99 protein-coding genes and 2 pseudogenes (1 of these 101 cut by a window edge) are annotated in these 114421 nt (G+C 60.1%); 41 read left to right on the forward strand and 60 right to left on the reverse strand.

The window, feature by feature from the left end:
• The 4 genes from APH42_RS00005 to APH42_RS00020 all read right to left on the reverse strand — a co-directional run.
• On the reverse strand, window positions 1-657 hold a 657-nt coding region (locus APH42_RS00005), incomplete at its 3' end, for an NtaA/DmoA family FMN-dependent monooxygenase (RefSeq protein ID WP_156352686.1).
• Between the two features lie 50 nt (window positions 658-707).
• Window positions 708-3143, reverse strand: coding sequence for a TonB-dependent siderophore receptor (locus APH42_RS00010; protein WP_060492358.1), 2436 nt, complete (start codon window positions 3141-3143; stop codon window positions 708-710).
• A 174-nt stretch (window positions 3144-3317) separates the two neighbouring features.
• The gene (locus APH42_RS00015) at window positions 3318-4286 is read right to left on the reverse strand and encodes an ABC transporter substrate-binding protein (RefSeq protein WP_012272293.1); all 969 of its coding nucleotides are present in this window, start codon (window positions 4284-4286) and stop codon (window positions 3318-3320) included.
• A 10-nt stretch (window positions 4287-4296) separates the two neighbouring features.
• Complete coding sequence (locus APH42_RS00020; protein WP_060492359.1) at window positions 4297-5121, reverse strand: class II aldolase/adducin family protein; 825 nt, start codon at window positions 5119-5121, stop codon at window positions 4297-4299.
• A 490-nt stretch (window positions 5122-5611) separates the two neighbouring features.
• On the opposite strand from APH42_RS00020, the gene codB reads away from it, so the two are divergent.
• From codB to APH42_RS00040, 4 genes are all read left to right on the forward strand, one after another.
• A complete protein-coding gene (gene codB / locus APH42_RS00025; RefSeq protein WP_060492360.1) occupies window positions 5612-6877 on the forward strand; it encodes a cytosine permease in 1266 nt (421 codons plus the stop codon).
• Window positions 6874-8091, forward strand: coding sequence for a PucR family transcriptional regulator (locus tag APH42_RS00030; protein WP_060492361.1), 1218 nt, complete (start codon window positions 6874-6876; stop codon window positions 8089-8091). Before codB ends, APH42_RS00030 begins: the two co-directional genes overlap by 4 nt.
• Window positions 8092-8095: 4 nt before the next feature.
• Window positions 8096-9337: a cytosine deaminase gene (codA, locus tag APH42_RS00035; protein ID WP_060492362.1), complete on the forward strand. Its 1242-nt coding sequence runs from the start codon at window positions 8096-8098 to the stop codon at window positions 9335-9337.
• A 225-nt stretch (window positions 9338-9562) separates the two neighbouring features.
• Entirely contained in the window at window positions 9563-10543 is a 981-nt protein-coding gene (locus APH42_RS00040; RefSeq protein WP_060492363.1) for a DNA-binding protein, read from the forward strand.
• A gap of 1 nt (window position 10544) precedes the next feature.
• On the opposite strand, the gene APH42_RS00045 is transcribed toward APH42_RS00040, so the two are convergent.
• Both APH42_RS00045 and APH42_RS00050 read right to left on the reverse strand, forming a co-directional pair.
• Window positions 10545-11054, reverse strand: a complete 510-nt coding sequence (locus APH42_RS00045; RefSeq protein ID WP_060492364.1) for a GNAT family N-acetyltransferase — start codon at window positions 11052-11054, stop codon at window positions 10545-10547.
• Between the two features lie 17 nt (window positions 11055-11071).
• Complete coding sequence (locus APH42_RS00050; RefSeq protein WP_012272287.1) at window positions 11072-11785, reverse strand: MgtC/SapB family protein; 714 nt, start codon at window positions 11783-11785, stop codon at window positions 11072-11074.
• A 396-nt stretch (window positions 11786-12181) separates the two neighbouring features.
• On the opposite strand from APH42_RS00050, the gene APH42_RS00055 reads away from it, so the two are divergent.
• A complete protein-coding gene (locus APH42_RS00055) occupies window positions 12182-12649 on the forward strand; it encodes a sterol desaturase family protein (RefSeq protein WP_041166491.1) in 468 nt (155 codons plus the stop codon).
• Window positions 12650-12664: 15 nt separating this feature from the next.
• On the opposite strand, the gene APH42_RS00060 is transcribed toward APH42_RS00055, so the two are convergent.
• Window positions 12665-13558, reverse strand: coding sequence for a bile acid:sodium symporter family protein (locus APH42_RS00060; RefSeq protein WP_012272285.1), 894 nt, complete (start codon window positions 13556-13558; stop codon window positions 12665-12667).
• Window positions 13559-13742: 184 nt separating this feature from the next.
• Here APH42_RS00060 and APH42_RS00065 point away from each other — a divergent pair, with 184 nt between their 5' ends.
• From APH42_RS00065 to APH42_RS00090, 6 genes and pseudogenes are all read left to right on the forward strand, one after another.
• Entirely contained in the window at window positions 13743-14606 is an 864-nt protein-coding gene (locus tag APH42_RS00065; RefSeq protein WP_060492365.1) for a Dyp-type peroxidase, read from the forward strand.
• A gap of 89 nt (window positions 14607-14695) precedes the next feature.
• Window positions 14696-15607, forward strand: a complete 912-nt coding sequence (locus APH42_RS00070; RefSeq protein ID WP_060492366.1) for an aldo/keto reductase — start codon at window positions 14696-14698, stop codon at window positions 15605-15607.
• Window positions 15608-15611: 4 nt separating this feature from the next.
• Complete coding sequence (locus tag APH42_RS00075) at window positions 15612-16895, forward strand: NTP/NDP exchange transporter (protein WP_060492367.1); 1284 nt, start codon at window positions 15612-15614, stop codon at window positions 16893-16895.
• Between the two features lie 204 nt (window positions 16896-17099).
• Window positions 17100-17225 (forward strand): annotated as a pseudogene (locus tag APH42_RS00080) (general stress protein); the annotation flags it as partial.
• A 137-nt stretch (window positions 17226-17362) separates the two neighbouring features.
• Window positions 17363-17950: a nucleosidase gene (locus tag APH42_RS00085; protein WP_012272280.1), complete on the forward strand. Its 588-nt coding sequence runs from the start codon at window positions 17363-17365 to the stop codon at window positions 17948-17950.
• Between the two features lie 88 nt (window positions 17951-18038).
• Complete coding sequence (locus APH42_RS00090; protein WP_060492368.1) at window positions 18039-18860, forward strand: Ku protein; 822 nt, start codon at window positions 18039-18041, stop codon at window positions 18858-18860.
• Here the strand turns inward: APH42_RS00090 and APH42_RS00095 are convergent.
• From APH42_RS00095 to ligD, 5 genes are read right to left on the reverse strand one after another with little or no spacing between them, the layout of a single operon-like run.
• Window positions 18855-19553: a glycosyltransferase family 2 protein gene (locus APH42_RS00095; protein WP_060492369.1), complete on the reverse strand. Its 699-nt coding sequence runs from the start codon at window positions 19551-19553 to the stop codon at window positions 18855-18857. The genes APH42_RS00090 and APH42_RS00095 overlap by 6 nt on opposite strands.
• Window positions 19550-20149, reverse strand: coding sequence for a bifunctional 2-polyprenyl-6-hydroxyphenol methylase/3-demethylubiquinol 3-O-methyltransferase UbiG (locus APH42_RS00100; protein WP_012272277.1), 600 nt, complete (start codon window positions 20147-20149; stop codon window positions 19550-19552). Before APH42_RS00100 ends, APH42_RS00095 begins: the two co-directional genes overlap by 4 nt.
• Window positions 20150-20159: 10 nt before the next feature.
• On the reverse strand, window positions 20160-20912 hold the full coding sequence (locus APH42_RS00105; RefSeq protein ID WP_012272276.1) for a PIG-L deacetylase family protein: 753 nt from the start codon (window positions 20910-20912) through the stop codon (window positions 20160-20162).
• The gene (locus APH42_RS00110) at window positions 20909-21952 is read right to left on the reverse strand and encodes an acyl-CoA dehydrogenase (protein ID WP_012272275.1); all 1044 of its coding nucleotides are present in this window, start codon (window positions 21950-21952) and stop codon (window positions 20909-20911) included. The genes APH42_RS00105 and APH42_RS00110 overlap by 4 nt, the downstream gene beginning before the upstream one ends.
• A gap of 40 nt (window positions 21953-21992) precedes the next feature.
• On the reverse strand, window positions 21993-24494 hold the full coding sequence (ligD, locus tag APH42_RS00115) for a DNA ligase D (RefSeq protein WP_060492370.1): 2502 nt from the start codon (window positions 24492-24494) through the stop codon (window positions 21993-21995).
• Between the two features lie 127 nt (window positions 24495-24621).
• Here ligD and APH42_RS00120 point away from each other — a divergent pair, with 127 nt between their 5' ends.
• Window positions 24622-25086, forward strand: a complete 465-nt coding sequence (locus APH42_RS00120; RefSeq protein WP_060492371.1) for a hypothetical protein — start codon at window positions 24622-24624, stop codon at window positions 25084-25086.
• Window positions 25087-25131: 45 nt separating this feature from the next.
• On the opposite strand, the gene APH42_RS00125 is transcribed toward APH42_RS00120, so the two are convergent.
• The 3 genes from APH42_RS00125 to APH42_RS00135 are packed head-to-tail and all read right to left on the reverse strand — an operon-like array spanning window position 25132 to window position 28057.
• Complete coding sequence (locus tag APH42_RS00125) at window positions 25132-26085, reverse strand: lysylphosphatidylglycerol synthase domain-containing protein (protein ID WP_060492372.1); 954 nt, start codon at window positions 26083-26085, stop codon at window positions 25132-25134.
• Complete coding sequence (clsB, locus tag APH42_RS00130) at window positions 26085-27287, reverse strand: cardiolipin synthase ClsB (protein ID WP_060492373.1); 1203 nt, start codon at window positions 27285-27287, stop codon at window positions 26085-26087. Before clsB ends, APH42_RS00125 begins: the two co-directional genes overlap by 1 nt.
• Window positions 27284-28057 carry an endonuclease/exonuclease/phosphatase family protein gene (locus tag APH42_RS00135; protein WP_012272270.1) on the reverse strand — a complete coding sequence of 258 codons (774 nt, stop codon included), beginning with the start codon at window positions 28055-28057 and terminating at the stop codon, window positions 27284-27286. Before APH42_RS00135 ends, clsB begins: the two co-directional genes overlap by 4 nt.
• Window positions 28058-28209: 152 nt before the next feature.
• Here APH42_RS00135 and APH42_RS00140 point away from each other — a divergent pair, with 152 nt between their 5' ends.
• The 4 genes from APH42_RS00140 to APH42_RS00155 all read left to right on the forward strand — a co-directional run bounded on the left by APH42_RS00140 (window position 28210) and on the right by APH42_RS00155 (window position 29864).
• The gene (locus APH42_RS00140; RefSeq protein WP_012272269.1) at window positions 28210-28584 is read left to right on the forward strand and encodes a low affinity iron permease family protein; all 375 of its coding nucleotides are present in this window, start codon (window positions 28210-28212) and stop codon (window positions 28582-28584) included.
• 22 nt (window positions 28585-28606) lie between these two features.
• Window positions 28607-29158 (forward strand): ATP-dependent Clp protease proteolytic subunit, encoded by a 552-nt coding sequence (locus APH42_RS00145; RefSeq protein WP_012272268.1) that lies wholly within the window; start codon window positions 28607-28609, stop codon window positions 29156-29158.
• A 120-nt stretch (window positions 29159-29278) separates the two neighbouring features.
• The gene (locus APH42_RS00150; protein ID WP_012272267.1) at window positions 29279-29488 is read left to right on the forward strand and encodes a general stress protein; all 210 of its coding nucleotides are present in this window, start codon (window positions 29279-29281) and stop codon (window positions 29486-29488) included.
• Window positions 29489-29594: 106 nt separating this feature from the next.
• Window positions 29595-29864: a DUF6555 family protein gene (locus tag APH42_RS00155; RefSeq protein ID WP_012272266.1), complete on the forward strand. Its 270-nt coding sequence runs from the start codon at window positions 29595-29597 to the stop codon at window positions 29862-29864.
• A 47-nt stretch (window positions 29865-29911) separates the two neighbouring features.
• Here APH42_RS00155 and paaZ read toward each other — a convergent pair whose 3' ends face one another.
• The 15 genes from paaZ to paaF form a co-directional block, all read right to left on the reverse strand.
• Complete coding sequence (gene paaZ / locus APH42_RS00160) at window positions 29912-31966, reverse strand: phenylacetic acid degradation bifunctional protein PaaZ (protein WP_060492374.1); 2055 nt, start codon at window positions 31964-31966, stop codon at window positions 29912-29914.
• Window positions 31967-32004: 38 nt separating this feature from the next.
• Window positions 32005-33237, reverse strand: coding sequence for an OprD family porin (locus tag APH42_RS00165; protein ID WP_012272264.1), 1233 nt, complete (start codon window positions 33235-33237; stop codon window positions 32005-32007).
• A gap of 39 nt (window positions 33238-33276) precedes the next feature.
• The gene (locus APH42_RS00170; RefSeq protein WP_060492375.1) at window positions 33277-34839 is read right to left on the reverse strand and encodes a cation acetate symporter; all 1563 of its coding nucleotides are present in this window, start codon (window positions 34837-34839) and stop codon (window positions 33277-33279) included.
• On the reverse strand, window positions 34836-35144 hold the full coding sequence (locus tag APH42_RS30290; protein ID WP_012272262.1) for a DUF485 domain-containing protein: 309 nt from the start codon (window positions 35142-35144) through the stop codon (window positions 34836-34838). The genes APH42_RS00170 and APH42_RS30290 overlap by 4 nt, the downstream gene beginning before the upstream one ends.
• A gap of 169 nt (window positions 35145-35313) precedes the next feature.
• A complete protein-coding gene (gene paaE, locus APH42_RS00180; RefSeq protein WP_060492376.1) occupies window positions 35314-36390 on the reverse strand; it encodes a 1,2-phenylacetyl-CoA epoxidase subunit PaaE in 1077 nt (358 codons plus the stop codon).
• A 15-nt stretch (window positions 36391-36405) separates the two neighbouring features.
• Window positions 36406-36939 (reverse strand): 1,2-phenylacetyl-CoA epoxidase subunit PaaD, encoded by a 534-nt coding sequence (gene paaD / locus APH42_RS00185; RefSeq protein WP_012272260.1) that lies wholly within the window; start codon window positions 36937-36939, stop codon window positions 36406-36408.
• Window positions 36926-37684, reverse strand: a complete 759-nt coding sequence (paaC, locus tag APH42_RS00190) for a 1,2-phenylacetyl-CoA epoxidase subunit PaaC (protein WP_060492377.1) — start codon at window positions 37682-37684, stop codon at window positions 36926-36928. The genes paaD and paaC overlap by 14 nt, the downstream gene beginning before the upstream one ends.
• A gap of 8 nt (window positions 37685-37692) precedes the next feature.
• Window positions 37693-37974 (reverse strand): 1,2-phenylacetyl-CoA epoxidase subunit PaaB, encoded by a 282-nt coding sequence (gene paaB, locus APH42_RS00195; RefSeq protein ID WP_004374528.1) that lies wholly within the window; start codon window positions 37972-37974, stop codon window positions 37693-37695.
• Between the two features lie 25 nt (window positions 37975-37999).
• Window positions 38000-38989 carry a 1,2-phenylacetyl-CoA epoxidase subunit PaaA gene (gene paaA / locus APH42_RS00200; RefSeq protein WP_060492378.1) on the reverse strand — a complete coding sequence of 330 codons (990 nt, stop codon included), beginning with the start codon at window positions 38987-38989 and terminating at the stop codon, window positions 38000-38002.
• 205 nt (window positions 38990-39194) lie between these two features.
• A complete protein-coding gene (gene paaK, locus APH42_RS00205; protein WP_012272257.1) occupies window positions 39195-40514 on the reverse strand; it encodes a phenylacetate--CoA ligase PaaK in 1320 nt (439 codons plus the stop codon).
• A gap of 121 nt (window positions 40515-40635) precedes the next feature.
• Window positions 40636-41856: a 3-oxoadipyl-CoA thiolase gene (gene pcaF / locus APH42_RS00210; protein ID WP_060492379.1), complete on the reverse strand. Its 1221-nt coding sequence runs from the start codon at window positions 41854-41856 to the stop codon at window positions 40636-40638.
• Window positions 41849-42289: a hydroxyphenylacetyl-CoA thioesterase PaaI gene (paaI, locus tag APH42_RS00215; RefSeq protein ID WP_012272255.1), complete on the reverse strand. Its 441-nt coding sequence runs from the start codon at window positions 42287-42289 to the stop codon at window positions 41849-41851. The genes pcaF and paaI overlap by 8 nt, the downstream gene beginning before the upstream one ends.
• A complete protein-coding gene (paaH, locus tag APH42_RS00220) occupies window positions 42282-43799 on the reverse strand; it encodes a 3-hydroxyacyl-CoA dehydrogenase PaaH (RefSeq protein ID WP_060492380.1) in 1518 nt (505 codons plus the stop codon). The genes paaI and paaH overlap by 8 nt, the downstream gene beginning before the upstream one ends.
• A gap of 2 nt (window positions 43800-43801) precedes the next feature.
• Window positions 43802-44593, reverse strand: coding sequence for a 2-(1,2-epoxy-1,2-dihydrophenyl)acetyl-CoA isomerase PaaG (paaG, locus tag APH42_RS00225; protein ID WP_012272253.1), 792 nt, complete (start codon window positions 44591-44593; stop codon window positions 43802-43804).
• 34 nt (window positions 44594-44627) lie between these two features.
• Window positions 44628-45401: a 2,3-dehydroadipyl-CoA hydratase PaaF gene (paaF, locus tag APH42_RS00230; RefSeq protein ID WP_012272252.1), complete on the reverse strand. Its 774-nt coding sequence runs from the start codon at window positions 45399-45401 to the stop codon at window positions 44628-44630.
• A 354-nt stretch (window positions 45402-45755) separates the two neighbouring features.
• Between paaF and paaY the strand changes: the two genes are divergently transcribed.
• Window positions 45756-46355: a phenylacetic acid degradation protein PaaY gene (gene paaY / locus APH42_RS00235; RefSeq protein WP_012272251.1), complete on the forward strand. Its 600-nt coding sequence runs from the start codon at window positions 45756-45758 to the stop codon at window positions 46353-46355.
• Between the two features lie 77 nt (window positions 46356-46432).
• Window positions 46433-47356: a phenylacetic acid degradation operon negative regulatory protein PaaX gene (gene paaX / locus APH42_RS00240; protein ID WP_176729444.1), complete on the forward strand. Its 924-nt coding sequence runs from the start codon at window positions 46433-46435 to the stop codon at window positions 47354-47356.
• A gap of 137 nt (window positions 47357-47493) precedes the next feature.
• On the opposite strand, the gene rfaD is transcribed toward paaX, so the two are convergent.
• The 3 genes from rfaD to APH42_RS00255 form a co-directional block, all read right to left on the reverse strand.
• Window positions 47494-48525: an ADP-glyceromanno-heptose 6-epimerase gene (gene rfaD, locus APH42_RS00245; protein ID WP_012272249.1), complete on the reverse strand. Its 1032-nt coding sequence runs from the start codon at window positions 48523-48525 to the stop codon at window positions 47494-47496.
• A 322-nt stretch (window positions 48526-48847) separates the two neighbouring features.
• Window positions 48848-49564, reverse strand: coding sequence for a DNA-binding protein (locus APH42_RS28910; protein WP_177336830.1), 717 nt, complete (start codon window positions 49562-49564; stop codon window positions 48848-48850).
• A gap of 434 nt (window positions 49565-49998) precedes the next feature.
• Window positions 49999-50298: a helix-turn-helix domain-containing protein gene (locus APH42_RS00255; protein ID WP_060492382.1), complete on the reverse strand. Its 300-nt coding sequence runs from the start codon at window positions 50296-50298 to the stop codon at window positions 49999-50001.
• Between the two features lie 85 nt (window positions 50299-50383).
• On the opposite strand from APH42_RS00255, the gene APH42_RS30360 reads away from it, so the two are divergent.
• On the forward strand, window positions 50384-50836 hold the full coding sequence (locus APH42_RS30360; RefSeq protein WP_060492383.1) for a hypothetical protein: 453 nt from the start codon (window positions 50384-50386) through the stop codon (window positions 50834-50836).
• A gap of 327 nt (window positions 50837-51163) precedes the next feature.
• Here the strand turns inward: APH42_RS30360 and APH42_RS00265 are convergent, their stop codons facing one another.
• The 3 genes from APH42_RS00265 to APH42_RS29775 form a co-directional block, all read right to left on the reverse strand.
• The gene (locus APH42_RS00265; protein WP_060492384.1) at window positions 51164-51757 is read right to left on the reverse strand and encodes a DUF6088 family protein; all 594 of its coding nucleotides are present in this window, start codon (window positions 51755-51757) and stop codon (window positions 51164-51166) included.
• 173 nt (window positions 51758-51930) lie between these two features.
• Window positions 51931-52371, reverse strand: a complete 441-nt coding sequence (locus APH42_RS00270) for a hypothetical protein (protein ID WP_060492385.1) — start codon at window positions 52369-52371, stop codon at window positions 51931-51933.
• Between the two features lie 56 nt (window positions 52372-52427).
• Window positions 52428-52910, reverse strand: coding sequence for a hypothetical protein (locus tag APH42_RS29775; protein ID WP_156352688.1), 483 nt, complete (start codon window positions 52908-52910; stop codon window positions 52428-52430).
• Between the two features lie 477 nt (window positions 52911-53387).
• Between APH42_RS29775 and APH42_RS00280 the strand changes: the two genes are divergently transcribed.
• From APH42_RS00280 to APH42_RS00300, 4 genes are all read left to right on the forward strand, one after another.
• The gene (locus tag APH42_RS00280; protein WP_060492387.1) at window positions 53388-58118 is read left to right on the forward strand and encodes a hypothetical protein; all 4731 of its coding nucleotides are present in this window, start codon (window positions 53388-53390) and stop codon (window positions 58116-58118) included.
• A 470-nt stretch (window positions 58119-58588) separates the two neighbouring features.
• Window positions 58589-62401 (forward strand): hypothetical protein, encoded by a 3813-nt coding sequence (locus APH42_RS00290; protein WP_060492389.1) that lies wholly within the window; start codon window positions 58589-58591, stop codon window positions 62399-62401.
• Window positions 62388-64688 (forward strand): AAA family ATPase, encoded by a 2301-nt coding sequence (locus tag APH42_RS00295; RefSeq protein WP_060492390.1) that lies wholly within the window; start codon window positions 62388-62390, stop codon window positions 64686-64688. Before APH42_RS00290 ends, APH42_RS00295 begins: the two co-directional genes overlap by 14 nt.
• 2 nt (window positions 64689-64690) lie before the next feature.
• Complete coding sequence (locus tag APH42_RS00300) at window positions 64691-65626, forward strand: HNH endonuclease (protein ID WP_060492391.1); 936 nt, start codon at window positions 64691-64693, stop codon at window positions 65624-65626.
• Window positions 65627-65788: 162 nt separating this feature from the next.
• Here the strand turns inward: APH42_RS00300 and APH42_RS00305 are convergent, their stop codons facing one another.
• Window positions 65789-66133 carry a hypothetical protein gene (locus APH42_RS00305; protein WP_156352690.1) on the reverse strand — a complete coding sequence of 115 codons (345 nt, stop codon included), beginning with the start codon at window positions 66131-66133 and terminating at the stop codon, window positions 65789-65791.
• A 231-nt stretch (window positions 66134-66364) separates the two neighbouring features.
• A complete protein-coding gene (locus APH42_RS00310; protein WP_060492393.1) occupies window positions 66365-67333 on the reverse strand; it encodes a DNA-binding protein in 969 nt (322 codons plus the stop codon).
• Between the two features lie 87 nt (window positions 67334-67420).
• Here APH42_RS00310 and APH42_RS00315 point away from each other — a divergent pair, with 87 nt between their 5' ends.
• Window positions 67421-68548, forward strand: coding sequence for a site-specific integrase (locus APH42_RS00315; protein ID WP_060492394.1), 1128 nt, complete (start codon window positions 67421-67423; stop codon window positions 68546-68548).
• A 709-nt stretch (window positions 68549-69257) separates the two neighbouring features.
• Here the strand turns inward: APH42_RS00315 and APH42_RS28920 are convergent.
• From APH42_RS28920 to APH42_RS00345, 7 genes are all read right to left on the reverse strand, one after another.
• Window positions 69258-69608, reverse strand: coding sequence for a helix-turn-helix transcriptional regulator (locus APH42_RS28920; RefSeq protein ID WP_177336831.1), 351 nt, complete (start codon window positions 69606-69608; stop codon window positions 69258-69260).
• 154 nt (window positions 69609-69762) lie between these two features.
• Window positions 69763-71088, reverse strand: coding sequence for a carbohydrate porin (locus APH42_RS00320; protein ID WP_060492395.1), 1326 nt, complete (start codon window positions 71086-71088; stop codon window positions 69763-69765).
• A gap of 112 nt (window positions 71089-71200) precedes the next feature.
• Window positions 71201-72520 carry a cytochrome c gene (locus APH42_RS00325; protein WP_060492396.1) on the reverse strand — a complete coding sequence of 440 codons (1320 nt, stop codon included), beginning with the start codon at window positions 72518-72520 and terminating at the stop codon, window positions 71201-71203.
• Between the two features lie 8 nt (window positions 72521-72528).
• Complete coding sequence (locus APH42_RS00330) at window positions 72529-74295, reverse strand: GMC family oxidoreductase (protein WP_060492397.1); 1767 nt, start codon at window positions 74293-74295, stop codon at window positions 72529-72531.
• Between the two features lie 15 nt (window positions 74296-74310).
• A complete protein-coding gene (locus APH42_RS00335; RefSeq protein ID WP_082421356.1) occupies window positions 74311-75033 on the reverse strand; it encodes a gluconate 2-dehydrogenase subunit 3 family protein in 723 nt (240 codons plus the stop codon).
• Between the two features lie 237 nt (window positions 75034-75270).
• Window positions 75271-76299 carry a LacI family DNA-binding transcriptional regulator gene (locus tag APH42_RS00340; protein ID WP_156352692.1) on the reverse strand — a complete coding sequence of 343 codons (1029 nt, stop codon included), beginning with the start codon at window positions 76297-76299 and terminating at the stop codon, window positions 75271-75273.
• A gap of 450 nt (window positions 76300-76749) precedes the next feature.
• Window positions 76750-78888, reverse strand: a complete 2139-nt coding sequence (locus APH42_RS00345) for a TonB-dependent siderophore receptor (RefSeq protein WP_060492400.1) — start codon at window positions 78886-78888, stop codon at window positions 76750-76752.
• A 434-nt stretch (window positions 78889-79322) separates the two neighbouring features.
• On the opposite strand from APH42_RS00345, the gene APH42_RS00350 reads away from it, so the two are divergent.
• The 7 genes from APH42_RS00350 to APH42_RS00380 all read left to right on the forward strand — a co-directional run bounded on the left by APH42_RS00350 (window position 79323) and on the right by APH42_RS00380 (window position 86498).
• Window positions 79323-80177: a MurR/RpiR family transcriptional regulator gene (locus APH42_RS00350; protein WP_060492401.1), complete on the forward strand. Its 855-nt coding sequence runs from the start codon at window positions 79323-79325 to the stop codon at window positions 80175-80177.
• Window positions 80178-80179: 2 nt separating this feature from the next.
• Window positions 80180-80824, forward strand: a complete 645-nt coding sequence (locus tag APH42_RS00355; protein ID WP_060492402.1) for an isochorismatase family cysteine hydrolase — start codon at window positions 80180-80182, stop codon at window positions 80822-80824.
• Entirely contained in the window at window positions 80821-82176 is a 1356-nt protein-coding gene (locus tag APH42_RS00360) for a glutamine synthetase family protein (protein ID WP_060492403.1), read from the forward strand. The genes APH42_RS00355 and APH42_RS00360 overlap by 4 nt, the downstream gene beginning before the upstream one ends.
• Window positions 82160-82912, forward strand: a complete 753-nt coding sequence (locus APH42_RS00365) for an N-formylglutamate amidohydrolase (protein ID WP_060492404.1) — start codon at window positions 82160-82162, stop codon at window positions 82910-82912. The genes APH42_RS00360 and APH42_RS00365 overlap by 17 nt, the downstream gene beginning before the upstream one ends.
• Before the next feature lie 145 nt (window positions 82913-83057).
• Window positions 83058-84401, forward strand: a complete 1344-nt coding sequence (locus APH42_RS00370) for an APC family permease (protein WP_060492405.1) — start codon at window positions 83058-83060, stop codon at window positions 84399-84401.
• Between the two features lie 129 nt (window positions 84402-84530).
• Window positions 84531-85577, forward strand: coding sequence for an ornithine cyclodeaminase (locus tag APH42_RS00375; protein ID WP_060492406.1), 1047 nt, complete (start codon window positions 84531-84533; stop codon window positions 85575-85577).
• 138 nt (window positions 85578-85715) lie between these two features.
• Window positions 85716-86498, forward strand: a complete 783-nt coding sequence (locus APH42_RS00380) for a GntR family transcriptional regulator (RefSeq protein WP_060492407.1) — start codon at window positions 85716-85718, stop codon at window positions 86496-86498.
• A 51-nt stretch (window positions 86499-86549) separates the two neighbouring features.
• On the opposite strand, the gene APH42_RS00385 is transcribed toward APH42_RS00380, so the two are convergent.
• From APH42_RS00385 to APH42_RS00400, 4 genes are all read right to left on the reverse strand, one after another.
• Entirely contained in the window at window positions 86550-86888 is a 339-nt protein-coding gene (locus tag APH42_RS00385) for a DUF202 domain-containing protein (RefSeq protein ID WP_060492408.1), read from the reverse strand.
• 6 nt (window positions 86889-86894) lie between these two features.
• Entirely contained in the window at window positions 86895-87293 is a 399-nt protein-coding gene (locus APH42_RS00390; RefSeq protein WP_046786255.1) for a YidH family protein, read from the reverse strand.
• An 86-nt stretch (window positions 87294-87379) separates the two neighbouring features.
• Complete coding sequence (locus APH42_RS00395) at window positions 87380-87793, reverse strand: aconitase X swivel domain-containing protein (RefSeq protein WP_046786256.1); 414 nt, start codon at window positions 87791-87793, stop codon at window positions 87380-87382.
• Window positions 87790-89031 (reverse strand): aconitase X catalytic domain-containing protein, encoded by a 1242-nt coding sequence (locus APH42_RS00400; protein ID WP_046786257.1) that lies wholly within the window; start codon window positions 89029-89031, stop codon window positions 87790-87792. The genes APH42_RS00395 and APH42_RS00400 overlap by 4 nt, the downstream gene beginning before the upstream one ends.
• 502 nt (window positions 89032-89533) lie before the next feature.
• On the opposite strand from APH42_RS00400, the gene APH42_RS00405 reads away from it, so the two are divergent.
• From APH42_RS00405 to APH42_RS30730, 3 genes and pseudogenes are all read left to right on the forward strand, one after another.
• On the forward strand, window positions 89534-90778 hold the full coding sequence (locus APH42_RS00405) for an SLC13 family permease (protein WP_046786258.1): 1245 nt from the start codon (window positions 89534-89536) through the stop codon (window positions 90776-90778).
• Window positions 90779-90971: 193 nt separating this feature from the next.
• Window positions 90972-91994, forward strand: a pseudogene (locus tag APH42_RS30725) (methyl-accepting chemotaxis protein); the annotation flags it as partial.
• Between the two features lie 141 nt (window positions 91995-92135).
• On the forward strand, window positions 92136-92849 hold the full coding sequence (locus tag APH42_RS30730) for a methyl-accepting chemotaxis protein (protein WP_374701028.1): 714 nt from the start codon (window positions 92136-92138) through the stop codon (window positions 92847-92849).
• Between the two features lie 81 nt (window positions 92850-92930).
• Here the strand turns inward: APH42_RS30730 and APH42_RS00415 are convergent, their stop codons facing one another.
• The 5 genes from APH42_RS00415 to glcD are packed head-to-tail and all read right to left on the reverse strand — an operon-like array spanning window position 92931 to window position 99350.
• Window positions 92931-95108, reverse strand: coding sequence for a malate synthase G (locus APH42_RS00415; protein WP_060492410.1), 2178 nt, complete (start codon window positions 95106-95108; stop codon window positions 92931-92933).
• A gap of 53 nt (window positions 95109-95161) precedes the next feature.
• Window positions 95162-95560, reverse strand: coding sequence for a heme-binding protein (locus APH42_RS00420; protein ID WP_060492411.1), 399 nt, complete (start codon window positions 95558-95560; stop codon window positions 95162-95164).
• Window positions 95512-96789 (reverse strand): glycolate oxidase subunit GlcF, encoded by a 1278-nt coding sequence (glcF, locus tag APH42_RS00425; RefSeq protein WP_060492412.1) that lies wholly within the window; start codon window positions 96787-96789, stop codon window positions 95512-95514. Before glcF ends, APH42_RS00420 begins: the two co-directional genes overlap by 49 nt.
• A gap of 9 nt (window positions 96790-96798) precedes the next feature.
• Window positions 96799-97851: a glycolate oxidase subunit GlcE gene (gene glcE, locus APH42_RS00430; protein ID WP_060492413.1), complete on the reverse strand. Its 1053-nt coding sequence runs from the start codon at window positions 97849-97851 to the stop codon at window positions 96799-96801.
• Window positions 97851-99350 carry a glycolate oxidase subunit GlcD gene (gene glcD / locus APH42_RS00435; protein WP_060492414.1) on the reverse strand — a complete coding sequence of 500 codons (1500 nt, stop codon included), beginning with the start codon at window positions 99348-99350 and terminating at the stop codon, window positions 97851-97853. Before glcD ends, glcE begins: the two co-directional genes overlap by 1 nt.
• A 247-nt stretch (window positions 99351-99597) precedes the next feature.
• Here glcD and glcC point away from each other — a divergent pair, with 247 nt between their 5' ends.
• Window positions 99598-100374, forward strand: coding sequence for a transcriptional regulator GlcC (gene glcC / locus APH42_RS00440; RefSeq protein ID WP_046786265.1), 777 nt, complete (start codon window positions 99598-99600; stop codon window positions 100372-100374).
• Between the two features lie 17 nt (window positions 100375-100391).
• Here the strand turns inward: glcC and pyk are convergent, their stop codons facing one another.
• The 5 genes from pyk to gcl form a co-directional block, all read right to left on the reverse strand.
• The gene (pyk, locus tag APH42_RS00445; protein WP_060492415.1) at window positions 100392-101807 is read right to left on the reverse strand and encodes a pyruvate kinase; all 1416 of its coding nucleotides are present in this window, start codon (window positions 101805-101807) and stop codon (window positions 100392-100394) included.
• Window positions 101804-103078, reverse strand: coding sequence for a glycerate kinase (locus APH42_RS00450; protein WP_060492466.1), 1275 nt, complete (start codon window positions 103076-103078; stop codon window positions 101804-101806). Before APH42_RS00450 ends, pyk begins: the two co-directional genes overlap by 4 nt.
• A 173-nt stretch (window positions 103079-103251) precedes the next feature.
• On the reverse strand, window positions 103252-104145 hold the full coding sequence (locus APH42_RS00455; protein ID WP_060492416.1) for a 2-hydroxy-3-oxopropionate reductase: 894 nt from the start codon (window positions 104143-104145) through the stop codon (window positions 103252-103254).
• A gap of 17 nt (window positions 104146-104162) precedes the next feature.
• On the reverse strand, window positions 104163-104945 hold the full coding sequence (gene hyi / locus APH42_RS00460) for a hydroxypyruvate isomerase (protein WP_046786268.1): 783 nt from the start codon (window positions 104943-104945) through the stop codon (window positions 104163-104165).
• Window positions 104946-104983: 38 nt separating this feature from the next.
• Complete coding sequence (gene gcl / locus APH42_RS00465) at window positions 104984-106759, reverse strand: glyoxylate carboligase (RefSeq protein ID WP_060492417.1); 1776 nt, start codon at window positions 106757-106759, stop codon at window positions 104984-104986.
• 115 nt (window positions 106760-106874) lie between these two features.
• Between gcl and APH42_RS00470 the strand changes: the two genes are divergently transcribed.
• From APH42_RS00470 to APH42_RS00490, 5 genes are all read left to right on the forward strand, one after another.
• Complete coding sequence (locus tag APH42_RS00470; RefSeq protein WP_060492418.1) at window positions 106875-107780, forward strand: LysR family transcriptional regulator; 906 nt, start codon at window positions 106875-106877, stop codon at window positions 107778-107780.
• A gap of 147 nt (window positions 107781-107927) precedes the next feature.
• Window positions 107928-109133 carry a MalY/PatB family protein gene (locus APH42_RS00475; RefSeq protein WP_060492419.1) on the forward strand — a complete coding sequence of 402 codons (1206 nt, stop codon included), beginning with the start codon at window positions 107928-107930 and terminating at the stop codon, window positions 109131-109133.
• Window positions 109126-110319, forward strand: a complete 1194-nt coding sequence (locus tag APH42_RS00480; protein WP_060492420.1) for an MFS transporter — start codon at window positions 109126-109128, stop codon at window positions 110317-110319. Before APH42_RS00475 ends, APH42_RS00480 begins: the two co-directional genes overlap by 8 nt.
• Before the next feature lie 158 nt (window positions 110320-110477).
• Entirely contained in the window at window positions 110478-111776 is a 1299-nt protein-coding gene (locus APH42_RS00485; RefSeq protein WP_060492421.1) for an amino acid permease, read from the forward strand.
• Window positions 111777-111813: 37 nt separating this feature from the next.
• Window positions 111814-112161, forward strand: a complete 348-nt coding sequence (locus APH42_RS00490) for a carboxymuconolactone decarboxylase family protein (RefSeq protein ID WP_060492422.1) — start codon at window positions 111814-111816, stop codon at window positions 112159-112161.
• Between the two features lie 6 nt (window positions 112162-112167).
• Here APH42_RS00490 and APH42_RS00495 read toward each other — a convergent pair whose 3' ends face one another.
• Window positions 112168-113112 carry a LysR family transcriptional regulator gene (locus APH42_RS00495; RefSeq protein ID WP_060492423.1) on the reverse strand — a complete coding sequence of 315 codons (945 nt, stop codon included), beginning with the start codon at window positions 113110-113112 and terminating at the stop codon, window positions 112168-112170.
• A 248-nt stretch (window positions 113113-113360) separates the two neighbouring features.
• Between APH42_RS00495 and APH42_RS00500 the strand changes: the two genes are divergently transcribed.
• Window positions 113361-114421 carry the 5' portion of an OprD family porin gene (locus APH42_RS00500; protein WP_060492424.1) on the forward strand. The gene runs 220 nt beyond the window's last position, so only the first 1061 of its 1281 coding nucleotides appear in the window; the start codon lies at window positions 113361-113363; its stop codon lies off the right edge, out of view.

The raw sequence follows: 114421 nt of genomic DNA on the forward strand, positions 1-114421 counted from the left end.
GGAGGCGCCCGCCTGGGCCACCACGGGATGGCCTTGCGGCGAGCGCGCGACGTTCAAGGGCCCGCGCACCTGAAAGTGCTCGCCCTGGTGGTTGAGCACGTGCAGCTTGTCGATGTCCAGCCAGGTACCGCTGGCCTTGTCCTGAACGAAGGCATCGTCGGCCCAGCTGTCCCACAGGCCGCTGACCACATCGTAGAACTCTTCGGCGCGGGCGTAGCGGTCATCGTGCTCGACATGCTCCTGGCGGTTGAAGTTTTCGCCGCCACCCAGCGAGGTCACCAGGTTCCAGCCAGCGCGGCCACCGCTGAGGTGGTCGAGCGCGGCAAACTTGCGGGCGATGTTGTAGGGCTCGTTGTAGGTGCTGCTGGCGGTGGCGATCAGGCCGATATGCCGGGTGCTGGCCGCCAGCGCCGGGGCAAGGATCAGCGGGTCCCAGCGCACGCTGTTGGGGCCGCGCTGCAAGGCCAGGTCGAGTTTGACATCGAGGGTGTCGTTGAAAAACAGCGAGTGGAAGCGCCCGGCCTCCAGCTTGCGGGCGATGTACTGGTAATGCTCGAGCTGCCTGAACGTGTCCAGCGGTGCTTCGGGCAGACGCCAGGCGCTGCCGCTGAGGGTACCGGGGATAAAGGCGCCGAGAACAAACTGGCCTTGGCTCATAAAGGTTCTCCTGGCGCCCGCCAAGCGCGGCGGGCGCACGGTCGGTGGGGTCAGAAGTTGTAGGCGATGCGCGTGTACCAGAAGCCGCCGTAAGGGTCGAACGGCGAGATCGAGCCAAATTTCGGGAAGCCGTTGATGTCGCCCGCGGGGTAGCCGTTGTTGTCGGCGCGTACGTCGAACAGGTTGTTGGCACCTACGGCGATGTCGAAGTTGTCGGTCAGGGCATAGGCCACTTCCAGGTCAGTGAGCCATTTCGCGCCGTAGGTCACGTCATAGTCAGGGTTGGCGTCACGGGCGATGACCTTGTCGTAGCGGGTCAGTGCAGCATTGATGGTGAAACGTTCGATCTGCCAGTTGGCGCTGAGGATCAATTTGGTCTTGGGGTTGGCAACGGTCAGGTAGCCCTGTGCCACGCGGTCGAACAGTTCCAGGTTATTGCCCGCAGCCCGCAACGATGCCGGCGTCTCCTTGATGTCGTCGATCTCGGTCTTGTTGTAGTTGAAACCCACGCCGTACTTGGCCCGGCCATAGCGGCCGTAGTCGACGCGGTAGTCGGCCACCAGGTCGACCCCGCGGGTGGTGGTGTCGGCGGCGTTGGTGAAGTACTTGACCCGGTATCCGGGCCTGTAGCCGTTGTCGAGCAGTACCTGGTCGACGCCGTTGCCATAGAGGAAGCCGGTGAGGGCAATGCGATCGCGGATTTCGATCTGGTAGGCATCCAGGGTCAGGCTGGCCTGGGGCAGAGGCTGCCAGGTAAAGCCGATGCTGATGTTGCGCGATTTCTCCGGGCTAAGGTCTTCAGCCCCCAGTGCCTGGGCCAGTGGCGAATCGACACGCACGGTCTTGGCCTCGACGAACTGCGCCACGCCATTGACGAGGGTGTACTGGTTGGACGTCTGGGCGTAGACCGACTGGGACAGCGATGGTGCGCGAAAGCCGTTGCTGAGGGTGCCGCGCACGGCGAAGGTGGAGGTGAAGTCGTAGCGTGCGGAAAGCTTGCCGCTGCGTGTGTTGCCGCTGCTGTCGTCGTACTTCTCGAAACGCGCGGCCACCCCCAGCCACAGTTTGTCGGTGGGGTTCAGGCCCAGGTCGAGGTAGCTGGCGTAGCTGTTGCGGCTGAGCTGGCCTTCGTCTTCGGGGGTCAGGGTGATTGCGCCCTGGGCGCCGACTGCACCCGGCTGGCCAGCCAGTGGGCCACTGGGGTAGATGTAACCGCCATTGATGTACGAAAGCGGGTCATCGGACTCGGTCTTGTAGCGCTCATGACGATGCTCCAGGCCCCACGACACCTGCAGCGGCTTGGCCAGGCCAACCTCGAAGGCGCGAGTCAGGTCGAGGTTGTTGGTCCACTGGTCGAAGTAGTTGGTGTAAGTGTCGAAGCGCGTCGGGCTGGTCGGGCCGAGCGAGGCGTTAAGGGTTTCGTCGGCACCGGCCTGGCCCTTGTCACGGCCAAAGGTAGAGCTCAGGTCCCAGTGCCATTCGCCCAGCTCGCCACGGCCGCCGGCGGCAGCCTGGTAGTCGGTTTCTTCCAGGGTATAGAAGGGCGCAGTACCGTCCGGGTAGATCTCGGGGATGATGTTGGTCGAGTTCGGGCGGCGGTAGTTTTGCCCGCCACGGGCATCGCGTTTGCTGAACGTGGAGAACGAGTAAAGAGTCAGGGCGTCATTGACGGGCAGCTCGGCGTTGTAGGACAGGTTGATGGCCTTGATCTTTGGCAGGCCATTCTTCTGCACATGGCGGTCGGCGCTGTCGTTGCGTGGGTCGCCGGCGAAGTACAGGTTGCCGGTGGCCTCGCGCGAGCGGGTGGCAGTCTGTACCGACTTGGCGTCCAGGGCGTAGTTGAAGAAGCCGCCGTTGTCGCCCAGGGCCAGGCCCTGGTTGAGGGTTTGCCGCAGGTTATCGCCATCGCCCTTGTAGTACTGGCCGTACTGGGTGCTGACCGAACCACCGTTGTCGCGCTGCTTGAGGATGATGTTGATCACCCCGGCGATGGCATCGGAGCCATACTGCGCCGAGGCACCATCACGCAATATCTCGACATGGTCGATGGCGCTGATGGGGATCATGTCGAGGTCGACGGGGTTGGTGCCGTAGGCGGCGGTGGAGTCGAGGTTGATCACGGCACTGTTGTGGCGGCGCTTGCCGTTGACCAGCACCAGCACGTTGGAACCGTTCAGACCGCGCAGGCTGTAGGGGCGGGCGACGCTGTCATTGGACGTACCGGAAGGGCGTTGGGAGAACGATGGCAAGGTTTTCTGCAGCGCACCGCGCAGGCTGGATTCGCCAGTCTGTTCCAACTGCTTGCTGTCGATCACGTCGATCGGTGCCGGGCTGCTGGTGACGGTACGCACATCGCTGCCCCGCGAGCCGGTGACGATCACCGTGTCGAGTGCAGCGTCAGCCTCGGCCGCCATGGCCAGCGGGGTGAGCAGGTAGCCGGCGAGCAAGGCGGGGGCCAGCGTTAAAGGGGTAAACACAGACTTCATGACTGTTCCTTGGGTTCGATTGGCAGATCAGGCCCTGGATGTGCGATCGAACGGGCTCTCATGGGTGTTGCACGCGGTGCAGGCGCAGCCCGGTCCGCGGGAGGTGCGTTGCTCCCGGGGTCGATGTGCCTTGGAGTCGTCCGGCGCGCGCCGGTGCGTTTGCCGCAGCGGGGCCTAGCCGCTGAGCAGAAGGTTGAAGCGATCGTCCCAAAAGCGACGTACCTGCAGTGGCTGGCGCAGCAGGCCGCTGTCATGGAACAGGTCGGCGATACGCTGCTGGGCCGCGATAGCGTCTTCGCTGACCGGCAGCAGGCGGCTAGGCAAGCGGCGTTGCTCGTATTGCTGCAAGTAGAGTGCGCGGGGGATACCGGTCAGGCGCTCGTTACGTTCCGCCCAGGCCTGAGGGTGCTGCTCGACCCAGGCCCACGTGGCTTTTTCGCGTTGCAGAAAATCGCGAATGGCCGCTTGCTTGCCCGGCTGCTGCAGCACCTGGGCGCTGGTAGCGATCAGGTAGTTGCTGCACGGGTAGCGGTTGGCCTCGGCCAGCACCACGCCGTTCATGCTGACCTGGGCCTGCAGTGCGCCGATGCCGCCGGCGACGAGGGCGTCGAGATGGCCGTTCTGGAATGCCACCAGGGCATCGCGGGCTGGCATTGGCCGGGCCTGGATGTCAGCGAGGGTCAGTTGCTGATCGCGCAAAAGGTTCAGCAGCAGGTAATGGGTGTCGGTGGCACGTACAAAACTCACCCGCTTGCCCTTGAGGTCGGCCAGGGTATCGATCCCCCTGCCACGCTTGACGATCACGCTGCTACGGTTCTGCTCGCCTTGATAGCTGGCAATCAATACCAGCGGGTTACCGGCAGCGCTTGCAAACAGCGGCAATACCGGGCTCATGAAGGCGTAGTCCAGGCTGTTGCCGGCGAAGGCCTCCAGTACCATGGCCCCACCAGGCACATCCACCCACTGCAGTGGATAAGGTGTAGCGGCTTGCCCGGCATCGGCGAGGAAGCTCGCCGCCTGGCCTTTGTAGCGCCACACCCGCAGGGCCTCGCTGGCGTTGGCCAGCTGTGGGCCGAGCCCCACGGCCAGGGCTGCAGCGGCGCTGCGTTGCAGCAAGGTGCGGCGGCTGATGGAGTAAGCCATGCACTGCACCTCAGTCCAGGAGGTCGGGCTGCTGCTGGACGATACGGTCCCACAGCGGCACAAAGTTCAACCAGGCGAACAGTTCGCGTTGGGCCGGGTTGCTGGCCCCTTCGAGCTGTTCCGGTACGCGCGGCTGCCCGGCAGCATAAGCGAGCAAGTGCGCGCGAGCGGTGTCGTCGGCGAGGATGAAACGCCAGGCTGCGCTTTCGACCGACTGGCCGGTGACCCACAGCCCATGGTTCTGCCAGACCAGCAGGTTATGCCCGGCGAAGGCTTCGACGAAGGCCCGGGCAACCAGGTCGCGGTCTTGCAGCAGGCCACCGCCGGCATCACGCAGGGCGTTGCGGTCGAACAACACCTGCTCGCCACGGAAGGCCGAGGCTTCGGCCGTGATCGGCTGGAACAGCTGGCCCAGCGATGACCAGACCCGGCCATGAAAGCTGTGCAGGTGGGCGATACCGATCACTTCGGGGCGTGCCTGCTGCAATTGGTAATGCAGCTCGAGCGCGCTGGTGTTGAGCAGGCCGTTGCCTTCGACGACCTGGCCTTGGCCATCCACGCGTAGCAAGTCTGAGGTACGGATTTGCGTAAATGGCACGCCCAGCGGGTTGATCCAGTAGTGGTCAGTCTCGATCGGGTCGCGGGCGGTGAAATGGCCCGCCAGGCCCACTTCGAAGCCCAGCTCGGCAAACAACCTGTACGAGGCGGCCAGGCGTTGCTTGCGGTGCAGGCGTTCGGCAGACAGGTCGCTGAAGGTAGGCGGGGCACTTAGCTGCAAGCGATGGTTCTGGTGTGGCAGGTTGGTGATGCTGTGGCGTGGGGCTACTTGGGACATGGCGCTAACTCACGGAGGAAATGATCGTTAATCCGGTCATCCGCACTGCCACTGGTGCCCCGTTTCGGGCAGCTCGCAGGTGGATGAATCGGGGCCTCCACCGTGCGAGGGGTCGGGTCTGGAAGGACTGTAACAAGGGGGTGAGTAAGGCAGAAATACTGTTTTGATCTATTTTTATTATTATTTTTCAGAATATAAAAATATGCTTGATATTTGATTGGTGCATTTTGATTGCACCGCTTGCGTGCTCATGCATGCGCGACGCCCGGTTGGCTGGGTGATTAGTTCCCAGCCCAGACCCGCTTTGGTGCATGAATGCCTCAAAATAAGTCGTCAAGCACACTTTAATATCCTCATATAGGCGCTTTAATGTTCATGTTGCACATGAATATCTAGGCTTCCCGCCCGCTTTTTCCTGGGTTGCGGCCCTGGAAAAAGCGGCCCGCATATTGCTCTTTCTGCTCCCAACTACAATCCGGAGCCCCGTGCAATGAGCTCACCCAGTGAATTCCCCCTAAGCGAAGCCCCGCAGTCCGCCCGCAAGGGCCTGCTACCGATCGCGATGGTCCTGTTCAGCTTCACCTTTTTTACCGGCACGATGTTCGCTGGCGGCAAGCTGGGCATGGCCTTCGGCTTTGTCGACATGTTGTGGGTGGCAACCCTTGGCAACAGCCTGTTGGCCTTGTATGCCGCAGCGCTGGCGTTCATCGCCTCGCGCAGCGGGCTTAACACGGTGTTGATGGGGCGCTTCTGTTTCGGTGAGGCGGGCAGCCGGCTTTCGGATTTTCTGTTGGGTTTCGCTGAACTGGGCTGGTATGCCTGGGGCACGGCCACGGTAGCCATCGTGCTGGTCAAGCTGCTGGGGTTGGCAGAGGGCTTCAGCGTACCGCTGATGGTGCTGTTCGGACTGGGCTTCAGTGTCACTGCCATCATCGGCTTCAAGGGGCTGGACGTGCTGTCGCGGGTGTCAGTGCCATTGATGTTCGTGCTGCTGTTGGTGTCCATGTACATCGCCACCCGCGATGCCGGTGGCTTTGCCGGCCTGGCCGCCGTGATACCCCACGAAACCATGACCTTTTCAGCGGCGGTGACCATGGTCTTCGGCACGTTCGCCAGTGGTGCCACCCAGGCCACCAACTGGACGCGGCTGTCACGCAGCGGCCGGGTAGCGGTGATCGCCAGCGTGGTGGCATTCCTGCTTGGCAACGGCCTGATGGTGGTGGCCGGTGCCTGGTGCGCGATGGTTTACCAGCAGGCCGATATCGTCGAGGTGATGATGCTGCAGGGCCTGTCGTTCGCGGCGGTGGTGATGCTGTGCTTGAACCTGTGGACCATCCAGGGGCCGACTATCTATAACGTGTCGGCCGCCGCCTGCCACCTGCTACGCAGCGAGCGCCGCCGCACGGCAACACTGGTGGCAGCCGGGGTTGGCATCGTGCTGGCGATTGGCGGCATGTATGAAATGCTGATCCCGTTCCTGGTACTGCTGGGCTCGATCATTCCGCCGGTGGGCGGGGTGATCATGGCCGACTTCTGGTATCGCCACCGTGGCAAGTACCCGGCACTGAGCACGGTAAGCCTGCCACGCTACAACCTGACGGGCCTGTTTGCCTATGCCGTGGGTGCGGTACTGGCCTACGCCTCGCCTTGGGTCGCTCCGCTGGTGGGTATCGGCGCCTCGGCACTGTGCTATATCGTCATCCATGAGCTGGGGGCGCGCCGCCGAGCGCCTGGCCAGGCGGGCGTCGAACCGTGAGCCTGGCGCTGGACGAGATCCTGCATTTGCCCGGTCTGCACGATATGAGCGTGCGGGCCGGGGCGCGCAACCTGCAACGGCGAGTACGCTGGCCTTACGTGGCGGAAAACGAGGGTATCGCCGAATGGGTGATGGGCGGTGAGCTGGTATTCGTCACCGGCATCAACCATCCGCGCGGCGAGGCCAACCTGCTGAGCCTGGTAGAGGACGGCGAGGCCGTGGGCATTGCCGGCATGGTTATTCTCACTGGCGGCAGCTTCATCCAGAGCATCCCGGCGTCCGTTATCGCATATGCAGAGCAACTGGGCTTGCCGCTGATCGAGCAGCCCTACGCGCTGAAGATGGTGGTGGTCACCCACCTGATCGGCACGGCACTGGTGCAGATGAGCCAGGTGCGTCGCTCGCGCAACGACATCCTTGGCCAACTGCTCACAGGCGACTACCCGAGCCTGGCGATTGCAAGGCAGCGAGCAGCGCACCTGCAACTGGCGCTGGACCACCCACGGCGCCTGCTGGCTTTGCGCCTGGCGGGCGTAGATAGCTTGTTCGAGCGCCACGGGCTGGCTCACGGTGAGCGTACCTGGCAGGCTACCCGTCAGGCCCTGGAGGACCAACTCGAAGCCTGGTGCCGTCAGCGGCCAGGCAGCGTAACGGCGCAGTTACCGGGCGACCTGTTCGTGGTGCTACTGGCCGACACGCCCGACCTGGCCGAGACGTTGGCGGTGCTGTACCGGCAACTGCAGGCCGCGACGGGTGAACTGAGCCTGTACATGGGCTTGTCGAGCCTCGCCGAAGAGTGTGCGCACTACCGCCAGGCCCTCAACGAGGCGCGCCAGGCGCTGGATGTGGCGCAGCACCTGCGCCCAGCCAACGGCTTTTGCAACTTCAGCGAACTGGGCGTACTGCGCCTGCTGCAAGGTATTGTCGACCGCTCGCTGATCGACGACTTCGTCAGCCGCACCCTCGGGCCGCTGATCGCCCCTGGGCGCAAGCAGGCCAATGCCCTGGTGCATACCCTCGACGCCTTGCTCATGGAAAACGGCAATGGGCTGAAGGCCGCACAGCGCTTGGGGTTGCACCGCAACACCATCAATCAGCGCATCCAGCGCATCGAACAACTGAGCGGGCAGTCTCTCGACGACCCGCTTTTTCGCATGAATGCTTCGGTCGCCATGCTGGTATGGCGCATGAGCGAAGCCCACGGCAAGGAGTAACAGCATGAACATTATCAACGCACGCCTACGCGGCAAACCCGGCCTGTTCCGTATCGAACTGAACGGCGCGCGCATTGCCGCCATCGTGCCCCAAGCCGAGGTGGTGGCGCTCGCGGGTGTCGATGACCTGGACGCCGGGCAAAACCTGGTCGTGGCGCCCTTCGTGGAGCCGCACATCCACCTGGACGCCACACTGACTGCGGGTGAACCCAGGTGGAACATGAGCGGCACCTTGTTCGAAGGCATCGAATGCTGGGCTGAACGCAAGGAAACCAGCACCCATGACGACATCAAGACGCGCGCGAAAAAGACCATCGGCATGCTGGTCGACCACGGTATCCAGCATGTGCGCACCCATGTCGATGTAACCGACCCGAAACTCACTGCGCTCAAGGCAATGGTCGAGGTGCGTGACGAAGTGCGCGAGCAGGTCGACCTGCAGATCGTCGCCTTCCCCCAGGAAGGGATCGAGTCGTACGCCAACGGACGGGCGCTGATGACCGAAGCGGTGGCCATCGGTGCCGATGTGGTCGGCGGTATTCCGCATTTCGAGAACACCCGCGACCAGGGTGTATCGTCGGTGAAGTTCCTGATGGACCTGGCCGAGCGCACCGGCTGCCTGGTGGACGTGCACTGCGACGAAACCGACGACCCGCAATCGCGTTTCCTCGAAGTGTTGGCCGAAGAAGCCCGGGTACGCGACATGGGGGCGCGGGTTACGGCCAGCCATACCGTGGCCATGGGCTCGTATGACAATGCCTACTGCTACAAGCTGTTCCGCCTGCTCAAGTTGTCTGGCATCAACTTCGTGTCGTGCCCGACCGAGAGCATTCACCTGCAGGGGCGCTTCGACAACTACCCGAAACGCCGTGGCGTCACCCGCGTGGCCGAGATCGACCGCGCCGGGATGAACGTGTGTTTTGGCCAGGACTCCATCGTCGACCCGTGGTACCCGCTGGGCAACGGCAACATTCTGCGCATTCTCGAAGCAGGGCTGCACATCTGCCACATGCTCGGCTATGAAGACCTGCAGCGCTGCCTGGACCTGATCACCGACAACAGCGCCCGCACGCTGAACCTGGGCGAACGCTATGGCATCGAAGTGGGGCGCCCCGCAAACCTGTTGCTGCTGTCGGCGCCGGATGATTACGAGATGGTGCGCAGCCAAGGGCATGCACTGGTGTCGGTGCGCAATGGCAAGGTGCTGATGCGCCGCACGCCTGCGCGGGTCGACCGCTCGTTCTGATACGCCACTACGCCCCTATGCAACGCCCCGCAGGCCCCGTGCCTGGCGGGGCGTTTTGCTTTTGAACATACGGTTATTCGCGATCGTTTTGCCAATTTTATGCCTGACATGCGATAAGCCGTGATTATTCAACCTTAGTAATTGATTGCAGCTGCGCTTTGAAGCCGCCATAATTGGTACGTAATTACATATTACATAACACAGTACAAAATCGTAGGAGCAAGCATGGCGCGCGGCGGTATCAACAAGGTGGTAGTGCAGCAGGCCCGGCAGGCGCTGATTGCCCGGGGCGAGAACCCCAGCATCGATGCCATACGTATCGAGCTGGGCAATACCGGCTCTAAAACCACCATTCACCGCTATCTGAAGGAGTTGAACGGCCAGCAGCCGGTGGCCTCCGAAGGCGGCGCTGCGCTGAGCGATGTGCTGAGCCGCCTGGTCGGGCAACTGGCAACCCAGCTGCAGGACGAGGCCGATTTGAAGATCGAGCAGGCCGAGAGCACCTTCACCCAACAGCGGGAAACGCTTGAGGCGCAGCTGGAAGTCGCCCAGCAGGCGCTGAATGCAGCTCATCAGCAACACAAGATCGATGCAGCGGCCTTGGCCGCCGAGACAGAAAAACGGCTGTCCACGCAAAGCACGTTGCAAGCGGAACAACTGCGCAGCGCCAGCCTTAACCAGTCGCTAGGTGAATTGCAGGTGCGCCTGACCGACAAGGACGAGCAGGTCAAGTCGCTGGAAGACAAGCACCGCCATGCCCGCGATGCTCTGGAGCACTACCGCAATGCCAGCCGTGAACAGCGCGAGCAGGAACAGCGCCGCCATGAAGTGCAGCTGCAGCAGATGCAGGTGGAAATACGCCAGCTACAGCAAGGCATGATCGTCAAGCAGGACGAGCTAACCCGTCTGCACCGCGATAACGAGCGGTTGCTGGGCGAGCACCGCCAGGCCGCCAGCGAGTGCCGGGCGCAGGGCGAGTTGCTGGAACAGCGTGAAGCGCAGATCCAGGGCTTGCGCACGATCCTGGCCCAGGCCCAGGGCGCCAGCGAGGAAATGCGTCGCCAACTGGAGGAGCAAGCGCAAAACCTGGAGCACAGGCGCGATGTGTGCGCCGAGCAGGCTCGCCAGTTGCAGCGGCTCGAGGAGCGCGTGAAAGAACGGGACGAGGCGCTGGCCCAGTGCAGAGCGGCCTTGCCAGCCCCATAGGTTAATGGCCGACGCAGAGGCGCATTGCACAACGCCCTTCGAGACCGTGAGCGTGCTCACTGGCCAGAATGCCCCGGAGTCGATCGTTCAGCAGCCTTTCATGCAGCCGCTCAAACCCAAAACGGGCATAAAACGGCGCATTCCAGGGCACATCGACAAAGGTGGTCAAGGTCAGCTCGCGCACACCGGCGCAGCGTGCGGCATCGACCACTTGCCGCAGCAAGCGGCGCCCGACACCTTGCCCTTGGCCCTCCCGGCACACTGATATTTCATGAAGGTGCAGCGCTTGGTCCGCAAGCCTGGCGCAGGCAAAACCGACAATGCGCCCAGCCGGATCCTCAGCGACCCAACTACCACCTTCCTCGACGAAAGCCCTGTGTGCAGCGCAGTCCATCACATCACCTTGCGCCAGCCAGGCCAGTGCCGGCCAGCCGACAAAAGCCTGGGCTGCCGATCGCTCGACGCCTGGCAGCCGTTGAATGTCGCGCTCAAGGGTAGGGCGGATAAGCATGAATCACTCCTGTCGTTCTAATCAGCCGCCAACACCTGCGGCTGTAATTGCCAGCGCACCGAGCTTACACCTTTCTCCAGGCTGACCCGGCTGACCAGCCGCTCCAGCTGCGCCGGCGCCTGCGTGGTGCCCAGCAGTTCGGCACGTACTTCCAGGCGTGCAGGGTTGTCCAGGTCTGCGCTCTGCAGTGACTGCAGCCGCAGTTGCGGGTCGCCCAGGCTATGCAGCATCAGGCTGCGCACCTGAATCTCGTCCTCGGCGCGGCAGACGATACGTACTTCGAAGTGCTGCTCCACCTCGCTGGCCGGCACCACGTCCTGACGGTCCAGGCGCTGGGCGATGTCGCGCAGCAGGATATTGGCGCACAGCACCACCAGGCTACCCAGCGCAGCCTCCAACAGCAGCCCAAGGCTGCACAGCACGCCGACTGCAGCCGTGCACCACAAGGTGGCTGCGGTGTTCAGGCCACGCACGTTGAAACCGTCGCGCATGATCACGCCGCCACCCAGAAAGCCGATGCCCGACACGACATAGGCGGCCACGCGCGACGCATCGGCAGGCGCCATGCCTGGCACTGCCTGGGTCATCAGCACGAACAGGCAGGCACCGGTACTGACCAGTGCATTGGTGCGCAGCCCGGTCAGGCGTTGGCGCAATTGCCGTTCGGCACCGATCAACGCCCCCAGCAGCAGGGCAATGGCAACGCGCAGTAAAAATACTTTCCAATCCATAGCAAACCTCTTCCGCAGGCAAACGCCCGCATGAACGCCATCAGTTGGCGCGGTTGAAAAACCAGAAAAATGCGCAGGACCACGAGGAGGGAAGGAGGTGCGGGGTTACAAGAAACCACCGTCTTGCCAGAGCGGCCAGACAGTGCAGGACACTGCCGGGCTAGCGCGCCACATGGGCCTGTCGCAAGCGACTGGGGCTACTGTCCAAGGCAGGTCTCCTGTTGAGGAAGGCAAAATTGCGCCGCGGACCATACGCCGCGTGGCAGGGCAGGTCAAGGGCAAAAACATGACAATGGCTTCATCCGCGAATGGCCTGCAGCCGGTCACGCCCGCATGGAAAAATACCTGAGCAGCCGGTACCCTTGCGCCTCCCTTTGCCATCACCCGGACCGTTCCATGCTGTTCAATTTCGCCGTCCTGTTCGGCACCCTGGTGGCCATGGAGGGCGTTGGCACGCTGGCTCACAAGTACATCATGCATGGCTGGGGCTGGTGGCTGCATCGCTCGCACCATGAGCCACAACTGGGCATGCTCGAAACCAACGACCTCTACCTGGTGGCCCTGGGGCTGATTGCCACGGCGCTGGTGGCGCTCGGGAAAAGCGGTTTTGCACCGCTGCAGTGGGTAGGCGGCGGCGTGGCAGGGTACGGGGTGCTGTATGTGCTGGCCCACGACGGCTTCTTTCACCGGCATTGGCCGCACAAGCCACGGCCGGTCAACCGCTATCTGAAACGCTTGCACCGGGCGCATCGGTTGCACCATGCGGTGAAGGGGCGCACGGGGAGTGTGTCGTTCGGGTTCTTCTATGCGCCGCCCCTGAAGAGGTTGACGGCGCAGCTTCGACGCAAGCGCAGCCAGCCGTGATAAACCGACAGGGGTTCAATTCGCCGTTTCCCCTTTGGGTTGCGCCGCCACCTGCCCTCGGCTGACCCACCAGCCGAACCCAGCCGCAGTAAAGAACATGATCAGGCTGTACAACGCAGCCGGCACTGCCATGGTCGCGTTGTTCAGCAGCGACGGGCTCAATGCAAGGGCAATGGCCAAGGTCCCGTTATGGATGCCGATCTCCATGCCGATGGCAATCGCCTGGCGCTTGGGGATGTTCAGCAGCCGTGGCACCCAATAGCCCACCGTCAGGCTCAGCAGGTTGAACAGCAGCGCGGCCAGGCCTACCACCGGTGCGTACTCGACCACGGTCTGCCAGTCCTTGGCCAATGCCAAGACGATGGTGAAGGCCAGGAACAGCGCCGCTACCAGTTTCATCGGCTTTTCCATGCGCGCGGCGAATGCCGGGGCAAAATGGCGAATCAGCATGCCCAGCGCCACCGGCAGCAAGACAATGGCAAACACCTGCATGACCTTGGCGAACTGCAATGGGATAGCCTGGTCCGAAGCCATGAACCAGCTCAGCGACAGGTTCACCAGCAACGGCATGGTCAGGATCGCAATCAGCGAGTTGACCGCCGTCAGGGTAATATTCAACGCCACGTCACCATGAGCCAGGTGGCTGAACAGGTTGGCCGTGGTGCCGCCTGGCGAGGCGGCCAGCAGCATCAGCCCCACTGCCAAGGCAGACTCCAGACCAAAGCCGTTGGCGATCAGGAAGCACACCAGCGGCAGCAGCAGGATCTGACAGGCCAGGCCTACCACCACCGGCTTGGGGTACTTCACCACGCGAGCGAAATCAGCCAGGGTGAGCGACAACCCCAGGCCGAGCATGATGATGCCCAGGGCAAGCGGCAGAAAGGCTGTGAGCAAGGGCGAGGCGGTCATGGGCGGTCTCTCGGGCGAAGGATCTCGAGCAGTGTAGGCCGGCCCTGATTGATAGCTAATCGCAAAGGGCCAGCACTTGGTAACCGTTTGTTACCAAGCGCAGCGCGTGGCGAGGCTGCATGCCGCATTGCAGCGGGCCTGTGGGCGCAGTAGCATGCCGCTTTTAACCGAGGATTAGCCTGTCATGCCGTTCCAGCAAGGTCTGCTTGCCACCCCGGTGCCGGCCCACGCCCGCCACCTGTTCTTCACCCTGCAGTCGCCCGAGGCGTTGCCTGCCGCCCTGGATGCCTTGCTGCCACAGGTCGATGGTGAACAGCTTCTGCTCGGTATTGGCGCCCCGCTGGTCAAGGCCATGGGCCGTGATGTGCCAGGCTTGCGCGCCTTCCCGCTGCTGGATGCCGCCGTGGAGAACCCCAGCACCCAACACGCCCTGTGGCTGTGGTTGCGTGGCAACGAACGTGGCGACCTGCTGTTGCGTGCCCAGGCGCTCGAGCAGGCGCTGGCACCGGCATTGCGCCTGGCCGACAGCGTTGATGGTTTCCTGCACCGTGGCGGCCACGACCTGACCGGTTACGAAGACGGCACCGAAAACCCGGTGGACGAAGCTGCCGTACAAGCGGCCATTGCCGCCGATGGTTCCAGCTATGCCGCGTTCCAGCTGTGGAAGCACGACCTGGAGTATTTCAAGTCGCTGCCCCAAGCTGATCAGGACAACATCATCGGTCGCCGCCTGAGCGACAACGAGGAACTCGACGATGCACCCGAGTCCGCACACGTCAAACGTACGGCTCAGGAAAGTTTCGAACCCGAGGCGTTCATGGTCCGTCGCTCGGTGGCCTGGGCCGACCAGCGCGGCGCCGGCCTGGCCTTCGTCGCCCTGGGCCAAAGCTTCGATGCGTTCGAAGTACAGCTGCGACGCATGAGCGGCCTGGAAGACGGCATTATCGACGGTCTCTACCGCTTCAGCCGGCCACTCACAGGCGGCTACTACTGGTGCCCGCCGATGGCTGAGACGGGTGTCGACCTGAGCCAACTGCTGCGGGCCTGATCACTAAACATCCAGATACAGAAACACCCGCTGGCGTGGGTTAGAGCGGCTAGCCTTGAAAGTTTCCGATTCATGACGGGAGCTTTTTCATGTACGCACGTCGTGATGTCCTACGCACAGGTGCCACGTTGGGCTTGCTGACCGTCGTCAGCCCCTGGCTGCATGCTGCCACCTCGGTGGGCTTGCTGGCTCGCAAAGTGCCGTCCACCGGTGAAGCCTTACCGGTGATCGGCGCGGGCACTTCCGGCAGCTTCGAGGTGGAGGCTGGCTCGGCTCAGTACCAGCAGCTCAAAGCGGTGCTCAAGGCGTTTTTCGACGGTGGCGGGCGGGTGATCGATACCTCGCCCAACTATGGCGGCGCCGACAGCATTCTTGGCCAATTGCTGGAGGAGGGCGGCTGGCACCGGCAATGCTTCATCGCTACCAAGATCGCCGCCGACAACCGGGCTGACGCCGAAAGGCAGTGGGCCGGCAGCCTCAGAAGCCTGCGCACCGACAAGGTCGACTTGCTGCAGATCCACAACCTGCGCGACTGGCAGACCCAACTGCCCTATGCCCGTGAGCTGAAGCAGCAAGGCAAAACGCGTTACGTCGGCATCACCCATTACCTGAACAGTGGCCAGGACGAAGTCGCGCGAATAGTGCGTAGCGAGCCGCTGGACTTTATCCAGATCAACTATTCGGTCAACGCCCCCGACGCCGCCCGTGAGCTGCTGCCGCTGTGCCAGGACAAGGGCGTTGCCGTATTGATCAACCGTGCCTTCGACGATGGCCGCCTGTTCGCCCGGGTCAAGGACCAGGCCTTGCCGGGCTGGGCCGCTGAAGCGGGCATCGGCAGCTGGGCGCAGTTGTTTTTGAAGTTCGCCATCAGCCACCCGGCAGTGACCACGGTCATCCCCGCCACCGGCCGGCCCGACCGCCAGCTTGACCAGCTCAAGGCCGGGCATGACCCCATGCTCACTCACGCGCAGCAACAGGCGCTGATCAAGCAGTTCGCCTGACACCATGGAGGCGTGGCGGCGGCGTCTGGACCAAGGGCTGAACATCCAGCCCGGCGAAGGGCCGGCGGTCATCGCCGGCTTGCTGTTGTTCTACCTGTTGTTCACCGGTTACTTCATGCTGCGCCCAGTGCGCGAAACCATGGGGGTTGCCGGTGGCGTGGACAACCTGCAATGGCTGTTCACCGGCACCTTCATCGCTACCCTGGCGTGCCTGCCGCTATTCGGTTGGTTGGCCTCCAAGGTGCAACGCAGGCATATCCTGCCCTGGGCCTACGGTTTCTTCGCCAGCAACCTGCTACTGTTCGCGGCACTGTTTGCCGGCAATCCAGACGACCTGTGGACTGCCCGAGCCTTCTACATTTGGCTATCAGTGTTCAACTTGCTGACGATCTCGCTGGCCTGGAGCGTGCTCGCCGACTTGTTTTCAATCGCGCAAGGCAAGCGCTTGTTCGGCCTGCTGGCGGCCGGAGCAAGCCTGGGTGGGCTTAGCGGCCCCCTGTTCGGCGCCTTGTTGGTCGCACCGCTGGGCCATGCCGGTTTGTTGGTGCTGGCCGCGGCATTTCTGATAGGCAGTATCGTCGCGGCCTTGTTCCTGCAACGCTGGCGGGCGCGCCAACCGCTGCCGGCGCAAACAGAACGTCTGGCCTCGCGCCCATTAGGCGGCAACCCGTTTGCCGGCGCCACCGCCGTGCTCCGTTCGCCGTACCTGTTGGGTATCGCGTTATTCGTGGTGCTGCTGGCCAGCGTCAGCACCTTTCTGTACTTCGAACAGGCGCGCATCGTCAGTGAAACCTTTACCGACCGCACCCGGCAAACCCAGGTTTTCGGCCTGATCGACACCGTTGTGCAGGCGCTGGCCATCCTCACCCAGGTGTTCATTACCGGGCGCCTGGCTCGTCGGCTAGGCGTTGGGGTGTTGCTGGTGGCAGTGCCGGTGGTGATGGCAGCAGGCTTTCTGTGGTTGGCACTGGCGCCGGTGTTCGCCGTGTTCGTTGTAGTGATGGTGGTGCGCCGTGCCGGCGAGTATGCGCTGGTGCGGCCAGGTCGCGAGATGCTGTTCACCGTGCTGCCCGCCGAGGACAAGTACAAGGCCAAGAACTTCATCGACACCGTGGTCTATCGTGGCGGCGATGCCCTGAGCGGCTGGGTCAAGCGTGCGCTGGACGTCATCGGCGAGCACCCGCAACTGGCGATGTTGATCGGCGCGCTGATTGCCCTGAGCTGGGCAGCGACAGGTGGCTGGCTGGGTCGCCACCAGGCTCGTATGGATAGCCCGCCGCGCGACTGACAGGCGCGCCAAATATGGCGTTGCCGCTTATTTAACGCCACCGGTCCGAACCCTTCGCAATAAAACGAATCCCGCGATATCGCCGAACTCCGAACCTGTGTACGGCAGCTTGCCGTGCATTCCGAAGTCACATGAGGTTTGAGCACCATGGCCACTAAAGACAACAGCCGTACCGGCAATCAACAAGGCAGCCAGGGCGGTAACAAGAACCCAGGTAATTTCGCCAATGACCGAGAAAAGGCTTCTGAAGCCGGACGCAAGGGCGGCCAGTCTTCGGGCAGCAACATGCCGCACGATCGCGAGTCGGGTCGCAAGGGCGGCCGCTCGTAATTGACCGACGCAGTGCCGGGGCGACCTGGCACTGCAATCAGCGAAAAGGGCGGCACTCAGCACCGCCAGGCTTGCAATTAGCCGGGGTTGACCGACAATGGCCGCGCCCCTTGCAGCCACGCGGAAACACCTGCTCAATGATGCTGATCAAGCAATTCCCCGACATTTCCCTGAATGACACGCTGTTCGTTTTCGCCCTCGAGGCCGAGGCTGGCGATGTGTTCAACGAGGTGAACACCGTGTTCACTGGCATTGGCAAGGTCAATGCGGCTATTGCGCTCACCAAAGCGATCGCAACGCGCAAGCCCAAGCTTATCGTCAACCTTGGCTCAGCTGGCAGCCAGCGCCATGGCAAGGGCCAGGTGGTGTGCTGTAACCGCTTCGTGCAACGCGACATGGACGTGACCCCACTGGGCTTTGCCCGCTACGAAACACCCTTGTCGGATATCCCGGTAGTACTGGAGCATGGGGCAGTGATCCCCGGCCTGGCCCTGGAAGCCTGTGGCAGCGGTGACAGCTTCGAAATCAACCACGGCGATGCACCTTACGACGTGGTCGATATGGAAGCCTATGTGCTGGCGTTGATCGCGCGTGACGAAGGCATTCCGTTTGTTTGTCTGAAGTATGTTTCCGACGATGCCGGCAGCGATGCGGCGGGGGATTGGTCGGTGCAGGTGCACCTCGCGGCCGAGGCGTTCAAGCGGGTCCTGTTCAGCCAGGCTTGACTGCTGGTCGGTGCCCGCGCCCGCCGAGAAACCATTGACGCCCGCCGCAGTCACTTCTGGTATCGGCAGGCAATCTTCGGAGCACTTCATGGCTCGGGCAATCTGGAAAGGCGCCATCAGTTTTGGCCTCGTGCACATCCCCGTGGCACTCCATACCGCCGTGCGTACCGAGCGGGTGGATTTCGACTGGCTCGACAAGCGCAGCATGGAGCCTGTGGGCTATAAGCGGGTGAACAAGGTGACCGGCAAGGAAATCGACAAGGACAACATCGTCAAGGGCGTCGAATTCGAGAAGGGCCGCTACGTGGTAATCAGCGAGGAAGAGATCCGCAAGGCTCGGCCCGAAGCGACCCAGACCATCGATATCTTTTCCTTCGTCGAAGCTGGCGAGATCCCACTGCAGCATTTCGATACGCCGTACTACCTAACCCCAGACCGCCGTGGTGGCAAGGTGTATGCCTTGCTGCGCGAGACGCTTCAGAAGACCGGCAAGGTGGCACTGGCCACCGTGGTTCTGCATACCCGCCAGCATCTGGCGCTGCTGCGCCCCCTGGACGACGCGCTGGTGATGATTACCCTGCGCTGGCCCGAAGAAGTACGCGGGCTGGAGACGCTGGAACTGGACAGCAGCGTGACGGACAACAAGGTGGAAAAGCGCGAGCTGGACATGGCCAAGCGTCTGGTGGAGGACATGAGCGAGCCTTGGAAGCCCGAGGCGTATCACGATGCCTTCCGCCAGACCATCTTGGACCTGGTGGAAGAGAAGGCCAGCAAGGGCAAGATCGAGTCTGTGGTGAACGGCGACGCTGCGAGTGCTGGAAAGGGTGCGGACATCCTCGACCTTACCGAACTGCTCAAGCGCAGCCTGGCAGGCAAGAAGCCGGCGAAGAAAGCGCGCAAGGCGTCATGAGGTTTTAACCGGAGGGCTGTCGGGGGCGCTTTGCGAGGCCTGTGCCTGCAACCTCGCCAGATAATCACCAAACCCTTCGCGGGCGCGGCTGTCAAGCCGGCTGCTGGTGGCCACGCTGTGCCTGGCGGTCCAGACGATCTGTGCGCCGCAGGCCTGAAGGTCACTGACCAGTTGCACATCTTCATGCGCCGCCAACGGTTTGAAGCCGCCCACCCGCGCGTAGGCATCGGAACATACCCCCAGATTCGCGCCGTGCACATGCCGGTGGCCTTCGCGCGCTTCATAGCGGCTCTGGTACACCTTGCGCAGGGCGGCTGTGTGCCAGGGTTGCCAGTAGTCGATGTGCACCGTGCCGCACACCACATCGGCGCTGCAGGCCAGCTGCGACATCAGCCAGTGTGCCGGTACCCGGCTATCTGCATCGGTGCAGGCCAACCACTGCGCGCCGCGTTCGAGCATGTGCGCCGCACCCACCCGGCGCGCCATGCCGACATTCCCGGCATCCACCATCAAGGCCTGGACACCGAAACGCCTTGCCACCGCAGCGCTTGCGTCACTGCAGCGGTCGAGTACCACCAGCACCTCCACGCGGTACCCCGCCTGCTGCGCCTGCTGGGCAGCGACCAGCACCGCCCGCAGGCAGCGTCCCAGCCGGCGCGCTTCGTTATGCGCAGGGATGACCACGGCAATCATGGGCAGGTCTCGTCGAGGTCGACCACGCTGGGCTGGCAGGACCAGTATTCCAGCACGAAGTCCGCCTCTTCATGCTGGAACTGCTGATACAGCGGCAGGTGCCGGGCGAGCATGCGGTGCACTTCACGGCCATCCTGCGGGCAACCGACGATGGGATGCTTCCAGTGGCACGCCAGCAGCCCACCGTCGTAGGTCAGGCTGGCCGCTGATTGCTCGATCACATGCAGCCAGTCGGTGGAGTCGAGGTAGTAGCCCACTTCGCTGAGCACGATCAGGTCAAAGCGCCCGCTCGGCCAGTGCGTAGGTAACCGGGCCAGTTCCACCGAGGCATTGGGTACCTGTGCAAGCCGCACGCGGGCCAGGTTCACAGCGGTCGGGTCCAGGTCCTGGCAGAGCAGGTCGGCGCAGCGTTCGGCCAGCAGCGCACTGAGCTCGCCATTGGCACAGGCTGGCTCGAACACTCGCTGATAGCACTGCCGAGGCAGGCTGGCCATGACCAACTCGCGCTTGCGTTTCTCGTACCAGCGAGTGCGGAAGGCCCAAGGGTCTTCGTTGGTGGCGTAAAGCTCGGCGAAATACTGCGAATCGAGGCTCATGAAGGCTCCACTACAGAAAGACCAGTTCGAAAGGTTGCAGCAGACAATCCAGCAGATTGGACGGCAGCACTGGCTGTTCGTCGTCCCGTCCCAGCTGGCTGACGTGAGCGGCCAACGCCTTGCGCTTGCGTGCCAAGCGGCTTTCATCGAGTTGCAGACGGTGGGCACGGGGCCACGGCAGACGTGGATCGTCAGGCTCTGCCCAATGCCATGCCCAAACCGGTACCTCGGCCAATTGCACCTGGCGGGCCGCCGCCGCATGCGCGGCAGCGCGGCCGACGGCCTCGTGATCGCAATGCCCGTCATTACGCCAGGTAGCCATCAACAGGTCATCGGGCCGCAGCAACTGGGTGAGGTGGCTAACCAGAAACGCTTCTTCACGCGGCAGCTGGCCGTCCTTGAGATGCAGCCTGCGCCAGTCCATCTGGTTTGGCTCCAGGCCCAGCTGCTTCAGGGCCTGGCGGCTCTCCAGAGGGCGCTGGCGACGCAAGCGGTGCTCGCTCCAGTGGCTGGAACCTGGGTGACTGCCCTCACCATCGGTGGCGGAAATCAGCACCAGTTCTTCTTCGCGACCGGTGAACCCCGCCAGCAGGCCGCCGGCCATGAGTATTTCGTCGTCCGGGTGGGGTGCAATCAATACCAGGCGGCGCCCTGGCGGGCAAAGCTGGCGCGGATCGAGCCAGGTAGCACGGGCCAGATGCGCGGCCTGTTGCCAGGATGCCCAAGGCGTGCCACTGCTCGACTGAATCAGATTCTCGTTCATAGCTGCCAGGCTCCGGCCGGCCCCTGGGCCAACTGCTGGCCCAACACCGCCAGGTCACGCTCGGCATGACTTTGGCGAATGAACACCGGCAGATCGGCGCTCAGCCGAGCAAAGTGGCTGCTGCGGCAGAAGGGTGTGGCGCCCAGCGCTCGCCCGACATGGCTGATCACCTGTTCCACCGCCTGTTCTACCTGGGCACGGGTACGGCGCACTTCGAAACTGGCATCTGCTGCAGGCTGCAGGTCGATCCAGGCGGCGCACTCGCGCAGCGCTGCGCGGGCACCGTACAACGCAGCGTCAACGGCCCCCAGATGGGCATCGGCATGCGGGTCGGGGCGGGGCCTGCGGCAGTGTTCGCGCAGGTAGTCCGCCAGCGCTTCAGCCGCGCCGAACCAGCAGGCGGCGATGCCTGCACCGCCGTGCCAGAAGCCTGGGCGTGCAAGGTATTGGCCGGCCTTGCCGATGAGCGTACCAGGAGTGTCGTTGAACGACAGTTCGACGCTGGCAGTCGTGCCCATGCCTACAGCCTGCCAATGCTCGATGTTCAAACCCTGGCTCGGTTGCGACAATTCGATGGCCACCAGTTGCGGTTGCTCCGCCTCATCCCAGGCGGTGATCAACGCCCGGTCGATCTGCAAGGCGCCTGAACACCAGGCCTTGCGGCCGTTCAATAGCACCTGTTTACCTTCGCGAGCCGTGATCCGCGTACGGGCATCAGGCGGTTCGGCGGCCCACACGCCCCAGATGCCGTCGCGCGCCTGGTACGCGGCACCACACTCGGCCAGAATTGCCAGGGCATCTGTGTGGCCTTCATAGAGTTTGGCCAGAGCCAGGTCGCAACCCGCCACGCGGGCCAAGGTCTGCCAGCGACGCAGGGTGTTGCCTTGCCCCGGCAAGGGCAGCAGGTCCAGGTGGTCAGCTTGCAGCGCCTGAATCAGCTGCGGCAGCTGGGTATCGAGGTTAAGCGCTTGCTGGCGTTCGCCAAAGGCGCGCAACAGGCGGTCAAGGGTGGTCAGGTTGAAGTCTTGAACGATGCTCATGGGCGTGTCTCCCGGGTCATGTCCATTCGCTGTTGCGCCATCACGAGAGCCCCAGTTGCTTGCGCATGCGGGCAGTGATGGACTGGCGCACATTGCCCAGGTCGGCCCATGGGTCTTCGACTGCTGCGAGACGCTCGCGCACGTTGGCGATGTTCCACGTGTTGGCGGCCTTGAGCTGCACCAGCTCCTCGCGCCATATGGGCACCGAAACAGGCAGCCCCTCTCGGGCTCGCAGGGAGTAAGCGCACGCGGTGGTGGCGCCTTTGCTGTTGCGCAGGTAATCGATGAAGATGCGCCCAACACGGTTTTTCGGCCCAGAAACCGCGCTGAGACGGTCCGGGAACAACGTGGCCAGGTAGTTGACGATGGCGTGGCTGAAGCCTTTGACTTCGTCCCAGCCGGCGCGCCGGGTCAACGGCACTACAACATGAATGCCTTTGCCTCCACTGGTTTTCAGGAACACCTTCAGGCCTAGCTCGTCAAGCAGGGTAAGGGTGAGCTGAGTCGCCTCCAGCATGGCCTTCCAGGGCAACGCGGGGTCAGGGTCCAGGTCGAGCACGAAGCGGTCGGGTTTGTCGAAGTCCTTGTCCGTGGCGTTCCAGGTGTGCAGTTCAAGCATGTTCATCTGCACCGCGCCTAGCAGCGTGTCTGGGCGATTGATAACCATCGCCGCCTGGCCGGCCTCGGCCTTTTCGTAGCTAAGCACGTTGGGTATGTGCAGCTGGCCCGCATTCTTTTGGAAGAACAGCTCGCCGGCCAGGCCGTCCGGTGCGCGAACCAGCGCCACCGGGCGGTGCTTGAGCTGTGGCAGGATCCATTGGCTGATGTCGGCATAGTATTCGGCGACTTCGCGCTTGGTCGCACCCAGGGTGGCGTCGATCACCCTGTCAGGATGTGTCAGGTGCAGTTCATCCGGGGTTTCAGACGTCTTGGCCTGCTTGCTGCGCTTAGGCACGGTCTTGGCGGGCATGGCGCGCTCCAGGTCGATAGCTGTTGCCGCCTTGTCGTCGCGCAGGCCGTGGAAAACCGAGTGGCGTACGATGCCATCACGGGTCATCTGGGCATAGGCGACTTCAGCGAGCAGTTTCGGTTGCAGCCAATGCACACCACGGGCTTCGGCACCGGTGGGCGGCCTGGCCACGGCTGGCTTGGCAGTTTCCAGGGACGTTAACCGGGCAAGCAGCGTGGCCAGGGTGGTATCACTGAAGCCGGTACCTACCTTTCCGGCATAGCGCAGCTCACCACTGTCGTTGTCGTGCAGGGCCAGCAGCAAGGCCCCGAAGCCGCTGCGGCTGCCTTTGGGGTCGGTGTAGCCGACGATCACGAATTCCTGGCGTTGCTTGCACTTGAGCTTGACCCAGTCCGAGCTGCGGCGGCCACTGTACGGGCTGTCGACGCGTTTGCCGATCAGCCCTTCGAGCTGCAGACGGCAGGCGCTGTCGAGCAGGGATTCGACAGGCTGGTCAAAGTCGGCAGAAAACTTGAGTACGTCCGACTCATCGTGCCCAAGCAGTTGGCGCAAGGTGTCGCGGCGGCCCTGCAGCGGTACCTGACGCAGGTCCCGACCACCAAGAAACGGCAGGTCGAACAGGTAATAGGCAATGCCTTCGTCATGCTCGGTATCGAAGGCGTTCTGCAAGGCTTGGAAGTCTGCTGCGCCGTTTTCGTCAACCACCACCATTTCGCCATCGAGCCAGGCCGAACCGACACCCAGCGCGCGCAAGGCAGCGACCTGCCGGGGCATTTTGCTGCTCCAGTCGTGGCCATTGCGGGTGAACAGGCGGATGTCTTCGCCGTCGATGCGGGCCATGATGCGGTAGCCGTCGAACTTGACTTCATAGCGCCAGTCGCCGCTAGGCGGGGAATCCACCAACGTTGCAAGCTGCGGCTGTAGCTGCGCTGGCAACGGCGCATGCTGGCCTTTTCCGGTGCGTTGACGGTTGGTGCGCGGTGTAGTGGCCTTTTTTGCAGCGGCCTTGCGTGGCAACAAGGTGCGGTCGCTGAGCACGCTGTCGGGCTGGGCCTCGACAATGCTGTAGTCAGCTTCGCTGCGCGCCTGGCCATCGTGGGACTTCACCAGCATCCATTGCTCCTTTTTGCCGGCCAGGTGGGTGCGAAACAGGTTCCACACACCACTGAGCTTTTCACCCTGCAGGCGAAAGCGCAGCTTGCCTTTGGCATAAGCCTCACGGGCATCGCCCTCGGGCTCCCATATGCCACGGTCCCAAACGATCACATCGCCTGCACCATAGTGGCCTTCGGGGATATGCCCCTCGAAGTCGGCGTAGTCCAGCGGATGGTCCTCCACATGCACGGCCAGTCGGCGCACCTTGGGGTCCAGCGACGGCCCCTTGGGGATCGCCCAGCTCTTCAGGGTGCCATCAAGCTCCAGGCGGAAGTCATAGTGCAGGTGGCTGGCGTCATGCTTCTGGATGCAGAACAGCAGGGCGTGGGCCTGTTTACCACGGCTGCGCCTGCCGTCTGGCTCGGGCGTGGCGCTGAAGTCACGCTTGCGCGCATATTCCTGCAGGGGCTTGGCCATGGAGGGCTCCGGGTGGTTCGCAGTCTCTAAGGTGGGAGGCGCTGCAGTGAGGGGTAGTTCAAAAAACTCTGAATCTTCAACAGGCAGACGCAGTCGACCGAATGAAGCCAACCGACGGAGAACCCACATGGCCAGAACAGATAAACCCAAGCCGTACACCCCTACAGAAATCGATGACACCGAAGACCGCATGGGCAGCGTCCACGAGTTGGACTTCGATGAGCGCCTGGATGAGCGACAAGGACGTGTGGGCGACGAACGACCGGCCGACGACGTCGCTCGGGAGTTTTCACCACGGCGTGTGGCCGAAAGCGGCATGACCGGCGGCGAGGCGCTGAGTGATAGCCTGCATGAAGACAACGTCACCTATGACGATTTGAGCCCGGACACTCTGCTGGACGAAACAGGTGCCCGCGACCCGTATGAGTCTGGCGACAGTGAGGGCCCGGCGGATCAGACCTTGCGGCAGGTGAACGCCGATGAGATCGGGGGCGGCATAGGCTTGGACGAGGCCGAGCTGGCGCGGTCCGCGCCGCTGGACGGCATACCGTGGAGCGATGATGCGGTCATTGACGAGGACAGCAAGCCTTGAGCGAGCCGAGCCGCTGAGCGGCTGGACGTTGCCCTGAAGCCAGTGTCAGGTTTGGGCGGGTGTGTCGTCCTGGCGCATGGCTTTGGCGCGCTTTTCCAGGATCAGGTAGCAGATCACCGCCAGCAGCAGCGGGATCAAGTAGTACAGCGTGCGATAGCCCAGCAGGGCAGCCACCAGCGTGCCCTGGGCCATCTGCCCGTGTAGCAGAGCCAGAAACACTGCCTCCAGCACGCCGAGCCCGGCCGGTATATGCGCGACCACGCCAGCCACGCAGCTGATCAGCAGAATGCCTAGTATCGAGGGGTAAAACGCGTTGCCCGGCAAAAGCCAGAAGATCAGCAGCGCCATCAGTGCCCAGTTGCTGGCGCCCAGCGCCACCTGGCTCAACGCCAGGCGCAGCGACGGTAGCGTCACTTCGTGATCGCGCCAGCACCAGGTGCGCTTTTTGGCAAAACCACAGGCCAGCAGATAACCGCCGGCGATCGCCAGCAGCAGCAGGCCGATCAGGCGCAAGCCTGTAGCGCCCACCGCCCAGTTACTGGGCAGCTCGACCAGGTCCAAAGCAAATACTGTGCCGGCCAGTAGCATGTAGCCCATCCAGTTGGTCAGCAGGCCCAGGGTTAGAATGCGTGTGATCGTCGCCGTGTCCAGGCCAAGGCGCCCGTATAGCCGGTAACGCAAGGCGACGCCGCCCACCCAGGTGGTGAAATTGAGGTTGAAGGCGTAGCACACGAACGCGATGGGCACTACCTGCCGGACAGGCAAGTGGTGGCCGGTGTAAGCCCGTGCCAGCAGGTCGTAGCTGGCGAACGTGAGGTAGCTGCACAGCGCAATCGCCAAGCCTATGACGAGGGCACCAGGTTTGTAGGCCAGCAAGGACTGGCGCACTTCGTTCCAGTCCAGGTTACGCGCCAGCAGGTACAGCAACACAGGGATGAGGACCAGGAACGCCAGCGTGAACAAGCGTTTGCCCCAGCTTTGCCAGCCTTTGCGCGCCATCAGGTGCTGCCCTCGTGCAAGTCGCCCTGCGGCTCGGCTTCCGGCTGCACCGAGCGCAACCGCTGGCGGTGCGCCGGGAACCAGCCGGCAATGCGCGGAAAATGGCGAATCACGTGGAAACATACGAAAATCAGCGGTGCCCGCCACCAGTAACCGCGAATCATGCGCTCCAGGGTGACTGGCTTGCAGTGTTCGTTGGCCAGGGCCTGCAGGTGCTGATTCAGTTGCTGGTTGAAGGCTCGGTCACGGATGAACAGATTGGCCTCCAGGTTGAATGACAGGCTCAGTGGGTCGAGGTTGCTGGAACCGACGGTGGCCCACTGGTCGTCCACCAGCGCCACCTTGCCATGCAGCGGCCGCTGGCAGTATTCGTTAATCACCACGCCGTCGCGCAGCAGGTAGTTGTACAGCAGGCGTGAGAGTGCGCGGACCCAGCGCATGTCGGGTTGGCCCTGCAAAATCAAACGCACTTCCACGCCACGCCGGGCTGCATTGCGCAGCTCACGCATCAGCCGGTAGCCTGGGAAGAAATACGCATTGGCGACCACGATGCGCTGCTTGGCCCCCCGAAAAGCCTGAAGGTAGTGGGCTTCGATATCGGTACTGCGCAGCCCGTTGTCGCGCTCGACCAGCACGGCGCTGCTGGCCCCGGCAGGCTCGGTAACCGGGCGAACCGCACTGGGTGGCTGCAGCACTGGCGACATCAGGCGCTTGCTGGCGGCATGTACCTGTGCAACCACCGGGCCGGTGACTTCCACGGCATAGTCCTGCTTGGCCATGGCACCAAAGTCGCCTAGGTGGTCGGCGCTGTAGTTGATGCCTCCGATGAAGGCCCGCTCACCATCGACCACCACGATCTTGCGGTGCAGGCGCCGGAACAGGTTGGTACGCATGCCCACTAGCCGCGGCTGCGGGTCGAACGCGTGGAAGCTCACGCCCACATCGGTCATCGCCGAAATGAACGCGCCTGGCAGGTCGGCGGTGCCGTAGCCGTCTACCGCCACTTCCACACGCACGCCGCGCCGGGCCGCATCGATCAGCACCTGCTGCAGTTGCTGGCCAACCTTGTCGTCGAAGATGATGAACGTTTCCAGCAGGATTTCTTCTCGCGCCTGGGCCATGGCCTCGAACACGCGGGGGTAGTACTGCTCGCCATTGATCAGCAACTGCACGCTGTTGCCGTCTACCCAAGGTCGGTTCACAGGTTGATCTCCGCAGCCAGTGGGACGTGGTCGGAGAGGTGCGACCACGGGTATTTCGACAGCACCTGGGCAGCACCGGGCACGGCGTTGCGCAAGTAGATGCGGTCCAGGCGTAACAACGGCAGGCGCGCGGGGAAACTGCGCGCTGGCTTGCCGAAGGCCTCTATCAGGTGCTCGCAGAGCACGGCGTCGGCCTTAAGCCGCCAATCGTTGAAATCGCCGGCGACGATCACCGGCGCTTGGGGCGGCAGGCTGGCCAACAGGTCCAGCATCAGCGTGACCTGGCGCTGCCGGTGGGCCTCACGCAGGCCCAGGTGTACGCACACCGCATGCACCTGGTCATGGCCCGGCACTTCCAGCTGGCAATGCAGCAAGCCGCGCTGTTCGTTGCCCTGCACTGAAACATCCAGGTTGTTGAAGTGGCTGATGGGGAATTTCGACAGCAACGCGTTGCCGTGGTCGCCATGCGGGTACACGGCATTGCGCCCATAGGCGAACTGCGGCCACATGCTGTCGGCGAGAAACTCGTATTGCGGCGTTTCTGGCCAGGCCGCATGGCGCTGGGCATGTTGCTGGTGGCTGCCGTGCACTTCCTGCAAGAACACCAGGTCAGCGCCGGTGGCGCGCACCGCCTCGCGCAACTCGGGCAGGATGAAGCGCCGGTTGAAGAAGGTGAAGCCCTTGTGCACGTTAAGCGTCAGCACATTGAGCCGGCGCACCGTGGTGACTGTGTCGATGCTACGGTTTGGGGCGGGCAGGGTCTTGTCCACAAGGCGCCTTCCATTCAGTTGCTCTGAATGTGCGACTGGTGGAGCCCCCGCTGGGTTCAGCGCACGTGACCAATGGGAAGTGCTGATGTCGGGTTGAACTTTAGAGCGGCTGACGTTTCCACCGGTTATCCGCTTCGTGGAAGGGTGCCAGCATGAAATTCGACCGCTTCGCCCACTGGCTGGCCAATTGGGCCGGACGTCCGCTGAGCTTTGGCATCGCCTGCCTGCTGATCTTGACCTGGGCAGTGACCGGGCCGCTGTTTCACTTCAATGACACCTGGCAACTGGTGATCAACACCTCGACCACCATCATCACCTTCCTGATGGTGTTCCTGATCCAGAACACCCAGAACCGCGACAACGACGAACTGCACATCAAGATCGACGAACTGCTGCGCACCACGCGCCGGGCACACAAGGCGCTGCTGGACCTGGAGGATATGGACCCCGCCGAGCTGCACGCCCTGCGCAAGCAGTACCGACAAATGGCCGGGCAGGGCAACGATGCGCAGAACACCAAGGAATGAGCTGCCAACCCTGGAGGCAAGCATGGCCAGACATATCATCCACTTCACCGGGCCGATCAATTCCTCGACCTGTGGCAACCTGATCAGTACCTGTTCGCGGGCGTTGCAGCAGGGGGCCGAGGTGTTGCAACTGAACATCGCCACCATGGGCGGTGAATGCAGCTATGGGTTCACTTTGTACAATTTTCTGCGGGCGTTGCCAGTGGAGGTGCATACCCACAACCTGGGCACCGTGGAATCCATGGGCAATATCCTGTTCCTGGCCGGAGAACGGCGCACGGCGTGCAGTTTCAGCAAGTTCCTGTTCCATCCGTTTCACTGGACTTTGCATGGTTCGGTGGACCATTCACGGATGGCCGAGTATGCGATGAGCCTGGATTACGATCTGCGGCTCTATGCGCAGATCGTCACCGAGCGGACCGAGGGGGCAGCCGAGGTGCTGGATGTGCCACGCTACCTGATGGCCTATCCGCGGATTCTAGGGCCACGCGAGGCGATGGAGAACGGGCTGATTGATGCCATTGACGAAATGCCGATCGGGGTGGAGGCCGTTCAGTGGAGTGTGCATGCCTGAGTTTCGTGCCATTGGTCAGCTGCCGGCAAAACCATTGAGCAGACTCATCATTCAGAGGCTCGGAAGCTAGGCATGGCAAAGATTCATGCGACCAGCGAACCCATCGCAAGGAGAAACGACATGGCGCAAGACCAAGAGCGAACCCGCCAGCGCGGCGGCACCAAGGAAACCAACCCAGGCAACTTCGCCAATGACCGGGAACGGGCTTCGCGCGCTGGCCAAAAGGGCGGCAAGGCCTCTGGCGGTAACTTCGCCAACGATCGCCAACGGGCTTCGGAAGCAGGCCGCAAGGGTGGGCAGAACAGCCACGGCGGGAGCCGTAGCCAATGAGTGACAGCGCTCGCAGATGATGCCAATTGTTCGCCGAAATTTTGAATTTTCTGGCCATGGCCTGATCAATCAGGGTGTCATCCATGGAGAAGAGGAGGCCCCAGCGATGCCAGGCCCACAGCTGTACATCATCGATTACCAACTGCATGGCCAGCCGCGCAGTTTCATCATTCGTCTGGAGCGGCTGGACAATGCCGAAGCCTGGCATTGGGCAAGTTGCGATGCGGGCATCGGCATCATTCCCAAGTTTGGTCGCGAAAAGATCAAAAAGGTCAGCCGGCCCATGGCCGAACGCTATGGGATTACCGCCGTGAGCTGGCGGGTTTCAGGAAGCAAGCCAAACCAATCGGCGGGAGACCCGGCGGCGACAGGGTAATTGGCCTCTGCGCGGCTGACTCGCGAAGAGGCCAATGCTTCAACGGGTCATTGTGGCTTTTTCAGCACCAATGTCAGGATGTCATAGCTGGCCACCAGCTCACCCAGCTGGTTGGTCACCTCGACATCCCACGCCACCACACCCTGCGGCTGCCCCAGCGGGCTGGTCTTGCCTTGGTCGATCTTGCGCTTGCAGGTCAGGCGCGCCTGGATAGTATCGCCAATGCCCACCGGGTTGATGAAGCGCAAGGTATCCAGCCCATAGTTGGCCAGCACTGGCCCGGCACCGGGCGACACGAACAGCCCGGCCGCCGCCGACAGCACGAAGTAGCCGTGGGCGATACGTTTACCGAACTGCGATTCCTTCGCGGCGATTTCGTCGAAGTGCATGTAGAAATGGTCGCCCGACAGGCAGCCGAAATTGACCAGGTCAGCTTCCGTCACAGTGCGCCGATGGGTGAGCAGCGACTCGCCGATGCGCAGTTGCTCGAAGTAGCGGCGGAACGGGTGCACTTCGGTTTCGATCACTTCGCCACCACGCACGTATTCGCCGGTGACCGCCGTGAGCATGCTCGGCGAACCTTGTATGGCGGCGCGCTGCAGGTAGTGCTTGACCGCCCGCAGGCCACCCAGCTCTTCACCACCACCGGCCCGGCCCGGGCCGCCGTGCTTGAGTTGCGGCAGTGGCGAGCCGTGGCCGGTGGATTCCTTGGCGGCCTCGCTGTCGAGCACCAGCAGGCGGCCATGCCAGGCAGCCGCCGCCGGGATTGCCTTGGCAGCCACGCTGCGGTCGGCGGTAACCAGGGTCGCCACCAGGCTGCCTTTGCCACGCGCCGCCAGCGCCAAGGCTTCGTCGAGGTCGTCATAGGCCATTAGCGTGCTGACCGGGCCGAACGCTTCGATATCGTGGGCGCCACCTTCGGCATGCGGGTCGCGGGCTTGCAGCAGAGTCGGGGCGAAGAAGGCGCCCTCGGCCACGCCCTCGCCACGCGGGGCAAAGCCGTCGCTGGCGCCGAACAATTGGTCACAGCTTTGCAGCAAGCTGCGCACGCGCTCGGCCACGTCATGCTGCTGATCGTGGGAGGCCAAGGCGCCCATGCGCACGCCTTCCACCGACGGGTCACCGACCACGACTTTGCTCAACCGCTCGCGCAGGCGCGTGGCGACCGCATCGATATGCTTGGCCGGCACGATGGCGCGGCGGATGGCGGTGCATTTCTGCCCGGCCTTGGTGGTCATTTCACGCACCACCTCCTTGATGTAAAGGTCGAACTCTTCGCTGTCCGGGGTAACGTCCGGGCCAAGAATGGCGCAGTTCAGCGAGTCGGCTTCAGCTGTGAACGGTACCGAATTGCGTACAAGGTTCGGCGTGACACGCAATTTGGCGGCCGTGTCGGCGGAACCGGTGAAGGTCACCACGTCCTGGCCTTGCAGGCGGTCGAGCAGGTCGCCGGTACTGCCGATCACCAGTTGCAGACTGCCTTCGGGCAGCAGGCCGGAGGCATTCATCAGGCGCACCACAGCCTCGGTCAGGTAACTGGTCGAGGTCGCTGGCTTGACGATGCATGGCATGCCGGCCAGGAAGGTCGGGGCGAATTTTTCCAGCATGCCCCAGATGGGGAAGTTGAACGCGTTGATGTGCACCGCAACGCCTGCACGCGGCACCAGAATATGGCTGCCGGAGAAGTGGCCTTGCTTGCCCAACGGGATGGCTGGGCCTTCGTGCACCAGGTTGCCTGATGGAAGCTCGCGGCCGCCGATGCCGGCATAGGAAAACAGCGTGGCGTTGCCGCCTTCGATGTCGATCCAGCTGTCGGCACGGGTTGCACCGCTGTGGTGGGACAGGGCGTAGAGCTGCTCCTTGCGTTCGGCCAAATACAGCGCCAGGGCTTTGAGGCGTTGGGCGCGCTGCTGGAAGTCCATGCCCATCAGCGAGGCCAGCCCCCGCGCTCGCGCGTAATCCACAGCTTCGGCGAAGTCCGGGCGCTCTTCATGGCTGTAGGCCAGCACGTGGCCGTCAAGGGCGCTGCGCAGGGCCTGGGCGCCGTGCTGGCCGAGCCAACGGCCGGCGATGAAACTTTGCAGAGTAGGGGCGGCAGACATGCTGTTCTCCATGCTGTTCAAATGTGAGGGGGGCGCTGTTACCACAGCGCCAGGGTGTAACCGATGATCAGGCGGTTCTCGTCCACGGCGTTGGTCAGGCCATTGCCGGAGCGGAAGGTGACGTTGCGCCAGCGCAGGCTGACGTCTTTGAACGGGCCGCTCTGGATGACATAGGTGATGTCGGTATCGCGCTCGCGCTCGCGGCCATTGCTGACGGTGGCGGTTTGCGCATGACGGCCGTCGGTGTAACGGGACATGAAGCTCAGGCCAGGGATACCCATGGCAACGAAATCGTAGTCGTAGCGCACTTGCCACGAGTCCAGCCCGGCCCGGGTGAAGGTGTTGTAGGTGACCAGGTTGACGGTGAACGGGTCGCCACCGTTGACGAACGGGAAGGCGCTGTCACCGGACATCTGCTGCCAGGTGGCGGTGAACTTGTGCGCCCGTACACCCAGGGTGAACATGGCGTTGAAGTTGCGGTTATCGATGTTGCCGGCACGCTCGGCGCCATCATTGCGGCTGTCGAAATAGCGCAGGTCGCTGCGCAGGCTCACCCCTTCACTCAATGGGCGGGTATCGATCAGGCCGACGAACTGCTGGCGATAGATGTCCTCAAGCTTGGCGTAGTAGTAGCTGACGCTGGTTTGCGGGGTGATGGCGTAGCTACCACCACCAAAGTCCAGGTGGTCGCTGGTCGCGGCGCCGTAGCCGATGTCATCGCGGCCCGAGGAATCGCGCAGGTTGGCCTTGGTCAGGCGGCCGCCATTGAAAGTAAGGCCTTCGAGGTCCTGGCTGGTCAGCAGGCCACCCTGGAAGGTGGATGCCAGCAGTCGGGTGTCGTTGTACACCACCACCGGCAGAATCGGCTGCAAGGTGCCCAGGCGCAGGGTGCTTTTGGACACCCGCACCTTGCCGGTCAGGCCCAACTCACTGTAGTCGTCGACGGGTTCATGGCTGTTCGGGCCGAAGGGCAACAGGCCGGTGTTGCGACGGTCCCGGCTGGAGTCGAGCTTGATGCCCAACTGGCCCATGGCGTCGACGCCAAAGCCGACGGGGCCTTCGGTGAAGCCCGACTCCAGCTTGGCGGTGAAGCCCTGGCCCCATTCCTCGGCCTTGGCCTGGGGCGCATTGCTTTGGCGGAAGTCGCGGTTGATGTAGTGGTTGCGCAGCTCCAGGCGTGCATGGCTGTCGCCGATGAAGTCCGCCAGCGCCGGCATTGGCAGGGCGAGGGTGGCCAGCCAGGCGGCTGACATGAAGTGCGTGCGGTTCATTGTTGTTGTTTTACCCGACATGGTTGTTCGTCCTTGAAATCAGTGCTTGCTGGCGCCGGCAGCGCCGATGCCGGTCATGGAGCGGATGAACTGGCCCAGGTAGCGGCCACGTTCCTCGACGGCACGTTCGGAGCTGTCGGTAACCGAGAACACCCAGGCACTGAGGAAGGCCAGGCTCATGGAGAACAGTGCCGGGTTGCTGTAGGGGAACAGCGCCGTCTCGTTGTGCAACACGTTGACCCACACTGCTGGGCCCAGCACGACCAACAGCACCGCCGAGACCAGGCCGGCCATGCTGCCGCACACCGCGCCGCGGGTGGTCAGGCCTTTCCAGAACATCGAGAGCAGCAGCACCGGGAAGTTGACCGAGGCGGCTACCGCCAGCACCAGGCCGGAGAGGAAGGCGATGTTCTGCGACTCGAACATCAGGCCGAGGATCACCGCAAGCAGGCCGATGACCAGCGTGGCAACACGCGACACGCGCATTTCCTCTTGCTCGGTCGCCTTGCCTTTGCGCATCACGCAGGCATACAGATCGTGGGAGACCGCCGATGCCCCGGACAGCGCCAGGCCGGCGACCACGGCCAGGATGGTGGCGAAAGCCACGGCAGAGATGAAGCCGAGGAACAGGTTGCCACCCACGGCCTGGGCCAAGTGCACGGCGACCATGTTGCCGCCGCCGATGATGGCGCCGGTGGCATCGCGGTAGGACGGCTCGGTGCCAACCATCACGATGGCGCCAAAGCCGACAATGATCAGCAGCAGGTAGAAGTAACCGATGAAGCCAGTGGCGTAGAACACGCTCTTGCGTGCTTCCTTGGCATCACTGACGGTGAAGAAGCGCATCAGAATATGCGGCAGGCCGGCGGTGCCGAACATCATGCCTAAACCGAGAGAAATCGCGTCCACTGGGTTTGACAGCAAGCCGCCCGGGGCCATGATCGCCTGGCCCTTGGCATGCACGGCCACGGCGCTGGCAAACATCGCTTCGGTGCTGAAACCAAAGTGCTTGAGCACCATGAAGGCCATGAAGCTGGTGCCCGACAGCAGCATTACGGCCTTGATGATCTGCACCCAGGTGGTGGCGAGCATGCCGCCGAAGGTGACATAGGCGACCATCAGCACACCGACCAGCATCACGGCGTACAGGTAGCTGATACCGAACAGCAGCTCGATCAGCTTGCCGGCGCCGACCATCTGCGCCACCAGGTACATCAACGCCACCACCAGGGTGCCAAAGGCCGAGGTCAGGCGCACCGGGGTTTGCGCCAGGCGGTAGCTGACCACGTCGGCGAAAGTGTACTTGCCCAGGTTGCGCAGGCGCTCTGCAATCAGGAACAGGATGATCGGCCAACCGGCCAGTACGCCCAGGGCATACAGCAGGCCGTCGTAGCCGTTCATGAACATCATCGCGGAAATACCCAGGAACGACGCGGCGCTGATCATGTCACCGGCGATCGCCAGGCCGTTCTGCATACCGGTCAGCCCCCCGCCAGCGGTGTAGAAGTCGCTGGCTGAGCGGGTGCGCAGGGCAGCCCAGCGGGTGACCAGCAGCGTGAAGCAGACGAACACCATGAACATCGAAATGGCGGTCCAGTTCATTGTGCGCACTCCTGCTTGACCTTGTCGTTGAGCGGGTCGAGCACGTTGTTGGCGCGGTGCACATAGATGCCGGTAAGGGCGAAGGACAGCAGCACCATCAGCACGCCCACCAGCATGCCGACAGTGGTCACGCCGCCGCTGAGGGACTGGCCCAATGTGCTGGGCGAGAACGCCACCAGCAGGACGAAGCCGTAGTAGATCACCAGCATGGCCAGGGTCAGGCTGCCATTGAGACGGCGCTTGCGCCGCACCAGGTGCTGGAAGTCGGGGTGGTTGGCGATGCTTTCTATGCGTTCGGGTGTCATGGGTTGCGATCTCTGGGTGTTGTAATTGTTTTGTTGAGGTCACGCGGGTGTTGCGGTGTTGCTGATGGCCTCTTCGCGGGCTTGCCCGCTCCCACAGGTAAGGCGTTGCTCTTCGCCTTTGTGCGATCCCTGTGGGAGCGGGCGCGCCCGCGAAACAGGCGACGCGGTGTCAAAGCTGGTCGAAATCGAGCACCACCTTGTCGCTCACCGGGTAGGTCTGGCACGACAGCACGTACCCGGCCGCCACTTCGTAGTCTTCAAGGGCATGGTTGCTGTCCATTTCCACTTCGCCCTCGATCACTCGGCACTTGCAGGTGGAGCACACGCCGGCCTTGCACGAGTAGGGCAGCTCGGCGCCGATGGCGTTGCCGGCGTCCAGCACGTTCTGGGTGTTGCGCGGCAGGTCGAAGGTCAGCGCGCGGCCGTCGCTGATCACGGTGATATGGCTGAGCGCCGCGTCCACCTGGTGCGCAGCTTCGCGGGCCTCGCGTCGGGCTTCGTTGCCGGCAGCGGCGAACAGCTCGAAATGGATACGCTGTTTTTCCAGGCCGTTGGCTTGCAAGCTGTCACGCACCGTCTCGGTCATTGCCTGCGGGCCGCAGATGAATGCGGCGTCCAGGCCGGGCACGTCCAGCCAGCGTGAGAACAGCTGGCCGCACTTGTCGGCGTCGATGCGGCCGTTGTACAGGTCAACGTCCTGTTGTTCGCGGCTGAACACGAAAATCAGGTTCAGGCGGTCGAGGTAGGTGTTTTTCAGGTCTTCGAGCTTGTCGCGAAACAGCGCGCCCGAGCTGGAACGGTTGCCATACAGCAAGGTGAAGCGGCTGTTCGGCTCGCTGGCCAGGGTCGTGGCAATGATCGACAGAATCGGCGTAATGCCACTGCCGGCCGCCACTCCCAGGTAATTGCCCTGGCGAGTCGGGTCCAGCGGCACGAAGAAGCTGCCCGATGGCGGCATCACTTCCAGCTGCTGGCCGGCCTTGAGCACTTCGTTTGCAAACGCGGAAAAACGCCCGCCTGGCACACGTTTGACGGCCACACGCAGCTCGCCGTCCTGCACCGCGCTGCAGATGGAGTAGGAGCGGCGGACTTCTTCGTTATCCAGCTGGGTACGCATGACCAGGTACTGCCCCTGGGTGAAGCGGAATTGGTCCTGCAGGTGCTCGGGTACATCGAAGGCGATCGACACCGCATCACGGGTCTCGTTGCGCACTTGCTTGATGGTCAGGCTGTGAAACTGGCTCATGGCGTTCTCCACGGCTCAAATGCATTTGAAATAGTCGAACGGCTCCAGGCACTCGCGGCAGCGGTAAAGCGCCTTGCAGGCCGTGGAACCGAACTGGCTGAGCAATTCGGTATGGGTGCTGCCGCATTGCGGGCAGCACACCTGAGGCGCTTCGCCAAGCAGGCTGCGTTTGCTGGCGCTGCCTTGCGGCGGTGCGATGCCATAAGCACGCAGGCGCTCGCGGCCCAGCTCGCTGATCCAGTCAGTGCTCCAGGCCGGGGTCAGCCGGCGCTCAAGCGCTGGCGCGGCGAAACCGGCCTGTTCCAGCGCCTGGCGGATATCACCCTCGATCACCTCGGTGGCCGGGCAACCGGAGTAGGTCGGGGTGACCACCAGGTGCAGGTGGCCGGCCCGCCAGTCGAGGTCGCGCACGATCCCCAGGTCGACCACGCTGACCACCGGGACTTCCGGGTCCATGACCTGGCCCAATACCGCCCAGGCGCGTGCCAGGTCGCCCCCTTGCAGCGCCCGCGCACCGCGGTCGCCGGCAATCAGCTCACCAGGTTGCATCGGGGTAGGCCCTTGGCAGGAACTGCATCTCGGCCAGCAGCAGGCCCAAGTGCTCGGTGTGCAGCCCTTTGCGGCCATCCAGGTAGAAGTGGCTGGCGGCCTTGGGCAGCGGCAGCTCGACCGAAGTGAAGGTCGTTGTGACCTGTTGGAGCCAGGCGGCACCGACAGCGGCAGGGTTGGCGCCGATACCGGCTTCGGCCAAATGCACTTCGTTGTCGCTGCCGGTCGTGAGTTCGACAGTGAAACGCCACAGTGACGGAATAGCGGCGAGCATGCGCTGGCGGCTTTCTTCGGTGCCATCACCCAGGCGTTGTACCCACTCGCTGGAGCGGCGCAAGTGGTAGGTGACTTCCTTCAGGGCCTTGGCGGCGATGCCGGCGACACGCGCATCGCTGGACTCGACCAGCCCCTGAAGCACGGCGAAGTGCCAGGCGTCGTAGAGAAACTGCTTGGTCATGGTCACGGCAAAGTCGCCGTTGGGTTGCTCGACCAGCAGCAGGTTGCGGTAGGCGCGCTCGTCACGGCGCAAAGCCAGGGCATCGGCATCACGGCCGTCATCGAGCAGCTCGGCGGCATACTCCAGCCAGTTGCGCGCCTGCCCGACCAGGTCGAGGCCGACGTTCATCAAGGCCAGCTCTTCTTCGATGGCAGGCGCACGGCCACACCATTCGCAAAGGCGCTGGCCCTGCACCAGGGCACTGTCGCCGAGCAGCAGCAGGTAAGGAATAAGGGCTTCTTTATGCATGGCCAACCTCACATGTGTCCGACTTCGTCGGGCAGCTCGTAGAAGCTGGCATGGCGATAGACCTTATCGTCCGAGGGGGCGAACAGCGGGTCTTTCTCGTCGGGGGAGGAGGCGGTGATCAGCGCCGAAGGCACCACCCACAGGCTCACGCCTTCGCTGCGGCGGGTGTACAGCTCGCGGGCGTTCTCGATGGCCATGGCGGCATCGGCAGCGTGCACGCTGCCGACATGCTTGTGGTTAAGGCCGTGCTTGCTGCGCACGAACACTTCGTAGAGGGTCCAGACAGACATTTTCGATCTCCGCATCAATCGCCGCTCAGGCGGCGTTCTTGTTCTGTTGCTTGCGCGCGTAGGCCACGGCGGCCTCGCGTACCCAGGCACCGCTCTCGATGGCGTTGCGCCGAGTGGCGACACGTTCCAGGTTGCACGGGCCATTGCCCTTGATCACTTCGTAGAATTCGTCCCACTGGATTTCGCCGAAGTCGTAATGGCCGCGTTCGGCGTTCCACTTCAGCTCAGGGTCCGGGGCAGTGCAGCCAAGTAGCTCGAGCTGTGGCACGGTCTGGTCGATGAAACGCTGGCGCAGCTCGTCGTTGGTCTGGCGCTTGATCTTCCAGGCCATCGACTGGGCGCTGTTGGGCGAGTGTTCGTCGCTGGGGCCGAACATCATCAGCGCAGGCCACCACAGGCGGTTGATGGCGTCCTGGACCATGTCCTTCTGGGCCTGGGTGCCATGACGCATCATGGTCAGGAGCATTTCGTAGCCCTGGCGCTGGTGGAAGCTCTCTTCCTTGCAGATACGGATCATGGCGCGGGAGTAGGGGCCGTAGGAGGTGCGTTGCAGCACCACCTGGTTGACGATGGCCGCGCCATCTACCAGCCAGCCCACTGCGCCCATGTCGGCCCAGCTGAGGGTGGGGTAGTTGAAGATGCTTGAATACTTGGCCTTGCCGCTGTGCAGCTTGGCCACTTCTTCGTCGCGGTCGGCACCCAGGGTTTCCATGGCGCTGTACAGGTACAGGCCGTGGCCGGCTTCGTCCTGGATCTTGGCCATCAACTGCAGCTTGCGCTTGAGGCTGGGGGCGCGGGTGACCCAGTTGCCTTCGGGCAGCATGCCGACGATTTCCGAGTGGGCGTGCTGGGAGATCTGCCGGATGAGGGTTTGGCGGTAGGCCTCGGGCATCCAGTTCTTGGCTTCGATCTTGATTTCGGCGTCGATCTTTTCCTGGAAGTTGCGCTCCTCGGGGGACATTTCTTCCAGCGATTTGACGCGCTTGACTCCGGTTTCCACTAGCTGTGCGTACATGAGTTCAGACTCCTGCTGAGGCATGAGTCATTTGTAAGCGATACAAAACATAACGTCAAACAGTTTTATATGTATCGAATAAGATTTGTGTATCACATTGCCCACCGACGGGGGCTGCCTTGCAGGCCAATCGCGACGCAAGGCCGCTCCAACAGGCAAAAAAAAGCCCCGGACCATGCCGGGGCCGAAAAGGCAGCCGAATGACTCAGCTGGCCAACCGTTTGTCGAACACGTGGCACGCCTTGCCTTCTGAGCGCTTGAGCGTGCCGCAGGGTTGCAGGTGCACCTGGGTGCTGATGCCGATGTAGGTCTTGATCTGTTTGCTCAATTCCCCGATAACCAGCTTGCGCTGGCCTTCATCGAGGTGCTGGCACTCCGCACGCAACTCCACATGCACCTCGACACTGTCCAGGTTGCCATTGCGATACAGATGAATCTCATAAAGCTCTGAAAGCTGTTTTATTTTTAATACCTGCTCCTCGATCTGCGTGGGGAACACGTTGACCCCGCGAATGATCAGCATGTCGTCACTGCGGCCGGTGATCTTGCCGATTCTGCGCATGGGCCGGGCGGTGCCGGGCAGCAGACGGGTAAGGTCACGGGTGCGGTAGCGCACCATCGGCAGCGCTTCCTTGCTCAGTGAGGTAAACACCAGCTCGCCCAGCTGGCCGTCCGGCAACACTTCGCCGGTGACTGGGTCGATGATTTCGGGGTAGAAGTGGTCTTCCCAGATGGTCGGGCCGTCCTTGGTCTCGATGCATTCCATCGCCACCCCTGGGCCCATGATCTCCGACAAGCCATAGATATCGAGGGCGTTGATACCCAGACGCTGCTCGATCGAGCGGCGCAGTTCATCGGTCCAGGGCTCGGCACCGAAAATGCCCAGGCGCAGCTTGAGGTCGTGCGGGTCGATGCCCTGGCGCTCGATCTCGTCGGCCAGGTTGAGCATGTAGGATGGGGTGACCATGATGATATCGGGCTGGAAGTCGCGAATCAGCTGCACCTGCTTCTCGGTCTGGCCGCCGGACATGGGGATGACTGTACAGCCCAGGCGCTCGGCGCCGTAGTGCGCACCAAGCCCACCGGTGAACAGGCCATAGCCGTAGGAAACATGCACCTTGTCGCCTTTGCGCCCGCCACCGGCACGGATCGAGCGGGCGACCACATTGGCCCAGGTGTCGATGTCGTTCTGGGTGTAGCCGACCACCGTCGGCTTGCCAGTGGTGCCACTGGAAGCATGCAAGCGCACCACGTCTTCCTGCGGCACTGCGAACATGCCGTAGGGGTAGTTGTCGCGCAGGTCGTTCTTGCCGGTGAAGGGGAACTTCGCCAGATCTTCAAGGCACTTGAGGTCATCGGGGTGGGCGCCGCACTCGGCAAAGCGCTGACGGTACAGCGGCACGTTGTCATAGGCGTGCTTCAGGCTCCAGCGCAAACGCTCCAGCTGATGCTGGCGCAGGGCGTCGACGCTGGCGGTTTCCATCGGGTCCAGCAGGGCACGATCGGCATCATGGTACATATTCATGGCTTCACTCGAATTGTTCTTGTACGCCGCGCGCCTGCGGTTGCAGGCCGCGCGGTGAGTGTCATGGAGGCAGCATATACGGCTGCGTTCAGTTCGGTAACAGGCGGATGGTGTGAACCGCTCAGAGGCGCTCGATGACCATGGCAATGCCCTGGCCAACGCCGATGCACATGGTGCACAAGGCGTAACGACCGCCCGTCTCTTCCAGCTCGTGCAGCGCCGTGGTCACCAGCCGCGCACCGCTCATGCCCAGCGGATGGCCCAGGGCAATCGCGCCACCGTTGCGGTTGACCCGCGCGTCGTCGTCAGTGAGGCCTAGCTCGCGCAACACGGCCAGACCTTGTGCGGCGAAGGCCTCGTTGAGCTCGATGACATCCAGGTCAGCCAGCGACAACCCAGTCATTTCAAGTACCTTGCGGGTTGCCGGCACCGGGCCGATGCCCATCAGCCGCGGCTCAACCCCGGCCACGGCCATGCCGAGGATGCGACCGCGCGCTTTCAGACCATGCAGGCGGGCAGCGTCGCTGCTGGCCAGTAGCAGGGCGCAGGCGCCGTCATTGACCCCTGAGGCATTGCCGGCGGTTACGCTCCCCCCCTCTCGGAATGGAGTACCCAGCTTGGCCAACTGCTCCAGCGTCGTGTCGCCGCGTGGGTGCTCGTCATGCTCGACCACTTTGGCCGGGCCTTTGCGCTGCGCAATCTCGACCGGCACGATTTCCCGGGCCAGGCGACCTCGGGCCTGCGCTGCGGCAGCCTTGTGCTGGCTGCGCAGGGCGAAAACATCCTGGTCGGCGCGGGAAATACCAAACTGCTCAGCCACGTTCTCGGCAGTTTCCGGCATCGAATCGGTACCGTAGGCGGCCTTCATCCGTGTGTTGACGAAACGCCAGCCGATGGTGGTGTCGAACAGTTCCGCCGTGCGACCGAATGCCTGTTCCGACTTGCCCATTACAAACGGCGCACGCGACATCGACTCCACGCCGCCAGCCAGCATCAGCCCGGCCTCACCACAGCGCAGGGCGCGGGCCGCATTGCCGATGGCATCCAGGCCAGAACCGCACAGGCGGTTGATGGTAGTCCCCGGCACTTCGAGCGGTAGCCCGGCCAGCAGGCTGGCCATGTGGGCCACGTTGCGGTTGTCTTCGCCTGCCTGGTTGGCGCACCCGAGGATCACGTCATCAACGGCCTTCCAGTCCAGTTCGGGGTGGCGCTGGATCAACGCCTTGAGCGGGACGGCCGCGAGGTCGTCGGCGCGAACGCTGCTCAAGGCGCCGGCATAGCGGCCAATGGGGGTGCGCACGGCGTCGATGATCAAGGCATCGGCGAGGGTCGGTTCAGTCATCTTGCGTCTCCTGCGCCAGCACGGTGCCGCGCACTTTGTAGGATTTGCCATGGAACATCGCCACCAGCTCACCGCGCTGGTTGTCGATGCGCACGTCGTACAGGCCGGTACGGCCTTTGCGGCTGACTTCGCTGGCGTGAGCGGTGAGCACGTCATCGCGCAATGCCGGGGCCAGGTAGTCGATGCTGCAGCCCAGCGCCACGGTGGCTTGGTCGTAGCTGTTGCAGGCGAAGGCAAACGCCGAATCGGCCAAGGCGAACAGGAAGCCACCATGACAGGTGCCATGGCCCTGAATCATGTCGGCACGTACCGGCATGCGCAGGCTGGCCCGGCCCGGCCCGGCATCCAACAGGCTGATGCCCAGGCCCTGAGTGGCCTGGTCGCGGGCGTACATGGCGTCGGCACAGGCTTGTGCCAGTTCCACTTCAGTCATGCAGGGTGCCTCCTTTGGCTTCGCAGCGGCGCAACAGCAGGGAAGGGCGGTAGCGACTCTCGCCATAGCTGCGTTGCAGGTTGTCCAGTACGCGCAGGGTGTGGCCAATACCGATGTTCGCGGCCCAGGCCAGAGGGCCGCAGGGGTAATTGACGCCGGCGCGCATGGCCAGGTCGATGTCGGCAGCGCTGCCGACACCCTGCAACACGGCATCGGCGGCTTCGTTGGCGAGCATCGCGACGGTGCGCAGTACCACCAGGCCTGGCAGGTCGGCGACGCCGGTCACTTTAAGGCCTGCGCGCTGCAGCAGGGCAATGGCTTGGTCGCGGGCACTTTCGCTGGTATCGGCCGACCAGCTAATGGCGATACGCGTGGCGCTGCCGTAGTCCAGCGCCAGGTCGAGCAGCACCAGGTTACGCAGGCCGTCTTCACGGGCGCGTTGGCTGGCCAAACGGCCGTCGGACAGGGCCAGGGTGGCATCGCCCACCTGGATCAGGCCGCTGCCGGCGCGCTGGGTCACGGCAATGCCGCTTTGGCGCAGGCGTTCGGCCAGCGGTTGCATCACGCCCAGGCAGCCCTCGACAACGCAGGCACCTGCAATGGCGAGGCTGTGCAGTTCGGCAGGCTGGGGGCGTTCGGCGCCCTCGGCATAGCTATAGAAGCCCTGGCCGGTCTTGCGCCCAAGGCGACCGGCGTCCACCAGTTCTTTCTGCACCAGTGATGGCTGGAAGCGGAAATCACCATAGAACGCATCGAAAACCGAGCAAGTGACAGCGTAATTGACGTCGTGGCCGATCAGGTCGGTGAGTTCGAACGCCCCCATGCGGAAGCCCCCGGCCTCGCGCAGCAGCGCATCGAGGCTGGCGCAATCGGCGGCACCTTCTTGCAACAGGCGCAGGCTTTCGGCATAAAACGGCCGCGCCACGCGGTTGACGATAAACCCCGGTGTAGAGCGCGTGTGCACCGGCTGTTTGCCCCAGGCCTGGGCAGTGGCATAGATGCATGCGGCAACTGTCGGGGCGGTTGCCAGGCCAGACACCACTTCGACCAGCGCCATCAATGGAGCAGGGTTGAAGAAGTGCATGCCGACCACGTGCTGCGGGCGCTCAAGACCGGCAGCAAGGCTGGTGATGGACAGCGACGACGTGTTGCTGGCAAGAATGCAGTCGGCGCCGCACAGGGATTCGAGCTGACTGAACAGCGCCTGTTTCACCTGCAGGTTTTCGACGATGGCTTCAATCACCAGGCCGGCATCAGCCAGAGCTTCGAGCGTATCGACCGGGCACAGACGGGCGCTGATCGCTTCCCGTTCAACGGCCTGCAGCTTGCCCTTTTCCACTTGCCGGGCCAGCTGCCGATCAATACCCGCCACTGCCTGGGCAGCTGCCCCCGGGCGGTTGTCATAGAGCTTCACTGGGTGGCCGGCCTGGGCCGCCACCTGGGCGATACCGGCGCCCATGGCACCGGCACCGATCACCGCCACCTGCACATTGCTTGCGAGTGCGCTCATGTTCAGCGCCCCTTGAAAACTGGCGTGCGCTTGTTCATGAAGGCACTCACGCCTTCGCGGTAGTCCTCGCTGCGCCCGGCCAGGCGCTGCAGGTCGCGCTCCAGCTCCAGCTGCTCGTCAAACCCATTATCGAAACTGGCATTGAGGCTGCGCTTGATCAGGGCCAGGCCGTAGGTGGGCTGGGTGGCGAGCTGGCGGGCGAGGGCGAGGGCTTCGTCTCGCAGTGCAGCATCATCCACCACCCGGTGGATCAGCCCCCATTGCTGGGCCTGCTCGGCGCCAAGGCGCTCACCCAGCATGGCCAGGGCCTTGGCCCGCGCCATGCCAACCAGGCGCGGCAGCAGCCAGGTGCCGCCAGAGTCCGGCACCAGGCCGATCTTGCAGAAGGCCTGGATGAAGCTGGCGGAGCGGGCGGCCAGCACCAGATCGCAGGCCAGCGGGATATTTGCGCCAGCGCCGGCAGCCACGCCGTTGACCGCACAGATCACTGGCAGCGGCAGGTCGCGCAGGGTGCGCACCAGCGGGTTGTAGAACTTGTCGATCGACTCGCCCAGGTCCGGTATTTCGGCGCCGGGGGCAACGTTGCGGTCGGACAGGTCCTGGCCGGCGCAGAAGCCCCGGCCTTCAGCCGTCAGCAACAGCACCCGCGCTTCACTGCTCTGGCGTACTTGCTTGAGTGCTTCGCGCACCTCCATGTGCATGGCGGTGTTAAAGCTGTTCAGTTGCTCGGGGCGGTTCAATGAAAGGAGGGCAACGCCGTCCTCGATGGAAAACAGGATGTGCTGGAAAGTCATGACAGACTCGCTCCGTCAGTCGAGGGAATGATGTTTAGCGGCCCTGGAAACGAGCCTGGCGCTTTTCCTGAAAGGCCCGGATGCCTTCGTCCCGGTCGGCGGTACCGGCCAGCAAGGTGAACGCATGGCGTTCGAAGCGCAGGCCGCTGGCCAGGTCGGTATCACCGGCCTTCAGGAGCGCCTCCTTGGCCAGGCGCACGGCAAGCGGCGCCTTGGCAGCGATGCTGCGGGCGACCCGCATGGCACGCTCGACGGTAAGTTCGGGCTGGGAAATTTCGCTGACAAGGCCCGCCTGCTGGGCGTGGCGAGCGGTGATTGCTTCACCGGTCAGAACCATCTGCATGGCCAGCGGCTTACCGACGGCACGCAACAGGCGCTGGGTGCCGCCGGCACCGGGAATGATGCCGAGGTTGATTTCTGGCTGGCCGAAGCGGGCATCGGTGCCAGCGATGACGATGTCGGCGCACATCACCAGTTCGCAACCGCCACCCAAGGCGTAACCATTGACAGCGGCAATCAGTGGCTTGGTGAATGCCGCGATGCTTTGCCAGTGGGCTACGCGCGGATCATTGAGTATGCCGACCAGGTCACGCTCGGCCATTTCCCGGATGTCGGCACCTGCAGCGAATGCCTTGGCGCTGCCGGTAATCACAACAGCGCCGATCTGTTCGTCGCCAGCGGCTGCCTGTAACGCAGCAGCCAGTTCTGCCAGTAGCTCGGTGCACAGGGCATTCAAGGCCTCGGGCCGTTGCAAGGTAATGAGCTGAACGCCGTGTTCGGGCGCCTGCACAGCGAGATATCGCGGCATGTCGGGTTCCTCTGGCTGCACGCACGGCACATCGTGGGGCCGGCATTTCTTGGAATTGTTTGCAGGGGCGTGATGCGGGATCACGACCAGGTGCGGCCAGTATATGCATTACGCGATACATAAATGCAACATTCAAAAATGCATCTCGTATCCCTTTATTGTATTTTTTGCCAGCATCATCGACCTTATAAATTCTTGATGAAACGTTTGATCAAGGCATTTAGGCAGACGATTTGCCACTTTCTTTCAGCTTACTTGGCCTGACTGAAGCGATACACGATCTACCCGGTTGACGACGAAATGTCTTGTGATACAAGATCGAATGGCATTTCAAATCATTTCAGGAGCTTTGCCATGCCTTGCTATCGACTGGACGGCCTGACGCCCGTGGTTCATCCCACAGCCTACGTGCACCCCAGCGCGGTCCTGATCGGTGACGTCATCGTTGGCCCTCGTTGCTACATAGGCCCTCTGGCGTCGCTGAGGGGCGATTTTGGCCGCATCGTGCTAGAGGAGGGCGCCAACCTTCAGGACACCTGCGTGATGCATGGCTTCCCAGGCGGTGACACCGTAGTGGAGCGCAATGGGCACGTCGGCCATGGTGCCGTGCTGCACGGATGTCGCGTGGGTGAGGACGCCTTGATCGGCATGAACGCGGTGGTGATGGATGGCGCCCACGTAGCGCCACGCTGCATCGTTGCGGCCACAGCGTTCGTCAAGGCCGGCTTCGAATGTGCCGTGCAGAGCCTGGTGATGGGTTCGCCGGCTCAGGTCAAGCGCCCATTGACCGATCAGGAGCTGGCCTGGAAGCAGCGCGGCACCGCGCAGTACCAGCATCTGGCGCAGCGTTGCATGAACAGCATGGTCGAATGCCCGCCGCTGGCCGAGGCAGAACCGGGGCGCCCACGCATGGAAGACTCCGGTGTCAGGCCCAAGGGCCAGGCAAGCGCATGAACCTGGCAGTGACACGCCATGGCCAGGCGGCCCGCCGCACAGGTATAGTCGGTGCTTTCTCCGCGCACAGTTCGCCCATGAGCAATCTTGCCCCACTGAACAATTTGATTACCCGCTTTCAGGAGCAGACGCCGATTCGCGCCAGCTCTCTGATCATCACGTTGTACGGCGATGCCATCGAGCCCCACGGCGGGACAGTCTGGCTAGGTAGCCTGATCAATCTGCTGGAGCCGATCGGCATCAATGAACGGCTGATCCGCACATCGATCTTTCGCCTGACCAAAGAAGGTTGGCTTACCGCTGAAAAGGTTGGCCGGCGCAGTTACTACAGCTTGACGGGCACTGGCCGCCGACGTTTCGAAAAAGCCTTCAAACGCGTCTACAGCCAGAGCCAACCCGCTTGGGACGGCGCCTGGACGCTGGTGTTACTGTCACAACTCGAGGCTGGCAAGCGCAAGGCGTTGCGTGAAGAGTTGGAATGGCAGGGGTTCGGCGTCATGGCTCCGAACCTGCTGGGCTGCCCAAGGGCTGACCGTGCCGACCTGGCTGCCACGTTGCGCGACCTTGAAGCCAGTGACGACAGCATCGTCTTCGAAACCCACACCCAGGAGGTTCTCGCGTCCAAGGCCATGCGCGCTCAAGTGCGAGAAAGCTGGCGTATCGAGGAGCTGGGGGAGCAGTACAGCGAGTTCATCCAGCTGTTCAGGCCGCTGTGGCAAGGTTTGAAAGAGCAACAACTGCTGGATGCGCAAGATTGCTTCCTTGCACGCACACTGCTGATACACGAGTACCGCCGCCTGCTGCTGCGCGACCCGCAACTACCGGACGAGCTGCTGCCAGGGGACTGGGAGGGAAGGGCTGCGCGACAACTGTGCCGCAATCTCTATCGGCTGGTGTTTGCCAAGGCAGAGGAATGGTTGAACGCTGCGCTGGAAACCGCAGACGGACCATTGCCGGATGTGAACGAGAGCTTCTACAAGCGTTTTGGTGGGTTGGCCTGAAGAAAAAGTGCAGGCATTAACCTGACCTTTTATATAACTACGCTAAATGACTATTTAGTGTAGTTATCGTCAATAATTCACCAATAAATCGCACCAAAGCAGGTAAAAGCATCTGCCAACCACACAAATACGCAACATCAAGCTGCCGCCGCTTGCTTGAAAGGAGCGGGCGGCGGGCTTTGGTTACCCTGCAACCAGTCACAGTAGCGGGCCACGCCTTGCTGGACTGTCAATGTAGGCGCCTTGTAACCAGCAGCGCGCAAGCGCTCCAGGTCGGCACAGGTGTAGCACTGGTATTTGCCACGCAAATGATCAGGAAATTCGCTGTACTCCAGTACCCCCTCAAGCAAGGCCATATCAAGCGACAAAGGGGGTAGGTCTTGCCGTTCGCGCAGCCGATTGATCACAGCCAGAGCAACGTCGTTGAATGGCTGGGCACGACCACTGCCAACATTGAATATGCCACTGAGTTGTGGTCGCTCAAGGAAGAACATATTGACCTTGACCACATCCTCAACAGAGACGAAATCCCGCAGATGGCCACCGCTGGGGAAGTCCCCATAGCTACCGAACAAGCTGACTTTTCCGCGAGCCTGGTACTGATTGAAGCAGTGTAAGGCCACTGAGGCCATCGGGCCTTTATGCTGCTCATGGGGCCCGTAGACATTGAAATAACGCAAGCCGACGACCTGGCTGCGAGCCGCCGTCAGTTGCCGGCGCACCTGTTGATCGAACAGAAACTTGGAATAGCCATAGACGTTCAGCGGGCGTTCACACTCACGCTGTTCGCTAAAGATGCGTCCTGCGCCGTATACGGCGGCCGATGATGCATATAGCAGCGGGATTTCCTGGTGCTGTGCAGACGTCAGCAACTCACGGCTGAACCGGTAGTTGTTGTCCATCATGAAACGACCGTCGCCTTCGACGGTGCTTGAACACGCACCCTGGTGCAGAACGGCGCGCACCTTGCCAAACTGGCCGCGACCGAACCGGTCGAGAAAATCGTCCTTGTCCAGGTAATCGGCAATTTCACTGTCGGCCAGGTTGCTGAACTTGTCGCCATCGGTCAGATCGTCGACGGCAATGATATTGGTCTCGTTGCGTTGGTTGAGTGCCTGAACGAGATTGCTGCCGATGAATCCCGCGGCGCCGGTTACGATGATCGTCATGCCAGATTCCCCGTGAGGGTGCGGAGCTCGCATTTTACTCAAGGTAATGTGAGCCAACCTTAACCTGGATCAATTAAGCCAACGGTTTGAATGAGTGAGGAGCTTGTGCTGGCTTAACATCTGGCCGTCCCCACGGTACGGCACTGAAATATGAGGTTACTCATAATGCATATTATGTTAAATAGTGTATTTGAGGTGACGACTCCACTCAGCGTCCTCAACTCTAGTACCCGGAAGTAATCATCCAAATTTTGGGGTACTAAACATCCAAATGCAGGTTTTCTGCCCCCTTTTGGATGTTTCCTTCCAGCGGGCCTCGCACCTACCTATCACGCTTCGACGCTTCTACGATCTGCAACGATAAATCCATCACACGAGCCTGACTGTACGCCAAGTCCTGCTCGAGCTTTGTGACCTTAAGGAGATGCATTTGGCTTTCTGCGCGCCGCTGCTGCAGAGCATGTTGCTCGAAGTGTTCGAATTGCCTTTCAAGGTTGTCTCTGCGTTCCTCCAGCTTCATTTTGAGCTCCCGCAGCTGTTCGTTTTCAGATTCAGCTTTTGCTACACGCGCAGTTAGCTTGTTAATGAGTTCTTGATCACTCCAGATTTTTTCGTTCGCCCGTTTGAGCTCGGCTCGCAATTCCTCGTTGCTTTTACTCTCAACCTCTAATCTTCTCAAAGCCCTGATTTTGTCTTTGACATTTGCAGCCCACCGGGATTGAAGCCGATCCTCCAACACTTGAAGCTTACGCCGCTCCTGGGCGGTTAAGGCCCTTGCGGCCTCAGCCATTGCAACGACTGTCGACTGACACAAATCTCTGACTCGATCGGGAAATTGTCTAAGCCGTTCCTCTGGGGATGTATCAGGCTTTTGCGCAGAAGAAATATCCTTGAGCAGCCTAGAAATCGTTGTCAGTGAACCGCTGCCGATTTGCGCACGTACAGCTCTAACTGATACCGCAAGCCCTTGCTTTTTTAGCTCGGAGACTGCGTGTAATACCTGGTCAGAATTAACCTTTTTGATTTTGGCGTCTGCCATGTCTCCACCCTGCCCTTGGAATTGGTTCGAGCCAGTCTGCATCGCTAAGCACTACAAACACAGCTCCGACGAAATTGTTCGTAATCTGCTCGCGACTGCGGAAAAGTGTGCTCTGGCCTTCGAGCTCGCTAAGGTTCTCTAACACGCAAATGCCATCCTTGGCAGTCAGTAGCTAGCCGAGGAATGGCTTGATAAACCTGCAGACACCCAGGCGGTTTTCTTAGTACCAAGTGACACCTTTCCCGGTGGAACAGGCAAGGCTCGTCAACAGTGTATCCCGGCACACATCCGGGAAATCTTATGCCTCTCACTCTGGTGGTAACCAAAGATGTACTACTGCCCTGCCCCTTTGCTCACGCCGAACCCTCAAAGAACGCCATGCCTAGCGATAGCATGGCTCACTCATCCCAGGTTCAGCGATAGGCGCTAGCGCATCATTGAACGAGGTCCTGGAAAGAGCTCATCTCGGCCAATTCATCTTTGATTGTCTGAAAAAGACCCTCAACGTCCAGGTCGGCATCCCGCGCGACGTATGTGGCTACGAGGATGGTGAGCGGGTGTACGTCGAGCGTTCCTGCTAGCTGATTGATTTTCTCCAGCGTAGGGCTTTTCAGGCCTCGTTCCAGCGAGCTGAGATACGTGCGGCTGCTCACGGTAGAGAAATCCTCTTGCGTGAGATTTCTACTGTTTCGAACCTTTTTGAGCGCAAGGCCGAACGCGATACTGAGTTCCAAATTTACGTTCCCGCAAAAGGAACGATGAAGCGCTATCGCATCCTATAGGGCTACAATCTATAGTGTTCATTTTAGGGGGATTGCCATGTTCACTACCTATCCGCGAGCGGAAATTGCGTTCGACCTGCCAGACGAGCCCGCGTCACCCGCCGGGCAGAGGGTGTGGAGCTTCGTTGAGCAGGAACTGATAATGCCGTGGTTTTATATGCAGATTGTGCATAAATCGGGGCGCGAAAATTTTGCAAGCATGCTGATGATGTACCATGCACATGAACTCAAGCACTTCATCGATGCGCAGTCGGATCAAGTGTGGGTTGAACAAGTTCAGTTGGTAACCCCTCCCCACGTCAATAAGCAATCAACCTGGCTAATGGAGCCACTGACGATGGCAGGGATCGCGGCCGATCCCCAGGACGGATCAAACGTTCTCGTATATCAAGTGGCAAGCGGGACCATTTACTCGCTGAGAGACGATCTTGATAAGAATTTGGCCCCCTACAACATTCTGTTTTCGGCTGAGCGTGACCTCCAGCGCTAGTCGGTCCTTGGAGACGAGATAAGCAGGACAGAGAGTGTTCCATGAATTTGTGGAACCTGTGTCGGGATCCGCGATGAGATAGATATTATGAAAGGGCGGCGTAAGATCAAAACCTCGAAATGGAAGCTCCAAGCGCAATTTATTCAAGAGGCCAAATCCATCTTAGAATCTGAATCCTATGCGTGCCGTAGTGGAAGATTTCTTTCGAAAGCAGTAGCTGCTGGTCGGGATGTCGAACCAGTAGGATTATTGGCAGGACCCACAGAAAAATGCGGTGAGCAAAGCCTGGTAAATGCACTGAAACGCTGTGACCGCTTTAGTGGCTGATTATTCCCGTGAAAATCCTGCCAATACCTTACGCATCCACTTGGGCATCTTGCAGGCCATGAGCTTGCTGTATTCCTCAGCGCTAAGCAAGCAAAGGATCTTACCGGTGACTTGGTCAGTCACTCCTTCTTTCCCAAGATAAAACAGCGCAGTCAAGGCTAAACCCGCTTGGGTCCCAGCTTGCTGGAGGCGTTGCCACGACGAATGACGCAGCCGAACTACCGCGTTACCCATCTTGATTTCTCGTGTCGACCCGCTGGTGTAGTAAGTTGGTAGAACCTGCATCTGAGTGCTAAGTCCCAGTCTTCGTACAGCTTCCACGCCATGAATCTGAATTGTCTCGCCGCTAGCCTTTACAACCGTTTCCATGACCGTTATCGGATTAGCTCGAACTTTCCTGCCAGTGTACTCACTTATCTTAGGTCGCATGTAAATGCCGCGAGCCACGCGTTCTAATAAGCCGCTGCGCGCCATTCGAGACAGTGCTTTATTAACCGAAGTGCGAGACCCCTCCTCTGCAAAAAGAGCTTTGGTAAAAGGTCTGCCTCTGCTCATGCGCTTGACCCGTTTAGCAATAGACTCAGCGACAGACATGGATGACTCCAACTCCCGTATCTCTGTATGGACACGCTAAGCGAAAGGACTGGTCAGCACAAGCCCTTGGTCACCTATGGCGGCTGCGATTGCTAGTTCTGACTGATCGAAACGAATACCTGCTGGCAGTTTGAGTAGCTTCACCAGCCTTAGCGTATTGCCGCGAAAAACTATCACCCCTTCAGTACGGTAACAGGCGAGCAAGTCTGTGACGGAACTCTACTGGGTGTGACTTTCCGCCCACTCTGCAGTCGAGGCAAGACGACTTCTTCGCAGTAGCGATCCAGCGGCCAGTTGAAAAAGGTGTCCTGGCCGCCGAAGAGTTCATCATGGAGCACACGCTCGATACGAGAAACACGGTTGAATGCTCGGTCGACTTTCCAGGTGTCGGATTTCAGTGCTCGGGACTCGGCAACGCGAGTCATTTGCCCGGGCAGCATGTTGGCAGCATGTTTTCGGCTAGTAGCAACCTTATTGGTGTAGGCTCTGCCGCAGTTTTTGGCAGCCTGCCACCCTATGGCGCAAATATCTGCCAAAGGTAATGTTTCGATCATGCAACGCAACACCTTACGCGTGGCCGCCGCAGAGCTGATCTCGAGCTTCTCTTTACCCATGTGCTGTTCCAGGTAGGCAAAGCCAGCGTGTTCTGCCAATTCCCTGATGAGGGCAATCAGCTCCGGTTCATCAGAAGGCTGCAGATGGGTATCGGAGTCTCTGCGCAGGCGGTCAGCGCTTTTTCTTCTTCGGTGTTCGCGCTGACATTACTCGACCAACCGTACGCTTCTGGCACATACATCCATTCCGAGCGATAGTTCGAGGTTACCCATTCGGGGGCGCGGGTCAGCACAATGGCTCCCGCATTCCACAACTCACCGATGAAACCCTCGGTGCTGCAGAAGCCTGGCGCAAAAGGACCGATCGAGTTGGCTTCACGCACGCCCGCAATGTCGTCCTGCTGGTTCAACAGCAGTGACATAAGCAGTATTTTGTGTTTGAGGCAAAGCTGTGAGAACGGCACCCGCTTATCAGACCACTCTCGGTTTGCACGCTTGAGTCGCTTGCGCAGGCAGTACCGACAGGTGCAAACACTGAGCTGCTGATGGCCACAGGGCTTGCAGATGCCGGAGGTAAACCGTATGTCTTTGTTGCCCATTTCTGCTGCAACGGCGCACCGCAACCCGGGCATGGTTGGTCATTCAAGATCCGCAGAGGTAGCAGCGGCTGAAGCTGCTTTTGCGTGGTTTCAATTCCGTACTCAGCCAACAGGCTCCTCACGGTGGCGCCCTTCATGAAAAGGGCGTGCATCTCGCAAATTTGATCGATCGAGAGGTGCGAGAGTGCTGGATGTGGCGTTGCGTATGATATCGATGCTGGCATGTTTGGATGTTCTAGTTGTCGTTGAAGGCATTCGCCATGATAACCAGCAGTACCCGGTTGGCCCATCAGCAAGCTGCAACCTGCAGATCCTGCTTGTCGAGGCGCTTGCAGCCAATTTTTGTTCGCTCATAGCGGAAGTGGAAATGATTCCCGCCAGCGTGTGCCACCACCTCCCTACGAGCGCGGCAAGTGCCAGAGAGTCGACACCTTGCTGGCCAAGTGATGGCCATTGGTAATAAGCTGAGGAAATGCCATGAGTGGCCATGCCCTCAAGGCTTCCAGTCCCCTTAACAAGGCTATCCCCATAATGTCTGCGCGCCCCGCTACCCCACAAGGTCATCTCGCCGAGCTGCGCACGATTCTGCAAAGTGAACTGACACCTGGGCAATTTGAGCGCATGGTCGCCTCACTGCTGAGTGAGTTTCTAGATATCGGTATTGCCGTAGCAAGAACCGGCTTTCAACACGGCGGTGACGCCGGAACCTCGGGTCGGCAGAACCGTCGTTTGCGTATCGAATGCAAGCGTTACGGTGATAACACCCCGCTTAGTGAGCGCGAACTGCTCGGTGAGGTGCTGGAGGCGTTGGCTACGGACGCTGCGCTGGAAAGCTGGATCCTCGCGGCCACCCGCGAAGCGTCTGAACAATTAGAGCTGAAGCTTGCAGGTTTAGCGGACGAGCTCGGGGTGCCGATCATTGTTATCGACTGGAAGGCCGATGGCTTCCCAGCTCTGGCCGCATTGTGCAGTGCCGCCCCTGAAGTGGTGCGCAGGTACGCCGGCGACACGGCTGCAGTATTGGCGACCACGCTTCAGAGAGATGCTGCAGTCACGCTATCACGACTCAAACGTGAACTCTCGCAATGGGGTGCGGGCTATGAGCGATTGCGCCACCTCGCCATTGAAAAGTTACGCGCGCTTTGGAACTCTCCATCCGTGTCCACCGCAGCCCTGGGCCAGAATGCGGCGGGCGGCGCCAGTCTCACCACCATTCGCCGGCATGCAAGCCATAGTGCCCTTGGCCAATGGTGGCGAAATCCTAACGCCACCAACGCACCTGGGGTTGTATTGGGGCTCGAGGGCAATGGTAAAACCTGGGCGGTGCTGGACTGGCTCGTCAGTGAGTCAGAAGCGTTGCCAATGGTCCTGGTAATTCCTTCTAACGCCATGTCCGGGTTTAATGAAATTTCTGAAACGGCAATCAAACGTCTTCTGGCAGAACGGATGTTCGAGGTCACACAGACCCGCGACCGCGAGCATTGGCACCGGCGGATAGACCGGCTGCTGGAACTTCCGACCGAGCATGAACCGGCGCTGCTGGTTTTCTTCGATGGCATCAACCAGGAGCCAGCAGTGAAATGGGCTGCCCTCCTCGCGTTGCTGCAGACTCCCACGTTCGCTGGGCGAGTCCGAGTAGTGCTGACAACCCGTCAGCATCATTATGAGCAGACCCTTAATCGGCTGCGTGCGCTGGTGTCTGCCCCACAACGCATCGAGGTTGGCGTCTACGATGGCGTAACTGGCGGCGAATTGGATCAACGCCTGGCTGCGGAGGGGCTAAATCGAGATGCTCTTCATGAGGATTTGGTTCCACTTGCGCAAACGCCGCGGTTATTTAGCCTAGTGGTTCGTTTCGGTGAGCGCTTGATCGATGTTGGGCAGGTGACCGTGCATCGGCTGCTCTGGGAGTATGGGCGCGACAGCTTTGGTCATCGCGCGGGACGGTCCTTCAATGAGATGGAGTGGCGTCAGTGGCTGCAAACGGTTGCCGAACAGCAGCGTACAGCACCTCGCCTCTACACCTTGAATGATTTGGCCTGCAGCACGGGACGCGCAGATCTTAGCCCGTCCGAGGTGGCCCAGCGCATGAGTGATATCCTCGACTCACGCTTTGTCGAATCTTCCCTGACAGCGGTGAAGCTCACAGGTCCGCTGGTACAACATGCGTTGGGTATGGCGCTTCTACACCATCTCGACGAATGTGGTGAGATTGGTCAAGAAGGGATTTTGCACGAAGCTTATACTTGGCTCGACCCCATCGCAGGATTGGATCAGCGCTCAGAGATTCTACGTGCCGCAGTTTCCATTATGGTCGAACGTGATCAGCCGACGGCGGTCAAGGTATCTACCGCGTTAGTTTCAGAATGGTTGTCCTCTCAAAACCTACCCAGTCAGCATGCGAGCGAGTTGCGTCGCATCGCCGGGCCTTTGGTGGATTCGTTACTGGGTACGATAGAAAGGCCAGGCGAGGCAGGACAGCGGACCGCACGCTTGTGGGCTGTCGAAGCACTGCGGTCAACGTCAAGATCTGACATGACCCTCCGCGCTGCCATTCTGGGCCGCGTCCAGTCGTGGCTTAGCCAAGTATCGCGGGACGTTGAATCTGAACAGCGACGCCACGTACAGTCTGATGACGCGCGAGCTAAACGTGTCATGGACAGGGTGGGCGTCGATATCGATGGTCCGCTGAAGGTTCTCGGTTTATCCATTACCCTGGTTTCGCAGGCCGCCATACACCACCTCAGCATGATTCCCCTGTTGCTGGAAGGCTATCCGCTCACTGATGCCCGCCCGCTATTTGAGCTCGCGGCCTTGAACTTGGCGATCCGCGGTCGCAGTGAGATCTGGGACGAACTCAAGTGGCTGTGTTTGCTCAACGGCGTCGACTTTCTCAATACAGCCAATGAGCTTAAGACAGCGGCGGACCGGATCTGCTACTGGCGCTACGAACCAGGCATTAACCCTCAACTAGGCGCACGCTGTTCGGCGTTATTGCTCTGGTTGTCGGGTGTTGAGCAGCATGAACGCCTGGCCACGCAGCGCAATCCATCACTGGACAAGGCCGATTACGAACAGGATTACCTCCGTGATCCGGGCCGAAGCTTTTACCCGCTGCTGCGGCAACACAGCACCCAGGTGCTGCTGGATCACAGCTTGCCCATGCGCACGCGTGTCGACCGCGCACAGCTGTTTTGGACAGATCCCGCCTTCACTGTGCCAGCCGCATTTGAAGACGAGGCAGCAGACAGTCTTGCAGCGATTGAGGTCTTGGAGCTTGATAACCAGCGTGCGCCAACCCCTACCGACCATTTTTTCGAGCGGTCACTGGCTGCGATGACCCGCGTCGCCCCGCACGCACTGGTGGCCAAGCAGCGGGAAAAGCTCGCGTCCTTGCCAGCCAGACCGGCCGATCAACTGTACCTGGCCCTGGCCGCCTTTCAACGAGAGCGACTGTTGTTCACCGAGAACAGCGCTTACGCAGCAGCTGCCGTTCGCCGGGCCCGGTCTGAAGCTCGCGGCCAGAGACCTTATACAGACAATGACGAGATGGCAATCGACAGCCTTTTACTGACCATGGAAATGTCAGGGCTTTCTGCTTACCGGCAAGCGGAGATGGTCATTGATGCGGCACTGCCGGTGTTCTACACCGACATGCTGAAAGCGGTCATGCCGCTCTCGCCTGGAGAAATCAGTAAGCTGTTGCTACGTTACCGGTTCGGCTCGGAAAAACACATCAATGACCTACTGGCCGTGCTCAGTCTGCAGCCCAACCTTCGTGCGCTTGACTGGACTTGGTTGGAGCATCAGCTGGCAGTTACCGAAGGCAATGCGCGCACCCCTCTTCTCCAGGTAGCCTATCGGTCGAACGCAGCACGCCTCGGGCAATACTTAGGAAAATCGAAGTGGCAATGGCACCACGAAGACGCAGTTGAAGCCTCGCACTGGGGCTCATTGGCCGTGCTGGCAGCTTCCACTGCTTGGCCGTTTGATCAGGTCTGCCAGCAAACTGCTCCATGGCTGCTGCTGCAAGCGCTGAACCAGCGAGAAGCGACTGCCGCAGACTCGCATATGGTTAGCGAGTTACTTTCGACGGTGCTAGAGTTGACGGCCCATGACAGTGCACCCTCCCCGTACACGCTGTCCGTGCGTCTGGAAGATCGAGAGCAGTCCCCCACCTGCTTCTCGGTCACTGAATCCTTAGACTCCGCCAATCTGTCGCTTGAGCAGATGATGGCTGCGAACTCCGAAGCCCAGGTAGCGGCGCGACAAGCCGCAATCGACAGCACCATTGAGCGAGTCAGAGACGCCCGCCGGCGCGGTGCGCAGTTCTACCTGCAGGACTTCGACGCTGCCGATTTTCTTGTGATCATCGACCACTGTCCCGCAGTGATCAACCGGTGGTTGAGTGGCACGGCCGACAGTTCCACTGACTTCCTCCGCCGCGTTCGTTTAAATGAGGGTTTCTATCTGGCTTTTTGCGAGGCCTTATTTCATCGGGATGCAAATCGTGCAGCGTCGCTTTGGTTGCAGTTACACCAGAACATGAGCACCCGCTTCCTCGGCAAAGCCGAAGTCCCCGACTTGTTGCACCTGCTGTTTCGCGTGCCTCCGTCGCCGGCCGCGCAAGCCCTGCTGGATGCAGTGCTCGATATCAAGGCAACCAACACCGACGCTGGGCTATTGGACCTCAGCATCTGTGCCTACACCAATCAGGGACACGCATGGCTGTCCACTGTTATTCAAGCCGATCTGAGCTCGCCGTTGGCCTGGCGGCAGCAGCGTGGGGCTCGCCTGCAAGGGTTTAGTTGCGGCAACCGTCTGCCTACCGATCTCAACTGGCCAGAAGGGTTTGTTGATCAACCAACTACACGCTCTAGCGACAATGCGTTGCTGCGCCATACTGAAGCCTGCGCTCGTCACTGGTGGGAGGTCTACTGGAGCGCCGCTGATGCTGAATCAGCGTATGGAGCATGGTTACTGTTTTGCGCTTCGGCAGACCGTCGTGCATGGACCTGGCTGGCCGTTGACCAAATGGGCGCTGATCTGCCGCCGACGGAGCGAACGCTAAGATTGATCAACTATGAGATAAATCGCTCTCATCTTCGCTCTGCAATGAAGAAGCGTGAGAAAGACTTCGGCAATCGCTTCTTGGGGAAAAAAGTGAGCCCGCACGTCGGACCTTGGGCGTTGAGCAACCATCCATAGTCCTCCCTGGAACAGTTCGGTCGGTTACGCCTCGTTCCACCTGGCGCTGAGCAGATTTGCAGCAGAGCGGAGCTTCTCGGGCGCGATACCACTCTCTATAGTGGCCATTTGCGTTGCGACGAGGGCTGGCCTGATTTGTTGGCGTCGCCCGGTCCAATCGTGTTGAGTTGCAGCGAGCGTACGCTAGCGCTCTTCTATTTTCATCAGGAGTCGGATGGTGCAGCAGTTCTCTTTGATCCATGAAGGCGTTACCCACTACGCGGAGTACGAGGTGTGCGAAGACATCCTTCTGGTTTATTTACCGAACGGTGAAATCCGTCGGACCGAGCTTCGCGGGCTTGATGCAGAGTCGGCGGCTAGGCCCCATTTGCGCTCATACCTCAAAATCACACGGGCGCACGGCGAAATGCCAGCCAACTGATAAGGCACACCGCTAAGAAAATTTTGAACCTTCATTGCAGGGATGCCATATGCCCCAGGTACCACTCAATCGGGGTTTCCGCCTTGTCCCGGAAACCTATCAGAAGGACGATATTCCACTTGGAGAACTGTTGCTCGCAAGCGCTTCGTCTGACGTCAAGACATGGGCACAGTTATTCGACGAATACCGTGTGGTCATTCTCGCCGAAGCTGGTGCCGGGAAAACCTACGAGTTGGAAGGGGCCGCACGGCGACTGAAAGACCAGGGTAAAGCTGCGTTTTTTATCCGTATCGAAGACCTCTCGGAGCAATTTGAGCAGGCTTTCGAAGTAGGGTCGGCAGAGGCATTCATCAGCTGGCTAGCAAGTTCCGATGAAGGTTGGTTCTTCCTCGATTCTGTGGATGAAATTCGCCTCACAGCGGCGCGGGTATTCGAACAAGCACTGCGCAATTTTGCCAGTCGAGTGGGATTGGCTTGCAATCGCGCGCACATTTATGTATCGAGCCGCCCGTATGCCTGGCGCCCGCAGCGAGACCGTACACTGCTTGAAGCAATTCTGCCGTTTCACGCTGACATGATCACGCTTGAGGGTGAACAAGAAGAGCCCAGTGTCAGCCTGATCGCAGACCAAGTCACTTCACAACGGTTTACCGCGCACACCAACGGAGAGCCTCTTCCCACACTCAACGTTTACCAAATGACCGCGTTATCGGCCGAGGACATCCGGACTTTCGCTGAGTGCAGCGAAGTGCCGAATAGCTCGACGTTCTTGCACGAACTGGAACGCAGTAATCTGTTCACGTTGGCACAACTACCGTTCGACTTGCGCGACCTGATCCACGCCTGGAAAACCGATCAGGTGTTGGGGAGTCGGCTGAACATCCTGGAGCAAAGTGTTACCCGGCAGTTAATCCAGGCAGAATTGGGTACACCTTCGCTAACGCTCACACGTCTGCGGAACGGCGCCCATTTGCTTGCCATCGCGGTAGTCCTGACTGGCGTCGCTAACCTGCGATTGCAAGCTACAACAACCGGTGAAGGCATCGACCCGATGGTGTTGCTGCCCGAATGGTCTGCGGCCGAACTCCATGCTCTGCTTACCAGCGGGCTTTTTGGGGAGCCGGTCTACGGAGAGGTGCGTTTCCGCCATCGCGAGGTGCGTGAATTACTCGCCGCGCGCTGGATCCACCAGCAACTGGGTACCGACACTAATCGCAACGAAATCGAGAACTGGATGTTTCGCTCACGCTATGGGCTGACGGTTCTGAGTGCACGCCTGCGCCCTCTCCTGCCTTGGCTGGTTTTATTCGACGAACGCATCCGTGAGCGAGTCATTGCGCACTACCCAGAAGTCGTCGTAGAGGGCGGAGACGCCGCAGCGCTGCCCCTCATTGAGCGCGAGGCAACTCTAAAACGGGTAATTGAACAGATCACAGACCCGCATGCGTCGCTCAGAGGGCTGGATAACAGTGCAATCGTGCGAATTGCCACCCCCGAGCTGGAACCCTTCACACTCCAGCTCATCGAAGAGCATTTCGAAAATGACCGGGTGATGTTCATTTTGGGACGCCTGGTGTGGCAAGGAAAGATGACTCAGAGCCTTGCGCCGCTAGGCCGTATTGCTGCGGATCCACAACGCGGTCACTATGCTCGTCTGGTTGCAGTTCGCGCAATCGGATGCTTGGCGGACAACGAGCGCCTCTACGAGCTTTGGCGGGCCATTCTGGGCAGCGAGGGGGAAATACCCCGCGCGGTCTTTGCTGAGTTGGTCGCGTATGCACCGCCAAAGAAGGTCTCAATTGCCCTCATTCTGGAAACACTTGCCCGATCAGTGGGCTACAAGCGTTACGACTCCAGTGGACTCGCTGGCAACCTCACGGATTTCGTCAACCGCTTGGCGGGATGTGCAGAACCCACATCAACCGAAGACTTGCACGCGTTTGCCAGCGGTTTGCTGACTTACCTCCAGAAAAAGCCGCATCTAGACCGTGGGGAGTGCGAGCTTTCGAAAGCGCACTACTGGTTAATGCCAATCGCCTTGCGATGCGTAGAGCACTTGGTCGCTAGGCGGGCTCCAGCCGCCATTTCCTCCACGACCCTGAGTATTCTTGCGATGCGATGGTTCGGTAGCGAACTGGGTGACATCAAAGGCGCATTGACGACCTTGGTTCCTGCGTGGCCAGACCTGAACGACGCATTGTTCTGGTGGTGCATCGCGAAATGCCGCGCGCAGCGGGCACGCGGAGGGCAGAGTCTCAAGGACGACTGGCCGGCTGAATGTTCATCGCACTTTTGGGCATTTGATGCGGACAGCTTCCCCAGGGTGTTGGGCTGGGTGCGGCAGCGTCCGCTAGAAGATGATCAGCTTGTCGCGCTGGCGAGGGCCTATCGCATCTTCAATGAGCATGACAAGCCACCACTCTGGCGTGAACAATTACTGGCCAGTACCCATGGCCATAAACCCTTGCAGGAAACCTTGCAGGCACTGCTCAATCCGATACCAGACCCCACCCTGGTGCGCTTTCAGGAGCAGGAAAGAAAATACCGTCGTCAGCATGCACGGCAGCAAAAGCGAGAAAACACTCAGTGGACGCACTTCATCGAGCGCCTGAAAGCCGATCCCGATCTAGTGCGTCACCCGCCTGGCTTACAACCGAGCGAGGTGAGTAACTTTCAGTTTCATCTGATGGAGCATATTCGTGATGGCTCCGGATCGTCCACGCAGCTCGATGGCAGTGATTGGAGCGCACTGATCCCGGAGTTTGGCCTGGCGGTTGCCGAAGCCTATCGGGATGCAGCCATCGCTTTCTGGCGGGCCTACCAACCCACTTTACGCTCAGAAGGCGCAGAGCCGAACAGTATTCCCGCTGCGGTGATGTTCGGGTTGACTGGCCTCGCTATTGAACTGCAGAACCATGAACACATTGCCAAATTAGACGCGCGGGAAGCGGAGTCGGCCTTGCGCTACGCGCTCTTTGAGCTCAATGGCTTTCCTTTCTGGTTGGATAGCTTCTGTCGACAGCACCTGCCTGAGGCGACCGCATTCTTCTACCGCGAAATTGAATGGGAATTGTCCACCAGCCAGCCGGAGCAGCGTTCTTTCTATGTCCTGCACGATGTGGTCTATCACGCGCCCGTACTGCATTCAACGCTGGCACCGTTGCTTAAGCAATGGCTGATGAACCATCAGGTACTGAACCTTGAATGCCTGCGCTACAGCCGGCGCATCATCGGTAATGACAACTTACCAGCGGCCGAGATCGCCGGGCTGGCGTTTGACAAGATCAGCAACCCTGCGACGCCGGGCGACCAATTGCCCATTTGGTACGCGGTCCGTACCGACGCCGACCCGACATTGTCGCTTCCGGCATTGAAAACAGCCCTGAGAAAGTTATCCCGAGCTGCTGCCGAGCGCTTCGGCGAGACCTTCAGCGTAGAGCTATTGGGAGGTCGACGTGATGCAGTCCTGAGCATTGGCGGCTTCAACAGTCCAACTTACCTGAAAGAGCTGTACCTCCTGATGCACAGCGTCATCCGAGTGAAGAACGACCTTAATCGGGCCGGAGGCGGGGTGTATTCCCCAACGGTACGTGATGATGCTCAGGACGCGCGCGAACGCCTTTTCGGCATGCTCCAAGAGCAATCTTCTGAGATCACCTACCGTGCGATTCTCGAACTTGCCGAAAAACACCCGGTTCAGCATTTTTGCACCTACATGCGTGCGTGTGCTGTCAGCCGGGCAACCACTGACGGAGATATGCAACCATGGCGCATCGAGGAGGTCGCTCACGCTGCGCGTCGTCTCAATCGGACCAGCACCCTCCTCTCCCCGGTATTGGAGGTCGACCATGCAGTACGTTGACCGCCCCATGACTCCTCCAGCCGCTCTCAGCTCCCCCCAAGCCCAGGCGTCGCGAAAAGCGATGCTGGAGTTTTGGCAGCTGGAGCCTCAGCGACGGGCGCAAACCAGCGTGCCGGCCATCGGATTTAGCCCGGAAGAGCCGCACCTGCTGGAAGCGCTGGCCGACATGAGCGGACAGCGCTGCGTTTTCTGTGAAGCCAGCGCTACGCTGGTCATTCATCGCTTCCGTCCGCCAGGTAACGCGCTGCCAGTTGCGCGCTCCAGTGACGCGCATCTTTATTACCTCTGGCTTGCCGATGCGTGGCAGAACCTGCTGCCCATCTGTCGCGGCTGCACGCCGATTGAGCCGCAGTTTCCAGTTCGCAGAGCACGCTGCCGGCCACCAGCAGTGAACCAAGTCCAAGAGTATGTCAGCAGCGGCGATGGGCTTTGGCATTTTGGCTTGCCCGAAGAGGAGCCCTTGCTGCTGGATCCAACACAGGAGCGACAATTTGCCAAGCACCTGATCCCTACACTCAACGGTGAATTGCTGGCAGGCACAATCCGTGGCGAGGAAACCATTGCGATCTTCGATCTCAACCGCTCGGAGCGCCGCGATCAGCGATATCAGGTCTATCAAAGGCGCTTGGAAGCACTTTACACGTGTGCGGCTTCAGGACAGTGCAAGAACATTGACCAGCTGGTTGATTTCAAGAGCCTGGAGTTCGGGGGTACGTGGTATTTGCTGCTCCGGCGCCTGCTCGAACATCTGTCGATCAAAGGCATCGGGCGGAAATTAGCTGTCGAGCGCGTGCGTCCTGCCCTTTACAAATGGGCTGCGACCCCCGATGCCGCGGTGCTATTGGATCAGGCGCGACACCTGCTGCAGCGTGAGGATGCGTATCTTCGCGCCCATGGCACGCAAGTCCGGCGCCTGCCCCCGGCAAAGGATGCCGTGATTGCTATTCAAATTCGGAACTTCAAAGCTATTGAACGTCTGGATCTCAGGCTTAACGAGCCATTGGCGATCCCCGCGGAGCACCATGGAACACTGGCTCCCTCGTTGGTCATTCTGGGTGAAAACGCCACCGGAAAAAGTTCCATTCTGGAAGCCATCGCCTTGACCCTCGTCCCTAAGGCGGTACGCAGCGCACTCAATGTACCCTGGGCTGACATGGTAATTGACCCTACTCAGCTCGGCGTTGAACAGTCAGGGGAGAGGGCGAATGCCCACGTTCGAATCGAACTGACCAACCAACGCTGGGTTCAATTGGGCATCGACCGGCAACAGCCCACCCACGACAGCGATCTGGGCAACCAGCAGGTCCCTGTCTTTGCCTACGGTGCTTTTCGTCGATACGGTCGGACCAGCCATCGTGCGACTGCACATACCCATGTGCGCAGCCTGTTTGACGGCCATCCGCTCTCCAATCCCGAGCCCTGGCTAAGCAGGCTTCAACAAGATCGCTTCGACATGGTGATTCGCACACTGCGCGATGTACTGGCAATCGATGGTGAGTTCGATGTCATTCAACGCATGCCGGTCACCGGCGCATTGTGCATGGTCACCACCGTGACCGAATTGGATGGTTCAACACGCTTCAACCACACACCGCTTCACGCCGTGTCCTCTGGCTATCGGTCGATGCTGGCAATGGTCTGCGACATCCTCAAAGGGCTGATGAGTCCAACAGTTTATCCTGGATTCGAAAGTTTCCAGGCAGCACGCGGGGTAGTCTTGATTGATGAAATCGAGGCCCATTTGCATCCTCGCTGGAAGGTACAGGTAATGTCCCGCCTGCGCGCAGCCCTGCCGAACATGACCTTCATAGTGACCACGCATGACCCGTTGTGCTTGCGCGGCATGGCAGACGGTGAAGTCGCAGTGGTGCAGCGCATCGCAACTTCGGAGGCTCGACTGGACAGTCAATTCCCGATGGCCATCGAAAGCATCGCTGGCCTTCCGCCGGTGGCGGAGCTTCGTCTCGAACAGCTACTCACTTCGGATTTCTTCCAGATGCTCTCCACCGACGATGCATACACCGATCGCCATCTGGCCAATGTTGCCGACTTGATGGCCAAGCGTAGCCGTGGCGAACTTTTAAGTATCGATGATCAGCAGATGTTGAGCGGCTTCCAACGCGACATAAACGGTGCCCTGCCCATCGGCTCAAGCGAGGCACATCGGCTCGTGCAGCAGGCTGTCGCCGAGTACCTGGCCCGGCGACGCGCCGCGAGCAGTGAGGCATTGCATGCGTTACGGCGTAAAGCCAAGGACGAAATCCTCGCCGCATTGGAGGGCTTGTGATCATGCGTCAGGTCCAGCGTGCTCCTGCTCCCGCCTCCCTTCAACTTGGAGCCGCCGGTAGCGATGAACTTGCGCGGGTACGCGTGCACCGCGCCGCGCCCGCGCCGGTTGGCAAAAAAAAGAAGAGTTTCGAGTACACGGCCTACAAGGGGGATGATGTCCGCCGTGCTTTGGAAAAAATGTTTCACGGCAAGTGTGCTTACTGTGAGACCTATTATGCCGCCTCGGCACCGGTCGATATCGAGCATTATCGGCCCAAGGGGGGTGTCACCGAGGCTGCAACGCATGGCGGTTACTGGTGGATCGCCATGCAATGGGAAAATCTGCTGCCATCATGCATCGACTGCAATCGCAAGCGCGGTCAGGTAATTGTGGAGGCGTCCTCAAGCTTGGCCGTTTTGGCCGCCAGCACCTCTCCGACGTTGACCCAAGCAGGAAAGAAAAACAGCTTTCCCTTGGCCGCTGGTGGGGTAAGAACTACCGCGGAAGGTACGGACTTCTCCCGGGAACAGCCATTGCTCCTCAACCCCTGCAATGACGATCCAACCGCTCATCTGCTGTACAGCGTTGATCCCGCGCACCCCACGGGTTTGATCGTGCCAACCGGTTCCCCAGAGCAGCAACAGCGCGGTGCAGTTTCAATCCAGGTGTACGGATTGAACCGTCTTAAGCTGCTGCAAGACCGCAATCGCGTGCTGCGTAGCATGGAATTCCTTGGCGACCTCATCATTGACCTGGCCACGTCGATCGACGCATTGGAGGCGCCGGATGCCGCGCTCCAGCTACGAGGAACGCCCGCAGCCGGTGTTGCCATCCGGCTGCGGCTGCTACGTGACCGCATGCTGCAGGAACTGAAGGCCGCAGCTGCGCCAGAAGCGCCCTATTCGGCAATGGCCAAGACTTGGCTAGAGGATTTCAAACGCCGTCTAGCCATCTGAGTTTCCCCGTGGGCGTGCTGAGGCGGACTGACTCACAGCCCCGGCGCGATTGTGCCTCCGATTGCAGCGACATTTGCGCACTGACTCAGCGTGCTAACAGCAAGATGATTAGCATCAGCCCGGCGAACAACAGGCAAGCGTTCGCCAGTCCCGCCCGTTTGATCATTGGTCCAGTTTGCGATCCAGCCCCTGCACCTGACGTTCAAGTGTGCCAAGTCGACAGAAAGTTGCCTCACCATTGGAGTGAATGGCAGTGGATTCCACGTCGGTTGAACTGCGGTCACTGTGCGTGGCGATCAGGCTGCCGCCTGCCCCGGTGGAACCGATAGTGATCATCATCAGCAGCATCTTGACGTTACCTACCCAGTGCGAGCCTTCTAATGCGTGTTTAAATACCAAATCGTAGGAAAATTGGATCATCACGCCATACGAAATCAGAAAGAAACCTTTGAGAAAGCGGTCGTCGCGGTTGTCGACTAAAAAGATGAAGACGGTAAAAGCACCCATCAGGTACGCCATCGCGGAAGCATCAATTCCGAAGAAGCGGTATGTAGCCCAGCTCTGAGTAACATTGAGTATCAGGGCCAGGAGCAGGCCAGGTTTGGTAGACAGCCAGTGCCACAGGGTCTTTTTTGCAGACGATAACTACTCTACTCCAACTGTTGGCGGCGAGAGGTAGCCGCCTGGTAGGTGAAAGGTTCCAATACATTGAACCGGACTAATTGCGCATGCTGTGAATCACCCGCGGTCTTTCACTGAGCGCCGGGGGCGGCTGGCCAGCGCCTCAGCACGGGCTTCGGCTGCGACTGCCCGCTCACGGGTTGCGACCAATTCTTCGCGCATTGCCTGCAATTCAGCTTGCAGGGTATTAACCTGTTCACCCGTGATCCTTACTTGTTGCTGAGTCTGCTCCAGCTGTATGGTCGCTAACTGAGCTTGGCTGCGCACCAGCTGAGCCTGTTCCCGGGCATCGGCTAAGGCCAGTTGATGCGCTTCCGCGCTCTGCTGGGCCGCACTGAGCCGGCCCTGAGCGTCTTTGAGTTGTGTGCCCAGCGTCTTGCCTTCCTCGCGGGCCCGATCAATTTCGCGATAGGCCCGGTCTTCGACGTCACGGGTGTAACGCTGCTGTTCGTCTCGCGCTCGCTCCGCCTGCTCGCGACTGTCGAGCAGCTGTTGCTGAAGCTCAAGCACCTGGTGGTGGCCATCATCGCGCTCCGCCTGGAGTTCGTCCCGCTGGCGGCGAAGGTCGTCGATCTGCGCCTGGCGTTGAACCAGCAACTGATCCAGGTCAGCTAGGCGAGTTTCGACACCCTGCTGTGCAGTGACGGCCTCAGCTTTCTGCTGCCGCGCCTGGGCAACCTGTAGGCGGGCACGAGCCTCCAGTGCACTCAGTGCTTCGCGCTCCTCGGCTAGGACCTGGCGCTGGCTGGCCAACGCTTGCTCTGTCACGCCCTGGGCCAGAGTGATGGCCTGCTGCCAGATGGCCACGAACGCGTGCGCGACTTCCGTCGGCAGATCCGGCAGGCGCGTTTCGCCGCGCAGGCGACCGGCCAGTTGTTCCCACCATTGATCCAGCAAGGCGCCAACCCGCGCCGGACTGCCGCGCCCGAGTTCCAGCCGCACGCGCTCTACGGTAGGCCGCTCGCCGCGGGCCAGCACCGCATCGGCCGCCGCAAACACGTCATTTTCCGGTACGCCTACCGCCATGCCCTGCCCTCCGCTATATTAGGTCTGATAAATTAGGTTTATCCGACCTAACCCAATAAAAACTTAATTAATAATACGTTGAACGTAATGAATAATACAGTTGTTCCTGAAAGCACGGCGAAAGTCCCGTTGACGCTGGATGCCTTGGCGCATGACGCCCGCGCGGCCGCCGAGGCCTTCATTGCCGCCGGAACCGCCGCGAATACCGTGCGCAGCTACCAGAGCGCCCTCACCTATTGGTCTGCCTGGCTGCAACTGCGTTATGGTCAGGCGCTCGGCGATGGGGGACTGCCGTCCGCGGTCGCCGTGCAGTTCATCGTCGATCACCTGGCTCGCCCCGACGTGGACGGCGGCTGGAGTCACCTGTTACCGCTAGCCATGGATAGCGCACTGGTCGCTGCCGGCGTCAAGGGCAAGCCCGGACCTTTAGCCTTCAGTACGGTCAGTCACCGCCTGGCAGTGTTGGCCAAGTGGCACCGGCTCAATAGTTGGGACAGTCCGGGTGATACGCCGGCGGTTAAGACCTTGTTGCGCGAAGCCCGGAAGGCGCAGGCACGTCGAGGGATGGCGGTGAGGAAGAAAACCGCCATCGTGCGCGAACCACTACAGGCCATGCTCGCCACCTGCACCGATGGACTGCGTGGGATCCGCGACCGCGCCCTGTTGCTGCTTGCCTGGAGTGGTGGCGGTCGGCGCCGCTCGGAGCTAGTCGGCCTGCAGGTTGAGGACCTGCGTCAGCTGGACGCCGACACCTGGCTGTATGCACTAGGGGTCACCAAGACCGACACGGGCGGTGTGCGTCGTGAGAAACCGCTGGAGGGGCCGGCGGCGCAGGCACTGAACGCCTGGCTCGAAGCCGCACCGGCCGCGAGCGGACCGCTGTTTCGCCGCCTGTATCGGGGCGGCGCGGTCGGTAGCTCGGCGCTGTCAGGCGATCAGGTGGCGCGCATCGTCAAGCGCCGCGCGGCACTCGCCGGGCTCGATGGCGACTGGGCGGCGCACAGCCTGCGCTCGGGCTTTGTCACCGAGGCCGGCCGCCAGGGCGTGCCGCTCGGCGAGGTCATGGCGATGACCGAGCACCGCAGTGTCAGCACGGTGATGGGCTACTTTCAGGCGGGCTCTCTTCTGGGTAGTCGTGCGAGCCAATTGTTGTCTATTGAACCGTCCAGCGAGGGCGCGCCGAGCGACGCGCCGCCTGCTGATGATCACCCGTAGCCCTAACAGATGAGCCGCTGCCACCCAGAAACCGCTCGCGCTCTACCACCACGATCTCGGGCGGTGGTGCGCACAATGCGCCCCTAAACCAGCTGCGTGGCTTCGAATGCATTGAGCGTTAGATTCAACAGCACCTGGTGCACCTCTACCCGATCGGCCGGACCGGCGCGAGCCCTCGACAACGCAAAGCCGCCTAGGCTAAACACCGGCCAGAACAGCAAGCAGGTGATACCGGACACACGTAGGCCCGAATCCGACCCGCATTGTATCCCCGCTTTGATGATGAGTGAGCCTTTCACCTGGTCTGTGGAGGCTCAGCAATCCACCGTCGTTCAAACGGTGGTAGTCGTGCCGAGCAATCAGCTGTAACAACGGCCTGCTCGTGCCTAAAGTCGAAATACCGGCTTGATTGATCGATTGGGCTTTGGCCTTCGTGAACGAATCCGGAACCACGAATTACGGTTTCTTGCACCTCAGCGTCAAAGGGCATGCTCTTCGACGCTTTCTTTTTCAGGTATTGAAGAGGATATCCAACGGGGGATAGGCGCTGTTCGACGGCGCCAAGTATGCACGCGTAGACCTTGGCCTCACCATCCGCAGGTCTGGACGCACTGCTACGCCAATCTGGGAAGAAGAATTCTTCTTCGCTAACGGAGGTAAAAGGCAGACGGGTTGCCAGGTTCGACGCCTGCGCATGCGGCAGTACTGCTCAAAGGGCCGCTCTGCGTATGAGGTAGACAGCCGGAGAACACCCCGCCCAGCGCTTGAACGTCCTGCGAAAAGAAGGCTCGTCACAAAAACCCAAGTCATCTGCGACCTCACCAATGCAGCCGTAACAGCCACTGCGCAGCAGATGGACAGCCCTGTTCAAGCGTATCTGTGCTTTCAACGCTTTGAAGGATGCCCCTTCCAGCCTCAGCTGTTGACGATAGAAGGACTCGCTGATTGACAAGCGATCGGCAAGTTCGCGCTGGGTCGGCCAATCTTCTACCGGAAGGCAACTCAAATACTCAAGGGTGGCGTCTTTCCAGCCAGGTTCGCTCGAGGAAGTTTCTGACATGCACGCTCGCCTCAATACAGGTCTGCCACCATTGGCCACATCAAACACAAACACCGGGCGCGTCATCGCTGTCCGCAAAGTCACGCGATGATGAGCGGCAAAGCGTTATTGGATTTGCCGCGTTCACCTGTAATCGAACTGCGCTGAAACTGAATCAGAACGTAGCCTGAACCTTCAGCCCACCTACCCAAGCATCATCCACCGCTTTCACACCACCGGGATGCCGCACGAATTGCAGGTTCGGACGTACCGTCAACCAGTCTGTGACATGCAGGCCATAATTAAGCTCGGCGTTGTACTCGGTTTGCTGCACCGGCAGGTAGTTCGGATCGTCATAATCCTCGATACCGTTAACCAGATTGGTCAGCGCCGCATTGTTGCGGTAGGCCGGGTTCACGTGCACTTCGGAGATGGCAATGCCGATGTCGTCCTTGGGCCGCGCATCGAACAGACCTTTGTAGATCGCGCCCACCGACAGGTAGTGATCAACCTTGCTGGTCTTGCGGTCATGGGCGGTGCCCATGGCGAACAGGGTCAAGCCGCGGGAAGCATCACCGGCACGCTGGGTCACCTGCTGCATCGCACCGAGCCAGATACCGTGCTTGCTCGAGGCACTGCGGTACGCAGCGCCGCTGATGACCGCCGGCTCGCCGCTGCTGTCCTTCAACACATCACGGGCGTTGGAGGTACTGTAGTAATAGCCCGCGCGGTACTCACCCGGCAATCCATCCATGCGTGGCGTCCAAACCAGCTCTACCGGCAGGACCGCGCCCTGGGTACCGCTGCCACTAAGCTTGAAACCGTTAGTGTTCTCGGTGTTGGACGGGTTCTGCTCGTAGGCGCCGATCTGCGCGAACAGTTCGGGGGTGAGCTGGTACTTGACCCGTAGCGCCCACTGGGTGATCGGCCAGTTGTACCAGATCCCCCCCCAGTTGCCGACCTGCGAACCACAGAAGGTCAGGTTCTGGAAGTTGCAGTCAAAGCTGTTGAAGTCCTCGCCTTCGCCGAAACGACCGGCTTTGATGTCCAGGCGCCGGTCAAGGAACGCTTGCTGGTAGTACAACTGCGTCATGCGCCAGTGGGAACCGCGGCCCCAGACTTCTTGGGACGAGCTCAAGGTGCCGACGCGCGGGTCGCCGACACGGTCGTTGGAGATGTTGTCACCGTTGCGGTTGGCGACAGTGAGCTGGAGGCGCGCGGCGTGCCAGCCAAGCAGTTTCTCCAGGTCCAAGCGGGCACCCAGCGAGTACTGGTCGCTGTAACGGGCAGTGCGGTCGTTGTTGTAACCACCGCCGAGGTTGGCGCCGATTTCGCCGACGTAGGCGAATTCGAAATCGATGCCTTGTTGCGCAAGTTCGCTGCGGGCGCCACTCCAGTCGCCCAAGGCCCAGACAGAATCGCTGGCGAAGGGTTCGGCGGCATGTGCCGTTGAGGTGCACGCCAAGGCGGCGAGCAGAGCCCGGTAATTGAAGGTGAGCATGGGATTCTCTTTGTTATTGGATTCGCCTGTTGCAACCTCTTCGCGGGGCGAGCCTAGGTTTGCACAGAGCCGTGGGAGCAGGCTCGTACCGCGAAGAGACCTACACAGTTCTTTACTGAACGCTGGCGCGCATCTGTGCCGGCAGGTCGAGTTGCTTGCGCATCTTCGCCACCTCCTCGGTCGTCACCGCCGGAGCGCTGTTGCCCCAGCTGTTACGAGCAAAGGTGAGGATGTCGGCAATCTCGCCATCGCTGAGCTTCCAGTCGAACGCCGGCATACCCGCGCCGGTGACATAGGTGTGGGTGTGCACCGCCCGCGCCCCGGCCAGCACCACGCTGGTAAGGGTGTCGGTGTTGCCTGCCAGGATTGCCTTGTTACCGGCGAAGCCTGTGATCATGTGGCTGACACCTTCCCCTTCCGTGCCATGACAGGCTGAGCAATGCACTTCATACCCCTGCCCTCCGTGCTGCATGCGCGCATCGCTTGTGGCCAGCGCGGCAGGCGCAGGCTGCGGCGCACCGGGCAACGATTTCAGATACACCGCAATGGCACGCAGGTCTTCATCGCTCAGGTGCTGGGTGGAGTTCTCGATCGCCTCGGCCATCGGTCCACTGGCAACGGCCACGCCGTCACTGCCGGTCTTTAGGTAGTCGACGATCTGCTCCACCGTACTGTCGCCCAGCCCCAGGTGCGCATCGTTGGTGATGTTCGGCGCGAACCAAGTGCCCACCAGGCCACCTTGCAAGGCCTGCCTGGCGATAGGCCCGCCGAGGGCGTTGCGCGGGCTATGGCAGGCGGCGCAGTGACCTGCACCGTCCACCAAGTAGCGGCCGCGGTTCCACTCAGGGCTCTGCGCCGGCTCTGGGGCGAACGGCTGGTTGTCGAAGAACAACCAGTTCCAGCCCGCCATCAGCAGCCGCTGGTTGAACGGGAAGTTCATGCCCGCCAGCTCGTCGACCTTGTGCGCCTTGGGCTCCAGGGTGCTGAAGAACGCCCACAACGCACGCAGGTCGTCATCGCTCATGCGCGTGTAGTCGGTGTACGGCATGGCCGGGAACAACAGGCCATGACGGCCCTGCCCCTGGCGCACGGCATTGAAGAAGTCGCGCTGGGTGTAGTTGCCGATGCCGGTTTCACGGTCAGGGGTGATGTTCGACGACTGGATGTCACCGAACGGCGTGCCGATCACGTAGCCACCGGCGAAATCGCCGTTCTTAGCGGTGTGGCAGGCCGCGCAGTCGGCGCCGCGCATCACGTACTCACCTTGCTTGATCAGCGCCGCATCGCTGGACTTGAAGTCGCTCAGGCGCACGCTGTCATTGGCCACCTGCGAGCGTGCGGTGGAATTGGCCTGGATCACTAGGCCGAGCATCACGGCACCCGCCAGGGCCAGCGCGCCGCCGCCGATCAGAGCGGTTTTCTTGTTGATCATGGCAGGCCTCACACCAGGGAACCGGGGTTGTGCTGGTACTTCTCATGGATCGCCCGGGCCGTGCGAATGGCCAGGGCACCGACGGTGCTGGTCGGGTTGTAACCAGCGTTAGTGGGGAACGCCGAGGCGCCGACCACGAACACGTTGTGCGCATCCCAGCTCTGCAGGTAGGTATTGACCGCACTGGTGCGCGGATCTTCGCCCATGATCATGCCGCCCTGAGTGTGGTTGGAGTTCTCGTCATACGGGCTCCATGCCTTGGCCGCTGAGTTGAACGTGTGGATGTGTTTGGCACCCATCTTCTTGCCGATGTCGACTGCGCGCTGCTCGATGAAGCGGGCCATATTGCGGTCGTTGCGGTTCCAGTCGAAGGTCATGCGCAGTAGCGGCGTACCCCAGCGGTCCTTGTAGTTCGGGTCCAGCGACAAGTAGGCATCCCGGGTCGGCATCGAGGTGCCCTGGCCGAAGATGATCCCGTAGTTCTGGTAGTTGTCCTTGTAGTTCTGCTTGAAACCTTTGCCCCAGCGCGGAGTTCCCGGCGGCAACAGCCCGGAGCGGCCGATTGGCATGCCTTCGCGGGAAACGGTAAGCAACCCGGCACCGCCGATGAAATCGAGCTGGCTATGATCGAAGTTGTCGCCGTTGTAATCGTCCACCTGAATGCCCAGGCCACCGGCACCGATGAACGGGTTAAGGGTTTCATCCTCGAACCAAACGTGGGCGCCAGCGCAGGTCTGGTAGTTGTAGGCGCGGCCAAGGGTGCCGGTCTGGGTCACCGGGTCGTACTGCTGGCCGATCTCGCTGATCATCATCAGGCGCGCGTTGTCATAGGTGAACGAGCACAGCGCGACGACATCGGCCGGCTGGATCACTTCACGACCCTGCTCGTCGAAGTAGCTCACGCCAGTCGCGGTCTTGCCATCTTCGGCTTTGTGGATCTTGGTCACGTAACCCTGGGTGATCAGGGTAAAGTTCTTGCGCCGCATCAGTGCCGGGATTAGGCAAGCCTGGGGCGAGGACTTGGAGTAGTTGCCGCAGCCGTGGAACATGCAATAGCCACAGTAGGTGCACGGCGCCATGCTGACACCCAGCGGGTTCACATAGGCCGCGCCGACGTGGGCCACCGGGATGTAGAACGGGTGCATCCCCATTTGTGCGGTGCTGTCGCGGTACATCTGCATCAGTTGTGAATCTTTCAGCGCAGGCGTCGGGAATTCGCGGCTGCGCGGCCCTTCGAACGGGTTGCCGCCAGGCTGCAGCTTGCCGTTGATATTGCCGGCCACACCGGAAATGCCGGCAATGCGTTCGAAACGGTCGTAAAACGGCTCCAGATCAGCGTACGTGACGCCCCAGTCCTGCACCTGCTCAAGGCCCTTGAGCTTGCTCGCGCCGTAGCGCTCGATCGTGGCCGAGCGCACGCGAAAATCCCATTCCGAGAAGCGCCATGCCATGCCGGCCCAGTGAAAGCCCGCGCCACCGACCGACTTGCCCATCTGGAAGGCTTTCAGTTCACGGGTGGGGACGGCGGTCTGGGCGGACTGGTTGCGGAAAGTCAGGGTGTAGTCGCCCGGCTGCAGCAGCAGCTCGCGGCGGATGGTCCAGCGTAGCTCGTCAGGGTCCACTGCCGGCGGCGTATCGGTGGAGGTGTCGAGCCAGGGGCCGCGATCGATGGCGACTACTTCGAGCCCGGCGCGGGTCAATTCTTCGGCCATCAGCGAGCCGGCCCAGCCCAGGCCGACGATGACGACGTCAGCTTTCTTGCGTTGAATGGTCATTGCATTTCTCCAGGCTCAGCTCACCGGGATCAGGCTGATGGGCTCAAGGCTCAGGTCCTGACCGCGCCGGTCGATGTATTGGCGATAGTCGTAGCGGGCACCGGGGAAGCCAACCAGCTTCCAGCCGACCATCCCGCGGTTGCCGCCATACAGCGGGTCGGAGAAGTAGCCTTCGCGAACGCTCATCAACAGGAATTCGAACAGGCGATTGCTGCTGCCCTTGCCTTCCCAGTCCAGCTTGCCGGCCTCTAGATCTGCCAGCAGAGCATCCATCTGCTCGCCTTCGATTTCGGCAAAAGGACGGCCATGGCGTTTGCGGGCCTGCCCGTCGATATGCTCAAGGCCGGCAAGGGTGTATTCGCGGCGGGTGCGCAGGCTGATGGTCAGGCCCATCAGTTGCGACTCGTCGGCACGCAGCGGCTGGTCTAGGTAAAGATCTTTCGACTCACCGTAGGGGCCGTTCATCTGCGCATCCAGGAAGTCCACGCAGCCGGCTTCGCTGGCGGATGGGCCTAGTTCGTCATGGGGGATCAGGCGATCGAACACTGCCGTCAGGGTGGCACGGGCCTGCCCTTTGAAGACATTGGCCTGGCCGCCGCTCATTACAGGTAATGGCAGCATTTCGCGGGTCAGGCCGGTTTCTGGCGGCACCGACTTGAGTTCCACTGCACCGACCTTGGCAAGGCCCGCAGCGGCAAACAACGCGCCCATTGAACGCAAGGCGTCCCTACGTTTCATGGAATTCTCCTTATCGAAAATCACGGGGGCTGCTCGGAAGGTCGCGGAAATTCGGGCACGCAAAAGCACACGACAAGCACGGACGAGCTCATCGAGGCAAAGGGATTTGGCGCAAGAACGAATGACGCAATGTACTGGGGAGGGTACCTGGCGACCTGCCGGTAACAGCGGTTACGATTTTAGGGAGCGGCATATCGCCGCGCCACCAACCGCTTGACGCATTTACGTCAAAACGCGTCAATCGAGCGAAGGTTTTATAGTCTCATCGATCACGATGCGCAATTGCGGGCGCACTTGCGGCGGCGCATCCAGGTCGCCATTGGCATAGAGCAAGTGCTGGATGGCGGCCTCGGCCTGACCTTCGGGATCCTGGTCCAATACCAGCGACAACCCGCCTTGAACGAGCATTTCAGCGTGCTGCTGCGTAGCCTCATGACCGATCCAGACCGGGCTGTCTTGCAGGCGCGACAAGGCCCTGTAGACACCCGACGACCCGCTGCCGGTGGTATACAGGCCCGTGATCAGGGCTTCTTGGCTGCAGTACTCGCCGAGCTTCTTCTCATTAAGGTCATTGTCATCAAAGCACTCCACTGGCCCAAGCACGGTGATGTCTGGGGCACGCTCGGCCATGACCTCAAGGAAGCCCTGCACCCGTTGCTGGTGCGCATGGTACAGCAGGGAATTGGTGATCAGCACGACCGTACCCTGCCTCGGCGCAACCCACTGACTCATCAGGCGGCCGGCAGCCCGTCCCGCCTTGTAGTTGTCGATACCGACATAGGTCGCACCATCGAGCCCGGAAAGACTGCTGGTCAGAAGGACCACGGGAATACCTGCGTCGATCTGGGCTTTCAACGCAGCACGGACCTCGGGTGTGTCTTGTGCCACCACAATCATCCCTTGGCGCGGCACCCTGGGCTTACTGATCAGCTCAAGCAACTCCTGCGGATTCCGCTCCTGCCACACGTGGCGCTGCAGCACCAAGCGCGAACGGTGCATTTTCGCCTGCTGGGCAAAAGCTGCCGTGAGCCGCCGAAAATGATCGGTGTCACTATCGACCATCAGTAGGTCGAAGCGAAGCAGCCCATGCACCGCCGATGGTAGCAGCCGCTTCAATCCCAATGCGTGCGCTGCCTGCAAAACTTTGCGACGTTTGCTGTCGGAAACACTGCCGCGTTCATTCAGCACGCGGTCTACAGTGCTCAGGCTGACACCGGCCTGTCGTGCGACATCCACCATTCGCTGGCGACGATCAGTCTTTTCCAACTCGCAACATCCGGTTACTCAAAAAGGGCAGTCTGCCACGACCGCCAAGGGGCGCCTACTATGATAGCGACTCAGTTGTGGTTCATGATGGCCAGCAGGAAGGAGCTGTAGCGAAATCAGGCACCGACGCAGTAGCTAGCCATACAAAAAAAACTAGCTTGCACCAATCATTAGCACCGCTGCAAACACAATCATCAGCCGCATCACGCATTACGCAGTTACGCATTACCCGCCACCACCACCCGACGCAGGTCGCGTGCGAGTAGGTAGGCAGCGGGAAATGGCCATCAGCCACCCAATGCTAAGCGCGTAAAGGTACGCTGAATGGCACTCGCGCTTTCGCTACCGCTTTCGCGAAAATTTGATCGTCTTCTTCTACGTGACGGGATCGAGCCGGTTTAACCGCCTCTCTCGCCTGCGAGGTTGAAACCCGCCACTACCCCATACCCCCTAGAATGTATAAGAAATTCCAGCCTGCACCGTCCTCGGTGCACCCGGATAGGCGTATGCGTTCCATGCCGCCTCATCGTAACCCTTGTTGAACACGTTCTTGACGTCCAGGTTCAAACGCACATGCTCGTTGACCTTGTAAAAGCTAAGCAGGTCAACCACGCTGTAGCGCTCCATGGTGTAGGTCCTCGCTGCAGTCTGCCCGGCGCGGTCGTCCACGTATTTCACACCAACCCCCAAGCCCAGCCCCTTGGCCAGGCCGTCCTGGAATTCGTAGGTATTCAGCAGGCTGAAACTGTTGCGCGGGATGTTCGCCAGACGCGTACCGGTAGCCAGTGTATTGTCCTTTGTCACTTCGGCGTCGACGTAGGCGTAGCCGCCGATCATCCGCCATTCCGGGGTCAGGTTGCCGGCGACGTTGATGTCCAGGCCGCGGCTGCGCACTTCGCCGGCGGCGACGCTGTAGGTGCCGCTCGGGTCGTTCGGGTCGCGGGTCAGCACGTTTTCCTTGACGATGTGGTAGATGGCCGCGTCGATGCTCATCTGGCGATCCAGCGCTTCCCACTTCACACCCAGTTCGTATGACTTGCCTTTTTCCGGGTCGAAACCACCGCCTTGCAGGCTGGCGCCGGAGTTGGGCTTGAACGAACGGGCGGTGTTCGCGTAGACCGCAACGGTCTCAGTCAGGTCGTAGATCACCCCCAAACGTGGCGTCACGCCGTTTTCAGCTTTGTTGAAGTCCCCCGCATTGCTGCGTTTGTCGTCATAGTCATGCTCGAACCGCTCGAAGCGCAGACCGGCTAAAACCTTGAGCCTGTCCGTGACGGCCACCTGATCCTGCACGAACGCGGCCCAGGTCTTGAGGTTTTCCTTGTCCCATGTAGTGGTGCGAGTCAAGGCAGGGCGTGGCTGACCCAAAACCGGGTCGATGATGTCGATCGGGTAGGCGCCGGCCCCAGGCGCCGAACGGCGGATGATCGAGTTGTAATCGTAGTCTTCGTACTCGATGCCGGTCAGCAGCGTGTGAGCGAAGCCACCCGCGTCGAAGTAGCCGGCAAGGTTGAGCTGGTAGTCCTTGTCCGTCCACTCCACCTTGCGGTGGCTGAAGTTACGCCCCAACGTGCGACCGTCGGGCTGCAAGGCGTTGGCTTCTACGGCATTGCCGGTGATCGAGCCATCGAGCCATTGCATACCGCCGCCCAGGGTCCAGTTCTCGTTGAGCAGATGCTCGAAACGCACCTGCGCCATGTTGTTATCGTTGTGCAGCAGGTTGTCGCTGCCCTTCTCCCAGATGTAGGTGTCGCGCGATGCATTCCCGCGCTGGCCGGGCAGGCGGGTCAAGCCGCGGTCCAGCGGGTGATTGTTACGCATGAAGTCACCTTCGAGGATGATCTTCGTGGCGTCGTTGACCTGCCAACTGATAACCGGCGCAACGTCGTAGCGCTCACTCTCCACATCGTCGCGAAAGCTTTCGCCGCCTTCGCCTAGTACGTTCAGGCGATAAGCCAGTGAGCCGTCGCCATTGAGCGGGCCAGTGGCGTCGAGGGTGGCGCGGTGCATGCCCTGGTCATCGAACTGGCTGCCGAGGGTCACCTTGGGCTCGCTCAGTGGCTGCTTGCTGACCACATTGAACGTACCGCCGGGGTCGCCACGGCCGTACAGGCTGGTGGCCGGGCCGCGGATCACTTCCAGGCGCTCGACGGTGTTGGCGTCGGGGGCGTTGGGGTAACCCCGGTTGATCGGGAAACCGTTGCGGTAGTACTCGCCAGTGGTGAAGCCGCGTACGGTAACAGTGGTCAGGCCCTGGCCACCGAAGTTGTTGCCATGGCCGACACCGCCAGCGTAGTCCAGGCCATCCTGCAGGCGCGTGGCGCCGCTGTCTTCGAGCACATCCTTCGGCACCACACTGATCGACTGCGGAGTATCGTGCAGAGCGGTGTCGGTGCGGGTGGCGCTCAGCGACCGGTTGGCCTTGTAGCCTTGGACGGGTCCATCTGCACGTTCATATCCAGTCGCTTCCGCGTTGATGTTCATCGCATCCAGGCGAATGGCGGAATCAGGGATTGCAGCTGGTTCAGCAGCCCACACGAGGGAGGGCGTCACATTTAGCACACACAGCGAAATGATCATTCGACGCATTGGTCCGAACATCCTGAAATTAGACGAAAGTAGAACCCACCAGGGATCGAAACGCATGCTATCTGCAAATGATTCGCAATGTTAAATATCCGGAACAATCTCCACCCTTTCGTTTGACGTGAAACCGTCAAAATATTTCGACGCATCCACTTGACATCAACTACGTAGTATTAATGTAAAAAAGAGCCTCGTAGACAGCCCGAGCGCGCCGCCAAAACACCCGAATCGGCCTTCGTTGGCGAAGCCCTCCACAAACCGATAAACCGGTTATCTACCTAGTACAGTCGCTTGTCATGCCCAGCCTTCATCACCGCAACGCGGTGAAGCAAAGCCGTCAAAAAGCACAAAAAAACCCCTAGACTGTATTAAACACTACAATTAGACTCCAGCAATCAGATCGTGAAACAAAACCTACAACACCAAGAAGATTCGCCATGACCACTCTCAGAGACCGCCTCACGAGCGCCGATCTAAGCCCGACACCGTCGGAGCGCAAGGTCATTCGTACGCTACTGGATAACTACCCTCGAAGTGGCCTGGGCCCAATGGCCAAGTTGGCCGAGCACGCAGGCGTCAGCGACCCGACGATTGTGCGTCTGGTGAAAAAACTGGGTTTCAGTGGCTACGCCGAGCTACAGGATGCACTGCTGAGTGAAATGGACCAGCGCCTGCGCTCGCCAGTGACATTGCTGCAACCGCGATCGCATTCATCTCCCGATGACGCGTGGAACAGTTATCTGAATGAAAGCTGCCGCACGCTTACCGAAACTCAATCCTTGACTCAGCCTGATGACATCCGCGTGCTGGTCGAGCTCATCCTGGAAACCCGATATGCCTTGTATTGCTTCGGGGGGAGGTTGAGCAACTTTCTGGCCAGCTACCTTCTAAGCCATCTGCGCCTGCTGCGTCCTGGCTGTCACACCCTTGAAGACAATGCACAGTTGCCGGACCGACTGTTCGACATCCAGAAACAGGATGTACTCATCCTCTTCGACTATCGCCGATACCAGACCCAAGCATTGCGTGTAGCCAGCGCTGCCAAGGCACGCGGTGCGCGCATCGTGCTGTTCACCGATATCTATGCCTCGCCGCTGCGCGAACTCTCCGACCTGGTCATCAGTGCACCGGTGGAGTCGATCTCCGCGTTCGACACCCTGGTGCCTGCCCTGGCCCAGGTCGAAGCGTTGATCGCCGCCCTGACCCTGCGCAGTGCCGCCCTGGAAGATCGCCTGGAAGGCATCGACACCCTGCGCGCCAGTTTTGCCGCCCACCTGCTCGAGGAAAAATAACAATGCTTACCCTCCCCCACCAATCGCCGCGCGACTTGCCATACGTGCCTGGCCACACGGCGTTACTGCTGGTCGACATGCAGCGCGCCTGGCTGGACCCGCAGTTCGACCCGCACCTGCGCGATGCCCAGGCAGAGTATTTTCTGAGCCGCACCCAAGCACAGGTCATCCCCAACCAGCAGCGTCTGCTCCAGGCCATGCGCGACGCCAGGCAGAACGTGCTGCACACCATCATCGAAAGCCTCACCCAAGACGGCCGCGACCGGTCGCTGGACCACAAGTTGTCGGACATGCACCTGCCCAAGGGCAGCTACCCGGCCGGGATCATCGACGCACTGGCCGCCGGCGAAAATGAAGTGGTGCTGCCCAAGACGTCTTCTGGCGTGTTCAACTCCACCAATATCGATTACGTGCTGCGCAATCTGCAAACCCGTCACCTGATCGTGGCCGGCATCGTCACCGATCAGTGCGTGGACATGGCCGTACGTGACGCCGCCGACCGTGGCTACCTGGTTACCTTGGTCGAGGACGCCTGCGCCACTTACACCCCAGCGCGGCATCAGGCTTGCCTCGAAGCCATCAAAGGCTACTGCTGGATCGCCGATACCGACACCGTGCTCCAGCGCCTGCAGGAGATGCCAGCATGAACCGCACCATCGCTGGTAACGCCCCGATCGCGTCGGTCGCGATGACCACCATCGTCACCACCGACCTGGTCGGCATCACCCGTGGCCGCTCGTTCCCCCGCGACGAACTGGAGAGCTACACGGCCGCCGGCGTGGGTTGGGTACCCGCCAACAGCGCGATCACGCCGCAGTCGTGCGTGGCCGACAACAACCCCTGGGGCGCCTACGGCGACCTGCGGCTGATCCCGGATATGGCCTCGCGGGTGCAGGTGCCCCACGGCCCGGATGCCGACGCCTGCGGCCTGGACTTCATCCACGCCGACATCTGCGAGACCGATGGCAGCCCATGGGCTGCATGCCCGCGCACACTGCTGCGCAACGAGGTACAGCGTTATCGCGAACAGTTCGGCTTAGAAATAACCGCTGCCTTCGAGCACGAATTCAGCCTCGGCGGCCTGCAAGAACAACCGGCCCATCACGCGTTTTCCCTCGGCGCGCAGCACGCAGCAGCCAACTTCGGTGGCTGGTTGCTCGCCGCATTGAGGGCTGGCGGCGTCGAGCCGGAGATGTTCTTGCCCGAATATGGCAAGCAACAATACGAAATCACCTGCCGCCCCACCCAGGGTGTGGCCGCTGCCGACCGGGCAGTCAATGTACGCGAAATCACCCGCGAGATCGCCCGTCAGATGGGGCTGGACATCAGCTTCTCGCCCAAGCTCGAAGAGCACGGCGTGTGCAACGGCGTGCACCTGCATATCAGCCTGCAGGACCAGGATGGCCAAGCGGTGATGTACGACGCCGAGCAGGCAAACGGCCTGTCGACCCTGGGCCAGCACTGGGCCGCCGGGGTGTTGAAATACCTGCCCGCGCTGTGTGCCTTTAGCGCGCCGACGCCGATTTCCTACCTGCGCCTCAAGCCCCACCACTGGAGCGCCTCGTACGCCTGCCTGGGCCAGCGCAACCGCGAAGCCTCGCTACGCATCTGCCCGACCATCACCATCGGCGGCAAGTCGCCGGCCAAGCAGTACAACCTGGAGTTCCGCCCGCTCGACGCCACGGCCTCGCCGCACCTGAGCATGGCTACAGTGCTGATCGCCGGACGCCTGGGCATCGAGCAGGCACTGGCACTGGACGCCACCAGCGAAGAAGAGCCCGACACCCTCAGCGACGAACAGCGCCGGGCGCGCGGCATCGTTGCCCTGCCCGACACGCTGGAGCAAGCGCTGGCCAGTTTGCGTGAGCACTACGAACTGTTCGAGGCACTGCCCAAGGTCATGATTGACGCCTACCTGGCGATCAAGACCCAGGAGCAGGCAGCCACGCAGCGATTCTCCCCCACTGAACTGTGTGACCACTATGCACGCCTGTACTGAATCTCCGGAACTGGGCCTATATCGCGAGCCGGCCTACAGCCTGAGCCGTGAGCAAGCCGAACACCCGGTGATCCTGGTCTGCGAGCACGCCAGCGCGTACATACCGGCGCCGCTCGGACGGCTCGGCTTGGAGGCGCGCGCGGCCGAGGAACACATCGCCTGGGACATCGGTGCCCTAGCCCTGGCCCGACAACTGTCGCAAACACTGGACGCAACGCTGATCTCGGCGAACTACTCGCGCTTGCTGATCGACCTCAACCGCCCCCTTGAGGCACCTGACAGCATTCCCGAGCGCAGCGAGATCTACGAGGTGCCTGGCAACCGGCTGCTGGACGAAGTCACGCGCCAGTATCGACGGGATTGCCTGTTCACGCCCTTCCACCAGCGCCTCGCCGCGCTGATCGACGCGCGCCTGGCGGCGGGTCGACCAGTGCGCATCATAGGCGTGCACAGCTTCACCGCGCTGTATTTCGGCCAGCCGCGCAGCCTGGAGGTTGGCGTGCTGCATGGGCGCGCACAAACCTATGCCGCGCACATGGTCGCGGCCCTGGCCGCGCAGGGATTGCGGGCGGCCACCAATCAGCCGTACGAGATCAATGCACATGAAGACATGACCGTGCCTTTCCACGGCGACAACCGCGGCATTGACGCCGCCTTGATCGAAGTCAGAAACGACCTGCTGCGGACAGCGGACGCCGTGCGGTCCTGGTCGGAGGTACTCGCCCCACTGCTGTGAACTGTTGCTGGGTAAATCGGTAATACAACTATAAAAACACCGCTTTGGCGCTTTTAGACCTGCCGGGTTTAAACCTGCCCGTACCACTGTCGGCGAGCACGCAGTGACCGGGCATCCGCCATCCTCGCTTACGGAGTACCGTGTCATGGCTTTAGAAGAATTTGGCTACAAACAGGAACTCAAACGCAGCCTGTCACTGGCTGACCTGGTGATATACGGCATGATCTTCATGATTCCCATCGCCCCCTTCGGCGTGTATGGGTACGTCAACCAGGAGGCGCCCGGGATGGTGCCGCTGGCCTACATCATCGGCATGGTGGCGATGCTGTTCACCGCGCTCAGCTATGGAAGCATGGCGCGCGCCTTCCCTGTCGCCGGTTCGGTGTATTCCTATGCTCAGCGGGGTTTGCACGCCAATGTGGGTTTTCTCGCCGGCTGGTTATTACTGCTTGACTACCTGCTGATTCCACCGCTGCTTTACATTTACGCGGCCATGGCGCTCAACCACCTGTATCCGGACATTCCCAAGTTCGGCTTCATCCTGGTTTTCCTGGTGAGTGCCACCTTGGTGAACTTGCGCGGCATCAGCTTTACAGCCCGCCTGAACATGCTGTTTCTGTTAGCGCAACTGGTAGTGCTGGGGATTTTCCTGACTTGTGCCTGGGAGGCTTTGCATGCGGGGACTGGTCACGGCGAACTGACAGTGGCCCCGCTATACAACCCTGCGCAATTCAATTTTGCCCTGATGATGCAGGCGGTATCGATCGCTGTGCTGTCCTTCCTGGGGTTTGATGCAATCTCCACCCTGGCCGAAGAAACCCGTGGCGATGCGGGGCGCAGCATCGGCCGTGCAGCATTGATCAGCCTGCTGATCATGGGTGGCATCTTCGTCGCTCAGACCTGGCTTGCCACCGACCTCGCCGCGGGCATGGGCTTCACCTCAGCGGACACAGCCTTCTATGAAATCGCCGCCATAGCCGGTGGAGACTGGCTCGCCTCACTGACGGCAGTAACCACTGCGTTGGCCTGGGGTGTAGCGGTTTCGATCACCTCCCAGGCAGCCGTTTCACGCCTGCTGTTCGGGATGGCACGCGATGGCAAGCTCTCTCGTGTACTGGCCAAGGTCCACCCGACGTACCGCACACCACATCTGAGCATTTACCTGGTGGCAGTCATGTCACTCGTTATCTGCTACCTGTTCATCAATTCTGTCGACACCCTTACCTCACTGGTCAACTTCGGCGCGTTGAGCGGCTTCATGATTCTGCATCTGACCGTCATCAACTACCACTGGCGCCGGCAGAAGTCCGGCAACGTACTGCTGCACCTTGTTGCACCGGCAACAGGCTTCGTCATCGTCGCCGCGATCATGTTCAACATGGGGCTGGACGCCCAGAAGCTCGGCTGCCTGTGGATCGTCGCCGGCGTCATCTACCTGATCCTGCTCAACCGCAAAGGCGCCAATCTGGTCCTTTCGAAGCACATTTGAAGCGCGCGGCCTCAGGCCGCTCTGAATCCTGGCAGCTCGCTGGAAACGTTGCTCTTGGCAGAGGGCAGAAATTCGGCTGGCTGTCATCAACCGGCGATGGCCGATCCACCGCCTTACGGAGTTACGACAATGACCCGATACATTGATGTGAACGATCTTGCCCAACTGGTAGCCAGCAAAGGCCTGGAGACTTGCCTGGCGGAAATGGCGGAATGCATCCGCGAAGACTACGCACGCTGGCACCAGTTCGACAAATGCGCGCGTTTGGCCAACCACTCGCCTAACGGCGTCATCGAATTGATGCCGGTTTCCGATGCTTCCCTGTATGCGTTCAAGTACGTCAACGGCCACCCGAGCAACACGCAGGCCAACCTGCTGACGGTCATGGCGTTCGGCGCACTTGGCGACGTGGACACCGGCACCCCGTTGCTCTTGAGCGAGATGACGCTGGCCACCGCCCTGCGCACCGCCGCAACCTCGGTCCTTGCGGCACGCTACATGGCGCGAGGCGACGCACGAAGCATGGCACTCATCGGCAATGGTTCACAAAGTGAATTCCAAGCCATCGCATTCCATACACTGTTGAAGATCGAAGAAATCCGACTGTTCGATACTGATGCCAAAGCTACTGCCAAGCTCGCCAGAAATCTTGAGCAGTACCCGAATCTGAAACTCGTGATCGCAGCATCTGTCGCCGAAGCCGTGTGCGGTGCCGATATCGTCACTACCGTGACTGCCGACAAAGCCTACGCCACCATCCTGACCCCGGCAATGATCGAACCAGGCATGCACCTGAATGCCGTAGGCGGTGATTGCCCCGGCAAAACAGAGTTGCACCGTGACATCATCGACAAGGCTCGAGTTGTGGTCGAGTTCGAGCCCCAGAGCCGGATCGAAGGGGAGATCCAGCAAATGCCTGCTGACTCCCCGGTCGTTGAATTCTGGCGGGTGATCGATGGACAGGCGCCGGGCCGTGAATCTACCGACCAAGTCACGTTGTTCGACTCGGTCGGGTTTGCACTGGAAGACTACTCGGCACTGAGGTACATCCTCCAGGTGGCAGAAGCAGGCAACCACGGCAGCGTTATCGAATTGGTACCAAAGCTCGATGATTGCAAGGACCTTTACGCACGATTGATCCATTTGAAACCGGCTGCGCAACTCAAGCGCGCCTGATCATCGGCACCTTTCGCTCACTCGGTTTTCTTTCCTGAAAACCCGGATCAGACCGCTTTTTGCTGTTGCTCCACGGAGTCAACCGGCATAATCAGCAATACTACGTAACATTGTGCGATTACCTAAGGCGGTCATCCGATGCAGAGCAAAGGCGAGAAGGAATGCAGGGAGTTCATCAATCGCTACTGGACAGGCGATGACAGCCAACCCAAGTATGAAAGGCTGCGTCGCGCTTTGTCTTGCGCTATTGCAGACGGCTTCTGGTCACCCGAAGCTCGGCTGCCCAACGAGCAGGAATGGGTAGCAGCAACGCCGTGTGGTCTTGCAACCGTGCAACGCACTCTACGCTCGCTGGTCGCTGAGGGGCTTATTCAGCGGCGGCGCGGTATCGGCACCACTGTGGTCAACCGTGACAGACCGATGACAGAGCCATGGCACATGCGCTTTATGCGCACAGAGGAAGACACGGAGTACCTGTCCATCAGCACCAGCGTTTTGAACCGGCGCATAATCAAAACTACCGGTGCATGGTCCAAGCACCTGGATCAGGGTGACCATCCCATCGTCAAACTAACCCGAATCATGCACATCGCCAATGAAGTCGACGTGTACAACGTGTTTTACGCGCGTGCAGACCTGTTTCCGGAGCTGACCAGCAAGCCCTTGCACTCACTGAATGGCACGAATATCAAGCGGTTCATCGCCGCGCGTTACAACATTTCAGTTCGCAACGTACGACATCGGTTGCGCTTCGAACCAACGCCCAAGTGGATTGCTGAATATGCCGATCCGCAACATGCAGAAGCTTCGACGGTGCTAAACGCCACCGCACAACTGCCCGGTGGCGAGGGGCTTTATTACCAGGATTTCTTTATCCCCCCAAATAAGCTACTGCTTGAGTTGGGCACGGATTTCATCTGAGAAGGCGCCCCATTACCAAAAGGGTGATGGGGCGACGTAACCAGGCAGGGGTTAACCGTAGAGTAGTAAAGCGCCGATCTCAAACAGGCTGAGGATGGCAAGACACGCGGCCAGGCCGAGAACCGATTCGATACTGCTCACCATGCGTTCCTTGACGATCCCATTTACGCTGCGCTGGTAACGCTTGCTCAATCCTGCACGGATCGCAAGCGCAACCATTAGCGCCAGCGCTGCTGGCAGGATAGCCAAAAAGTGATGGGTCGGTGCCCAACGCAGAAACAAGCAACCGCAGACAATTATCGCCAGAAGTGTGCGGTTCCATGCCAACAAGGTACGTTCAGGCTGTAAGCCGGCATCGGCATGCCCTATGGACTTCGCTTGAGGTCGCATGGCGTATCAATGCCCAGCGTTAAAGGCCATGACGATCGCAAAACATGCGATTGCCAAGGTCACACCAAAACATACTAGGGGCAGGAACACTGAAAAAGGCAGCGCCTGCTTGAGACGCATTGCGCGCTCAATGGAGAGCCAGCGGTAAAACGCCGGGGCGCTGATGAAAAATGCGAGAAGCATCAACAAGAGTGCTACAAAACGCCGCATATCACTGCTCAAGATCTCTACAGTGAACGTTTCCACTGCAATCCCGCCAGCCAGTAACGCAAGTGACGTTCTGATCCATGCGAGAAACGTGCGCTCGTTAGCCAGGGAAAAACGGGGGTCTGGTTCAGACCCGCCGGGCAACAAATACTTGGCGAGCCGCCCTCGCTCGTCTTGATCTTTCAGGGGTGCGTTCATCGGGGCATTCCAAAATCAGACAGTTGGCTGAGTGCTAGATCCACCAGGCAAAAGTGGGGGCAGGCAGCACCTACCCCCACCCTCACTTAGTCACGGGACAGGATGAGCACTTCACCAATATCCGGATCGACCACCAGCTCATCGCCGGTCTGGATCAGTGACGTCACATCGCTTTCGAAACGGTCGCACATGGTCATGTTGGCCAAGGCAGCACCTTGCGCAAGGATAGTGTTTGCACGGTTGAAGAGGATTGCCTTGGGCACGATCCCGCGCGACATCATTTCATGCAGCATCCACGCAGATGCCACACCACCCTTGGCGGTGTTCAGCACCAGGATCTTGTCCTGGTACGACTCACCCGCCAGCTTGTGCGCAGGGCGCGAGAAAATGCCCTTGATCCGGTCGAGGTCATAACGGGCCGAGAAGTTATCATTGGCCACCAGCGCGACCCCCTGAACCTTCTCGCCAATGCCGACGTGGCACTTGAGTTTGATACTCATACGATCACCCCTTTGATTGCCGACTCAACGCACTCTTCCATGCTGCGCAGGGAAGGCTTGTAGCCGTAGCCCGAAATAATGTTGACGATTTTTGCCGAGTTGCTCAGCAGGTTGGTCCAGCCGTTGGCTTCGGCCAGTTCACGCGCATATTGCTGGTAGAAGCAGGTGCCGCGCAGCACTTTCGCACCGGAGGCCTCGATGCGGGCGGTGATGCCCATGCGATCACAGTCGGTCGCAACGCTTGGCGAAGTACAAACCAGGAAGGCGGTGTCTTTATGGATTCGCTTGCCCTCGACGAGCGCGGCAACCTGCCCCATCTCGACCAGCGAAAGCTGTGGCGCGGCGAAGACCACCACATCCACTTTATCGCCCCGGTTGCCAAAGTCGTTGCGCAGACCGTTAAGGTCGTTCTGAGTGATTTCCACTGCCGGCAAGGTACGGTCGCATACGCTGGCCAGTGTCGGCGCTTCAGGAGTGATGCCGACGATATGGAACAGCGGAGTGGAACCGAAGCTGGCCATCGCCGCACCAAAATGCTTCAGTTGGTCGGAAGTCGGAATCATTTCTAGGCCTTCGACAACCGGAACCTCCCAGTATGAGCCGGACATTCGACCAATAAGACCACCCAGCACACCCCAGTCGGTCAAGCCGATCGGCTGGTCACGAACCACGAAACGCTTGGTTGCACGGCGTTTTTCATCTAGGTGCAAGCCGTAGCGTGGAGTGCGACCAGTCAAGCCTGCTGCGAGCGCCGAAGGGCCACCCTCGAAGTTGGAACGCGCGCCCAAAACGCTGTTGGTGTAGATAACCACACCGGTATCGCCGAAGGCCACGTGGTCACCGCGAATCGGACCCATGATGGTCTGATAGTTGATGCAGGTGTCCGTCATCATGATGCCCATCTGCTGACAGGCCGCAATGGCGCGACGCTCGAGATTGGCCATGCTTTCGGTCTGCCCGAGCTCTTTGTAGTAGCTCAGGTCGACACCGCGCGGGTCGGTGATCATTGGAATGACCACCCGGCTTTCCTCGCCCGGCCCCTCTGCCATGCGCTCGAGGAACTCCACGCCGGCGACACCCAGGGACTCAGGATCGCCCATCATGTGCGACTGGGACACAGGAACCAGATCGACTGCATCGAACATTCTACCCACGCGCTGCATGTGCTCGATGGCCCAACGCTTGGCCTCGCCCATCTCACCGGCGAGCATCGCCTGTTCTTCATCAGACAGCTTCATTCGACTACTCCTCTTCTTATTAATATGAGCCGCGGGCCACCAGGTCCTGTGCTCTGACATCGCGGGGGCGTCTCGAAACCTGCGTAGCCGCCCACCTACTTACTACGTAGTAATAATAGACATAACCGGCTCAGCATCGTCAAGAAAAAAATGGAATAACGGTGATGCCGCTATCTGCAAAAAACTGCAGTTCATCACATATCTAATTGAATAGTATGAACATTTTCTTTGACACCTTGGAATGTGCCAGGGGGCTTGCTATTTGGTTCTTGACACCGCATGGCTCCGGGGATTTACTTTCTACGTAGTTACAGGTCAGCCCTTGGTCATCAAGAGAACAATAAAAATGACTATCAACTCGCTCCACGCCGCCCCTTCGCCCCACAACAGCAGGCTCCGCCCGATGCCGGACCCCCGCCTGCACAACAACTTCTAAAGTCTTCCCGCGCAGAAAAATCAAATAAAACAACAACAAGCAGCCAGTGCTGCTCGAGGAACCCTCATGACCTCGGTACAGATTTTTTCCGTAATATGGCTTGTCGTAATCTTCGCCGCGTGTATTTGGCGCCACACCAACGTCGGGTTAGCCATGCTGCCCGCATCGTTCATCCTTGCCGAGGTCGCAGGCATTTCACCCAAGCAGCTTTATCAAGGCTTTCCTACGTCCCTGGTGATCCTCATCCTTGGCGTGATGTTTCTCTGGAACCATGCGCGCAACAGTGGGTTGGCAGACCTGATCATTTACAAAACGGTCAGGATGACGCGCGGTCGGCTTTGGCTTCTTCCGTGGACCACTTGCTTCCTCTCTGCAGGGATTTGTGCGATCGGCGCACTGCCTGCCGCAGCGCTGGTCATCACCCTCCCAGTCGCCATCCGCATTGCGGAGCGTGAAAATATCCGCCCGGCACTGATGGGTGTGGTTACCATCCAAGGTGCATGTATTGGAGGGTTCTCCCCAATCAGCCCGTGGGGTAGCTTGGTGATTTCACAGGTGCAACATGCCGGGCTACCATTCTTGCCTAGCTACTTCGTAGCCTCGATGATCGTGCTGAACATCTGTGTGGCTGCGGTCGCCTACTTTGCCTTCGGCGGCGCTGAATTGATCCGCCGCGGCGTGGTCGCCACCCCCCCACTGGCGGCTGCAGATGCACCGACCTCCCAAAGTGGTCTTACTGCCTATCAGTGGGCATCGCTGCTCGCTGTCGCGGCGTTCATCACCATGGTGCTGCTCAAGTTCGATGTAGGCCTTTCGGCATTCGCGGTGGGTATCGTGTTGCACGTGGCGTTCCGCGGTGAATGCCAGAAGGCGATCACCGCATTGCCGTGGAGCATCATCATCATGATTGCGGGTCTAATCATGTATGTGTCGCTGCTCGAGCAATTGGGTGTACTGCACCTGATAGGTGACGAGCTTGGCAACGTCGGTAATCCTTCATTCGTACTCATGGCGGTTACCTACCTGGGCACAACTGTCGCTAATTTCGAGGCTTCTTCGGTTGCAGTACTAGGCCTGGTCATTCCGGTAGCAATCAAATCACTGGCCAGTAGCCCTTCCGAGATCATGAACAGCCTGGCACTTGCTCTCGTGGCAGGTAGCGTGACGGTGATCGCAGCGAGCCCCTTCCACCTGTCGGGCGGAATCGTGCTGGCGGAAACCCGTAACTGTGGGCGCACGTTCAAAGACCTGCTGCTTTGGACTGTTGGAGTATCCGCCACCCTGCCCCTGCTGGGCCTGATTCTCCACTAATAGCTAGTGGCACCGCTAAGCGTGCCGCCCTACCGAACGGACAAACCCGCTGAACTCATCGTCAGCGGGTTTTGTGCCATCTGAGCCGGCCTATTCCAGCCAGTGCTCACCCCCTCAGGAAAAATCGGGCCTAAAAGGACAAGCGTATATGTACAACTGGCTAGCGAACGTGACGGTCGCCAGAAAACTGATCATGGCATTCAGCGTGTTGTTGCTGATTAGCATTTTTATATTTGCGTCCGGCTGGAATGCAATCAGTACCCTGTCTTACCGAATGGAACGCATGACTGCAGTCAATGACGTGACTCAGGAATTTTCCACGCTGCGCCTGGAGCGCACCGCCTACCAGGAAAGTGAAGGTGATGCAGCGCCTGCGGCAGCACTGATACGCAGACTTGTCCAGATAGCGCAAAAGCTGGAGAACTTGCGGACTTTCTTCAAAACCGAAAGCAACGTCCAACGGGTAGACGAGATGACTCGATATCTGGCTGCCTACAAAGCGGATATCGAGGCGTTGGGCCAGGCCTATCAACTGATCGGCCAATCACGCAGCGCGCGTCGTGAAAACGGGGAAAAGGCACTCAAGCTACTGGACGATCTGAACAGCTATCTGGGGGACGAGACGGCCAGGGACGAAACTAGCGTATTGCGCTACAAAGCCATCAAGAACCTGCAGATGCAATTCGTCTACGCGCGCCTGGCAACGCGGGACTATGCCTTCGGGGGTACCGATAAGCAGCTGGCTCTCGCCACTGACGCGGTGGATCAGACCCTCGCGGCCCTGCCCGCATTGCACGAAGCGCTGTTACCGGCCAAACCCGCGATGCTCGTTCAGTTGGAGGCTTATCTGCGCGCTTACCGGGTTTCCCTGGACACCCACCAATCGGCGCTGCAGCAAAACCATCGCACCTTGGACGATGTTAAAAAACAGGGAGACGCACTCATTCAAACCAGCCAAGTCCTCTATGACCTGCAGATGCGACTGCGGCAGGAAGACACCCGCCTTGCGGCATGGACACTGTCGATATGCATGCTTGTGGCACTGGCTTTCGGCGCACTGATTGCAACGGTAATAACCCGACAGATCGTCCCTCCGATTCGCGCAGCACTCGAACACGTGCAGCGCATCGCCGCTGGCGAACTTGAACAGGGCCCTCAGGTGTGTCGCAAGGACGAGATCGGCCAGCTGCAAAGCGGCCTGCAGGGCATGACGCAAAGCTTGCGGCAGTTGATAGGCCATATCAGTGACGGTTCTTCGCAGATTGCCAGTGCCACGGAAGAGTTGTCGGCAATCACGCAACAAACCCAGGCAGGCGCCAACGAACAGAAACTGGAAACCGAGCAGGTCGCCACAGCCATGCATGAAATGGCGACCTCGGTTCAGGATGTCGCGCGCAACGCCGTAGAAACCGCAAGTTCGGTCGATGACGCAGCCAAGGGCGCTGCTCAAGGTGCACAAGTGGTGCAGGAAGCCGTTGCGCAAATCGAGCGGCTGAGCCAAGAGGTTGAGTCAACGGGCCGTGCGGTCGGCACCCTGGCCCAGGAGAGCGGCCGAATCGCTGGCATGCTGGACGTCATCAAGGCCGTTGCCCAGCAGACGAATCTGCTGGCACTCAACGCCGCCATCGAAGCAGCACGTGCAGGCGAAGCAGGACGCGGGTTCGCGGTGGTCGCAGACGAAGTGCGCGGGCTCGCCCAGCGTACACAGCAGTCCACCGAAGAAATCGAGCTGTTGGTAGGGGCACTTCAACAAGGCACGTTGAACGCGGTCCAACGCATGGAAACCAGCAGCACGCTGACCACCGAGAGTGTCAGGCTTGCGAGGAACGCCGGCCTGGCGCTGAATGACATTACTGTCAGCATCAGCCACATTCAGAGCATGACCCAACAGATAGCTGCCGCGGCAGAACAGCAAGGCGCGGTGGCTGATGAAATCAACCGCAGCGTGGTGAGTGTGCGCGGCTTGACCGAACAAGCCTACACCGCAAGCGAGCAAACCAATCTGGCCAGCCTCGACTTGGCAAAATTAGGCACCACGCTCCAGACTCAGGTGCAACGTTTCCGCCTGTAAACTAGAACGAAAAAGCTGCATCACGTCGCCTGTCAGCGTCGGGATGCAGCTTTTGTTTTCATGCTGCAGCAGGGCTAGCGTTTATTGTGCGTTCTTAAAACGCAGTCGCCATTCATGCAACAACGGCTCGGTGTAGCCGCTTGGCTGTTCACGCCCCTTGAAGACCAGATCACTGGCCGCCTTGTACGCGTAGGAGTTATCGAAGTCTGGCGCCATGTTCCGATAGGCAGGATCACCGGCATTTTGCTGGTCTACGACTGCCGCCATGCGCTCGAGGGTTTCGGAGACTTGCGCCTCGCTGACTACCCCATGATGGAGCCAGTTGGCGATGTGCTGTGCCGAGATCCGCAGCGTGGCACGGTCTTCCATGAGACCTACGTTGTGAATGTCCGGCACCTTGGAGCAGCCAATACCCTGCTCTACCCAACGCACCACGTAACCCAGGATACCCTGGCAGTTGTTGTCCAGCTCTTGCTGAATCTCAGTTGCGCTCCAGGCTCGGTCGACGCTGACCGGTACAGTCAGCAAACCCTCCAGCAGTGCAGCGCGCTGCGCGTGCATGTCACTCGACTGAAGCGCCTGTTGAACCGCATGCACGTTCACTTGATGGTAATGCAGCGCGTGAAGCGTGGCCGCCGTGGGCGAAGGTACCCATGACGTATTCGCGCCGGAACGTGGATGCGCAATCTTCTGTTCGAGCATATCCGCCATCAAGTCGGGCATCGCCCACATGCCTTTACCAATTTGCGCATGACCTGCCAGGCCGCAAGCCAAGCCGACGAGCACGTTGTTGCGCTCATACGCCTGAATCCACGGGGTCGACTTCATGTCGGCCTTACGCAACATCGGCCCGGCTTCCATGGCGGTGTGCATTTCATCACCAGTTCGGTCGAGGAATCCAGTATTGATAAACACGACACGCTCTGCGGCAGCCGCGATGCACGCCTTAAGGTTGGTACTGGTGCGTCGCTCTTCATCCATGATGCCCATTTTCAGGCAGTTGCGCGGCAGGCCCAAGAGGTCCTCCACCCGCCCGAACAGGTCATTGGCGAACGCCACTTCAACTGGCCCGTGCATTTTGGGTTTTACGATGTACATGCTGCCGGCACGAGAGTTACCCCGGCGCTTGAGGTCGTGAAGCGAGGCCAGGCTGGTCATCACTGCATCAAGAATGCCTTCCGGAATTTCGGCGCCCTGGGCATCGAGGATGGCCGGATTGGTCATCAGGTGACCGACATTGCGCACGAACAACAGAGAACGGCCCGGGAGCACCAACTGCTCACCCTCTGCCGACCGGTAGACACGATCGGCCTTCAGCGTACGGGTGATGACCTTGCCGCCCTTCTGTAGCTCCTCGCTAAGGTCGCCCTTCATCAACCCAAGCCAGTTCCGGTACACAGCTACCTTGTCGGCGGCGTCTACCGCCGCAACAGAGTCCTCGCAGTCCATGATGGTGGTCAGCGCAGCTTCCATCAGCAAGTCGGAAACCCCGGCGGCGTCAGATTTGGCAATGGCGCTGTTGGGGTCGAACTGAATCTCGACATGCAGGTCGTTGTTTTTCAGCAATACCGCGGTAGGCGCATGCGCCGAGCCGTTGAAGCCGATGAACTTGCCAGCTTCCGACAAGCGATCAGTAGTGCCATCCAACAACTGCACAACCAGGTCACCCTCAACGACGGTGTAGGCGCGCGCCTGTGCATGAGCAGCGCGCACCAAAGGGAAGGCCTGGTCGAGGAAATCACGCCCAAACGCGATGACCTTGGCGCCGCGTACCGGATTGTAGGTTTCCCCTTTCTGCGCACCGTCCGCTGAATCGATGGCATCGGTGCCGTAGAGGGCGTCATATAAAGAACCCCAACGTGCGTTGGCGGCATTGAGTGCATAACGCGCATTGATGACCGGCACCACCAGTTGCGGGCCGGCCTGTACAGTGATTTCAGTATCGACATTGGCGGTACTTACCGCTACCTCATTGGGCTGCTCGACCAGGTAACCGATGGACTTGAGGAATGCCTGATAGCTGGGCATGTTCACGATCGGCCCAGGATTGGCCAAGTGCCAGGCGTCGAGGTGCGATTGCAGACGCTCGCGCTCGCCCAGTAGTTGGCGGTTACGCGGAGCCAGATCAGCCACCAATGCTTCAAGCCCCGTCCAAAACGTGTCGGGGCTAATCCCAGTGCCCGGAAGCGCTTCCTGCTCGACGAAGCGCTTCAACGTGTCAGCTACAGCCAGCCCCTGGCACTGCGTGCGTTTGTTCATTTGCTATCTCCTGTTAATCGACGCCTCGGACGAGGCGTATAAACAACCTCGGCCTAGAGAGCCGCGATACCTGCTGCAGCAACCTGCGCGTCTTGTTCTGCGAGCACGCCAGAGACACCAACGGCGCCAACCACCTGACCATCGACCAGGACCGGCTTGCCACCTTCAAGTGAAGTCACCAGCGGCGCAGTGACGAACGCAGTGCGGCCGCCATTGACCATGTCTTCGTAGCCTTTGGTATCACGACGGCCCAATGCGGCGCTGCGTGCTTTCTCGATGGCGATGTAACTGGCAATCGGCGCACAGCCGTCAAGCCTTTCCATCGCCAGTAGGTGTCCACCGTCATCGACGATAGCGATCGATACCCTCCAGCCTTTTGCCAGTGCTTCTTCGCGAGCGGCACTTAACAGGCGGGAAACGTCTGCACTTGCGAGGACTGCTTTGCTGAGCATGGTTTCTTCTCCTTATCCAGAGCTTCTTCGACGATCTCGATCCAATGGCGCACAGGGGTCCGCCCCGCACTGTCCAACTGGATCTGACAGCCGATGTTGGCAGTGACGATCACTTCAGGATTGCCACTTTCGAGTGCTTTCATCTTGTTATCGCGCAACTGGCGGGACAGCTCCGGTTGCGTTACCGAGTAGGTGCCTGCAGAACCGCAACACAGGTGACCATCAGGTACTGTGGTCAGACTGAAGCCAAGACGAGTCAGCACATCTTCGACAGCCCCGCCCAGTTTCTGCGCGTGCTGCAAGGTGCAGGGGCAGTGGAAGGCCAAGCGACGGTCGCCGTTTATCTGCAGATCTTCCAGTTGCTCATCGCGTAGGACTTCAACCAGGTCTTTGGCGAGGGCACTGATACGCTCAGCCTTGAACGCGTAGTCAGGGTCGCCCTCCAAAAGGTGACCGTAATCGCGCACAAAGGCGCCGCAACCACTGGCGGTCTGGACGATTGCCTCTGCACCGGCCTCCACGGCGGGCCACCAGGCATCGATGTTACGCCGGGCCCGCTGCAGGCCTTTTTCCTGGGCGTTGAGGTGGTAGTCCACCGCGCCGCAGCACCCTGCTTCAGGAGCGGCGACCACCGACAGTCCCACGCGGTCAAGCACACGCGCAGCCGCAGCATTGGTGTTAGGTGAAAGCGAGGGCTGCACGCAGCCCTCAAGCATCAACACCACGCGTGCATGTTTGGTTGTCGGGCGGGATTTTGCCGGATGGGGTTGTCGAGGAAGCTTGGCTTTGAGTATCCCAGGCAACAAGGGACGGAATATCTGCCCGGTGGTGCTCAGCATCTTGAATACCGCTGGCCGTGGCAAAACAGCTCGCAGGCCCTCACGCAGCAGACGCTCCCCCAGGGGGCGAGGCACTTTCGACTCGACCACCGCACGCCCAATGTCCAGCAGGTTGTGATACTGAACGCCGGATGGGCATGTGGTCTCACAGTTCCTGCACGTCAGGCAGCGATCGAGGTGCTCTTGGGTCTTGGCAGTGACTTCAGCCCCTTCGAGGACCTGCTTGATCAGGTAGATGCGCCCGCGCGGGCCATCCAGTTCATCGCCAAGCAATTGGTAAGTGGGACAAGTTGCGGTACAAAATCCACAGTGCACGCACGAGCGCAGAATGCGCTCCGCTTCTTCGGCACGCGGCAACAGTTTGGCTTCATCACTCAGATTGGTTTGCATGGCGTCCTCTCAATAGTCCGCGTACATCCGTCCGGGGTTGAAAATCCCTTGAGGATCCAATTTCTTCTTCAGGCTCACGTGATAACGCATCAAGGGTGCAGGCAAGGGTGCGAAAGGCGCCGCACATACGCCATAGCGGGTAGCGTGCCCGCCACGTTCCGTGGCAGCCATGCGGATCACGTCGTCTGGTGCATCCGATTTGAGCCAGCGCTGCGCGCCCGCCCAATCCAGTAGTTGCGCACCGGGCAGATCCAGCGACGGGGTATTGATCGGCAACGACAACCGCCACAGAGGTTGTGGAATGTCGAAAAACGCCAAGCGATGCTCACGCAACGCATCCCAGTAGTCATTGTCCAGCACCTCCCCCCCGAGGCGCTGGCACGCAGACTCGACTGAGCCTTCACCGCCCTCCAGCCGCAGATGCAAGACATCGTTTTCATGGCTGGCGCCACTGATGGGCAGCGGTTGCTGGCCCCATTCGGCGAGCTGCGCCAGCGCTTGCTGCTCGGTCATCTCCAGACGAAGGCTCAAGCATTTGCGTGGTTTGGGCAGAACTTTGAGCGAGACTTCAGTGAGCACTCCCAAGCAGCCAAAGCTGCCAGCAAGCAACCGGGAGAGATCGTAACCTGCGACGTTTTTCATCACCTCGCCGCCAAACCGCAAGTGTTTGCCGTGTCCGGTGATTACCCGGGTGCCCAACACGTAGTCACGCACCGACCCCGCCCAAGGCCTGCGTGGGCCGGACAAGCCTGCGGCCACCATGCCGCCCAGCGTCGCACCTACGCCCAAGTGCGGTGGCTCGAACGGCAACATCTGACCGCTCGCATCCAGTGCCGCTGTGATCTCCATCAAGGGTGTACCCGCACGCGCCGTTATGACGAGTTCGGTGGGATCGTAGCTGACTATGCCACGGTGGGAACGGGTGTCGAGCACCTCGCCTTTTACCTTGCGTCCGATGCCAACCTTGGTGTTGCCGCCCTGGATCCGAAGCGCGATACGCTCGTTCAGCGCGTAATTGACTTGCTCCAGCATCGCGGCGCTGGCGTCATGATCGTGTCGCATCAGAAACGCTCCAATTCGGGGAACGGCAGTGCACCGTGATGAACGTGCATCGAACCAAACTCGGCGCAGCGGTGCAGCGTGGGAATGTTCTTGCCAGGATTGAGTAATCCAAGCGGATCGAACGCTGCCTTGACCGCATGGAAGAGCGTCAGCTCATCGCTATTGAACTGGGCGCACATCTGGTTGATCTTTTCCCGGCCTACGCCATGCTCGCCAGTGATGCTGCCGCCCACTTTCACGCAGAGCTCGAGGATCTTCGCGCCGATGGCTTCTGCGCGTTCGAGTTCGCCCGGAATGTTGGCATCGAAGAGAATCAGCGGATGCATGTTGCCGTCACCGGCATGGAACACGTTCGCCACACGCAGCCCGTATTCCTCGGATAGCTCGGTGATGCCCTGGAGCACGCCTGGGAGTTCGCGGCGCGGGATGGTGCCATCCATGCAGTAATAATCAGGAGAAATCCGGCCTACCGCCGGGAAAGCATTCTTGCGTCCGGCCCAGAACCTGATGCGTTCTTCTTCGTTCTTGGCAAGCTTCACTGAGCTCGCGCCAGCTGCAGTCAGCACTGCGGCCACGCGCTCGCAGTCTTCTTGAACATCCGCCTCGACACCATCCAGCTCGCACAGCAAGATGGCCGCCGCATCGGTGGGATAGCCTGCGTGAATGAAATCCTCGACAGCGCGGATCGAAAGATTGTCCATCATCTCCAGGCCGCCAGGGATGATCCCGGCCGCGATGATATCGGCCACCGCCCTGCCAGCCTCGTCGACTGAATCAAATGCCGCCAGTAACACTCTGGCAACCTGTGGTTTGGGAAGCAGTTTGACCGTCACCTCTGTGACGACACCAAGCATGCCTTCAGACCCTGTGAACAGCGCAAGCAAGTCAAAGCCAGGGCAATCCAGTGCATCGCTACCCAAGGTCAGATGTTCCCCGGTGACCGTCAGGATCTCTACCTTGAGCAGGTTGTGCACGGTCAGCCCGTATTTCAGGCAGTGCACGCCACCCGCGTTCTCTGCAACGTTGCCGCCGATCGAACAGGCAATTTGAGAAGACGGATCCGGCGCGTAATAAAGCCCATGGGGCGCGGCCGCTTGGGAAATCGCCAGGTTTCGCACGCCTGGCTGTACCTTGGCGAATCGGCCTGCCGGTTTGACCTCCAGAATCTTGTTGAACCGCGCCATGACCAACAAGGCGCCCTTCTCAAGCGGCAATGCCCCTCCAGAGAGCCCCGTACCTGCGCCACGCGCAACCACAGGCACGCCATGATGGTGGCAGAGTTTCATGAAGGCGGTGACTTGCTCGATGCGTTCAGGCAAGACCACCAACATCGGCACGATCCGATAGGCCGACAACCCATCACACTCATAGGGGCGAAGGTCTTCCTCGGTGTGCAGCACCACCAAATCTGGCAATTCATGCTGGAGTACGGCTAGGAATGCCGACCTGTCGACCTGCGGCAAGACCCCATCGACCCTTTCATCGTAAAGAATGTTCATAAAAATCCTCTCAGGCAGGTGTCTTTTGTTTTGTTGCCTGTTTGCGATCCGCGTGCCGGGAAGATCACCGCGGATGACATCGACAGCATGGTCGTAGCGGGTGCCGAGCGTCGACTGTAAAAGAAGCTGGTCGGACCAGTTTTTATGAGATCCTGCTTGAATTGCCCTCGCACACCAGCAAGCAAAGGGGTAATCTTTCTTCGATTCCAGATTCGCAATTAACTGGTCATACCAGTTTGGAGCAGCCATGACCGAAGTTGGTTTAATCAAGCGCGGCACTGGGCAAATTGCTGACAAAGTCGCAGAACGAATAGAACGGCTAATTCTTGACGGGGTGCTGAAGGTTGGCCAGGCACTCCCTTCAGAGCGAAGGCTGGTTGAGAAGCTTCAGTGTTCGCGCTCGGCGCTTCGTGAAGGGCTGAGGATTTTGCGTGGCAGAGGAGTAGTGGAAACGGAGCACGGACGGGGTACTTTTGTTGCCGACCTGCACAAGGCCGCCGCGGCCACACCGATGATGCATCTGTTCAGCTCTCAAACCCGCACCATTTATGATCTGCTCGAGGTCCGTGCTTTGCTGGAGGGAGAGTCAGCGCGCCTTGCGGCGATTCGCGCCACCGATGTAGATCGGTTGCTGATAACCCAGTGCTATGAAGCCATGCTGGCAGCCCATGAAAACCCGGAGGCCCACGATCCCAGGGAGCATGCAAGGCTCGACCATGACTTTCATCGGGCCATCAGTGAAGCCTCACATAACCCCGTGCTGGTGCACACCCTGGAGTCTCTGAGCGAACTGATGCTCAGCACCGTGTTCGCATCGGTCAACAACTTATACTTCCGGCCTGCGCAGAAGCGTCAGATTGATCGGCAGCACACCAAGCTGTATCACGCAGTTATCGAACAAACTCCAGAGCAAGCCCAACGTGCCGCGCGCGAACACATCAACAGCGTGCGCGACAACCTGCAAGAGATCGAACAGGAAGAGCAGCGCCTCGTCCGTGCAACCATGCGCCTGAACGGATGGTAAGGCACTGCCCTCCCCCGCTAGTCAACGACATGAATGCGTAAGGTGTTGGTGGTGCCGGGCGTGCCAAATGGCACACCGGCAGTAATCAGCAGGGTATCGCCACGACTGGCCATCCCTTGCGCCTGGGCAATCTCCTGTGCGGTCGTACAGATTTCATCCACTTGATGCAGGCGGTCGTTAACCACCGAGTGAACACCCCAGGCCACGCTCAGGCGCCGAGCGGTGGTGAGGTTCGGCGTCAGGTTGAGGATCGGCGCCCTTGGGCGTTCGCGTGCAGCACGCAGGGTGGAGGCCCCCGACTCGCTGTAATTGACCAGCACCCCCACTGGCAGAATGCTGCTGATGCGGCGTATAGCGCAACTGATCGCGTCCGACACGGTGGCATCGGCCGTTGGCCGACCCACATCAAGCTGAGCCTGGTAGTCCGGGCCATTCTCCACCTGGCGGATGATCTTGCTCATCATCTGCACGGCTTCCAGCGGGTAGTCACCCGAGGCAGTCTCGGCCGACAGCATCACCGCGTCGGCACCTTCGGCCACGGCATTGGCCACGTCGGTAACTTCGGCACGGGTCGGTGCTGGCGAGAAGCGCATCGATTCGAGCATCTGCGTGGCCACCACCACCGGTTTGCCCAACTGGCGGCAGGTGCCGATGATGCGCTTCTGAATCTGCGGCACGCTTTCGGCCGGTACTTCCACGCCCAGGTCGCCACGGGCGACCATGATCGCGTCTGCCAGTTCGGCGATGGCTGGCAGTTGTTCGACTGCCGACGGCTTTTCGATCTTGGCCATCAGGTAGGCGCGGTCGCCGATCAGTTGTCGGGCTTCAACGATGTCTTCCGGTCGCTGTACGAACGACAGCGCCACCCAGTCCACGCCCAGGTCCAGGCCGAAGGTCAGGTCGCGGCGGTCTTTCTCCGTGAGCGGGGACAGGTCGAGTACCGCTTGCGGCACGTTGACACCCTTGCGGTCGGACAGCTCGCCACCGTTCAGCACTTCGGTGTCAATGGCGTCGCTGTGCTTGGCAGTAACGCGCAGGCGCAGCTTGCCGTCGTCCAGCAGCAGGTGCATGCCGGGCTCAAGGGCGGCGATGATTTCCGGGTGCGGTAGGTTGACCCGCTGGCTGTCGCCCGGGGTCTTGTCCAGGTCCAGGCGCAAGGCCTGGCCGCGTTGCAGCTGCACCTTGCCTTCGGCAAAGCGACCGACGCGCAGCTTGGGCCCCTGCAGGTCCATGAGAATGCCCAGCGGGTAGTTCAACTGCTGCTCGACTTCGCGGATCCACTGGTAGCGCAGGGCGTGGTCGGCGTGTTCACCGTGGCTGAAGTTGAGGCGGAAGATGTTCACCCCCGCTTCGACCAACTCGCGGATGTCGTCGATGCCTTTGATCGCAGGGCCAAGGGTGGCGAGGATCTTTACTTTTTTATCAGGCGTCATGATTGGGCAGCCTCAAGGATCAGGATGGCGCGGAAGTCGTTGACGTTGGTGCGGGTCGGCTCGGTGACGATCAGCGCATCAAGTGCAGCGAAGTAGCCGTAGCCGTTGTTGTTATCCAGTTCGTCGCTGGCTGACAGGCCCAGGGCTTCGGCGCGGGCGTAGCTGGTGGGCGTCATGACGGCGCCGGCGTTGTCTTCTGAACCATCAATTCCGTCAGTGTCACCAGCCAGGGCGTATACACCCGACAGGCCCTTGAGGCTTGCGGTAAGACTCAACAGGAACTCGGCGTTGCGCCCCCCGCGGCCGTCGCCGCGCACGGTGACGGTGGTTTCACCGCCCGAGAGAATCACGCAAGGCGCGCTCAATGGCTGCCCATGCTGGACGATCTGTCGCGCAATACCGGCGTGAACTTTGGCCACTTCGCTGGATTCGCCCTCCAGATCACCCAGGATCAGCGGACTGAAGCCAGCCTGACGGGCTTTGACCGCCGCAGCCTCGAGCGACTGCTGGGGCCTGGCAATCAACTGGAAGTGGCTACGGGCCAGTGCCGGGTCATCGGCTTTGACGGTTTCCGAGGCGGGGTTGTTGAGCCAGTTGATCACAGCCCTGGGTGCATCGATATCGTAGCGTTTGAGGATTGCCAAGGCATCAGCCGAGGTGCTGGGGTCAGCAACAGTAGGGCCGGAGGCGATCACTGTGGCGAGGTCGCCCGGCACGTCGGAAATGGCATAGGTGTAGACCGTAGCCGGCCAGCAGGCCTTGGCCAGGCGGCCGCCCTTGATCGCTGAGAGATGCTTGCGCACGCAGTTCATCTCGCCAATGGTAGCCCCGGATTTCAGCAGCGCCTTGTTGATCTGCTGTTTGTCGGCCAGGGTCAGACCTTCGGCCGGCAGTGCCAGCAGGGCGGACCCGCCGCCAGACAGCAGGAAGATGACGCGGTCTTCTTCGTTGAGGTTGCTGACCAGCTCCAGCACGCGCTTGGCCACGGCCAGGCCGGCAGCATCGGGGACCGGGTGAGCGGCTTCGACCACCTCGATCTTTTGACAGTTGGCGCCATGACCGTAGCGGGTCACGACCAGCCCGGAGACTTCGCCCTGCCAGCTCTTTTCGACCACTTCGGCCATGGCGGCTGCGGCTTTGCCGGCGCCGATGACAATGACCCGGCCGCTGCGGTCAGCGGGCAGGTAGGCTTCGAGCACTTGACTCGGGTGGGCGGCAGCGATGGCTGTGTCGAACAGCTCGCGGAGAAGTTGTTGCGGATCGACCGACATGGCAGGCTCCCATTTATTGTTGTTCTGCAGAATCAAAAACGCCCTTGGAACTGCCTCCGTGCAGGCCGAACCAAGGGCGCCCTTCTTGACTGCAAGCGTTCAACTGCAAGCGGCAAACTAAAACAGATTTGCTTTAGCTTACGGATTGCAACTTAGCGCTTGCCGCTTGAAGCTTATTTCTCGCCGCGGATCGAGAAGTTGGCCATGTGTTCCAGGCCTTTGATCAGCGCCGAGTGGTCCCAATTACTGCCACCCAATGCAGCACAGGTGTTGAACACTTGCTGCGCGTTGGAGGTGTTAGGCAGGTTGATGCCCAATTCCTTGGCACCTTGCAGGGCCAGGTTGAGGTCCTTCTGGTGCAGGCTGATGCGGAATCCTGGATCGAAAGTGCCCTTGATCATGCGCTCAGCGTGCACTTCGAGGATTTTCGAAGAAGCGAAACCACCCATCAGCGCTTCACGCACCTTGGCCGGGTCTGCGCCGTTTTTGGCGGCGAACAGCAGCGCTTCGCTGACGGCCTGAATGTTCAGGGCAACGATAATCTGGTTGGCGACCTTGGCGGTCTGGCCGTCCCCGCTGCCACCGACCAGGGTGATGTTCTTGCCCATGACTTCGAACAGCGGCTTGGCGCGCTCGAACGCCTTTGAGCAACCACCGACCATGATGCTCAGGGTCGCTGCCTTGGCACCGACTTCACCGCCGGACACCGGGGCATCCAGGTAAGTTGCGCCGGTGGCCTTGATCTTCTCGGCGAATACCTTGGTAGCGGTTGGCGAGATCGAGCTCATGTCGATCACCACCTTGTTAGGCCCTACGCCTTGGGCCACACCATCCTCACGGAACAGCACATCTTCTACCTGCGGGGTATCCGGCACCATGATGATGATGAACTCGGATTCTTGAGCCACTTCCCGGGGGTTGGCCAAGCCGATGCCATTGGCACCCAACAGGTCTGCAGGTGCCTTGTCGAAGTGTTCCGAAAAATACAGCGTGTGACCTGCCTTGATGAGGTTCTGCGCCATGGGTTTACCCATGATGCCGGTTCCGATAAATCCGATTTTGGCCATGTCAAACACCTCGCTTTTTAATTATTCGAAAACGTATCCAGCCATCCGAGGCCTTCAAGCGTCGTTGTCTTGGGCTTGTACTCGCACCCGACCCAACCGCGATAACCGATCCGCTCCAGATGCGCGAACAGGAAGGGGTAGTTGATTTCGCCCGTTCCGGGCTCATGACGTCCGGGGTTATCCGCCAGCTGCACGTGGTTGATCACCGACAGGTGATCCTCGAGTGTGCGAGCCAAATCACCCTCCATGATCTGCATGTGATAAATGTCGTACTGCAGATAAAGATTGCAGGAATCCACCTTCTGACGCAGCGCCAATGCCTGCGCAGTGCTATTGAGGTAGAAACCTGGAATATCTCTGACGTTGATCATCTCCATGACCAACTTGATACCTACCGCCTCCAATTCTTCAGCGGCGAATTCCAGGTTGTTGATCATGGTCCGTTCGATCATCTTCGGATCGAACCCTGGCGGGGTGATACCAGCCAGGCAATTGATTTGGGTGTTACCCAAGACCTTGGCGTAGGCGATCGCCTGCCTCACCCCATCACGAAACTCATCGACCCGATCGGGGTGACACGCGATCCCGCGCTCCCCTTTTGCCCAGTCGCCAGCCGGTAGATTGAACAGCACTTGCTCCAGGTCGTTTTCCACCAACAGTGACCGCAGGGCCTGTGCCGAATGCTCGTAGGGGAACAAATATTCCACACCCTTGAAGCCGGCCTCACTGGCGAGGGAGAATCGATCGAGAAAATCGACCTCGGTGAACAGCATCGATAAATTGGCAGCAAAACGCGGCATGAGGCCTCCTTGAATAATTACGTTGATGGCAGCGCTATTCAATCCAGCAGGACGATGGACGTCGGTGCATCAGCACCCGACAATGCGAGGTCTTCAAACTCATGGATGGCATTGATTTCAGTGCCCATCGCAATGTTGGTCACACGCTCCAGAATGACTTCCACGACCACTGGAACCTGATACTCCTTCATCAGCGCCCGAGCTTGGGCGAACGCGTACGGCAGTTCGTTGGCATCGAATACACGGATTGCCTTGCAGCCAAGCCCTTCAGCAACGGCAACATGATCGACGCCATACCCATCAAGCTCAGGCGCGTTCACATTCTCAAAGGACAACTGCACGCAATAGTCGATTTCAAAGCCGCGTTGCGCCTGACGAATCAACCCCAGATAGGAGTTGTTCACCACAACGTGGATGTAAGGCAGTTTGAATTGCGCCCCTACGGCCAACTCTTCGATCATGAACTGGAAGTCATAGTCACCAGAGAGCGCCACTACTTTGCGGTCGCGGTCGGCTTTCACCACACCCAACGCAGCAGGAATCGTCCAACCCAACGGGCCTGCTTGGCCACAGTTGATCCAGTGCCGTGGCTTATACACATGCAGGAACTGTCCACCCGCAATCTGCGACAGGCCAATGGTGCTGACATAGCAAGTGTCTTTGCCGAAAAAGGCGTTCATCTCTTGATAAACGCGCTGGGGCTTGACGGGGACGTTATCGAAGTTGGTCTTGCGCTGCAGGCTACCTTTGCGGTCCTGGCAGTCACTGAGCCAAGCGCTACGATCCTTGAGACGACCCTCGCGCTGCCATTCGGTCGCCACCTCAATAAACAGGTCCAAGGCGGCGCCGGCATCGGAGACGATACCCAGCTCTGGCGTAAACACACGGCCAATCTGAGTGGGCTCGATGTCAACGTGAATGAATCGACGTCCTTCGGTATAGACATCGACCGAACCAGTATGCCGGTTTGCCCAGCGGTTACCGATACCCAGCACCATGTCGGATTTGAGCAGCGTTGCGTTTCCGTAACGGTGCGAAGTCTGCAGACCTACCATGCCGACCATTTGCGGGTGATCGTCAGGAATGGTGCCCCAACCCATCAATGTTGGAATGACCGGAATACCCAGCAACTCGGCCAACGCCACGAGCTTGTCGCTGGCATCAGCGTTGATGACACCGCCGCCCGCCACAAGCAGCGGCCGCTCCGCCTCATCAAGCATCTGCAGGGCTTTTTCAACCTGAGTGCGGCTGGCGCTAGGTTTCGAAGGCGCCAACGGTTCGTAGGTATCGATGTCGAACTCGATTTCAGCCATTTGAACATCGAAAGGCAGGTCAATCAGAACAGGACCAGGCCTGCCTGAGCGCATTTCATAGAATGCTTTCTGAAACGCGTAAGGTACCTGTCCAGGCTCCAGTATGGTCGCAGCCCACTTGGTCACTGGCTTGACGATGCTGGTGATGTCGACAGCCTGAAAATCTTCTTTGTGCAGTCGAGCGCGCGGGGCCTGGCCGGTGATGCACAAAATCGGAATCGAATCGGCACTCGCGCTGTACAGCCCGGTCACCATGTCGGTACCGGCAGGCCCCGAAGTACCGATGCAAACACCGATGTTTCCGGCATTCGCGCGGGTGTAACCCTCAGCCATGTGCGATGCACCTTCCACATGACGTGCCAGCACATGATCAATGCCACCCAGTTTGTTGAGGGCGGCATAAAGTGGGTTGATTGCAGCACCTGGAATACCAAATGCCGTGTCGATACCTTCACGACGCATTACCAGTACCGCTGCTTCAATTGCTTTCATCTTGGCCATGTCAGGATCCTCTCAGTGACTGCTCAGGACTTTTTGTATTGGCAGTCAGTCTGGATCAGGCGATTTGGCTGTGGAATACTCAACCAATAGTTTCTGTCGATACAAAAGGTATGGTATGGGTCGATACACAGAGCTGCACAGCTTCGTTCAAGTCGCGCAACAAGGCAGCTTCGCTGCCGCAGCGCTGAGTGAAGGCGTTACCCCGGCGATGCTTGGCCGCAGACTGGATGCGCTTGAACGTCGGTTGGGCGTCAAGCTGATGCACCGGTCTACCAGAGGGCTGCACTTGACTGAACTGGGAGAGCAGCTTTTGGAAAGGGCTCGACAGCTATTGCGCGATTTCGATGATGTTGAAGCCGACATCAGCAATTGCGGCAGCACCGTCAAGGGTAACTTGCTGGTATCGGCCCCAGCTTCGTTTGGCCGCCTGCACGTTGCACCTCATGCCTTGGGCTTCCAGGAGCAGTTCCCGCACCTCAAGCTTGCGTTCAATCTGACCGACAGCTTGGTGGACTTGGTCAGCGAAGGTTATGACATGAGTATCCGTATTGGAGGTATCACCGACCCAAACTACGTCGCTACCAAACTCTTTTCCAACAGTCGCGTGGTATGCGGAACACCGGCGTACTTTGCACGATACGGTAAACCAACCTCGCTTGAGGATTTGGCCAATCACAACTGCCTGGCGTTTACCCTGCAGGGCGGCCAGCAGCGCGGCTGGATGTTCAAGCGGGATGGCAAGCCGGTAGCCATGCGCGTCAGTGGGACCCTCGCCTGTAACGACGGGGAGTTGCTTTTCGCCTGGATGCGGCAAGGCTTGGGTATTGGCTGGCGCTCGACCTGGGAAATACAGTCCGAACTGAACAGCGGCGAGTTGATAACGGTGCTGGACGAGTGGGCATTGCCTGACTACGACATACAGGCCGTGTACCCGCAACAAAAATTTCTTTCAGCCAAGGTGCGCTACTTCATCGAGTACCTGAGGTCCATCTATCAGCAGCCCGGGTACTGGTCTTCCTGATACCACCTGCTTTTCTCCTGCTCTGGGCCCACAGGCACCGCGGTGACCTTGTAGTTTTTTTCACAAATGCCGATCCAAAAATGCGCTTTGGTTGAAACGACGTCTCTCGCAGAATGAGGAAAACGATAAGAAGACAAGGTTTATATTATGTTCGATTTTGATCATGTTCCTGACCGCCGCGTCAGTAACTCCATGAAGTGGTCGACTGGGGCCTCTCGTCTCTCCAGCGCACAGCACGCCGCCGACCCGCTGCCGATGTGGGTCGCCGATATGGACTTCCGTGTAGCTGAGCCTATCGTGCAAGCGCTACACAAGCTGGTGGATTTTGGCATTTACGGCTACGGCTCGATGCCTGCCACCTTCGCAGATACAGTTGTCGATTGGCAGCGTCGCCGGTTTGATTGGCACGCCGAACCGCATTGGTTGGTACACACGCCCGGTATCGTCAATGCGATCAACATGGCCATTCAGGCATTTACCGTACCGGGCAACTACGTACTGATTCAAACCCCTGTCTATGTGCACTTTCATTACGACGTGCTGATCAATGGGCGGCGCCTGGCCGAAGCGCCGTTGGCATTTGACGGCACGCGCTATTCATTCGACCCGGTAAGCTTCGAAGCCGCGATCAAACCCGGCACCAAGTTGTTCATACTGTGTCACCCACATAACCCGACGGGCAATGTCTGGACCCGCGAAGAACTCACGTTGATGGCGGAAATCTGCGCGCGCCACGGTGTGATCGTGGTCTCCGACGAGGTTCATCAGGACTTGGTCTGGCAGCCTGGGTTGAAGCACATCCCCTTCGCATCCGTTAGCCAGACTGCAGCCGAGAACTCATTGATCTGCACTGCGCCCAGCAAGACATTCAACATCGCGGGCCTGCAATGTTCGAACATTTTCATCCCTAATGAGCACCTCAGAACCGCCTTCCGCGCGCAGTGCGAGCGCAGCGGCATCAACTTGATCAATATCATGGGCATCACCGCCTGTGAGGCGGCCTACCGTGATTGCGAGGGCTGGCTGGACGCGTTGTTACCCTACCTGCGCGGCAATCAGGAATTGTTCGCCGACATGATCAACAGCGCCAATCTACCTATTAAAGTTATCGAAACGGGGGCGCTCTACCTTGCCTGGATCGATTGCAGAAAGCTCGCGCAAGAAACGGATGACATACACGACTACGTCATTAGAAACGCGCGTCTCTGGCTTGACGCTGGCACTAAATTCGGCACAGGCGGCGAAGGTTTCCTTCGGATAAACCTGGCGTGCCCACGCGCGCAGGTCGAGGGAGCCGCGCAACGCTTGATCGGTATGTTCGACCGCCCATTGGAGGCCCTCACCCATGGCTAACGTCTGGAAGAACGGTAGCGTGCTGCGGCTGGTACTGGCGCAAGCGCTCGCCGGAGCGAATGCCGCTGTGGTGTATGCCACCGGCGCGATCATCGGCCATCAGCTGTCGCCTGACCCAACGTGGGCAACCCTGCCTATCTCCATTTTCGTTGTTGGCATGGCATCGGCCACGCTCGTTACAGGCACCATCGTTCGCCGCTGGGGCCGGATTCCATCATTCATGTTCGGCAATATTTGCGGCATGATCGTCGGCGTGTTGGCCGCTGTTGCGATCTTGAAGCATTCATTTGCACTTTTTTGTGTGTCTATGCTGTTCGGCGGGGCTTACGCGTCGGTGGTACTGACATTCCGTTTCGCTGCTGCCGAATGCGTCACTGCGCAACAGCGGCCTAAAGCGCTGTCGGCGGTAATGGCTGGCGGGGTATTTGCTGGCGTGCTTGGACCGCAACTGGTTTCGCTGACCATGGACTGGTGGCCAGGTTTCGACTTCGCAGCAACGTACCTCGCCGCTGCAACGGTGGCAGCAGTGTCGGCCTGTATGCTGATAGGGGTCCGGTTTACTGAGTCACCACCGGCCAGTCGCTCCGGCGGGCGCTCCACGGCTCAGTTCCTTAAACACCCTCCCTTGTTGGTCGCGATGCTGTGCGGTGTGGTCAGCTACACCGTCATGAACTTCCTGATGACATCCGCACCGCTGGCCATGGCCATGCATGGTATGCACCAGCATGATGCCAACCTTGGCATTCAGTGGCATATCGTCTCCATGTATGCCCCAAGTTTCATAACTGGGTCACTCATCGCAAGGTTTGGTGCTGCACGTATTGTGCTACTGGGCATGGCTTTATTGATCGCCTCGGCGGCTACGGGTTTGCTGGCGCCAACGGTGATGAACTTCTGGATTTTGCTGGTCCTGTTGGGAGTGGGCTGGAACTTCGGATTTCTCGGTGCCTCCGCGCTCGTGCTCAGTTGCCACCGGCCCGACGAAAAAGCCAAAGTGCAATCCCTCAATGACTTCGTCGTGTTCACGACTGTGGCGATCGGTTCATTCATTTCGGGCGACATGTTGGCGACTCATGGCTGGACCGCCGTCTGTACAGCCGCGATACCGCCAGTCATCGCTGCAGCCTTGGTCGTTTCTGTATACCTCTGGAAACAACGCCCTGCGACAACAACAATTCAAACCTGAAACCGAATTGCCGTAGACGCATCCCCTAGGCAGGACGCCATCACTCAACAGTCGAGACGGTGACAACACAGCATAATCCTTACTGCTCATGAACAGCGCGGCGGCCGCTGGCGGCCGCCGCATGCCACACATAAAGACAATATCGGCAGGAGCATACAATGAAAACTAATAACCTGGACGCCTACATCCCCCTGGATGCAGCGCCCGCGAAGAAGGTCCCTTTCACCGCTTACGATTTCGGGTGGGTGGTGTTGTGCATAGGGATGGCAATTGGTTCAGGCATCATCTTCATGCCCGTGCAAATGGGCGTAAAAGGAATCTGGGTATCGTTGGCATCCCTGATAGTTTCCTACCCGGCAGTGTACTTGATCTCTGAAGTTTTTTTACGCTCACTTTCAAAGACCGAGGCGTGTGACAACTACACACACATCGTCACCCAATATTTAGGAAAGAACTGGGGTGTTCTGCTGAGTTTCGTGTATTTCATCATGTTGCTCAAAGGCATGCTGGCTTACTCGTCTACCATCGTCAAAGATGGCGGCTCGTACTTGCAGACCTTCCACGTCACAACTGAGTCAGTGGGCAGCGCGCCGTGGTTCATTTTCCTGCTCATTGCGATCATGGTGGCGCTGGCGTCACGCGGTGAGCGGTTCTTGTTCAAGGTATCTGGCCCGCTGATCGGGGTGAAGTTTGCAATAATCATTTTCCTGGGCATTGCAATGGTCCCTTTCTGGAAAATCGAAAACCTCGGCCTGCACGTTGTTCCTGACTGGATGGCGTTTGTCCGGGATGTCTGGCTGACCCTTCCCTTCGCCATGTTCTCGATATTCTTCGGGCAGATTCTCAACCCGATGAACGTCGCCTTCCGCAAGGCCGAAGCAGATCCAGATATTGCCACTTATCGTGCGCTACGCGTCAGCCGCATCGCGTTTGTAATACTGCTGATCGCCGTGTCCTTCTTCGGCTTGTCTTTCCTGCTGTCCATCAACCATGCCGAGGCAAGTTCCGCGTTGGCGGCCAACATTTCGGCCCTCGCCCTGTCCGCGCAAGTGATTCCTGGCGACACCGTACGGATGCTGTCGACCGTGTTGAACCTGGTGGCTATTTTCACCGCCTTCTTTGGTATCTACCTTGGCTTCCAGGATGCGTTGAAAGGCATTGTCACGAATGTGGTCGATCGCTTCATCACCCGGGGTGAGCGTTTCAACGCATCTCTGCCCAAAATGATTTCGGTGATCTCCGTACTGTTGCTGGGCACCTGGGTAATGTTCGGCATACCCGCAATGCTACTCATGCAAGTTACCGTTCCTGTGTTCGGTCTGGTCGCCTGCTTCATTCCCGTATATCTGATTTTCAAGGTGCCCGCATTAAAGCAATACCGGTGCTGGAAGACCTATTACGTACTGCTGTTTGGTATCGCGTTGATACTGGTACCCATCATGAAAATTTTTGAGTGACATTAGCAGTTAACCCACACCACGAGGAGCACTACCCATGAATGACTGGATCGAAACACTCGCCACCCTGCGTAAAACAGCAGGCAACTTCGGCAAGGCCAACCCCCCTGTAGCGAAAGCATTTTCCGGGCTTAACGAATCGTTAGGGCAAAGCGTACACCTGGATGAAAAAACTCGAGAGTTGATTGCACTTGCCGTAGCTGTAACAACGCGCTGCGACGGCTGTTTCTCTGCTCACGCTGCCGCCGCGCAAAAAGCGGGCGCCACCCGTGAAGAGGTGGCCGAAGCGCTGGGTACTGCCATTGCACTGAATGCAGGTGCGGCCTTTGTGTACTCGAGCCGCGCACTGGAAGCATTCGATCAGTTTGGCACGCCCAATAACTAGGCAAGCCTAGGTCTTCTTCGAAGACTGCACTAGGTCAAGGGCTTTCTCCCACGGCGGATGCTCGCCAAATTCGCTAACCAAAAAGTCGATAAAACTTCGCACCAAAGGGTTGGCATATTTAGAACGGTAGTACATCGCGTACAACGTGTGATTAATGCCAGACGCGTAATCTGGCATCACGATTTGCAACTGTTTTGAAACAATATACTCCCCCACCAGGTAAGTAGGGAGACAGGCTACACCTTGCCCTGCTAGTGCAGCTTCAAGCAGTGCCAGGCTGGAGTTGGAAGCCAGCCTGGCTTTAACTTTGACTACCACCGTCTGTTCAGCTTGTTGAAACGACCATGCGCCTTCCTTGGTCATGCTCGGGTACACCAGGCACGCATGGGTGGCGATGTCATCGGGGTGCCGGATAGGTGCATGTTCACTGAGGTAGAGCGGTGAGGCGCAGTAGACCCAACGAACTTCAGCCAGTTTACGTGCGGCATATGAACTATTGACTTCAGAGGTGATCCGCAACGCCACATCATAGTTTTCTTCAGCGAGATTGACCCGCCGATCGTCCAGCGAAAGGTTGGCATCGACTTTCGGATAAACACTGAGGTACTTACTGATGACCCTGGACGCTTGCTTGCAGCCGAAGGCGATGGAACTGGTAATGCGCAGATTACCTTCAGGCTTGCCAAATTGCCGTGCGACGTCCAGCGTGTTTTCCACGTCGGTGATGATGGCATTGGCACGTTCGAGGATGATTCTGCCATGTTCGGTCAAAATCAAACTTCGAGTAGAGCGCTTGATAAGCAACACACCGAGCCGCTCTTCGAGTTGTGCGAGACTTTTGCTGACAGCGGATGGCGTCAAATGGAGTTCACGCGCAGCCGCCGAAAGGCTACCGACCTCTGCGATTTTAGAGAAAATGGTGATTTGCGTGAGCGAGGCGAAATTTTTCATCAACCGTAACCTGCGGTGCATCAACGAATCCCGATTGTCGCACAAAAAAGTGGGCCCGTAATATCCGGACGGCCGGGTGCCGTAAGCCCTTGAATCTCACCCTCGCCCGCTGAGTTTTATGCCGCCTGGCAAATACATGGCGGTACGCAATGAGCCCAGTCATTTATAGAGTTCAACATGCAAAGCGCGGCATTCACCCACCGGGGTGCCGCTCAGTAAAATCTGTCAGCAATAATAAGGAAAATAATATGTTGATCCATCGTGTCGCAACGCTAGCTGGGTGCGTTATCCTGGCGGGAAGCCCCCTGGCGATCAGAGATGCTCACGCAAGCGACTTTGTAAATGACAGCAAGTTAAGTCTATTGCTTCGCAACGCCTACATGAGTAGAGACTTCAAAAACGGCGTCAGCGATCGCGCCGAATGGGGTCAGGCAGCAATCGGAAAGTACAGTTCAGGCTTCACGCCTGGGTTGATAGGCCTCGGCGTCGATGCCCACGCCATGGTGGCTGTGCGTTTGGATGGCGGCCGCGGCCGCAGCGGAGCGGGCGGTATCGACTTCTTCAAACAAGGCGATAGTGGTAAGGCCGCCAGTGATATTTCCAAAGCGGGTGCGGCCGTGAAGATGAGGCTCTCCAATACGGTGATCACCTATGGCGATCAAATGCCTAACTATCCCGTGCTCAGCTATTCCAGCTCCAGGCTTCTACCTGAAACCTACACCGGGACCTCACTGGTTTCGAAGGAGATTTCTGGATTGGAACTCAGTCTTGCGCGCTTTCACGCAGAGTCACGAAAAAGCGAAGCGAGCCGGGACAGCGGCTTGAAATCCGTCAACGTGGTGGGTGGCTCATACCGATTCAACGAGAAACTGGGAACGTCTCTCTTTTTCTCTGACGTCGAGGATCAGCTGAAGAAACAGTACTTGAACGTAAACTACGTCATGCCGTTCGATAAGATTTCGTCCTTGAAACTGGATTTCAACGGCTACAAGACGAAGCTCGACAGCGCTGTCGTGAACCGACTGCATACCGAGGGTGACGACAATACAATCTGGAGCCTGGCAGCAACCTATAGCCACGGTCCTCATAGCGTAATCCTTGCTCACCAGCGCAGTTCAGGGGACAGCCTGCTTGGCTACCCCTACGGCGGTTATCAAAATGCAGGTGGCAGGGGTGACGGCGGAAACACAGTGTGGCTTGCAAACTCATACTGGTCCGATTTCAACGCTGCGGACGAACGTAGCTGGCAACTGGGCTACGGCTTCAACTTCGCCAGTGTGGGTATCCCAGGGCTTACCTACAACCTTGC

Origin of the sequence: Pseudomonas sp. NBRC 111140, assembly GCF_001320885.1 — a bacterium.
Taxonomy (GTDB): Bacteria; Pseudomonadota; Gammaproteobacteria; order Pseudomonadales; family Pseudomonadaceae; genus Aquipseudomonas; species Aquipseudomonas putida_P.

What these genes read in the sequence shown, in the direction of transcription:
- APH42_RS00335 (WP_082421356.1), bottom strand. Translation starts at nt 75,033, where the DNA reads ATGAAACGTAGGGACGCCTTGCGTTCAATGGGCGCGTTGTTTGCCGCT.
- paaC (WP_060492377.1), bottom strand. Translation starts at nt 37,684, where the DNA reads ATGCATAAAGAAGCCCTTATTCCTTACCTGCTGCTGCTCGGCGACAGT.
- APH42_RS00100 (WP_012272277.1), bottom strand. Translation starts at nt 20,149, where the DNA reads ATGAGCCTCGATTCGCAGTATTTCGCCGAGCTTTACGCCACCAACGAA.
- codB (WP_060492360.1), top strand. Translation starts at nt 5,612, where the DNA reads ATGAGCTCACCCAGTGAATTCCCCCTAAGCGAAGCCCCGCAGTCCGCC.
- APH42_RS00395 (WP_046786256.1), bottom strand. Translation starts at nt 87,793, where the DNA reads ATGAGTATCAAACTCAAGTGCCACGTCGGCATTGGCGAGAAGGTTCAG.
- APH42_RS00060 (WP_012272285.1), bottom strand. Translation starts at nt 13,558, where the DNA reads ATGACCGCCTCGCCCTTGCTCACAGCCTTTCTGCCGCTTGCCCTGGGC.
- APH42_RS00315 (WP_060492394.1), top strand. Translation starts at nt 67,421, where the DNA reads ATGAATAATACAGTTGTTCCTGAAAGCACGGCGAAAGTCCCGTTGACG.
- pyk (WP_060492415.1), bottom strand. Translation starts at nt 101,807, where the DNA reads ATGACGCCTGATAAAAAAGTAAAGATCCTCGCCACCCTTGGCCCTGCG.
- APH42_RS00380 (WP_060492407.1), top strand. Translation starts at nt 85,716, where the DNA reads ATGCAGAGCAAAGGCGAGAAGGAATGCAGGGAGTTCATCAATCGCTAC.
- APH42_RS00120 (WP_060492371.1), top strand. Translation starts at nt 24,622, where the DNA reads ATGGCCAGAACAGATAAACCCAAGCCGTACACCCCTACAGAAATCGAT.
- APH42_RS00150 (WP_012272267.1), top strand. Translation starts at nt 29,279, where the DNA reads ATGGCGCAAGACCAAGAGCGAACCCGCCAGCGCGGCGGCACCAAGGAA.
- glcE (WP_060492413.1), bottom strand. Translation starts at nt 97,851, where the DNA reads ATGCGACACGATCATGACGCCAGCGCCGCGATGCTGGAGCAAGTCAAT.
- APH42_RS00350 (WP_060492401.1), top strand. Translation starts at nt 79,323, where the DNA reads ATGACCACTCTCAGAGACCGCCTCACGAGCGCCGATCTAAGCCCGACA.
- APH42_RS00400 (WP_046786257.1), bottom strand. Translation starts at nt 89,031, where the DNA reads ATGAAGCTGTCTGATGAAGAACAGGCGATGCTCGCCGGTGAGATGGGC.
- glcC (WP_046786265.1), top strand. Translation starts at nt 99,598, where the DNA reads ATGACCGAAGTTGGTTTAATCAAGCGCGGCACTGGGCAAATTGCTGAC.
- paaX (WP_176729444.1), top strand. Translation starts at nt 46,433, where the DNA reads ATGAGCAATCTTGCCCCACTGAACAATTTGATTACCCGCTTTCAGGAG.
- codA (WP_060492362.1), top strand. Translation starts at nt 8,096, where the DNA reads ATGAACATTATCAACGCACGCCTACGCGGCAAACCCGGCCTGTTCCGT.
- APH42_RS00050 (WP_012272287.1), bottom strand. Translation starts at nt 11,785, where the DNA reads ATGGATTGGAAAGTATTTTTACTGCGCGTTGCCATTGCCCTGCTGCTG.
- APH42_RS00020 (WP_060492359.1), bottom strand. Translation starts at nt 5,121, where the DNA reads ATGTCCCAAGTAGCCCCACGCCACAGCATCACCAACCTGCCACACCAG.
- APH42_RS00320 (WP_060492395.1), bottom strand. Translation starts at nt 71,088, where the DNA reads ATGCTCACCTTCAATTACCGGGCTCTGCTCGCCGCCTTGGCGTGCACC.
- APH42_RS00070 (WP_060492366.1), top strand. Translation starts at nt 14,696, where the DNA reads ATGTACGCACGTCGTGATGTCCTACGCACAGGTGCCACGTTGGGCTTG.
- ligD (WP_060492370.1), bottom strand. Translation starts at nt 24,494, where the DNA reads ATGGCCAAGCCCCTGCAGGAATATGCGCGCAAGCGTGACTTCAGCGCC.
- hyi (WP_046786268.1), bottom strand. Translation starts at nt 104,945, where the DNA reads ATGCCGCGTTTTGCTGCCAATTTATCGATGCTGTTCACCGAGGTCGAT.
- rfaD (WP_012272249.1), bottom strand. Translation starts at nt 48,525, where the DNA reads ATGACGATCATCGTAACCGGCGCCGCGGGATTCATCGGCAGCAATCTC.
- APH42_RS30360 (WP_060492383.1), top strand. Translation starts at nt 50,384, where the DNA reads ATGTTCACTACCTATCCGCGAGCGGAAATTGCGTTCGACCTGCCAGAC.
- APH42_RS00010 (WP_060492358.1), bottom strand. Translation starts at nt 3,143, where the DNA reads ATGAAGTCTGTGTTTACCCCTTTAACGCTGGCCCCCGCCTTGCTCGCC.
- gcl (WP_060492417.1), bottom strand. Translation starts at nt 106,759, where the DNA reads ATGGCCAAGATGAAAGCAATTGAAGCAGCGGTACTGGTAATGCGTCGT.
- glcD (WP_060492414.1), bottom strand. Translation starts at nt 99,350, where the DNA reads ATGAACATTCTTTACGATGAAAGGGTCGATGGGGTCTTGCCGCAGGTC.
- APH42_RS00360 (WP_060492403.1), top strand. Translation starts at nt 80,821, where the DNA reads ATGAACCGCACCATCGCTGGTAACGCCCCGATCGCGTCGGTCGCGATG.
- APH42_RS00090 (WP_060492368.1), top strand. Translation starts at nt 18,039, where the DNA reads ATGGCTCGGGCAATCTGGAAAGGCGCCATCAGTTTTGGCCTCGTGCAC.
- APH42_RS00310 (WP_060492393.1), bottom strand. Translation starts at nt 67,333, where the DNA reads ATGGCGGTAGGCGTACCGGAAAATGACGTGTTTGCGGCGGCCGATGCG.
- APH42_RS00300 (WP_060492391.1), top strand. Translation starts at nt 64,691, where the DNA reads ATGCGTCAGGTCCAGCGTGCTCCTGCTCCCGCCTCCCTTCAACTTGGA.
- APH42_RS00385 (WP_060492408.1), bottom strand. Translation starts at nt 86,888, where the DNA reads ATGCGACCTCAAGCGAAGTCCATAGGGCATGCCGATGCCGGCTTACAG.
- APH42_RS00040 (WP_060492363.1), top strand. Translation starts at nt 9,563, where the DNA reads ATGGCGCGCGGCGGTATCAACAAGGTGGTAGTGCAGCAGGCCCGGCAG.
- APH42_RS00370 (WP_060492405.1), top strand. Translation starts at nt 83,058, where the DNA reads ATGGCTTTAGAAGAATTTGGCTACAAACAGGAACTCAAACGCAGCCTG.
- paaK (WP_012272257.1), bottom strand. Translation starts at nt 40,514, where the DNA reads ATGAATATGTACCATGATGCCGATCGTGCCCTGCTGGACCCGATGGAA.
- APH42_RS30730 (WP_374701028.1), top strand. Translation starts at nt 92,136, where the DNA reads ATGCATGAAATGGCGACCTCGGTTCAGGATGTCGCGCGCAACGCCGTA.
- APH42_RS00475 (WP_060492419.1), top strand. Translation starts at nt 107,928, where the DNA reads ATGTTCGATTTTGATCATGTTCCTGACCGCCGCGTCAGTAACTCCATG.
- paaI (WP_012272255.1), bottom strand. Translation starts at nt 42,289, where the DNA reads ATGACTGAAGTGGAACTGGCACAAGCCTGTGCCGACGCCATGTACGCC.
- APH42_RS00450 (WP_060492466.1), bottom strand. Translation starts at nt 103,078, where the DNA reads ATGTCGGTCGATCCGCAACAACTTCTCCGCGAGCTGTTCGACACAGCC.
- APH42_RS00365 (WP_060492404.1), top strand. Translation starts at nt 82,160, where the DNA reads ATGCACGCCTGTACTGAATCTCCGGAACTGGGCCTATATCGCGAGCCG.
- paaF (WP_012272252.1), bottom strand. Translation starts at nt 45,401, where the DNA reads ATGCCGCGATATCTCGCTGTGCAGGCGCCCGAACACGGCGTTCAGCTC.
- APH42_RS00455 (WP_060492416.1), bottom strand. Translation starts at nt 104,145, where the DNA reads ATGGCCAAAATCGGATTTATCGGAACCGGCATCATGGGTAAACCCATG.
- APH42_RS00485 (WP_060492421.1), top strand. Translation starts at nt 110,478, where the DNA reads ATGAAAACTAATAACCTGGACGCCTACATCCCCCTGGATGCAGCGCCC.
- paaE (WP_060492376.1), bottom strand. Translation starts at nt 36,390, where the DNA reads ATGAGCCAGTTTCACAGCCTGACCATCAAGCAAGTGCGCAACGAGACC.
- paaA (WP_060492378.1), bottom strand. Translation starts at nt 38,989, where the DNA reads ATGTACGCACAGCTAGTGGAAACCGGAGTCAAGCGCGTCAAATCGCTG.
- APH42_RS00155 (WP_012272266.1), top strand. Translation starts at nt 29,595, where the DNA reads ATGCCAGGCCCACAGCTGTACATCATCGATTACCAACTGCATGGCCAG.
- APH42_RS00145 (WP_012272268.1), top strand. Translation starts at nt 28,607, where the DNA reads ATGGCCAGACATATCATCCACTTCACCGGGCCGATCAATTCCTCGACC.
- APH42_RS00290 (WP_060492389.1), top strand. Translation starts at nt 58,589, where the DNA reads ATGCCCCAGGTACCACTCAATCGGGGTTTCCGCCTTGTCCCGGAAACC.
- APH42_RS00165 (WP_012272264.1), bottom strand. Translation starts at nt 33,237, where the DNA reads ATGAACCGCACGCACTTCATGTCAGCCGCCTGGCTGGCCACCCTCGCC.
- APH42_RS00420 (WP_060492411.1), bottom strand. Translation starts at nt 95,560, where the DNA reads ATGCTCAGCAAAGCAGTCCTCGCAAGTGCAGACGTTTCCCGCCTGTTA.
- APH42_RS00330 (WP_060492397.1), bottom strand. Translation starts at nt 74,295, where the DNA reads ATGACCATTCAACGCAAGAAAGCTGACGTCGTCATCGTCGGCCTGGGC.
- APH42_RS00325 (WP_060492396.1), bottom strand. Translation starts at nt 72,520, where the DNA reads ATGATCAACAAGAAAACCGCTCTGATCGGCGGCGGCGCGCTGGCCCTG.
- APH42_RS00270 (WP_060492385.1), bottom strand. Translation starts at nt 52,371, where the DNA reads ATGGGTAAAGAGAAGCTCGAGATCAGCTCTGCGGCGGCCACGCGTAAG.
- paaG (WP_012272253.1), bottom strand. Translation starts at nt 44,593, where the DNA reads ATGACTTTCCAGCACATCCTGTTTTCCATCGAGGACGGCGTTGCCCTC.
- APH42_RS00045 (WP_060492364.1), bottom strand. Translation starts at nt 11,054, where the DNA reads ATGCTTATCCGCCCTACCCTTGAGCGCGACATTCAACGGCTGCCAGGC.
- APH42_RS00140 (WP_012272269.1), top strand. Translation starts at nt 28,210, where the DNA reads ATGAAATTCGACCGCTTCGCCCACTGGCTGGCCAATTGGGCCGGACGT.
- paaZ (WP_060492374.1), bottom strand. Translation starts at nt 31,966, where the DNA reads ATGTCTGCCGCCCCTACTCTGCAAAGTTTCATCGCCGGCCGTTGGCTC.
- APH42_RS00390 (WP_046786255.1), bottom strand. Translation starts at nt 87,293, where the DNA reads ATGAACGCACCCCTGAAAGATCAAGACGAGCGAGGGCGGCTCGCCAAG.
- APH42_RS00295 (WP_060492390.1), top strand. Translation starts at nt 62,388, where the DNA reads ATGCAGTACGTTGACCGCCCCATGACTCCTCCAGCCGCTCTCAGCTCC.
- APH42_RS29775 (WP_156352688.1), bottom strand. Translation starts at nt 52,910, where the DNA reads ATGGGCAACAAAGACATACGGTTTACCTCCGGCATCTGCAAGCCCTGT.
- APH42_RS00490 (WP_060492422.1), top strand. Translation starts at nt 111,814, where the DNA reads ATGAATGACTGGATCGAAACACTCGCCACCCTGCGTAAAACAGCAGGC.
- APH42_RS00375 (WP_060492406.1), top strand. Translation starts at nt 84,531, where the DNA reads ATGACCCGATACATTGATGTGAACGATCTTGCCCAACTGGTAGCCAGC.
- APH42_RS00495 (WP_060492423.1), bottom strand. Translation starts at nt 113,112, where the DNA reads ATGAAAAATTTCGCCTCGCTCACGCAAATCACCATTTTCTCTAAAATC.
- APH42_RS00110 (WP_012272275.1), bottom strand. Translation starts at nt 21,952, where the DNA reads ATGAGCATCGTTCAAGACTTCAACCTGACCACCCTTGACCGCCTGTTG.
- APH42_RS00305 (WP_156352690.1), bottom strand. Translation starts at nt 66,133, where the DNA reads ATGGGTGCTTTTACCGTCTTCATCTTTTTAGTCGACAACCGCGACGAC.
- APH42_RS00065 (WP_060492365.1), top strand. Translation starts at nt 13,743, where the DNA reads ATGCCGTTCCAGCAAGGTCTGCTTGCCACCCCGGTGCCGGCCCACGCC.
- APH42_RS28910 (WP_177336830.1), bottom strand. Translation starts at nt 49,564, where the DNA reads ATGGCAGACGCCAAAATCAAAAAGGTTAATTCTGACCAGGTATTACAC.
- APH42_RS00480 (WP_060492420.1), top strand. Translation starts at nt 109,126, where the DNA reads ATGGCTAACGTCTGGAAGAACGGTAGCGTGCTGCGGCTGGTACTGGCG.
- APH42_RS00470 (WP_060492418.1), top strand. Translation starts at nt 106,875, where the DNA reads ATGGGTCGATACACAGAGCTGCACAGCTTCGTTCAAGTCGCGCAACAA.
- glcF (WP_060492412.1), bottom strand. Translation starts at nt 96,789, where the DNA reads ATGCAAACCAATCTGAGTGATGAAGCCAAACTGTTGCCGCGTGCCGAA.
- paaY (WP_012272251.1), top strand. Translation starts at nt 45,756, where the DNA reads ATGCCTTGCTATCGACTGGACGGCCTGACGCCCGTGGTTCATCCCACA.
- APH42_RS30290 (WP_012272262.1), bottom strand. Translation starts at nt 35,144, where the DNA reads ATGACACCCGAACGCATAGAAAGCATCGCCAACCACCCCGACTTCCAG.
- APH42_RS00265 (WP_060492384.1), bottom strand. Translation starts at nt 51,757, where the DNA reads ATGTCTGTCGCTGAGTCTATTGCTAAACGGGTCAAGCGCATGAGCAGA.
- APH42_RS00015 (WP_012272293.1), bottom strand. Translation starts at nt 4,286, where the DNA reads ATGGCTTACTCCATCAGCCGCCGCACCTTGCTGCAACGCAGCGCCGCT.
- paaD (WP_012272260.1), bottom strand. Translation starts at nt 36,939, where the DNA reads ATGCAACCTGGTGAGCTGATTGCCGGCGACCGCGGTGCGCGGGCGCTG.
- APH42_RS00085 (WP_012272280.1), top strand. Translation starts at nt 17,363, where the DNA reads ATGATGCTGATCAAGCAATTCCCCGACATTTCCCTGAATGACACGCTG.
- APH42_RS00170 (WP_060492375.1), bottom strand. Translation starts at nt 34,839, where the DNA reads ATGAACTGGACCGCCATTTCGATGTTCATGGTGTTCGTCTGCTTCACG.
- APH42_RS00345 (WP_060492400.1), bottom strand. Translation starts at nt 78,888, where the DNA reads ATGCGTCGAATGATCATTTCGCTGTGTGTGCTAAATGTGACGCCCTCC.
- APH42_RS00405 (WP_046786258.1), top strand. Translation starts at nt 89,534, where the DNA reads ATGACCTCGGTACAGATTTTTTCCGTAATATGGCTTGTCGTAATCTTC.
- APH42_RS00125 (WP_060492372.1), bottom strand. Translation starts at nt 26,085, where the DNA reads ATGGCGCGCAAAGGCTGGCAAAGCTGGGGCAAACGCTTGTTCACGCTG.
- APH42_RS00095 (WP_060492369.1), bottom strand. Translation starts at nt 19,553, where the DNA reads ATGATTGCCGTGGTCATCCCTGCGCATAACGAAGCGCGCCGGCTGGGA.
- APH42_RS00105 (WP_012272276.1), bottom strand. Translation starts at nt 20,912, where the DNA reads ATGAACGAGAATCTGATTCAGTCGAGCAGTGGCACGCCTTGGGCATCC.
- APH42_RS28920 (WP_177336831.1), bottom strand. Translation starts at nt 69,608, where the DNA reads ATGTCAGAAACTTCCTCGAGCGAACCTGGCTGGAAAGACGCCACCCTT.
- APH42_RS00415 (WP_060492410.1), bottom strand. Translation starts at nt 95,108, where the DNA reads ATGAACAAACGCACGCAGTGCCAGGGGCTGGCTGTAGCTGACACGTTG.
- APH42_RS00280 (WP_060492387.1), top strand. Translation starts at nt 53,388, where the DNA reads ATGAGTGGCCATGCCCTCAAGGCTTCCAGTCCCCTTAACAAGGCTATC.
- APH42_RS00055 (WP_041166491.1), top strand. Translation starts at nt 12,182, where the DNA reads ATGCTGTTCAATTTCGCCGTCCTGTTCGGCACCCTGGTGGCCATGGAG.
- paaB (WP_004374528.1), bottom strand. Translation starts at nt 37,974, where the DNA reads ATGTCTGTCTGGACCCTCTACGAAGTGTTCGTGCGCAGCAAGCACGGC.
- pcaF (WP_060492379.1), bottom strand. Translation starts at nt 41,856, where the DNA reads ATGACTGAACCGACCCTCGCCGATGCCTTGATCATCGACGCCGTGCGC.
- APH42_RS00355 (WP_060492402.1), top strand. Translation starts at nt 80,180, where the DNA reads ATGCTTACCCTCCCCCACCAATCGCCGCGCGACTTGCCATACGTGCCT.
- APH42_RS00075 (WP_060492367.1), top strand. Translation starts at nt 15,612, where the DNA reads ATGGAGGCGTGGCGGCGGCGTCTGGACCAAGGGCTGAACATCCAGCCC.
- paaH (WP_060492380.1), bottom strand. Translation starts at nt 43,799, where the DNA reads ATGAGCGCACTCGCAAGCAATGTGCAGGTGGCGGTGATCGGTGCCGGT.